We start from the raw sequence: 115,343 nt of genomic DNA on the forward strand, positions 1-115,343 counted from the left end.
GTTATATCAATTTACGGGTAGAATGTCGAAAGCCCTTCCACTCTGTTTCTAGAGAACAGATGACTGAAGTTTACGAGGAACCGATGACCGAACTGCAACGCTTTTACCAATGGGTGATTAGCTCACCACCACTACTAGAAATCAAGCCGCCCATTTCTGATCTCACTGTGTTCTCAAATCACCAAAAGCTCGATGACGCCCACACTTATGATGGTAACCCTAGGTTAGGCTTCCTCTACCAACACCTATGTGAACAAGTCATCACCACTTCGGATAATTATTCAATCAAGCACGATGAAATTCAGATCAATGTTGAGGGAAGAACACTCGGCGCAATCGACTTTATCCTTGAAGACACAAGTAGCCAAAAATTAGAACACTGGGAAGTGGCAATTAAATTTTACCTCCTTCACGAGCAAACATGGTTTGGTCCAAATTCTCATGACCAATTAGACAAGAAGCTCGATAGAATGCTCAGCCACCAGCTCGGAATGTCATCTTCGGCCGCTTTTATTGATCAGTATCCAGAGATCGATGTCGACTCAAAACACCTCCTCATGCAAGGTCGCCTCTATACCAACCCATTCCTAGAACAAAACATACCTATTGAATGCTTGGGCTACTATATTAATCCGAGCCAAGTAAACGGATTTTGGTGCTATCAAAATCAGGCTCACTTAATCACTGAAGCACTCTACCCTCTCACCAAAGAGCAATGGGCTGCAGGGGCGGATGATTTCAACGACGAACCTATCAGCGAATTTGGTGACCGCTTCATTCATGGGCAGACAAAGTCCGGGCAGTTCTGGTTTGTGATGCCACAAAGTTGGCCACACGGCTAATCCATTCAACCATTGAGTTGACTTAGTCTTAGCCACTTACAGACAAATAAAAAGGGCTGATGCTTTCACATCAACCCTTCTACTATTTGCTTGATAACGCTATGAATCGTATTGGATTATAGGCCAGCGGCTGCAAATACTTGGTTAACAATCTCTTGAGCTTCTGCTTCAATTGCTTTTAGGTGCTCTTCACCTTTAAAGCTTTCACAGTAGATCTTGTAGATGTCTTCCGTGCCTGATGGACGAGCTGCAAACCAACCGTTTTCAGTTGTCACTTTCAGGCCACCAATCGCAGCACCATTACCTGGTGCATGTGTTAAGCGAGCAGTAATCGTATCACCAGCGAGTGTTTCAGCAGAAACCATCTCTGGAGACAGCTTCTTCAGCACGTCTTTTTGTGCGCCATTTGCTACCGCTTGAATACGGTTGTACTTAGATTCGCCGTGTTTTGCAGCTAGCTCTTCGTAGTACTCTTGTGGGTTCTTACCTGTCACCGCAGTGATCTCTGCCGCCAATAGGCAAAGAATTAGACCATCTTTATCTGTTGACCAAGGAGTACCGTCTTTACGTAAGAAAGAAGCACCCGCACTCTCTTCGCCACCGAAACCAAACTGACCGTTGTACAAGCCATCAACGAACCATTTGAAACCAACTGGTACTTCGCAAAGTTCGCGACCTAAATCTGCTACAACACGGTCGATCAATGCACTTGATACTAGTGTTTTACCAACAGCAACGTCTTTACCCCAACCTTCGCGGTTGCGGTATAGGTAGTCGATACAAACTGCTAGGAAGTGGTTTGGATTCATTAGGCCTTTTGGCGTAACAATGCCGTGGCGATCGTAATCAGGGTCGTTACCAAACGCCAGTGCATACTCGTCTTTAAGAGCCAGTAAGCCAGCCATCGCGTATGGTGAAGAACAGTCCATACGAACCACGCCATCTTTATCTAGAGACATGAATTGGAAAGAAGGGTCAACCGCTTCACTTACTAAAGTAAGATCTAGGTTGTACGCTTTACCAATTTGACGCCAGTAATCGATACCGCTGCCACCCAGAGGATCTACACCAATTTTGATGTTCGCTTTCTGGATCGCTTCCATATCAACCACGTTAACCAAATCAGCAACGTATGGCGCAACCAGATCCACTTCTTTCACAAGCTCAGACTGTTTAGCTTGTGCAATAGGAGTGCGCTTAACGCCTTGCATTTGCTCAGCAATAATCACGTTTGCACGATCTTCAATTGCTTGAGTCAATTCAGCTTCAGCCGGACCACCGTGTGTTGGGTTGTATTTAATACCACCGTCTTGAGGTGGATTATGCGAAGGCGTGATAACAATGCCGTCAGCTTTTTTGTCATTCACTAGGTTGTGCGTAAGAATCGCGTGCGAGATACCAGGTGTTGGAGTAAAGCCATTGTTTTCTTGAATAATAACTTCAACACCGTTCGCTACAAGCACTTCGATAACGGTAGAAAACGCAGGCTCAGATAGAGCGTGGGTATCTTTACCCAAGAAAAGAGGACCCGTTGTACCTTGCTCGGCACGAACTTCAGCAACCGCTTGTGCAATCGCTAAAATGTGGTTTTCGTTAAATGTTGATTTGTCTGCTGTACCACGGTGACCTGAAGTACCGAACAGTACTTTGTGATCTGGGTTGGTAGCATCCGGTTGCTGTAAGAAATAGTTAGCCACTAAAGCCGGAATATTATGAAGATCTTCCTGCTGAGCTTTTTGCCCAGCACGAGGGTGCATAGCCATTTTTCGACATCCTTATATATAAAATTTAAAAACAAAAAAACCTCATAATATCTTCTTATCCATGGATATTATGAGGTTTAAATCAGATTTCGTTAAATTGAACCTGTTACTTTTTCTATCAATTCTGCTTGGAAATTCATGCGGCTCATCAGCTGCTCAACCATCTGTCTTTTTCGGCTTGTATTGTTATTAGTAATAACCCAAAAAGGACTTTGTGGAATAGCTTTAGGCTTAGTCGTGTTGCCGTTTGCTAGTAACGTTGCTTCGTTATCTGCAAAGTAAACTCGCTTGCGGCCTTTTACTTGAGTTGCTTCTGAAAAGCTTAAAGGGTCGATTTTATGCAGTGTAGATAACACAAGCATGAAACGATCAATGGCTTTCTTTAGTGACGCAAACTCATCTGATATTAGTAGTGAGCGCATTTCTTTAACGCCATCGAACTTCTCTGGAGTAAAGCCTACCTCTTTGCTAACAACGATACCTTTCGGCTCTACGATCTCTTCGATCGGAGCCATGCCTTGGCTATCAACCTGTAACAAGCGGCGCAGAATATCTGAAGCGCTTTCGCCAATACGTTCTGTCTGACCCGCAATAAAACGGTATAGGTCCTCATCAACCTCAATTGTTTTCATTCGCTTTTCACAATCTCAATGTTTAAACTCAGGGGGATTATAGCGAGATCCGCGCGGATACTCTACGTCAAACCCACCATGAATAAGATAAAAATGTCAGTACAGCTCAACTATAAAATCGAAGGTGAGGGTCACACCATAGTTTTGATCCATGGATTATTCGGTAATCTGGACAACCTAGGCTTGCTGGCCAGGGATCTAAAAGTCGATCATCGGGTACTGAGTATCGATCTTCGTAACCACGGACAATCCTTCCACAGTGATACTCATGATTATCAAGCGATGGCACAAGATGTCGCTCAACTACTGAATGATCTTAAGTTAGAAGACGTCACTGTGATCGGTCACTCGATGGGTGGCAAAGTAGCAATGGCACTGACACAGCATCTTGCACTGCAAAAGTTGATTGTCTTGGACATGGCGCCGGTCGCGTACACTCAAAGTCGCCACGACAACGTATTCGCGGGCCTTCAAGCCGTGATAGAAGAAAAGCCGGAGTCTCGCTCAGAAGCACTCAAAGTACTCGCAAAGCATATTGAAATAGACGGTGTTCGCCAGTTCTTAACTAAATCACTGTTCAAGTCAGAACAAGGCATTATGGAATGGCGCTTCAACGTCGCTTCGTTACTGAACAACTACCCACACATTATTGGTTGGGAACCGATCGAGAAAACCTCGGTCAAAACCTTGCTAATAAAAGGTGGGGACTCTGATTACCTCACCACCGAGCATCAAGTAACCGTTCAGCAGCAATTTTCTAACGCCAAAGCGCATGTCATTGCCAACACTGGCCACTGGTTACATGCAGAGAAACCAGCTGAAGTACTTAGAGCAATTCGAAAATTCATCGCTTAAGTGCGCTTTTTCATGCAGATAAATGAGAGTTGAGTAATCACTGCACATTAACTTTATCTCGCAACAGTGATATAGTGCGCCCAAGCAAAATTGGTATATAAGGTTCCCATGCTTTACGACTACATGAACATCATTGAATCTGTTGGTTTAGATCTCCTATTTGCCGCGATTTTCTTTTTAATCGGTATGGCAATTAAGGACGTTCTCAAGCAAGGAAATGTTCCTCCATTTGGTCGTCGCATTGTGTGGTTAGTACTTTTCCTTGGCTGTGCAGGTTTTATCGCCAAAGGGATAATCCAACTAAGCTGGGAAGGAACCGGGATCTAACGATTCCCTTCCGGACTTTATTACACCGACAACAGACAAAATGAAAGGTAATGATTCTATGGCAAGTGTAGGTCTCTTCTTTGGTAGCGATACAGGTAACACTGAAGCTGTTGCTAAGATGATTCAAAAGCAATTGAGCAAACAGCTCGTTCACGTTCAAGACATTGCAAAAAGCAGCAAAGAAGATATCGATAACTTCGATCTACTGCTGCTTGGTATCCCTACGTGGTACTACGGCGAAGCACAATGTGATTGGGATGACTTCTTCCCTGAGCTAGAAGCTATTGATTTCTCAACTAAGCTTGTTGCTATCTTTGGTTGTGGCGACCAAGAAGATTACGCAGAATACTTCTGTGATGCTATGGGTACTATCCGTGACATCGTTGAAGCGAAAGGCGGTACTATCCTAGGTCACACATCAACTGAAGGCTACGAGTTCGAAGCATCGAAAGGTTTAGTTGAAGGCGATGACAGCCAATTTGTTGGTCTATGTATCGATGAAGACCGCCAACCTGAGCTAACTGATGAGCGCGTATCTAACTGGGTTAAACAAATCCACGAAGAGATGTGCCTGGCAGAGCTAGAAGACTAATTCTCTAATGGTTGTTAATTGTTACAATTAATAACCATTGTATAGATATGAAAAAACCTCCTTATGGGAGGTTTTTTGCTATTTAAAGTCTATTAATTAGCACTCAGCTTCTAATGCTTCATCATCATCTCTAAACTGGGGCTTTTTTCTTACATAGAGGGTGCGTTGAATTTCTGAAACCACATTACCCTGTTTATCTTTCACGTGGATAATAAATTCAGGAAAACACTTTTCACCAAGCTGTGTCTGACGATAGATATCGTCAAGTTGCCCTTGGCTTATCTCAAAGTCTGCGTATAAGTCGGATTGCCCCGGCTTGATGAAGTTAATACTCGCCTCTTTATCCCAAACATAATATCTCTCACCTAAAATTCCCATTAACATCAATGAGTAAACTGGATCGGTAAGAGAAAAGATACTGCCGCCATATTGAGTACGATTGGCGTTCTTATTCCACCAGCGTAGCTTAAGTACCGTCTTAACAACCCTAAAGTCAGCGCTAATGTGGGCTATCCTAATACCCGCCCCCCAAAAGGGAGGCCAAATATTAAGAGCAAATTTAACAATGTTGGGTTTATATATTCTTGCGAGTTGCTTATTCATAACAACATTCCATGTTCATATCAGAAACACCGTCACCTTGACTGGTCGTACCTCCACTATAAGTGAGATACTTCCAATTTACAAAACAGATTGTGACGTCAGTAAGTAACCCTTTGAAGTTCGTGGTTTATTGTTATGCCTGACTAAACTATAATGGTATTAATATTGAATTCTGTTAATTGCTGCAGATCATCAACAGGAAAGTATATGTCAGACAATAATCAAGCGCTAAAAGATGCAGGTCTTAAAGTGACCCTTCCACGGCTCAAAATTTTAGAAGTATTACAACAGCCAGACTGCCAACATATTAGTGCTGAAGATTTATATAAGAAGCTGATCGACCTAGGTGAAGAAATCGGTCTTGCAACCGTTTATCGAGTACTTAACCAGTTCGATGACGCTGGCATTGTAACTCGTCACCACTTCGAAGGCGGCAAGTCTGTATTTGAACTTTCTACACAGCACCACCATGACCACCTTGTTTGTTTAGATTGTGGAGAAGTGATCGAATTCTCTGATGACATCATCGAAGAAAGACAGAAAGAAGTTGCTCAGCGTTACAACGTGCAACTGACAAACCACAGTTTGTACTTGTACGGCAAAAGTATTAGCGGAGATTGCAAAGGCAATCCAGACGCGCATAAAGCGAAGAAGTAACACAGAACGCTGGCTTAGGCCGGCGTTTTTTATATAGGGCTGAAAGTCCGCTAGATTGTTCTTTAGATCCACGCATTATTCGACACAAAAAAACCGGCTCTAGGCCGGTTTTTATTAGATTGCTTTTAACAAGCTAAGCACTCAAGCATTAAGCTTCAGTTTTACCCCAAGTATCGCGCAGACCAACCGTGCGGTTGAAGACTAGTGCATCTGCTTTAGAATCTTTCGAATCCACACAGAAGTAACCTGTACGTTCAAACTGGTACGCTTGCTCAGCTGCACCTTCCGCTAGGCTAGGCTCAACAAAACCGTTTAGCGTAACAAGCGACTCAGGGTTAAGCGTTGCTGCGAAGTCATCAGCTGCAGCTGGATTTGCCACAGTGAATAGACGATCGTAAAGACGAATCTCAGCAGGTAGTGCTTTATCAGCAGATACCCAGTGGATAACACCTTTCACTTTACGGCCATCAGCAGGGTTCTTACCCAGTGTTTCGTTGTCGTAAGAACAGAAGATAGTCGTAATGTTACCTTCCGCATCTTTTTCGATACGTTCAGCTTTGATCACGTAAGCTCCGCGTAGACGAACTTCTTTACCTAGAACCAAACGCTTGTATTTCTTGTTTGCTTCTTCACGGAAGTCATCACGCTCAATCCAAACTTCACGAGTAAATGGTACTTCACGAGTGCCCATTTCAGGCTTGTTCGGGTGGTTAGCAACGGTTAGCGTTTCTACTGCGTCTACTTCGTAGTTTTCAATCACGATCTTAACTGGATCGAGAACGGCCATTGCACGAGGTGCATTTTCGTTCAAGTCATCACGGATACAAGACTCAAGTGAACCGAATTCAATCATGTTCTCTTGCTTAGTCACACCGATACGTTTACAGAACTCACGAATAGACGCAGAAGTGAAACCACGACGACGTAAGCCAGAGATAGTCGGCATACGTGGATCATCCCAACCTTGAACGAGGTTTTCAACCACAAGTTGGTTTAGTTTACGCTTAGACATCACTGTGTATTCAAGATTCAGACGGCTAAACTCGTACTGACGAGGTTGGCAATCGATCGTAATGTTATCTAGAACCCAGTCGTACAGACGACGGTTGTCTTGGAACTCAAGAGTACAGATAGAGTGCGTAATACCTTCTAGCGCATCAGAGATACAGTGAGTAAAGTCGTACATTGGGTAAATGCACCACTTGTCACCCGTTTGATGGTGGTGAGCAAAACGAACACGATAGATAACAGGATCGCGCATTACCATAAATGACGAGCTCATGTCGATCTTAGCACGTAGACACGCTTTGCCTTCTTCAAAGCCACCGTCACGCATTTTTTCAAATAGCGCTAGGTTCTCTTCAGGGCTGCGGTCACGGTATGGGCTCGCTTTACCAGGCTCTTTTAACGTGCCACGGTACTCACGGATTTGGTCAGGACTTAGCTCGTCAACGTACGCTAAGCCTTTATTAATTAATTCCACAGCATAAGCATAAAGCGTATCGAAGTAGTTTGATGAGTAACAAATATCACCAGACCATTCGAAGCCTAACCAGCTTACATCATTCTTAATTGACTCAACGTATTCAACGTCTTCTTTTTCAGGGTTTGTATCATCGAAACGAAGATTACATTGTCCCTGGTAGTCCTGAGCAATACCAAAGTTCAAGCAAATAGATTTAGCGTGACCAATGTGCAGGTAACCATTTGGCTCCGGCGGGAAACGAGTATGCACGCTACTGTGTGTACCATCCGCTAAATCTTTATCAATAATTTGGCGAATGAAATTCGATGGACGAGCCTCAGCTTCACTCATCTATAGCACCTCTATGTATTTAGTATTGTCAGAGAAAGTTATCTTTCGTCTCCAAATAAACGGTCGCTTATAGCGCCAGTCAAAGATAGAAAGATCATTGTTGCTAATCATCCACAATTCTTTGCCTTTGCACAATAAGAACCGTCCGTTAATTACGATTATTTCTGCTATTCGATGAAGAATAGAACGAACCGTGTTCGTCGGTCTTAAACAGCAGGCACAAAAAAGCCTCCCATGCGGGAGGCTTTCAATTTGACACTTACTTAAGAGTAACTTTACGTCTTAATTAAGTACTTCCTTTACTATGGAAGTTTTACATCAGATAGGTCTTCGCCTGCGCCGATAGCCTTCATTTCGCCAGCTACGATTTCAGCTAGTGGGCCTAGGATAACCTGTAGGTTGTTTTCACCTAGTTTAACCACACCTTTAGCACCTAGTTTCTTAAGAACAACTTCATCTGCAACAGAGCGGTCTTTAAGAGTTAGACGTAGACGAGTAATACAAGCGTCGATTGAAGTTAGGTTGTCGTGACCACCTAGAGCTTTCAGGTATTGACGTGCAAGGTCGCCCTTTGGTGCATCACCAGCAGGAGCTGCAGCAGCTTCGTCATCATCTTCACGACCTGGCGATTTCAAGTTGAAAGCGCGAATTGCGAAAGAGAAAGTGAAGAAGTATAGAGCACCGAAACCAAGACCGATTAGTAGTAGTACGAATGGTTTAGTTGCTAGACCCCAGTTCAATACGAAGTCGATAAGACCAGCAGAGAAACCGAAACCATGCAGAGTACCAAACATGTTAGCCACTACTAGAGACAGACCTGTAAATACAGCGTGCATTGCGTATAGAGCAGGAGCTAGGAATACGAACATGAACTCTAGCGGCTCTGTGATACCTGTTAGGAATGAACAGAATGCAACCGAGAATAGTGCGCCACCAACTTGGCTACGTTTTTCAGCAGGAGCAGCTAGGTACATTGCAAGAGCAGCACCTGGTAGACCGAACATCATTACTGGGAAGAAACCGTTCATGAATACGCCAGCGCCTTTATCGCCACCGAAGAAACGGTGTAGGTCGCCAGATTTAACAGTTTCAGTCACTTCTTTAACTACAGTAGTGATTTCTGGAGTTACAGAGTTAGCGAATGTGAATGTGTGCTCTTGACCAACAACTAGAGTTTTAGCTAGTGCAGGGTCAACACAAAGTTGAGTGATGTTAGCGAATGCGCCTTGACCAGCAACGATGATTTCTTGACATGTACCCATACCGAACCAGAAGTATGAGTTCAATACGTGGTGTAGACCTACAGGGATAAGTGCACGGTTAAGAGTACCGTAAACGAATTGACCGATAGCGCCAGACGTTGATACTGCATGAGCAAGTGCGTCTAGACCAGATTGAACACCAGGCCAAACCACACCAGACACAGCACCTGCAACAAGCGCAAATAGACCGGCCATGATAGGTACTAAACGTTTACCCGCGAAGAAAGCCAACCATTCTGGAAGACGTGTCGCGTGGAAAGCGTTGTAAGAGTGACCTGCAATGATACCTGCGAAGATACCGCCGAAGAATGACATGTTAACGTCTGCGTTAATTGTCGTTGCTGTAGCAGTTAGTACGAAGTAAGCAACTGCACCAGCAAGACCCGCTGCGCCGTTACCGTCTTTAGAAAGACCAATCGCGATACCTAGACCAAAGAGCAATGGTAGGTTACCGAAGATAGCACCACCAGCTTGCGCCATGAATGGAATATCAAGTAGATCGCCTTGACCTAAACGTAAAAGAAGCGCCGCAATCGGAAGCGTTGCGATTGGTAGCATTAACGCCTTACCAAGCTTCTGTGCATATCCTAGAATATTCACCAGTTGTTTCCCCCTATAGGATTTTTTAGAATTCGTTTGAGAAACTTATTTTAGTCGCTCAATTTAGTCCTATTCAGTGTATTCAATTAATTTTGCTCCGCAAATTAAAACCTTACCATTTGTGATCCTAATCACCAGTTTTTACCAAATACAGAGGTTTTTGCTAGCGAGATCATAAAACTTATTTTATCATTCAAAAAAATGAACATTTATAGATAAAATCCAAATCTAATCATTAGGCAAAAAGATGGTACCTCCGGGTTTATAGAGCCCTGTGAATAATCATCAACAATGAACCTAAATGTATAATAACGATCAATTGTTCATATATTTTTCAACAACTTAATACGCTTCCCATTTTGAAGCCGTTTGCCCACAAAAGATAAATCGTTACGTAAATGATGCTCGCAAACTAAGTCCGCATTTAGGTAACGAACGAATTTAAAAGATCTCACGAAATAAGGATTAGCTGACTATGTACGCGCTAAGTAACTGTAAAATTTACACTGGTAGTGATGTTCTAACCGATCATGCTGTTGTAATTGAAAACGAACTGATCAAAAAAGTCTGCCCTATCTCTGAATTGCCTGAAGGCATCGAGGTTCGCGACCTAGACGGAGCAAACCTAAGCCCAGGTTTCATTGACCTACAACTGAATGGCTGTGGCGGTGTAATGCTTAACGATGAGATCACGGCAGAAACCATGCAGATCATGCACAAAGCAAATCTGAAATCTGGCTGTACTAGCTTCTTACCAACGCTTATCACCTCTTCAGACGAAGATATGCGTGCGGTTATTACGGCAGCTCGTGAATATCACAACCAATACCAGAACCAATCTTTAGGTCTGCACCTTGAAGGCCCGTACCTAAACGTTGCAAAAAAAGGCATCCACAGTGTCGATCACATTCGTAAGTCTGACAGCGAAATGATTGAGCTTATCTGTGAGAACAGTGACCTTGTTGCAAAAGTAACATTGGCACCAGAGCTTAACGATCCAGAACACATCGAACGCCTACATGAAGCTGGCGTTGTCGTTTCTATCGGCCACACCAATGCAACTTACGCAGAAGCACGCCAAGGTTTCGAATCTGGCATCACGTTCGCAACGCACCTATTCAATGCAATGACGCCAATGGTCGGCCGTGAGCCTGGCGTTGTAGGCGCGATTTACGACACTCCCGAGGTTTACGCTGGTATCATTGCGGACGGTTTCCACGTTGATTACGCAAACATCAGAATTGCGCATAAAATCAAGGGAGAAAAGTTGGTATTAGTGACGGATGCCACAGCTCCTGCAGGTGCTGACATGGAATACTTTATTTTTGTCGGTAAGAAAGTATATTACCGTGATGGTAAGTGTGTTGATGAAAACGGCACACTGGGCGGCTCAGCTCTGACTATGATTGAAGCAGTTCAGAATACGGTTGAGCACGCTGGTATCGCTTTAGACGAAGCTCTTCGCATGGCTACGCTATACCCAGCTACGGCTATCGGTGTAGAAAGCAAGCTAGGTCGAATCAAAAAAGGCATGGTTGCAAACCTAGCTGTATTTGACCGAGACTTTAACGTTAAAGCGACTGTTGTTAATGGACAATACGAGCACAATTAAGTATGAATGGCGGACAAATAGGTAACGTAGACTTAGTTAAACAACTAAACAGTGCGGCGGTATACCGACTGATAGACCAACAAGGGCCTATCAGTCGTATACAAGTGGCTGATGTAAGCCAACTCGCACCGGCAAGTGTTACAAAAATTACCCGCCAACTTTTAGAGCGCGGCCTTATTAAAGAGGTTGCACAGCAAGCGTCTACTGGCGGTAGACGCGCTATCTCCCTAACCACAGAAGTAGAACCTTTTCATTCTGTCGCTGTGCGTTTGGGGCGAGACTACATTCAAATAAGCCTTCATGACCTAGGTGGTCGTGAATTAGCTTTCCAACAGCAAGACCTCAATTATTCAGACCAATCAGACCTTACCCAAGGCTTGGTTAATAATTTGAAAGCTTTCATAGCTGAACACCAACCAAAGATTGATCAACTGATTGCTATTGGCGTGACTCTTCCAGGCTTGGTTAACCCAACGACAGGTGTCGTTGAATACATGCCAAACACAGACATCGATAACCTCGCTTTAAGCGACATTATTCGCGATACATTCCATGTTGCTTGTTTTGTTGGTAACGACGTTCGAGGAATGGCGCTTGCTGAACACTACTTCGGTGCAAGTAAAGACAGCCAAGATTCTATTTTAGTCAGTGTTCACCGTGGTACAGGTGCAGGTATTATCGTTAATGGTCAGGTTTTCCTAGGTCACAACCGTAACGTCGGTGAAATCGGTCATATCCAAATTGATCCGCTAGGCGAGCAATGCCAATGTGGCAACTTCGGCTGTCTTGAAACCGTAGCGGCAAACCCAGCTATCGTTGAACGAGTGCAGAAGCTGATTAAGCAAGGCTATGAGTCTTCTTTAACAGAGCTTGAACATATTACGATTCAAGACGTTTGTGACCACGCAATTAATGGTGATGAGCTAGCGAAGCAAAGCTTAGTTCGAGTAGGAAACCAGTTAGGTAAGGCTATCGCGATGACGATTAACTTATTTAACCCTCAGAAAGTTATCATTGCTGGTGATATTACCAAGGCACAAGAGATTGTTTTCCCTGCAATTAAGCGTAATGTAGAGAATCAATCCTTAACGACTTTCCATAGCGGCCTGCCTATTGTAGCATCACAGATCGATAAACATCCTACGATGGGAGCTTTTGCTATGATTAAGCGCGCTATGCTCAACGGTGTGTTGCTTCAAAAGCTTCTCGAAGACTAAAGAAAAACAATTCTGATTTTCCGCGGGCCGTGTTTGTATGAACACGGCCCGTTTTTTTAAGCTAGGGAACTACAACAACAAGTTATGGAACTTATATTAATATCCACTGCGTTTATCGCAGGATTTATTGCTTTAAAGTGTCACCTTCCCCCATTAGTTGGTTTTTTGGTTGCAGGCTTTGGGCTTTTTGCCTTTGGCTTTGAAACCAATGACACCATCATTACTTTGGCTGACCTTGGTGTCACGCTGCTTCTATTTACTATCGGCTTAAAACTCGACATAAAAACCCTACTCTCTAAGGAGATCTGGGCTGGCGCGACAATCCACAACCTTTTATCCACTCTGTTTTTCGCCGTCGCCCTGTTTGGTTTTAAATTCTTAGGTATTTCATCGCTAGCCGCCATGTCGGTAGAACAGATCGTTCTGCTCGGTTTTGCTCTTTCATTCTCTAGTACCGTATTTGCGGTTAAGACTCTGCAAGAGAAAGGCGAAATGAATGCGACCTACGGAACGTTGGCGATTGGTATCTTGGTCATGCAGGATATCTTCGCCGTAGTATTCCTAACGGCTTCTACGGGCAAAATACCTGAGTGGTATGCGATTGCTCTGTTTGCCCTGCCCTTATTACGCCCACTGTTCTACAAAGTGCTCGATTGGGTTGGTCATGGTGAGATGCTAGTTCTATCCGGCATCTTCTTCGCATTAGTCGTCGGTGCTGGTTTATTCCATTTGGTTGGTGTTAAACCAGACCTGGGGGCTCTTGTTCTAGGTATGTTACTGGCTGGTCACCCAAAAGCCTCAGAATTATCAAAATCGCTGTTTAACCTTAAAGAGCTTTTCCTTGTCTGTTTCTTCTTGAACATTGGTTTGTCAGAGCAACCAACCATTCAAGGCTTTATGCTTGCAGTTTTGTTCTTACTGATGCTGCCAGTGAAAGGGGTTCTCTACTTCTTAGTGCTTAACCGTTTCAAGTTCCGCGTTCGAACATCTCTACTCGCCTCTCTATCACTGTTTAATTACAGCGAATTTGGTCTCATCGTTGGTGGCCTCGCCTTCAAGATGGGTTGGATGTCTGGTGATATTTTAGTTGCCGTCGCCATTGCGGTTTCACTGTCATTCTTAATCGCTGCACCTTTAAACCGAGCAGGTCACAAACTCTATCAGCAGTCAGGTAAATGGCTGAAAGAGCATGCGTCAGAAAAGCTTCACCGACGTGATAAGCGAATTGACCCAGGTCGTGCCCAAGTACTTATTCTTGGTATGGGCCGAATTGGTACTGGTGCTTATGACGAATTACGCTCTCGCTATGGTAAAGTCAGCCTAGGGGTCGAAGTTCGTGAAGAAGCCGCGCACAACCACCGAAGCCATGGCAGAAACGTGATTTCTGGCGATGCGACAGACCCAGATTTTTGGGAACGAATCCTAGATACAGCAAATGTAAAACTGGTGATTTTAGCGATGCCTCACCACCAAGGTAATCAAACCGCTTTAGAACAATTAAAGTCACGTAACTTTAAAGGCCAAATTGCGGCTATTGCTGAATATCCAGATCAACTCGAAACACTGAAAGAGAATGGCGTTGATGCGGCATTTAACATTTACAGCGAGGCCGGTAGTGGTTTTGCTCGCCACGTTTGCGAGCAGTTAAATCCAAATATCAATAAAATCTAGTATTAAACCGTATTCAACTAAACCTCTCAAAACTGCCTGTTTTTCGCACTTTTGAGAGGTTTTTGTTTAAAAAACCAACCGAAATTAAACACCATACACCAAAAACACATAAAAATTAGATAACTTCTAACAGAACACCCTATATATTATTTTTTTGCTCATATCCGGTTGATTTTTTTAGCCAGAATGGCAAATTGAATGCAGTTGATTTGGAAATTATTTAAAAGGAAGTTCTATGTGTTCAGTATTTGGCATTCTCGACATTAAAAGTGATGCCGCAGCACTTCGCCCTATTGCTTTAGAAATGTCTAAAAAGCTTCGTCACCGTGGTCCAGACTGGTCTGGTATCTATGCTGGTGAAAAAGCAATCCTTGCTCATGAACGTCTTGCTATTGTTGGCTTGAACAGTGGTGCTCAACCACTATACAGCCAAGACAAAAAGCACATTCTTGCAGTGAACGGTGAAATTTATAACCACAAAGAACTTCGCGCACGCTATGAAGATAAGTACCAGTTCCAGACTGATTCTGACTGTGAAGTTATCCTAGCGCTATACCAAGAGATGGGGGCAGACCTTCTAGAAGAGCTTAACGGTATTTTCGCATTCGTTTTATACGACGAAGAGAAAGACGAGTACCTAGTGGGCCGCGACCATATTGGTATTATCCCGCTTTACCAAGGTTACGATGAGCACGGCAACTACTACGTTGCTTCAGAGATGAAAGCATTGGTTGAAGTATGTAAGACAATCAGTGAGTTCCCTCCAGGTAGCTTCTACTCTTCGAAAGATGCTGAACCTCAACGCTACTACATCCGCGATTGGAACGAGTACGCTGCGGTACAAGGCAACAGCACGAGCAAAGAAGAACTGACTGAAGCACTAGAAGCAGCCGTTAAACGTCAACTAATGACTGACGTTCCTTACGGTGTACTTTTATCTGGTGGGCTGGATTCATCAATTACTTCAGCAGTCGCTAAACGCTTTGCTGCAATGCGTATCGAAGATGATGAGCAATCTGAAGCTTGGTGGCCACAACTGCACTCGTTCGCTGTTGGTCTTGAAGGCGCACCAGACCTTATCGCTGCTCGTGAAGTTGCGGACAAGATCGGAACTGTACACCATGAGATGACTTACACTATTCAGGAAGGCCTAGACGCAATCCGTGACGTTATCTACCATATCGAAACTTACGATGTAACGACAATTCGTGCATCAACTCCGATGTACTTGCTGGCTCGTAAGATCAAAGCGATGGGCATCAAGATGGTACTTTCAGGTGAAGGTGCTGATGAAATCTTTGGTGGTTACCTGTACTTCCATAAAGCGCCAAACGCGAAAGAGTTCCACGAAGAGACAGTACGTAAACTGCTTGCTCTAAGCATGTTCGACTGTGCTCGTGCAAACAAATCGCTAGCGGCATGGGGTGTTGAAGGACGTGTACCATTTTTGGATAAAGAGTTCATTGATGTCGCAATGCGCCTGAACCCTGAAGATAAGATGTGTGGTAACGGTAAGATGGAGAAACACATCCTGCGTGAGTGTTTTGAGGATTACCTACCAGATTCAATTGCATGGCGTCAAAAAGAACAGTTCTCTGATGGTGTTGGCTACGATTGGATTGATACATTGAAAGCAACGGCTGAAGCAAAAGTAACGGATCAACAAATGGAAGCTGCTAAGTTCCGTTTCCCTTACAACACGCCAACAACCAAAGAAGGTTATGCATACCGTGAAATCTTTGAGGAGCTATTTCCTCTAGAATCAGCGGCAGAATGTGTACCTGGTGGTCCTTCAGTTGCTTGTTCATCAGCGAAAGCGATTGAGTGGGATGAGTCATTCAAAAACTGTGTCGACCCATCAGGCCGAGCAGTACAAGCCGTTCACAACGATGCTTACAACGCTTAAGGCGATTGGTAAATTCTAAGTACTAAAAAAGGCGCATGATGCGCCTTTTTATTTTTAAGCCTATTTTTTATTGTTGCATTTATGCGTGAGCTTGTAGTGCTTCGTTCTCAATACTGATAGGAACCACTTGGCTGATCATTTTTACGAGCATGATAGAGCGAGCTTCACCATCTTTTTGATGGAAAATCGCTTCAATACCAGCGAACTGGCCACTCTTAATCTTAACCACCTGCCCAGACTCAAACTCAAGACAATAATCTTCAGTTTCGTTACTGCAGCACTTCTCAAACTCTTTAAGTTCAAAAACCAAGTCACCTTGGACTTCATGCGGTCTTGCGCCGAACTTAATAAAGTCCACCACACCGCGTGTTGAACGAACTGTCGTAAAGCTAGGGCCTTGTTCATAGTCAAATCGAACAAAGATGTAAGATGGGAACAGCGGCTCTTTGACCTGCTTCTCTTTCCCTCTAACCACCTTTTCGACTTCTATTTGAGGGTAAAAGCACTCTACCCCCTGGTTTTCTAGGTGCTGTTGAGCGCGTTTTTGATCACCACGCTTACAGTAGAGCAAATACCAACGTTTCATTTTACTAGCCATTTTCTATTTTGGGACATTTTACCACAAGCCTAAAACGGTTGAATCGCCATTAATTAAATCAATCGTTGCTAACAATAAATAATGCGTAGCAGACCAATTTATCAACAAAAAGTTATAGGTGTCGAAAGTGGTTAAGCATTGTACAGAGATCATTTAGAGATCAAAAGGCTCATTGTTGTAAGCATATGTACACCCCAACAATAAGGACACCACCCCATTAAATATCAAACCAATGCACCAACCCAATACATCCAAGCATTTTCATTTAATAAATCTTTAATAAAGATTATTAACCAACCAACTCAAATCTGGAAAATTAGTTTGCAGCACGCCAAAAACGGGCAGCATTAGAAGCAAATGCATTTAATATCAACACCTTAGGCAAAAAAAGTTATCGTAACCATAAAATACGTCTATTGCAGACTTTTACCCTACTGTGTATACATGAATGACTATAAAATCTTTTAATACCTAAAATTAGTAAAACTTATGCCAAGCACTCACAACATCTTTGGCCACCCTAGAGGCCTATTTCTACTATTTAGCACAGAGCTATGGGAACGTTTCTCCTACTATGCAATGCGTGCAATTCTTGTTCTATTCTTAACTGATACCACGCTTAATGGTGGACTTGGTTGGTCAACAAAAGACGCACTCGATCTCTACGGTATTTACACCGGCTTAGTTTACATCACACCATTAATCGGTGGTTGGATTGCCGATAACTACCTAGGACAGCGTAAATCGATCCTGATTGGTGGTCTATTAATGGCATTAGGTCAGTTTACACTGGCTCTTCCGAACGGGTTCATCGGCTTAGATCAAGTAAGCGCTCTTTACCTTGGTTTAGCGCTGCTAATCAGTGGTAACGGTATGTTTAAACCAAACATTTCGACTATGGTTGGCGATCTGTACCAAGAAGGTGATAACCGTCGTGACGGCGCGTTTACTATTTTCTACATGGGAATCAACTTAGGTGCACTACTCGGCGGTCTTATCTCTGGTGCTGCTGTTGATTCGTATGGCTGGAAAGCGGGTTTCCTAGCGGCTGGTATCGGTATGGTTATTAGCTTAATCATGCAGATGACGATGGCTCAATCTTGGTTGGGCAACATTGGTTCTGTACCTGCGGCTGCTCGAGCAAAAGAGCTGAGCAAATCGAAAGAGAAAGCACCACTAACCAAAGAAGAGTTCGACAGACTAAAAGTTATTCTGATTATGGGTCTGTTCGTGATCGTCTTCTGGGCTGGCTTTGAACAGGCAGGCGGCCTAATGAACATCTACACTCAACAATATACTGACCGTATGATTGGTGGTTTTGAAGTTCCAGCGGCTTGGTTTCAATCTCTAAACCCATTCTTCATCATTACACTTGCACCGATCATCGCTGCATTTTGGGTGAAACTAGGTAAACGTGAACCAAATTCGCCTGTTAAATTTGCGATGGCGCTGTTCTTCTTAGCACTTGGCTTTGTGTGCATGATGGGTGCGGTAATGGAGCAAGGTGGCGACCTAACAGTGAAAACATCGATGCTATGGCTAGTCGGTGCATTCTTCTTCCATACACTTGGTGAGCTTTGTCTATCGCCTATTGGCCTGTCGTTGGTTACTAAGCTAGCTCCACTTCGTTTAGCATCACTAATGATGGGCGCTTGGTTCGGCTTCAATGCGGTTGCAAACTACGTAGCAGGCCTAGTGGGTTCTCACGTTGGTGAGCTTGGCGCAATGTCTATCTTTGGTGGTATCGCGATTACAGCAACAATTAGTGGCGTATTATTGCTTCTTTGTGCTGGTAAGCTTGTATCATGGATGCATGGTGTAGAAACCAACATGACGCTTGAAGCAGAGCCAAAAGCTGAGACAGTAGAAACCTCTGTTGCTTAATATCTAGATCTATTTCAAGAAGAAACATCAAGATCAAAAAGGGCTGCTCAATGAGCAGCCCTTTTGTTGTTGGTATGATACGGCTTACTGTTAACGATAAGCCGTAATCAACACTCAGCAGCTGTTAGCGATACAGCGTGACTAACTCTGCCATCATGTCGATATGCGAGTCTCTGTCATTCAGACACATAATGTAGCTAAAGTCTGAGCCACCAGCTTCGATGAAAGTCTCTTTACACTGGTCTGAAATCTCTTCCAATGTTTCCAAGCAATCCACCGAGAATGCAGGAGCCATGATATCGATCTTCTTGATGCCTTTGCTTGGCAGTGATTCAAGAGTCTCATCAGTGTATGGCTTCAACCACTCCTCTCGACCAAATCGAGACTGGTAGGTCATGGTGATGTCTTCTTCAGATAAACCTAGCTCTGCTGCAAGCAGTTTTGTCGTTGCTTCACAGTGTTGCGGGTAGATATCACCTTCATCAGCCAGTCGCTTAGGAATACCGTGAAAAGAACAAACTAAATGATCGGCTCTACCATTGTGCTCCCAATGACTGCGAACGCTTTCAGCCAATGCTTTTACATAGCTTGGATGCGCGTAGTAGTCGCGAATAAAACGATAGCTCGGTATCACTGGCATCTGTTTAAAGGCTTTAGTTAAGCCATCAGAAACAGCCGCTGTCGTTGTGCCAGAGTACTGAGGATACAGAGGCAGTACGATGATGTCTTCAACGCCCTGCTCCATAAGCTGTTCGACACCTGTCTTTAGGCTTGGGTTGCCATAGGTCATACCCAGAGCAACAGGCATCTCTAGTTTCTTCTGCAGCTTTTCAGCTTGTCTTTGGGAGTACACAAGCAGTGGTGAGCCTTCGTCCATCCAGACAGACTGGTACAGCTTAGCTACTTTAGGCGAGCGAATCGGTAAAATGACCCCATGCAAGATAGGACACCAAAGCCAGCGTGTTAGGTTAACGACTCGTTTGTCGTGTAGGAACTCACTCAAAAATCGACGAACGCCAGCTGGGGTCGCAGAATCTGGAGTACCTAAGTTCACCAGTAAAACGCCCTGCTTTTTATTATTTTCCATAGATACCTGAGACCAATATGTGATTTTCTGGAAAGTAATATACTAATCTGCATAAGTTTAAGATCATTGCTTCCCACAGAATGTCTGAATAATCATTCTTCATGTGAGATATCAATACATCCACTCTCGATTGTTAGTCACAGCCATCAAGCCTGAACCGCCCTGAAGCATGTACAATCAAATTATCTAGATTGGTATCGTACTAAAAATTGAAACAAAAAAAGCGACCCTTAAGGTCGCTTCCAATATATCAAATTCTAAAACTGGCTGTTAGCCAATTATGCTAGTGCTTTCTCAAGTTCTGCACTAACTTCAGCAACTTGCTTAGTACCGTCAAACTTAAGGTACTGAGTGTTACCGGCTTCAGCTTCTTTACCGTAGTAAGAGATTAGCGGAGCTGTTTGATCGTGGTATACGCCTAGACGTGCACGAACTGTTTCTTCTTTGTCGTCATCACGTACAACTAGATCTTCGCCAGTTACGTCATCTTTACCTTCTTCTTTAGGTGGGTTGTACACATTGTGGTATGTACGACCAGAAGGAAGGTGAGCACGACGACCAGCCATACGCTCAACAATCACATCGTCAGCTACGTCGAATTCAACAACGTAATCAACAGCGATACCCATTTCTTTTAGGCCATCAGCTTGTGGGATTGTGCGTGGGAAACCGTCTAGTAGGAAACCTTTCTCACAGTCATCTTGAGCGATACGCTCTTTGATAAGACCAAGGATAATTTCATCAGAAACTAGCTGACCAGCGTCGATTACTGATTTAGCTTGCTTACCAAGCTCAGTACCCGCTTTGATAGCAGCACGTAGCATGTCACCAGTTGAAATTTGAGGGATACCAAATTTGTTCATGATGAAGTTAGCTTGAGTACCTTTACCCGCGCCAGGAGCACCTAGAAGAATGATGCGCATGTTTAATCCTCTTATAAAATTATGATTTATACCGAAGCTCACTATCTCTCTATTCTTGCTCATTTTTAGGATGAACAGAAAGAGTTAAGTAACCATTGAGGCTAAGCAAAACTGTGAACAGAAGCAAAACGGTAAGTTTCGGTATAACGTTTAAAAATCATACAGCTGGAGATGGTAGCTTCCTAGTCCCAGCTGATTAGGTCGAGCATTCTATCACATTAATATTCAATTTGGCTGAATTTACGACTAAAGAATGCATCGACAACATTTGTTGTGACGATAACGGTGACGTCGACCACGTTAGGTCAATTTTCAGCGACGTTCATAAAAAAAGCCCGCATTTGCGAGCTTTTTATTACAATTATTGGCTTAACCTAAAGTCGAAAGACTAACGCTTTGTTAGTAGCTCGTTGATTGCACCCAAGAATTGTGACGGATCTTCCATTGAGCCTTTTTCAGCTAACATAGCCTGGCCAAGGAGTAACTCAACCCAACGGCCGAACGCTTGCTCATCGGCTTCATCAGCCATCTGTTTCACCAGCGCGTGCTCAGGATTAATCTCAAAGATGTACTTAACTTCAGGTGCCGCTTGACCCGCAGCTTCAAGAAGTTTAGCCATTTGCGTACCCATTTCGAAGTCGTCAGTCACGACAACAGCAGGTGTTGTTGCTAGCTTGAAAGTCGTACGAACTTCTTTAACACGACCACCTAGGTAAGATTGAGTACGCTCAACAACAGATTTGAACTCTTCTTCAGTCTCTTTTTGCTTCTCTTTCTCTTCTTCACCTTCGAACTTGCTTAGGTCTAAGCCCGCTTTAGTGATCGATTGGAACTGCTTGCCGTCAAAGTCCGTTAGGTAATTCATTACGTACTCATCAATACGATCGTACATTAGAACCACTTCAATACCTTTTGCTTTAAACTGCTCCAAGTGTGGGCTGTTTTTAGCTGCTGCGTAGCTATCTGCTGTTAGGTAATAAATCTTATCTTGGCCTTCTTTCATACGCTCAACGTAAGATTCTAGACTGATAGTTTGTTCAGCAGAATCCACTTCCGTTGACGAGAAACGAAGTAGACCAGCGATCTTCTCTTTGTTCGCCATGTCTTCAGCCGGGCCTTCTTTCATTACTAGGCCGAACTCTTTCCAGAACTCTAGGTACTTCTCGTTGTCATTCTTCGCCATGCGCTCAAGCATAGTCAGTACACGCTTAGTACATGCGCCACGAAGAGACTGAGTTACCTTGTTATCTTGCAGAATTTCACGAGATACATTCAGAGGTAGATCGTTTGAGTCAATCAGGCCGCGAACGAAACGCATGTAAGAAGGCATGAACTGCTCAGCATCATCCATGATGAACACACGCTGTACGTAAAGCTTTAAGCCGCTCTTATGATCACGGTTCATCATGTCCCAAGGCGCTTTAGCTGGGATGTAAAGCAGGCTTGTGTAGTCGTTCTTACCTTCAACCTTGTTGTGACTCCAGGTTAGTGGATCGGCAAAGTCGTGAGATACGTGCTTGTAAAACTCTTGGTACTCTTCTTTCTCGATATCTGATTTGTTACGAGTCCAAAGCGCTTGCGCCTTGTTGATCTGTTCCCAGTGCTTCTCTTCGGTGTCTTTACCTTCGTCATCTTTCACAGCTGTGAAGATAGAAACGGGGATACCGATGTGATCAGAGTATTTACCAATCACTTCACGTAGACGCCATTCATTTAAGAACTCTTTACCGTCTTCACGCATATGAAGAATGATGTCAGTACCACGAGACTCTTTGATGATGTCTTCAATGGTGTAGTCACCCTCACCCGCAGAGTGCCATTGAACGGCTTCACTGCTTGCAAGGCCTGCAGCACGTGTGCGAACAGTGACTGCATCTGCAACGATGAATGCAGAATAGAAACCAACACCAAATTGACCAATCAGTTGAGAGTCCTTGCTTTGGTCTTCAGACAGCTTTGAGAAAAAGTCTGCAGTGCCTGATTTAGCAATCGTACCTAAGTGCTCAATAACGTTGTCGCGGCTCATGCCGATACCGTTATCAGAAATGGTTAACGTGTTTGCTTCAGCGTTGAATGAAAGTTTTACACCTAAATCAGCATCGCCTTGGTAAAGGTCACCGTTAGATAGAGCTTGAAAACGAAGCTTATCAGCCGCGTCAGATGCGTTAGAGATCAGCTCACGTAGAAAGATTTCTTTATTTGAATACAGAGAGTGAATCATTAGATGAAGTAGTTGTTTTACTTCAGATTGAAAGCCACGAGTCTCTTTATTTTGCGTTGCCGTTTCGCTCATTTTTACTCCAAAACATCTATACTTTATGTTGAATAATCATAGGGGCGTAACAATTGATGCCACTCTTCTGTTCATTAACATGAGGATGACAAATGTAAATTCAAGGTCAAAAATCATAAAAACACTGTTTTTTTGATCTGTTTTTATTACCCTTGAGTCTGATAAATATAAAAGAACATAAAAGAAGCCATGATTTGGTGAAGAATTAACGGAACTTCACCTGAGATTTGTCTATTTCGCACCCAAAACAATCCAAAATAGAAGAATTCAATGAGCAATATCGGCACAAAGTTTATTCTCGCACAGCGGTTCGTATTCGACCCAAACAGTAATTCACTTGTTGACCAAATGAGCGACGGTGAAGTCGTACGCCTTGGCAGCAATGAAAGCCGCATTCTCCTGATGCTGTCAGAAAGACCCAATGAAGTTATCACTCGCAATGAATTGCACGAGTATGTTTGGCGAGACCAAGGCTTTGAGGTTGATGACTCTAGCTTAACGCAAGCAGTATCAACACTAAGAAAGATGCTCAAAGATTCAACCAAATCCCCAGAGTTCGTAAAGACAGTGCCTAAACGCGGTTATCAATTTATTGCAACCGTTGAGCGCTCAGCCCCACTTTCATCAAATGATCAGCCAGCCGTGGCTGAAATTGCAGAAAATGACGTAGAGCCTATCCTAACGTTTGCAACGCCAACTGCGACAGAAGAAGCAATTACAGAAACGGTTAAACCTGAACCAATTGCAAAAGCTCAAGAAAGCAAGGTAGAAGTAGAGCCAGCAACCGCTCCTGTTTCGACTCCAGTTAAAAATACCAATAAATGGCTAACATTTTGGTTACTGCTTATCGCTTTCATCATGCCGATTCTCGTTTTGACGTTTACTAACCCGGCAGAATCCGAGTTCAAAACATTGGCTGAAGTGGACGGTGTAAAGGTTCAATCACCGGTTAACCACCCAGACCTCAGTAGTTGGCTACCAGCGATAGAGAAGTGTGTATTACGTTACAACACCAACCACACTGGCATGCTAAAGCCGACTGAAGTAATTGCAACAGGTGGGCAAACCAACAACCTTGCCCTCAACTACATTCACCCGCAAGATTACTCGAGCGAAAATGTAACCCTAAGAATTTACGCAAACCAGTCGGATCTCAACGACATTTGTAACGGTGGTCAGTAACATGAAATTAAAAGTATCGATTATTTTACTGGTTCTATCTGCATTTTTAAGTGGTTGGTTATATTGGGGCAGCGATGCAAAAGTAGAGCGCCTGCTTACTGCGCATGAATGGCAATCGAAAATGGTGACGCTGATTAGCGATAATAAGCAAGCTGACTCAATCGGCCCGCTTCGTAGAGTAGAGCTGTCATCGAATGCGAAATATCTACCAAATGGTACATACTTGAGAATGTCGGTGGTTAGACTTTACGGTAATCAAACTGAGCCTGCGAATGTCATCAACATCTCTGAAACGGGCCAGTGGGATATTAACGACAACTACTTACTGGTTTCGCCAACGGAGTTTAAAGATGTGACTTCAGCTCAGCGCCAAGACTTTTCAGAAGAGCAACTAGAGCTTATCACTCAAGTCATTAAGATGGACGCAGAGCAAAGCCGCCGCATAGACATTGTTAACCCGAAGGCGCTGCTACTAACTAGCTTAAATCATGGTTCTACCGTATTGTTTTCAAACTAAAAGTGGAGCGCTATTTACTGTTTATGAATAGCTGAATACCATGAGACGCTAAACCAATAGAAAAAGGGGCATGAAGCCCCTTTTTGTTATCTGAAGCTAACAAATACGAAGACTCTATGGATTGGATAAACTCGCTAGCTCTATTCTTTGGCTCTTTAATCGCCAATACCCTAGCCTCCTTATCAGGTGGCGGAGCAGGACTGCTGCAATTCCCACTTCTTATATTTTTGGGTTTACCCTTTTCAGTTGCTTTAGCCACTCACAAAGTCGCCAGTGTCGCATTAGGTTTGGGCGCCGCGTATACCCACATTAAAGGCGGCACTTTAAACTGGAAACTTTGTTGCTACTTAATTACTGTCGGCAGTGTCGGCGTGGTCATTGGCGCGAATATCGTGCTATTGATTCCCGACAATATTGCACAGAAGTTGCTTGGGACAATGATTTTAGCGCTAGGCGTCTACTCTCGACTAAAGAAACAATTAGGCCAAGAGGAACAACTAAAGAACCGCAATACCAAAGGGTGGATAATAGGTGGTGTTGGCCTGGCACTGATCGGAGTTATTAATGGTTCCCTTACCGCGGGTTCAGGACTTTTAGTGACCTTGTTTCTTGTTCGCTGGTTTGGTTTCACTTATAAGCAGGCTGTTGCGCTCACCATGATATGTGTTGGTCTGTTCTGGAATGGCATCGGCGGTATCGCAATCGTACAAGCTGGCGCGCCGATATACTGGTTGTGGCTACCAATACTTCTACTTAGCTCATTTATAGGTGGAAGCCTAGGTGCATTTCTTGCTAACCGTTCAAGCAATCAGCTCGTCAAAACCGCTTTTGAAATATTGACGTTTGCCGTCGGTATCAAGCTACTGATATAGAATTTAAAAGGATTAACTATGAATACGGAATCGAATCCAACCACGGCAACAGTATTGAAAGCAACGATAGCAATACACTATTGTCGTCAATGCAATTGGATGCTTCGCTCAAGCTGGTTGTGCCAAGAATTGCTGCACACCTTCAGTGAGGAGATAGAACAAGTCAGTCTGCACCCTGATACGGGCGGACGGTTCGAGATCTTTTGTAATGGAATACAGATTTGGGAAAGAAAGGCGGATGGCGGCTTTCCCGAAGCGAAAGTTCTGAAGCAAAGAGTGAGAAACATCATTGCTCCAGACAGAGACCTAGGCCACGTAGATTCAAAATAAACCCATTCCGGCCGATTCTATGATTTAAAGCTGGCCACTAACCAGTTCATCGCCGTCAAGGCTGATCACTTGGAAAGTGCCATTTTCATAGATGCCGTAGCTTGCTGCATGGCCTTCTCGTGGGAACGTCACCGAGCTTGGGTTAAAGATGAAGATGTCATCTTGGTACTCAGCAACAGGGATATGGGTATGGCCATGAGCAATGATATCGCCCGCTTTCAGTGCTGGACGTTTCGTTGTGTTATACAAGTGACCATGAGTTAAGAAGATACGTTGGCCTGACTCTAGCAGCACCCATGAGTAATCCATCATCATCGGGAATGAGAGCAACATCTGATCAACTTCGCTATCGCAGTTACCGCGGACGGCAATGATCTCTTGGGAGAACTCGTTTAGCTTGTCTGCAACAGCCGGCGGGTTGTAGCCTTCTGGAATTGGATTTCTAGGCCCATGATTCAGGATATCACCCAGTAGGACTAAATATTGGGCACCCGATGCTTGGTATAGCTCTAATACCTTTTCTGTTGCTGGTAGCGAACCGTGTAGGTCTGAAGCAAAAAATAATTTCACACGTACTTCTCCATAAAATTTATGGGCCTATTGTACGTACCTAACGGCTATACGTCATCTCTCACCATACCGTTGATCACAATATTATTGTAACTGACCATACCAACGATCTTGTTATCACGAACCACCGGCGCGCGGCTAATACCAAAGCGCTCGAACAAGCGCGCACAATACTTAACATTCATCTCGGCAGATACGCTTAACGCGGGCTTAGTCATGATCTCGTAAATATTGGTTCGTTCGGGAGAGCGGTTCTTGGCCAATACTTTTTTAGCAATATCATTCATCAACACAATCCCATATTCATCATCTTCGTGACGCTTATCCACGATGATTGCTTTTACCTTGTGCTTTCTTGCCATTTCTATTGCCGCTAGCACCGTGGTTAGCCCATCGATAATCACATAGGTATTAGCCATTACATCGCTGACTCGAATTTTTTCACTGGTACTCATAACTCGTCCTCCACGACTTTAGTTAATGTCTCGACTTGATGCGCAACGCCAACTGCGTCTTCGACATCGATCTGCACTGCTATTCCTTGCCCCGATTCTTGGTCGAACTCCCCGACTTTACCGATGGTCTCTAGAATGTGCCGTGCTAAGTGCTCTTCAACAACAAACAGCAGCACATCTTTTTGCACCTCTAACGTTAAACCAAAGAAGGTGGTTTTTTGGTTTAAGCCTTGCCCTCTGGCATTGTTAATTACCGTGGCCCCCGTCGCACCCGCATCACGCGCGGCATCGAGCACTGAGTCAGTCTTACTCTCTTCTACAAACGCTAAGATAAGTTTAAAGCGCATCTTTGCTCTCCTTAGAGGTGTATAAACGGTTTAACCATTGTGTTATTTGGGCGTACCCCATCACTGAAATAATCGGGAATAAGCTGGCAAAGGCAATCAAGCCAAAGCCATCAATCACAGGGTTTCGTCCAGGTACAGTCGAAGCGAGCCCAAGTCCAAGCGCCGTCACTAAGGGAACAGTCACGGTGGATGTCGTCACTCCGCCGGAATCATAGGCCAATGGGATGATCAGTTTAGGGGCGTAAAAAGTTTGAATGACCACAACAACATAGCCAAAAATGATGTAGTAATGGATCGGGTCCCCCGCAACGATACGGTAGCTGCCCAGTGAGATACCGATGGCAACGCCTAATGCCACAGCGATTCTCAGCCCGTTAACACTGATACTGCCACCAGATACCTGATTCGCCTTAATCGCAACGGCTATTAACGAAGGCTCAGCTATCGTGGTACTAAAGCCGATACAAAATGCAAAAAGATAAACCCAGTAATAATCAAACCATACTAGGGCTATGCCTGAACTGATCTTAAACTCAGTAAGGAAACTTGGTTCGGTCAGTTGCATTGCCATCGTCTCCCCTAGAGGAAACAGCGCGAGTTCCAACCCCATCAAAAAGAGTGATAAACCAAGAATCACATAAAAGAAACCGATGAGTACTTTGGCTAAATTATTGACGGGCTTACGCAGCACCGTTAATTGAAAACCAAATATGATCACCGCAATCGGAATCACATCCATCACGGTGCCAAGAAAGGTGTCGATAAACTGTTGAGCACTGATCATGTCACCACCATCCCATAGACCATGACAAACATCATCGGCAACAACGAAGCAAACGCAATCAATCCAAAGCCATCTATCATAGGATTTCGCCCTTTAATTGCCGAGGCTAAACCCACCCCTAATGCCGTCACCAAAGGCACGGTGATGGTTGATGTGGTGACACCGCCCGAGTCATACGCGATTCCAATGATGTTTTCGGGGGCAAAGGCAGTGAGTACCACTACACCAATGTAACCACCGATAATCATGTACTGGATTGGCCAACCTTTTAGGATCCGAAGTACCCCAAGCAATATTGCGATGCCTACCGACAATGCAACGGTGAAACGAAGACCATCGGCATATTCTTCCATTTCATCTAACGTATTGGGGATGACCCCTCCCTCGGCAGCGACTTCTGCGGCTTCGGCTGCGACTGCGGTTAGCGCGGGCTCAGCTATTGTGGTACCGAACCCCAAACAAAAAGCAAAGATCAATAACCAGAACACGCTCCCCTTACGAGCAAAGGCTTGAGCCATAGACTCACCGATTGGGAATAGCCCCATTTCGAGTCCGAAAATGAAGAAAGTCAGCCCAAAAACGACTAGCCCTAAGCCGGTGAGAATGGACAAAAGATGAGGAAGAGGCTCTTGTAAGACAGCAAACTGGAAGAAAGCGATGACCGCCACGATTGGCAATAGATCCCTTAAGCTACCTAACATGGACCGAAACAAAGCAAGTACCGCCGTCATCGAGATTCCTTGTCGCTGGTTATCAATTACTAATAATCATGACAAATCCTTATCATTCCTAATGTGACAAATACTACGCAGTTAGTAACATATCCGAGTAAAGTACATAAGTGTGATAACGGTACACATCCTGACTTAATGAATTTAATTTCAGTCCTTTGTAAATTGAAAAAGGGGTAATTTAGGCATCACATGATTGAAACCTTATGATCGTTATAGTGATTTTTTCGTATTGTTTGGCGATTAAAAACCAGCCATGTCTATAATTATGTTTAATAAGGAGATTGGTATGAAGATATTGTTAACTGGTGGCACTGGATTTATTGGCTCTGAATTGGTCAAGAGTTGGAACACTGACGACGTGACATTGTTGACGCGGAGTCCTGAAAGTGCGAGACAAAACCTAAATCACCTCAACCAGAACAACCTTCATTACATTCGATCCCTTGATGAGCTCAGTGATCTCAATGACTTTGATGTTGTGGTCAACCTCGCGGGTGAACCGATTGCAGATAAGCGTTGGAGTACCGAGCAAAAAGAGAGGATCTGTAACAGTCGCTGGCACATCACAGAAAAACTAGTCGAGCTAATTCATGCGAGTAGCAACCCGCCACAAGCTTTTATTAGTGGTTCAGCCGTGGGTTACTATGGCGATCAACAGCAGCATCCTTTTGACGAGTCACTGCAAGTAGAAAATGATAGCTTTCCTCATAAAGTCTGTGCGTACTGGGAAGAGATAGCCAAGAGAGCACAATCAGAAAGCACGCGTGTGATATTACTGCGAACAGGAATTGTACTTGGCGAAAATGGCGGCGCACTCAAGAAGATGTTAATGCCCTACAAACTCGGAGTAGGTGGACCACTAGGTTCAGGTGACCAGTACATGCCATGGATTCACATACTTGATATGGTGAGAGCCATCAACCACTTATTGTCGATTCCTCACGCTCAAGGAGAATTTAACATGTGTGCCCCGCACCCTGTTACCAATAAACTGTTCAGCAGTGCACTAGCCAAACAACTACGCCGACCGCATTTCTTGTTCACTCCAAAATGGGCAATGTCGCTACTCATGGGGGAGTCATCTTGCTTGTTATTTGACAGTATTCGCTCCAAGCCTAAGAAACTCACTGAAACGGGATTCAACTTTAGCTACTCTAGGATCGAACCTGCACTAAAAAACTTGTTACAACATCAGGACTAATTCTTTACCCTAGAGTGATAGAGACTCTAATAAAGGATTAAGTGTGAACAAGTCAATTCTTATTACTGGTTGCTCAACAGGTATTGGGTATACATGTGCTCATGCACTTCAAAAACGTGGTTTTCATGTCATTGCATCTTGCCGTGACTCACAAGATGTTCAACGACTTCAAGATGAAGGCCTCACCTGTATTCAACTCGATCTTTCCAACCAAGAAAGCATTGAGCATGGCGCTAAGCTTGCTATTGATCTCGCACCTAATGGATTATATGGATTATTCAATAATGGTGCTTACGGTCAAGCAGGAGCCCTAGAAGACTTACCGACCCAAGGGCTCAGAGAGCAATTCGAAACTAACTTCTTTGGTTGGCATCATCTGGTCTGCCAGATCCTTCCGCACATGCGCGAACGTGGTGAAGGTCGAATAGTTCAAAACAGTTCCGTATTAGGTTTCGCTGCCATGAAGTATCGTGGGGCTTATAATGCTTCCAAATTCGCAATTGAGGGCTGGACAGATACTTTGCGATTAGAACTGCATGGCAGTGGCATACACATATCATTACTGCAGCCTGGGCCAATTGAGACTCAATTTAGGACCAATGCCCTGAAAGCATTCAATAAGTGGATCGACATTTCTGGCAGTGCTCACCAAGACGCTTACCAACAACAAAAAGATCGACTCGAAAAAGAATCTTCGAATAACGCTTTTGTTCTACCTCCAGAAAGTTGTATTGAGCCTGTATACCATGCTCTTACAGTTAATAAACCCAAGTTAAGATACCGAGTTACGACTCCAACTAAAGTGTTCGCGGTATTGAAAAGGATTCTGCCAAGTCGCTTACTAGATCCCATTTTGAGAAAAGCTGCATAAATCACTCACTTTGATGACAGAGTCGCAAACTTTAATGTAACGATGTAATTTTTCCGTAACAATAAGGTGTCATGATTATCCTATCCCATCAATTATTCCCAATTGATGGTTCTACTCTGGAAATCTCATGACTTTAAACCGCCTTAATTGGGTAGGTGTGGGTCTGGCGATTACGTTGTTTATTCTGTTTTGAGTATCTCACGTAACGCCTCACTGACTACCTCGATGACAACGCTATGCCTTCCATGTTGAGATAACAACTCTATCAACATCGAAGCATAGCGTTTTTCTATTTTTGGTTCTTTTTATCTGAGATAACCGAGTTAGATCTTGAAGTTACCGACGAATCCCCCCATATTTGCAACGTATCCACAAAACAAACCTCAAGGAACGTAAATGCAATCTCCGCATATTGTTGAACTTAATGAGCAGAACTTTCGTCAAGTATTAGAAGGTTCGATGCAGACCCCTGTACTCATCCATTTTTGGGCACCAATGAGCCAAGAGAGCGCCCAAGTCATTCCTGAACTGCAAACCTTAACTCAGCAATACAATGGCGCTTTCACCCTAGCCCTATTGAACTGTGAGCAAGAGCAAGCCATCGCTAGCCAGTTTGGTGTTCAATCACTTCCTACTATTGCGCTGTTTGTTAACGGCCAGCCCGTCGATGGACTTGGTGGCCCTCAGAGCATAGAAGCTATCGTCGATATGCTAAGCAAACACCTTCCTAGCCAAGATGAACTTGCTTTGCGTCAGGCTCTTGAGCAAATGCAAGCTGGCGAACACACACAAGCGCTAGCTGCAATGCAGCAACTTCCAGCAGAGCTAACAAATAAAGGTGAAGTAAAACTGGCGATCGCAGAATGTTTGTTAGAAACGCAACAATTTGATCTTGCTGAATCTCAATTAGCGACGATCCCTCTTGAATACCAAGACAATTACTACAAAGGCTTAATCGCCAAACTTGAACTTCACAAACAAGCAGCAGACAGCCCAGAAATACAAGCATTAGAAGCGGCGCTTCAGAAAAGTCCAAGCGATGCAAAAACGGCATCAGAATTAGCATTGCAATATCACCAAGTAAACCGCAGTGAAGAAGCAATGGATCTACTGTGGTCTTTCCTAGTCAAAGATCTTAATGTTCTCGATGGCGACATGAAAAAAGAATTCATGGACATCATGAGTGCTCTTGGACAAGGTAACGCGGTTGCAAGTAAATACCGTCGTCAACTGTACTCGCTACTGTATTAATAAAAAACGAATATAACAGTGTTGTATTCAGCTGAAATCCATCCCGATAGATTACAAATTTCTCAGCAGACTACTCCAATAGCACTTCGTTAAATGGGCCATAAAATCAATGTTTTATGGCCCATTTCTCATTTATAAATTTGCCCCGCCTTTAAATATGCGCCAGTATGAGTAATAAACATTCAAAAACTTAAACTTGCAAAGGACTTTGTATGGCTATTGATACCTTGATTACTATTGGCGTCTTTACTGTCGTCGCACTTCTATTTATCTTCGCTGGCGTAAAAACGGTTCCACAAGGCAACAACTGGACCGTTGAACGCTTCGGGCGATACACACACACACTCAAACCGGGTCTTAACTTAATCATTCCATTTATTGATAAAGTTGGACAGCGCATCAGCATGATGGAGCGTGTTCTCGACATCCCAGCACAAGAAGTCATCTCTAAAGACAACGCGAACGTAGTTATTGATGCGGTGTGTTTTGTTCAAGTTATCGATGCTCCTAAAGCGGCTTATGAAGTGAATGACCTTGAACATGCTATCCGTAACTTAACCCTCACCAATATTCGTACTGTACTTGGCTCTATGGAACTGGATGAAATGCTAAGCCAACGTGACATGATCAATACCAAATTGCTGAACATCGTCGATGAAGCAACCAACCCTTGGGGTGTAAAGGTTACGCGTATCGAAATTAAAGACGTACAACCACCAGCGGATCTAACCGCCGCTATGAATGCTCAGATGAAAGCCGAACGAAACAAACGTGCTGATATCCTAGAGGCAGAAGGTGTACGACAAGCTGAGATATTAAAAGCGGAAGGCCACAAGCAATCAGAGATCCTGAAGGCAGAAGGTGAGAAGCAAGCGGCAATATTGCAAGCAGAAGCCCGTGAGCGTGCCGCAGAAGCAGAAGCTAAAGCGACAGAAATGGTTTCAACGGCGATTGCTCAAGGTGACATGCAAGCAGTCAATTACTTTATTGCACAAGGTTACACCGACGCATTGAAATCTATAGGCCAAGCTGAAAACGGCAAGATTATCATGCTACCACTCGAAGCAACGGGACTAATGGGTTCGGTCGCAGGTATCGCGGAGATGTTTGCACATAAGAATGACAAAGGTAGTAAGGACTAACTTATGGTCGAATTACTAGAACAGGTAAACCATTGGCACTGGCTAGCGTTTGGTCTAGCATTGTTAGCGCTTGAGCTAATTGGAACCGCTGGTTACTTTTTATGGATAGGCATATCTGCCATGTTGGTCGGTGCCCTATTAGGCGCGCTACCAATTGGTTGGCAGATGCAATGGCTGTCCTTTGCTAGCTTCTCACTTATCACGACTTGGTTGTGGTGGAGAAGACAACTCTCGAATGACAAGCAGTCAGATGCAGGACGAGAGCTCAATCAAAGAGACAAACAACTTGTGGGCCAAACAACTCGAATCGATACTGGCATTCAAAAAGGCAAGTGTCGTATACGCTTAGGTGATACTACGTGGTCAGCTGTTAGTTCTCAGGACTTAGAAGCAGGCACAGAAGTGATCGTTACTGCTGTAGATGGCATAGTATTAACGATTACTCCAACGAAGAAGTAATTCAAGCACCCCTTTATTAAAGCCATAAATAACCCGTTTATGGCTTTTTCTCTACAAGTGAATCAATGATAGGGCAATGGCTATTTGAGTCACCAGGGCATTGCTCTACCCACTCTTTCAATGTCTTCTGAATTGCCAATAGATCTTCAATTTTTTTATTTACTTCTTCCAATTTACTAAGCGCTTTTGCTTTAACGTCGGCACTTTCACGGCATGGATTATCAGCTAATTCAACAAGCGCACGGCACTCATCGAGTGAAAAACCCGCACTTCTCGCTTTCGCAACTATACCAAGCTCTTTAATCTGCTTCTTGTCGTAACTTCTATAGCCATTTCCCGAGCGTAAAGGAGCAGTGATAACCCCTTTGTCTTCATAAAGACGAATAGACTTAGTTGATAAATTAGTAAGTTTAGCGGCTTCACTTATGTTCATGATATTACTCTAATAAGCTGATGTATCTTCTGCATTAATTACCTTTGAGGTACTAGCAAATAGTACACCTATAACACTTCAATACATAATAAATATAATTTAAGAAAATAAAGTCTGCTATTTATAACTGTTTTACCTTTAATAATGTAAAAAACAAGTATTTTAAAATACTTTTCACAACAGGAAATCAATAAGTTACTGATTGATATATTTAAATTATCTACTGTTATTTTTCATTGAAAATTTTTATGCAACTTTGACCTTTCATAAATCATATACATAATTTAGTATTGAGCATGATGTTTAAATGCGATTTATTTTTGGTAAGTATAAAGGATTGCAAACATGAAACTTTTAACTTTAGCGTTAGCCTCAGTATTTATTTTTTCAGCCCCAGTCTCTGTTGCACAAAACAGCGCGGGGAAAGTATTCGGTGCTGGTGTTCAGTGCACATTTAATGACGGAGCGGTAAAGCAATTGCCCCGTGAATTGTGTAAGGTATATGGTGGTACACATCAATAATTACAGTGGGTAGGTTTAGGGAAATAGTCTTTAAGCCTACCTAAAATTGTAGAAGTCGGCACCAATAAATGCATCCCAACCTCTTTGCCATTCAGCTTTAATCATCACCTCTTGAGGCATATCTACGCATTGGTCAGTGTACCTTGTTCCTGTGATGCCTTTTTCAAATGCTTTGTAGGGATCACAGTACTCTAACTTTCCTTTTTCATAACCCGCAAGGTAAGCAGGTTCATCAAACTCAACCTTTTCTTTGATATCAGCCAACGAATCATTATCTACCGTATACCCGCGAGAGCCAAAACGCTCTCCTTGACCATACCAAAACTCAGATGCTGTTTTCGGTGAAGAAGTGCATGCGGCAATGCTAAAAGCAATTAATGTTAAGGGAATAATACGTTTCATAAATATCTCCTAAAAAGCAAAAAAGCTGGGCAAATGCCCAGCTTTATCTATTTCTTATCTAACTTACTTAACTCCAAAAGGAATTGTTAGCGCTAGTTTGAAATCAGTCTCATCATTGAATCCGTTAGAGTAAACAGCCCAATCATTTGCGTTAGTGTCATTGTAGTAGTTAGTGTAGTAGAAGCTAATGTTAGCGTCTTTCAGTGCACCCGCTTGGATTGCGTAGTTTGCAAAGAAACTGTATGCATACTCTACTAGCTCATCGTAACCGTCTGCTTTAGCACCTGCACCATAAGCACCACTCACACCTGCACTGAAGCCTGTACCACCTATATCTGAGAAGTCACGAGCTGATGATAGGAAGAAAGCATATTCACCATCGTGGTTAAAGTCAGAGCGGTTGTTCCACCAAATATCATAAGCGCCATTAGAGCCACCATAAGCTTCTGTTAAACGGTATGACATGTTACCAACATTGCCACGAGTATCTTCAGAGTCAGCAACTGTGTATGTTGCTTCGGCACGGAAGCTGTATTGCCCCATAGACATCGATGTCAATAATGCAGTTTGGAATGCAGTGCTATCAAATTGGTTATCATCATCTACAACGTAAAGTTGAGGAGACCAGTATAGACCGCCATCTGTTGTACCTTTAACTTTAACGTGGAAATTCTTACGGTCGCCATCTGTTAGGGCACCGTAACCAACATCAAAAGAAATACCGTTATCTAACGCATAGCGAGCACCTAATGAGTATACTTCACCAGCATCATTGCCAGCACCGTCTTGGAATTCGTAAGTTTCTTTAAACCAAGGCGCTTTGTAGTTATCGGCCACAACAAGACCAAGAGAAAGATCGCCAAAGTTAGCTCCAACTTCACCACCACGGTACGTACCAGGAGCAAATGACCAGTTAACACCCAATGAGCTTGGTACAGAAGGTTGGAAGTAACCAAGCTGAGCATTTACACTCTCACCAAACTTAAACTTCATAGCTGCTTTTGCAAATGAAACACCATTGTCAGTGTTATCACCGCGCCCATCTTCCCAACAGTCTGTAGAATAAACTGAGTCACATTGGAAGAAGTTCATCTCGTGACCACCACCCCACTTACCAGCTTCTTGCCACATGTCAAATGTGCTATATACAACAGCATCAAGACCAACAACGTCCGCCACATAACCAGAATGGAAGCCTAAATTAGCAAAAATAGAACCGTGGTCTAAGTTAGCAGTTTTTGCTGTATCGTTGCCGTTTGCATCTTTACCAGCTCGGTCACGAGCGCGCATGAAAAAGTTTAGGTTACCGCTAATTGTCGACTCAGCGAAGAACTCTGATGCCTGACTTGCATACTCAGGGCCGATTGGATCATTCGCCATAGCTGGAGCAGCAGAAAGCGCACCTACCATTGCTGCTGTAATCGCAGATACTTTAAAAAATTTGTTTTCCATGGAATAAAACTCCTAAAAATGGATATAGCTGTTTGAATATTTCCCACCTAAAGTTGGCCGCCGTAGAGAGAAATACCTTTTCTTGTTTGAGAACCCTAAACTCTGAATTCTCTATTTCCTTTCTGGTTATACACATCGTGTGCATCCATGGCATTAAGACTAACTTCGCCCTCAAAAAGATCAATGAGAACTTAATTTTCATCTAAAAAAATATGAGTTGGTGCAAATTTAGTAGGTACTTAGTGATCCAGATCTACAAATTAGAAAAGCCATCCCAAAACAAAAACAAACAGAATAAAAACAACAAGTTAGTGGAATTTATCTTTTATAAAAATAGATATGACTCGCATATTTCACACAACCAGAACGGTATTTCATTAATATTGAGCACCGTCACTGTCCTAGTTTTAGAGTTCGTATAGGAACAAAATTCTCAACAATTAAAAAGGCACCATTTTTATATCAGAAACAAAAAAGGCACTCCCTTGAAAGGAGTGCCTTTGAGCTTTTTTTATCTGTCTTTACTTACGAAATAAGTGCAATTAGATCTTCTTCAGTTCTTATTTCGATACCTAAATCTTGCGCTTTGGTTAATTTAGAACCAGCAGCTTCACCAGCAAACAAGATATCGGTTTTCTTAGATACGCTGCCTGTGACTTTAGCACCGAGAGCTTGCAGCGCTGCTTTAGCTTCAGTGCGTCCTAGCTGAGACAATGACCCCGTTAACACAACCACCTTACCTTCTAATGGCAATTCTTGATCATCTGCAACTTCTTCGATTACAGGCCAATGCACACCAAGCTCTATCAGCTGATCGACGACTGCTCTGTTTTTCTCTTGTGAGAAAAAGCTGGTTATGTGGCTAGCAACGATGTCACCAATATCTGACACTTCCACTAATTGTTCATGCGTTGCGGCTTGAACCAGCTCAAGCGTTTTAAAGTGTTGTGCTAGATTCATAGCTGTTGCTTCACCAACTTCACGAATACCTAGTGAATAGAGGAAACGCGCTAATGTCGTGTCTTTGGCTTTATTCAGCGCACTCACCACGTTTTGTGCTGATTTAGGCCCCATGCGGTCAAGGACAGTAATCACGCCAGCACTGAGCTTAAATAAGTCTGCAGGCGTTTCTACCATTTCACGGTCCACAAGCTGCTCTATTACTTTCACGCCTAGTCCATCAACGTCTAGCGCCTTTCTAGAAACAAAGTGTTTAAGGGCTTCTTTACGTTGTGCCTGACACACTAAGCCACCAGTACAACGCGCTACCGCTTCGCCTTCAACACGCTCAACCGCAGAGCTACATACAGGGCAAGCATCAGGGAAAACAATCTCTTTCGCTGTCTCAGGACGACGATCTTGTACAACCGCGACGATCTGTGGAATTACATCACCAGCTCGGCGAATAATAACGCTATCGCCTACCTTCACACCTAAACGAGCAATTTCATCAGCATTGTGCAACGTGGCATTACTTACCGTCACACCACCGACAAAGATAGGTTCAAGTTTAGCAACAGGCGTAATAGCGCCTGTACGGCCTACCTGAAACTCAACGTCATTAAGCAGAGTGATCTCTTCTTGAGCTGGGAATTTGTAAGCAATCGCCCAACGAGGAGCCCTAGCAACAAAGCCAAGTACTTCTTGTGCAGCGATATCGTCGACTTTGATCACCACGCCATCGATCTCATAAGCCAGAGCATCGCGACGGGTCATAATGTCTTGATAGTAAGCCTTTACATCCTCAAGTGAGCTAAGCTGTTTAGTCTCAGGACACATAGGTAAACCCCAACCTTTCAGCTGCAAGAAACGTTGGTAGTGGCTATTAGAAAGCTCAGCGCCCTCTACAACGCCAACGCTATAGGCATAGAAAGCCAAAGGTCGTTTAGCTGTAATACGTGAATCAAGCTGACGTAAACTACCTGCTGCGGCATTACGTGGGTTAACAAAGACTTTCTCGCCTTTCTTCAACGCAAGTTCATTCAGTTTATCGAAGCCGGCTTTTGGCATAAACACTTCACCACGAACTTCAATGCGTTCTGGCCAACCTTCGCCTTGTAGCTTCAGTGGAATTGAACTAATAGTACGCGCGTTTTCTGTGATATTTTCGCCGGTCGCACCATCACCACGAGTCGCAGCTTGAACTAAGATGCCATTCACATAGAGCAAGCTCACAGCAAGGCCATCAAGCTTAGGCTCACAACAGAAAGTCTTAAGGTTCGCAGTTGGTGCTCTATCCGACATACGCTTATTGAATGCATCTAAATCTTCATCAGAGAAAGCATTGTCCAGAGAAAGCATTGGGATCTCATGGGTCACTTGAGTGAAGCCATCTAAAGGCTGACCACCAACACGCTGGCTCGGAGAATCTACCGTCACGAGATCTGGGTTCTCTTCTTCGATCTTTAGCAATTGCTGCATTAATCGATCGTACTCGACATCAGGGATCTCAGGGCTATCTTCTACGTAATAACGAACGGCGTGATAATGCAGAGTTTCTCTTAACTGCTCTAAGGTAACTTGAATCGATTCTTTCATATCATTCTCTGTCGTGATTGAAATATCAAAAAGGGCTCCCTTAGGAGCCCTTTTCTATAAATATAGATTATTTACAAGGCTAAACAATACGGCTAGGCATTCGTAGCCGTCATAAAGTCTCTGATTTGCTTACGGTAGTCAGATAAACGGTTTGGCGTCATTAAGTTGCGTGACTCATCCAATACGTTTCCACCCATATCGTCGGCTATTTTCTGCGCTGCACTCAACATCACATTGAAGTTTTGATCAGCTTGACCGTAACAAGGCAGCGTCATAAAGAACGAAATGCCTTTGGTGGTAAAGTCAGCAGGATCATCATGCTCAAGAGTACCAGGCTGCATCATGTTCGCTACGCTGAAAATAACTTTTGGTTCGTCACTCGATTGCGCAAAGCAGTGGTAGATAGACATCTCACCATAAGTTAGACCGTTATTTTCCATACTACTGAAAAGCTCAGTACCCACGAATGGGATCTCTCCAGCGCAGTGAACATTAAGAACAATAACCTCTAAGCCAAGTTCTTCATCTGGCTTAGCTTCTTCAACAGGCGCACTTGGCGGAGTAACTACTTCTTTAGCAACAATTGACTCTCTTTGAGTGAACGTTTCGTTTGGAAGGTGTGGTTCATCCACCCCCTCAGAGGATTCTTCAAACGAACCATGCTGCTCCTTAAAGCCTGCGTGGTTTTCTTTTTGCTCGTCAGTCAACTCAAAGCTTGGAACTGCAGGCTCAACGGCCTTCTCTTCCTCAATCACTTCTGGTTCACTTTCAACCTTAATTGGGTCTTCTACGCTAAAAGAAGGAAGATCATTCAATTCGATGTCACCTTCGTAAGCTTCTTTCGCTTGCGGCGCAGTTAGTGGGTCTGAATCGATCAATGGATCAGTCGCTGATGGTGAAACAGCAAAATCCGGCTCTTTGCGTTCTTTTCGAATTATCTCAAAATCATCTTCTGGGGCGAATGAACGGTTTGGAATAGTTTCTGCTTCATCTAAGCTGTCATTATCAAGCTTACCAAGCGGCTTATCTCCAAACTTTGCTTTCCCTTCTTTTTTACTCGTCCATAGACCATGGAACAATAATGCGGCGATAGCTAATGCGCCAACAATAATGAGTACAAATCGCAATTCCTGCATTTTTCGCTCTCAGCTTTCTTAGTCAACTAGCTATAAACACGCTGTCACTAAGTTGGGTTAATTTGGCTAATCTCACTACTCTATCAAAAGTAGCCACTGTTTTAGAACAACTTAATACAATTAGTTCCTTACATGGTGTGATTTTCGCCACGCTTTTTTTCTTAATTTCGGTCGAGTACACTAGACATGTTTGCTATTTAACCAAATTCACATGTGACCTAATTTAAATATGACTATTGAATCTGTTCCCCGCTCCGGCTTTGGCTATTTTATTTTCGGAATAAAAATCGCTTTGTCACCGAGCATTCGTAAGTTTGTACTAATGCCACTTATCGCGAACGTGTTGCTCGTTGGTGGTGCCTTGTTTTATATCTTCTCCAACCTAAACACTTGGATTGAAGGTTGGATAGGTGCATTGCCAAGTTTCTTGTCGTGGTTGTCATACATTTTATGGCCATTACTTGTATTAACTATCTTGGCCACTTTCTCATATTTCTTTAGTACGCTCGCAAACTTCATTGCAGCACCTTTCAATGGTTTGCTCGCAGAAAAAGTCGAAGAGTTGCTGAGTGGTAAAAAAGTTAATGACGATGGTTTACTTGATGTTCTAAAAGATACCCCACGTATATTAGCGAGAGAATGGCGTAAGCTTGTCTACGTTTTGCCAAAAGCGATCGGTTTATTCCTACTTTTGTTAATACCAGCACTTGGACAAACCGTTGCTCCGTTTTTATGGTTCATTTTCACAGCATGGATGTTAGCGATTCAATACGCCGACTACCCATTCGATAACCATAAAATCAAGTTTGATGACATGAGAAACAATTTGAAACAAAAACAAGGCAAGAGCTACAGCTTTGGCGCGCTTGTTTCTGTGTTCACTACCATTCCAATTTTAAACCTGATTGTGATGCCAGTTGCCGTTTGCGGCGCGACGGCAATGTGGGTTGCTGAATTTAAAGACCAAGCTCTACGCTCTCGCTAATCTTCTCTTCTATATTCGCCTATCTTTTTGAAGTTCTGATTTCAATAAAGATAGGCGTCAATTCTGCTACATATCTATATGATATAACTTTTTAATCCTTTTACCTTTTTTTCAACTTGTTTAATCTAAATTCGAGCTGAACAAACATCGAAAGACACTAGACGGTAAAGTGATTGATATACTACGTTTAGTTCTGTCATTAAATGAAGGAATATCGCATGAGCAAGATCTACGAAGACAACACCCTAACGATTGGTAACACACCTCTAGTCCGCCTTAACAAAGTAAGCAAAGGTAACGTCCTAGCTAAGATCGAAGCTCGTAACCCAAGCTTCAGTGTTAAGTGTCGTATCGGTTCAAACATGATCTGGGAAGCGGAAAAAGCAGGTACGCTAAAGCCAGGTATCGAGCTTGTTGAACCTACTAGTGGTAACACTGGTGTTGCTCTTGCATTCGTAGCTGCTGCGCGCGGTTACAAACTAACGCTAACTATGCCTGAGTCAATGAGTCTAGAACGTCGTAAGCTTCTTAAAGCTCTTGGCGCAAACCTAGTACTGACTGAAGCACCAAAAGGCATGAACGGCGCTATTGCCAAAGCAGAAGAGATTGTTGCTTCAGATCCAAGCAAATACCTATTGCTACAACAATTCAATAACCCAGCAAACCCACAGATTCACGAGCAGACAACTGGTCCTGAAATTTGGGAAGCAACCGACGGCGAAATCGACGTGTTTGTAGCGGGTGTAGGTACAGGTGGCACCATCACTGGTACAAGTCGTTACATTAAAGGTGAAAAAGGCAAGGCGATTACTTCAGTAGCAGTTGAACCGGCTGAGTCTCCAGTGATTGCACAGGCACTTGCAGGTGAAGAAATCAAACCAGCTCCGCACAAAATTCAAGGTATCGGTGCAGGTTTCATCCCTGGAAACCTAGATTTAGAGATTATTGACCGTGTTGAATCGGTAACTTCTGAAGAAGCGATTGAGATGGCTCAGCGCCTAATGAAAGAAGAAGGTATTCTTGCAGGCATCTCATCTGGAGCGGCTGTAGTAGCAGCAAACAGAATCGCAGAACTACCTGAATTTGCAGGGAAAACTATCGTTACCGTACTACCAAGCTCAGGTGAGCGTTATCTAAGTACAGCCCTATTTGCTGGCATCTTTACGGAAAAAGAGAACCAACAATAATATGTGGTCAAATCAATTTTTCGTCCAAAAAAGCCCCGTTTAGGGGCTTTTTTGTTGATCCCTGCCCCACCTTTGGTAATATCAGGTCTGTTTTATTTTTCGCTTCAAAATAAAAGAAGCAATAAGCAAATTCTGAAAGTCATGAGTACTCAACAAAAGATGACCATGGCTGGATAAAAATTTATAACCAGTCTAAGTTCTAACACGAACATGGCGTACTAGCCTCTAGCGCATTTGGGCTAAAGCAGTTAAGCTAATCTGGTTACAAACTTACAAAAAATAAATTTAATTGGGGTATATAAAATGTACGAGAAGCAAGTAGAAATCACAGCAGAAAACGGCCTTCACACTCGTCCAGCTGCACAGTTCGTTAAAGAAGCAAAATCTTTCGACGCTGACATCACAGTGACTTCTAACGGCAAAAGCGCTAGCGCAAAAAGCCTGTTCAAACTACAAACTTTAGGCCTAGTAAAAGGTACTAACGTTACTATTTCAGCTGAAGGCCCTCAAGCTCAGCAAGCTGTAGACCACCTAGTTGCTCTTATGGATCAACTACACTAATACGGTCTCCTTCTTTCAAAGCCATTTTGCATCGCAAAGTGGCTTTGTTCGAAATAGATAGCAATAAGCGCGACGTTAGTCGACGACTTAAAGTCACACATTCTCCCGTTTACAGTTGAACAACTAAGGTAAGGCTATGATTTCAGGCATCCTAGCATCTCCTGGTATTGCTTTCGGTAAAGCACTACTACTTCAAGAAGATGAAATTGTCCTAAACACTCAATCTATCTCAGACGAGCAAGTTGAAGCAGAAGTTCAGCGTTTTTTTGACGCTCGTAACAAATCTTCTCAACAACTTGAAGTTGTAAAGCAAAAAGCACTTGAAACTTTTGGCGAAGAAAAAGAAGCAATCTTTGAAGGCCACATCATGCTGCTTGAAGATGAAGAGCTAGAAGAAGAGATTTTAGCACTCATCAAGAAAGACAAAATGCATGCAGACAACGCGATCCACACTGTGATCGAAGAGCAAGCTGTTGCACTAGAGTCTCTTGATGATGAGTACCTAAAAGAACGTGCAACTGATATCCGTGATATCGGTACTCGTTTCGTTAAAAACGCACTAGGCATCAACATTGTTTCTCTAGCAGACATCAATGAAGAAGTTATCCTAGTAGCTTACGACCTAACGCCATCTGAAACTGCACAAATCAACCTAGACTACGTTCTTGGCTTCGCTTGTGACATCGGCGGTCGTACATCTCATACTTCAATCATGGCACGTTCTCTTGAGCTTCCAGCTATCGTTGGTACTAACGATATCACTAAGCAAGTTAAGAACGGCGACATGCTTGTGCTAGACGCGATGAACAACAAGATCATCATCAACCCTTCTGAAGCTGAACTAGCAGAAGCTAAGAAAATCAAAGCAGATTTCGAAGCAGAAGCGGCTGAACTAGCAAAACTAAAAGATTTGCATGCTGAAACTCTAGACGGTCACCGTGTAGAAGTTTGTGGCAACATCGGTACAGTAAAAGACTGTGACGGTATCTTGCGTAACGGCGGTGAAGGCGTTGGTCTGTACCGTACTGAATTCCTATTTATGGACCGTGACGCGCTTCCTACTGAAGAAGAGCAATACGTTGCTTACAAAGAAGTAGCAGAAGCAATGGAAGGCGAGTCAGTGATTATCCGTACTATGGATATCGGTGGTGACAAAGATCTACCATACATGGACCTTCCACAAGAGATGAACCCTTTCCTAGGCTGGCGTGCAGTACGTATCAGCTTGGATCGTCGTGAAATCCTACGTGACCAACTACGTGGTATCCTACGTGCATCTGCACACGGTAAACTGCGTATCATGTTCCCAATGATCATTTCTGTTGAAGAGATCCGTGAACTGAAAAAAGCAATCGAAGAGTACAAAGTTGAACTTCGCGCTGAAGGCCTAGCTTTCGATGAAGAAATCGAAATCGGCGTAATGGTTGAGACTCCAGCAGCTGCTGCAATCGCACACCACCTAGCGAAAGAAGTATCTTTCTTCTCTATCGGTACTAACGACCTAACGCAATACACTCTTGCGGTAGACCGTGGTAACGAAATGATTTCTCACCTATACAACCCGCTATCTCCTGCTGTTCTTACAGTAATCAAGCAAGTGATCGACGCATCACACGCTGAAGGTAAGTGGACTGGTATGTGTGGTGAGCTTGCTGGTGATGAGCGTGCAACGCTGCTTCTTCTTGGTATGGGTCTAGATGAGTTCTCTATGAGCGGCATCTCTATCCCTAAAGTTAAGAAAGTAATCCGTAACTCTAACTTCGCTGAAGTTAAAGCTATGGCTGACGAAGCACTATCTCTACCTACAGCTGCAGAAATTGAAGCTTGCGTAGAAAAATTCATCGCTGAGAAAACTCAGTAATCGCCAAATTCTTAATAAAGTTAGACGGCTAAAAATAGTCGTCTAATTTGTTAGATTGGTATAGTATATTCTACAGAATAAAACTAAACGTTAGGAGCATGACACAATGGGTCTGTTTGACAAACTGAAAAAGCTTGTATCTGATGACAGCGCTGATGCTGGTGCAATCGAAATCATCGCACCTCTTTCTGGTGAAATCGTAAACATCGAAGACGTGCCAGATGTAGTTTTCGCTGAAAAAATCGTTGGTGACGGCATCGCGATCAAACCAGCTGGCGACAAAATGGTAGCTCCAGTTAACGGTACTATCGGTAAGATCTTCGAAACTAACCACGCATTCTCTATCGAGTCTGACGACGGTGTTGAGCTTTTCGTTCACTTCGGTATCGATACTGTTGAACTTAAAGGCGAAGGCTTTACTCGTGTAGCTGAAGAAGGTCAATCTGTTAAAGCTGGTGACACTATCATCACTTTCGACCTAGCGCTTCTAGAAGAAAAAGCAAAATCTACGCTTACTCCAGTTGTTATCTCTAACATGGACGAAATCAAAGAGCTGAACAAGCTTTCTGGTTCTGTAACTGTTGGCGAAACTCCAGTTCTTAAAGTAACTAAGTAATCTCGATTACTTATCTACTTTAATTAAAACGCTACCTAAGGGTGGCGTTTTTTGTGCCTGCTATATTTGTTTTAATGCCTCAGATAGCATTACTGACTATCACACCGAAACCCTTCTCCAAGCTCCCTAAACCAATCATAACCACACTGACCGTTTGTACCCTATATCCCGACCTAGTTTCTTATTAAACGCTGTTATTCACGATTCAAGGCATTTCGCCTATACATTAAATTGCGCCTGTAGTTTTTAACAAGCAGGAGATCTCTGATATCTCGCTCTACTCGGTTCTGGAATGACGATAAAATATTTGGTCTAACTGAGTCGTTACTTACTCTAACCTTTTGTACTGCTACTAAAGACATAATGGGAGCATCATCCTCCGATTCCCGTCATTCCCTACAGTGAGGAACGAACGTGATAGGGAATCTCGCTTTTCTCTATTTACCCACACAGGACTTTTCCAAATGTATCTTCGCTAAATAGTAGGCAATAAAAAACCCAGCCGAAGCTGGGTCTGTTTAGCGCTCATCTCTCACCACGAGCTAATTTGTGGAAGCCTAACGTTAACGCTTTTGCTCAACAACGCTTTTAGTCAACGTGGCCTTTCAATCGATTAACCTAGTAGGCTAAGTGCCGAGTTCGGTGCTTGCTTCGCTTGAGCAAGAATCGAGCTTGAAGCTTGAGAAAGGATCTGAGACTTAGTCATCTGAGTCGTTTCTTTCGCGAAGTCGGTATCTTTAATACGGCTCTTAGATGCGTTAACGTTCTCGTTAATGTTGTCTAAGTTGCTGATAGCGTGGTCGAAACGGTTTTGGAAAGCACCCAGCTCAGCACGGTGGCTGTCTACATACTTAAGCGCCGCATCGATAATTGCTACAGATTCTTGTGCGCCGCCAACAGACGTTACGTCGATTGTATCAACCGTTACTTCTTTACCCGCTTGCATGCCTAGTTCACCTGCAAGTGAACCAGAAAAATCAACACTACCTTCAACCTTGTTATTACCAGCAAACATTTGTAGCTTGCCGTCTTCAGTAACAGATGCTTTAACAGAATCTTGTTGACCGTTGATGTAAGTCGCTAGCTCTTCGATGTCGTCACCCGCTTTTGCGTTGATATCGATTTCTTGTGCTTGACCAAAGTTGTCAGTGAACGACAGTTTTAGGTCGTTAGAGCCCGCTTGAACGTTCCAGTCTTTATCTTTCGCGTTTTCAGTTTGGTAGCTCTTACCACCCATCTGAGCGTTATCAGAGCGCATGTCTTTCAGTTGAAGCATTACCGCTTCACCGTTATCCGCACCAATTTGGAATGATTTAGTACCGTGAGTACCGTTAAGCAGCTTGTTGCCACCAAATGACGTGGTTTCCGCGATACGGTTTAGTTCGTCGTTCAGTGCTGTTACTTCTTCTTGAATCGCTACACGCTCAGATTTTGAGTTTGAGCCGTTTGAAGATTGTAGAGACAAATCACGCATACGTTGCAGGATGTTGGTTGTCTCGTTCATTGCACCTTCAGCAGTTTGTGCAATAGAGATACCGTCGTTCGCGTTACGGACAGCAACATCAAGGCCGCGGCTCTGAACGTTCAAACGGTTAGAGATTTGTAGGCCCGCAGCGTCATCTTTTGCGCTGTTGATTTTAGAACCTGAAGCTAGACGCTCCATTGATGTTTGTTGTGCGCTGTTTGCGTTGTTTAGGTAACGTTGCGCTGTCATCGCTGAAACGTTTGTATTTACATTCACTGCCATGGTGATTTCTCCAATTGATTTTCCGGTATAGCGGTTTCCGACGTCTCGGAAAACCAAGTAGTTCTCTCAAAGTTACTTTTAATAACGGCGTGATTGGCAAAACCTTTAGGAAAAAAACAACAAAATTAAAGAAATAGCGATAAAGGAGAAGAAAGCGTGACTGGCAGTAAAATTATCAAAAAAAGATGAGAAAAACGCTAAAGTTGTCGAGAAGTCAGTCGAGCGAAGTTTGGGTTTTAATTAACCAAATGGACTGATTAAGCTAAAATACCTTTATAAGATTTGAGATGATTTATTAGCCCAATAAGGTTAAGGCAAGGTTTGGCGCCTGCTTTGCCTGAGCCAGTATTGTGGTACTCACTTGCTGCAGTATTTGTTGTTTAAGCATTTGAGTAGTTTCTTTGGCGTAATCGGTATCTTTAATTCTGCTGTTTGATGTCGCCAAGTTCTCATGAACATTTTCGAGGTTATTAATCGCATGATCAAAACGGTTTTGCATTGCTCCTAATTCAGAACGATGACTATCCACGTACTTCATAGCGGTATCTAAAATAGAAACAGCACGCTGCGCCCCCCCCACATCGGTCACATTAATATCATCGACTGATTCGTAATAGCCCGCTGACATCGAAAGCTCACTGGCTAAAGAACCAGAGAAAGAGATCGTGCCCGAGGTATCATCACCAGACATGTAGATCTGAAGCTGCCCATCATCATTAACCGAAGCCGAGACAAGATCCGTTTGACCATTGATGTAGGTCGCCAACTCTTCAATGTCGTCGCCAACTTTCGCATTAATGGTGATGTCTTGTGGCTGTCCAAAACGATCGGTAAACGACATCGTCATATCATTCTGGTTGGATTTTACTTCCCACGAGTCACTTGCCATGCCATTGGCGACATAACTAAAGCCCCCCATGTTGATGTCATCCGTACGCATGCTTTTTAAGCCTATCTGAACCGCTTCACCAGAACTGCCACCAATTTGAAATGACGTACTACCAAAGCTACCGTTAAGGAGCTTTTTACCACCGAATGAAGTGGTTTCTGCAATGCGATTCAACTCATCATTTAAGGCTGTCACTTCTTCTTGAATAGCGATTCGTTCTGATGAACTATTCGAGCCATTACTTGCTTGCAATGACAAGTCACGCATGCGCTGCATGATATTAGTGGTTTCATTCATCGCTCCTTCTGCAGTCTGCATAATGGAGATACCGTCGTTAGCATTTCGAACAGCAACATCAATGCCACTCATCTGTGCTTCTATTCGATTTGAGATCTGTAAGCCAGCAGCGTCGTCCTTTGCACTATTAATACGGCTCCCTGAAGCCAAGCGCTCCAAAGATTGGTTCAGCATGTTATTTGCATTAGAGAGATTTCTCTGAGCCACCAGCGCTGAGACATTCGTATTAACAGTTATAGCCATTGACCTTCACTTACAAAAAGATGAATAAAACTCACGATTGCTCTTATATCGACCAGTTCATATAAAGCTTTAATAAAAAAGGAGCCCTGAGGCTCCCTTTCTTTACTAAAGACGAGGTCATTTACTTAATCGTTAATGCACTCAACATATCTGTTGAAGGGGCAAAGTAGTAAGCGCCTGTCACTGCTTTGGTAAAGCGAAGTAGTTGGTCCGTTTTTCCATCTGTTACACCGTACATGCTCTCTAACATCGCATCAAAGTTATGGCGAACGTTACAGTAAGCAATGAACAGTAGACCATGGTCGCCCGTTGCTGTGCCGTAAGGTAGGCTGTGACGAACGATCTTAAGGCCTTTGCCTTCTTCTTTGATATCCACACGACCAACGTGAGACGCCGCGGGAACATCATCTAGCTCGATAGAGTCTGACTTAGTACGGCCAACCACTTTCTCTTGTGCCGATACGTTTAATCGGTTCCAAGCAGGTAGATTATGCACAAAGCGTTGCACCATCACGTAGCTACCACCCGCAAATTCACCCTCAGGCACAATTGCTACTTCCGCGCGTTGTGCGTCTTTCGGATTTTCTGTGCCATCAACGAAATCAGTCATGTCACGTGAGTCTAAGAAGCGGTAACCGTAAGTTTCATCCACTACTTCAACGTCCGCTGCTACTTCAGATAGCAATTTACGTAGGATGAAGAAGTGCAGGTCATGTCGGTTTGAATGACAGTGAATCAACACATCAGCAGGCGTGCTCGGTGCCTTAATATCGCCTTCGCCAAGCTCAGGGAAATCAATCAAATCTGTAGGAGCCGCTTGCTCGACCTTGTCCCAAAAAGCCTTCGAAAACGCAACCGACACCGTTAGGTTCGCATCAGGTTGAGTTTGGTTTAGCTCGTCGATTAACGCCGGAAGCTTTTGAATTTCCGCTAGTACATTAGCAGTGTTAGCGCTCACTTTAAGTTGTACATAAAGAGCGAAAGGCCCAGCTTCAGGCAAAATAGCACTTTGAACATTAGGCTGCTCATTTGAAACATTAAGCATAGATTATTCCTTCCAGTTTTAGCTTCTAAGTATAATTGTGAATGGGACAAATGTTTTGATGAGAATCAGTCTTCGTGCTCAACCACTTTAAAGCAATCCCGTGCTGCGTGACTATTGGTTAGATAAAGTGCTAACCACAGCAGCAACAATAGAGTAAGACCATTTGACCAACGGAACCAACCGTTATCCAAATAGATTAAATAAATCGTATGGGAGCTCTGTGCCAAGATAGCCATCATGGTCACCCAGCGCCCCCATGACACAACTTTGTTAAGACGCTTTCTATCTGGAGATCTTAGCCCAAATAACCACATGAGTAGCAAGCTCGGAACACTCAACGCAATTCCAACATAAAACATCTGATGGTCTGGGTAGACTATCTCAAGGATATCAGTTCCCGATTCTCGGCTTGCGCCCGCAACAATGAAAACGACGAGTGCTTTCGCGAGAAACAGCCAGCCTAACCAGAGCAAGATTGGGGCTTTCAAAAAGCCGTGCTTGTCGTATTGTTCTATGGAGTACCGCACAAATCTCACTTTCACTTATTTTCAAACCAACACTTTAACGCAAATCATTCATACTTAACTAGCTTTGCGTTATCTTAGTAGCCAATCCGTTTTAATTATCGAACTCAGTATGAAAAAGAAAACTAATACGCCGTCTGTTGAATCTCAACAAGAAGCACTGAAGATAGCCAAAGCGACGCAAAAGCCAGCTCAAACCAAAGAACAAACTAAACTGATTGCTCAGGGTATTGAGAAAGGCATCGCACTGTATAAAAAACAGCAAAAAGAGCGCAGCCGCCAAGCCGATAAAGCGAAGAAGCGCGTACAGAAAGAAAGACAGAATCAACAAGCTAACCAAAACCAAGAAGACACGATCGAAACAAGTGTTGAAACGCCATCAAATCACGCCAATAAACTGCCGTGGTTACTACTGATTGCAAGCTGGGTAGGCTTCGCGATTTATTTGATGCAATAGCAAGGTAAACGTATGAAAAAGGAATTAGTCGCTTTGGTAATGAGTGGCATGTTACTCGGGTGTACAACGCCCACATCAACGCCTCATAGTAAAGCGGACAAAGTACAAATGGACTACCACGGCCTGATTAACATCGAGCAGTGTGAATATAAAGGGGAAGTCACCGGCAGCGAAGGGCACTGGTACAGCTACTTGTTCTTTCCAAATGACACCCTGATTCAAGGGGCGATGAATGAACTTAAGTCGAACACCATTGAGCTAGGCGCAGACACCGTCATCTTTACCCTACCCCAAGATTTCAGCACTTCCGTGACCATGCTAGGCACAGCCTACCTCTGTAAGTAGACAGAAACGTAATAAGATAGCTCACCGCTCAAATGAACAAGATGCTACCTTACCATTATCTACTGCAAAAAAAGAAAGCCAGCTTTCGCTGGCTTATGCACTAAATCCAAGGCTTGTTGCTATATCGCCTTTACGCTGGATAACCCATTGACTGTCAAATGGCCCCCAGTCGGATAACTGGTAATAGCCATCATTATGACGTCGCCCATCTTGAACAAACATAAGTTCGATACCGATCCCCGGTAACGCCTTGAGTACATCTTGAATAGTACGACGAGGCCACCCCGTTTTTTCGATGAGTTTAGGCACATTTGGCCTATCAAGGCTTTCCACTAACAATGCTAAATATAGCCGCCTTGCAAAAACAGGACTCAACTCCATTGACACCTCCTATATATGTGCAGCTCAATTATTTCTTTTTTCGCTGACAACATGTTGAGGCTGATCAATAAGTCTCCAATAGTGACATTTTCTTACCGTTTTTTTTCGCTCAATGAAATATTCCTCACTCTATTTTGTCTGAATTGCCGCTTCCTGATAGGATTCAACTCATAACAATGAAATAAAATCACTCAAAGGAAGAACAATGACTATCACTATGTTTGGTATCCCAAATTGCGACACCATTAAAAAAGCAAAGAAATGGCTCGAAGCTGAAGGTATCGAGTTCGAATTTCACGATTATCGCAAACAAGGCATCACTGAAGAGTTAGTTGCAAGCTTCTGTTCAGAGCTTGGCTGGGAGCTTGTGCTAAACAAACGTGGTACAACTTATCGCCAACTTTCTCAAGAGCAAAAAGACACATTAACGGAAGAAAAAGCCGTCGCTCTACTTGTAGAACAACCAGCAATGATCAAACGCCCTATCTTGAAAGTCGATGGCAAGCTTCATATTGGCTTCAAAGCTGATCAATACGCTGCTATTTTTGCGTAATCAGCGGTATTAGAGCAGATAATAGAGTGTTGAACTTCCCCCTGTTCAACACCTGAAATTAATGACTAGACGTTTTATTTAAACAAGGAATTCAAGGATGACAGATAGCCCAACTTTGGCTCTGGCAAAAGACTTAATCAGCCGTCAATCGGTAACACCAGAAGATGCAGGCTGCCAAGACCTGATGATTGAACGCTTAAAAGCACTCGGCTTTGAAATCGAAGTGATGGTATTTGAGGATACGACGAACTTCTGGGCTCGCCGTGGTACTGAAGCGCCTCTGTTTGCTTTTGCTGGTCACACTGATGTGGTGCCTGCTGGCCCGATTGAGCAGTGGAACACTAAGCCATTCGAGCCGACTATCATAGACGGTTTCTTGCATGGCCGTGGCGCAGCAGACATGAAGGGCTCTCTGGCTTCAATGATTGTTGCAGTAGAGCAATTCATTGCCAAACACCCAAACCACGCAGGCTCAATCGGTTTCCTGATCACTTCAGATGAAGAAGGCCCTTTTATCAACGGTACCGTACGTGTTGTTGAAGCACTGATGGCTCGTGGTGAGAACATCGACATGTGTATTGTTGGTGAACCATCGAGCACTGAATTCGTAGGCGATGTTGTGAAGAACGGCCGCCGTGGCTCTATCACAGGCGATCTAACGATTAAAGGCACACAAGGTCATGTTGCATACCCTCACCTAGCGAACAACCCAGTACACAGCTCTCTGCTTGCTATCAATGAGCTGGCAACGACCGAGTGGGACAAAGGTAATGATTACTTCCCACCAACCAGTTTCCAAATCCCAAATGTAAGTGCGGGCACTGGGGCTTCAAATGTAATTCCTGGTGAGTTTAATGTTCAGTTTAACCTGCGTTTTAGTACTGAGTTAAGTAACGACATTATCGTTGAGCGAATCACAACGACGCTCGATAAGTACGACTTCGAATACGATCTTAAGTGGACATTCAATGGCGACCCGTTCTTAACAGACGCTGGCTCGTTACTTGATGCAATTGTTGATGCTGTCGGTGACGTGAATGATGTTAAACCTGCGCTGCTTACCACTGGTGGTACATCTGATGGTCGCTTTATTGCTCGCATGGGTGGACAAGTAGTTGAACTAGGCCCTGTGAACGCGACGATTCACAAGGTTAACGAGTGCGTAAAAGTAGCCGATTTAGAAAAGCTAACTGACATGTACGAAAAAACATTAGTGAACCTGTTCGCTAAATAGTTTTTTATCAGCGATTCATAGCATCTGACTATTGAGAGACACGTTATGACACCAGAGCAGCTAACCGGACAATCAGATTCTCACCTGGAACCTAACCTCATTGGTAGCAAAACCTTCTTGGTTCACAGTGGGGTCAAAGATGACCTAAACAATTTGATTGAAGCTGCTCAACTCGCTGGTTTCAAAATGGAGATTGCCAGTGGCTTTCGCGACTACGAAAGGCAATCTCTGATTTGGAACCGTAAGTTTTCTGGCGAAGCTCCGATATTAGATTCAGAAAGCCAACCTCTTGATGCTTCCACACTGACTGAACATCAAAAGCTATCGGCTATCCTGAGATGGTCTGCACTTCCCGGTGCGAGTCGTCACCATTGGGGCTGTGACTTCGATGTCTTTGCTCGTAACCACTTACCTGAAGGCACACAGCTGCAATTAGAACCATGGGAATACCTCACTGGCCACCAGCAAGCGTTTTACCAATGGCTATCGGTTCATGCTGCACAATTTGGGTTCTTCTTTCCTTACAGCCAAGACTTGGGTGGTGTAGCGATAGAACCTTGGCATATTAGCCATCGTAACGTTTCGGAGTCGTGTTTATCACAGTTATCTCCCACTTTACTTGGCAAGCAACTCCAATCTAAGCCAATATTAGGGTATGAGATTATTATGGAGCAGCTAGACGAGATCTATGCGCGCTTCGTAGCGAACATCAGCCATTAGGAGCGCTTATGTTAGAGTGGCTTACAAACCCTTGGGTTATCATCATCATCGTGGTCAGCGTAGTGGTGGGTAACATCGCAGCTCTTAAACAGACCGCTAATATGGATCTGACAGGTCGTGGTAAAACAGAGCGAGACTTAGATAAGCTCAATAGCTTGGATAAGCAGAATCAAGAGAAAGCTCAAAAGGAAGAATCTAAAGACAACAAAGACGTTTAACCTTTTTGCTTTGGTGAACTCGCCTGATTGATCAACAGATTACTGAAAACGAATACAAAAAAGAGGACACAGTGTGTCCTCTTTTTTATTGGCTTGAGCTAATCACAGAGCTGATTGTGTTCAGCTCTGAAACGGCTTAAGTACGACTACTCAGCTTTCTCTTTTTTGTCATCTTTGGTTTGGTCAGCAATATGCGCGAGTACCGGAACCATTGACTTAAGTAGTTCTTCTTCTACTGGCTTACCTGATGCATCGGTTACGTTGATTGACGTACGGTTACCAAGATCACCAAATAGGAAATTGTAAGTACCTGGTGCTAAGTCGATAGGCTGTAGGCCAATTTCTTCCCAGAATTCATCATCTGGTGCGGCGTACTTAGCTTTCACTGTACCTTGAGACTGATTACGCTCTTCAAGTTCAAAGCCCATTGCAGGCAACAAGCTTGGCAGACGCTGCCAAAATACGTTGTATGGCGTACGAGCAATAATCACAGGGAAACCACTGCGGTCAGAGCCCATTGAGATCGGAATACGCTTCACCAACTCTTGCGCTTTCAGCGCTGCCTCTGCACGAAGATTCTCATCGTACTTAGCCATGACTAGGTTGGTTAGGAACGCGTTGTAACGCTCTTTATTGGTTGCCGTTACTGGCTTCACTTCCGTGCCTTCACGCCAATCAATCAAGTTGATCTTGAAGCCATGGCGGTTGTTCGCTTGGAAGCGAGAGATAGAGTAGCGGCTGCCAATCTCTACATCTTCATCTTCAGAAACCCAAGTAACCCAATCAGTCTCAATCTCATTTTCTGATTGCTCACGAATACCAATGCCACGTTGAGCCAGCATATCTACAGCTGTTTGCCATACACGGTCTGCCTCTTCTGCACGAAGAAGCCATAACGTTACTTCACCGTTTTGACGCTCAGCACGAGCACCTGGGATCAGTTCAAGAACCTGTTGTGGTGGACGAATATCCACCGCAGGGCCTACACCACCACTAAATTCACCGCTTGGGATGTCAAAATTTGGGTAGAACTGAGGCTGAGCATCTTCAGGCAGCTGCCATTGTGAAAACTCAGGTGTTTCTAAGTATTCGAAATCATCTTTGGCTTGGCGACGTTGAGTCGGGCTGCCAGAACATGCTGTAAGAACGAAAACAGCCAGTGACCCAATCACTAGCTGGTGAGAATACTTCATTTATACTCCTAAATGCCGAAGGTTCGCTTCGGCATTACTTCATACGTTTTTAGTAAATGCACGCTTCAGTCATTGCTTGAGCAACAACAGGCTGAGCTGGCTCTGACAGTTCAGTCAGCGGTAGACGCAAGCCACCTTCAGCGATCAGACCCATTTTATGAACCGCCCATTTTACGGGAATAGGGTTAGATTCAACGAACAAATTCTTATGTAGAGGCATCAAACGCTCATTGATCGCTTCTGCTTCTTCAAACTTACCTTCTTTCGCTAGCTTGAACATGGTTGCCATATCAGCGGCTGCAACATTGTTCGTTACAGAGATCACGCCATCGCCACCACGCTTAACAAATTCTAGACCTGTTAAGTCATCACCACTTAGTAAGATAAAGTCTTCGCCACAAAGTTCACGGTGAATTGCAATTCTGTCGAGATCACCCGTCGCATCTTTAAGTGCAACGATGTTTTCAATCTCAGCAAGGCGAGCAACCGTTTCTGGTAATAAGTCAACAGCAGTGCGGCCCGGTACGTTGTATAGGATCTGTGGAACGTCACTAACTTCAGCAATCGCTTTGTAGTGTTGGTACAAACCCTCTTGAGTCGGTTTGTTGTAGTAAGGCGTTACGCTCAGGCAACCCGCAATACCAGAACCGTTCAATAAACGACTGAATAGCACTGACTCGTGCGTAGCGTTTGCGCCTGTACCAGCGATAACAGGGATACGACCATCAGCAAATTCAACGATCTTATTGACGACTTTGACATGCTCTTCAATAGTGAGTGTTGAAGACTCACCTGTTGTGCCAACCGCAACCAGACCATCACTACCTGCAGCAACATGGTGCTCAACTAACTTTTTAAGGCTGTCGAAATCCACTTCACCATCTGTATTAAATGGCGTAACTAGCGCAACGATACTTCCTGAAAACATGTCTATCTCCCTTAATTTATTCTTTTTGCATGTTACTGTAAGCCAATCAATAAACACAAGACATTAAAGTGGCTTACCGGCAACATCTGCATTAAATATTGTCGTATGTTTGAGGTAAAACGACTTCTAACGGCGTTCTACCTAGAATTTGGGTAACCTGCGCTTAATCTAGCGGATAGCACACCACTGGATGTCAGTAACAAGTAAGCCGTGCTCTTATCACTCTATCTCATTTTTAAACACGCTCAATATTCTTATCATTGGTTACATGTTAGAAGCAAGGTGCCTCATAAAAAGCCCCGTACGCACGCTTATTCCACGAGCTAACTGTGCTAACATGCATGAATCAATGGAATATAAAGAGACGTGATTTTATGACTCAACATCTAGTAATCACAGCTGTGGGCACTGATCGCCCAGGTGTATGCAACCAAGTGGTTCATTTAGTCACCCAATCAGGCTGTAACATTATTGATAGCCGTATCGCTCTGTTTGGCGAAGAGTTTACGCTTATCATGCTGCTGTCTGGAAAGGCAAATAACATTACCCGCGTTGAAACCACCCTGCCCTTGCTTGGCCAAGAGCACGACTTGATTACGATTATGAAGCGAACCTCACCTCATGATGTTATTGAGAACTCCTACACGCTAGAAGTTTTCGTAGAGTCAGATGACAAACTCGGCCTAACCGAGCAATTCACTCAGTTCTTCGCAGACCGCAACATCGGTCTCGATTCGCTTAGCGCGCAAACCATCAATAAGTCCAAGGTTCAGCTCGATAACGACCAGTTCCATATATCTATTACCGCTTCTGTACAATCAGAATGTAATTTGATGCAGCTACAAGAAGAATTCAACTCGCTGTGTCAGAGCCTATCAGTCCAAGGCTCGCTCAACTTTATCAAAAACAGTCTTTAAAAAGGAAATGTCATGAATACGCTAACGGCTGGTGTTCCAGCTCCTGCTTTTTCTCTTCCAGATCAAGATGGCAATATCGTATCTCTTGGTGACTTCAAAGGTAAAAAAGTACTTTTCTACTTTTACCCAAAAGCAATGACTCCAGGTTGTATTGTGCAAGCAGAGGGCCTGCGTGATATCAAAGCACAACTTGATGACCTAAATGTGGTTGTTCTGGGTGTCAGCATCGACCCAGTGAAACGCCTACCAAACTTCGTTGCGAAGAAATCTCTAAACTTCACACTGCTATCTGACGAAGACCACAGTGTTGCTGAGCAGTTCGGTGTTTGGGGCGAGAAGAAGTTCATGGGCAAGGTTTACGATGGCCTGCACCGCATTAGCTTCCTAATTGACGAAGAAGGTCAGATTGAGCACGTCTTCAACAAGTTCAAGACTAAGACTCACCACGAAGTGGTTCTAGAGTACTTCAACCAAGAAGCTTAATATCCGTTGGAGTGAGCTAGCTAGACTCACTACTAACTAAGACAAATTAAAAAGGCGACTATCATCGATAGTCGCCTTTTTTGTAATTCACTTCTCGTTACTGATGGTGTACTGGGTCATCATCTAGCGCATGGCTAGGCAAGGCATTCCAAACCGCCTTCACTAAAGTCGCCAGTGGAATCGCGAAGAACACGCCCCAGAACCCCCAAAGTCCACCAAACACTAATACCGCCACAATAATCGCAACAGGGTGCAGATTCACCGCTTCAGAGAACAGAACGGGTACTAACACGTTTCCATCTAAGGCTTGAATGATGCCGTAAGCCAACAATAACCAGTAGAATTGAGGCTCAAGCCCCCACTGGAACAAGCCAACAATGGCAACCGGTACGGTTACCGCAGCCGCACCAATGTATGGAATCAATACCGAGAAACCGACAGCAACCGCTAATAACACAGAGTAACGAAGGTCTAAAATCGCGAAGGTTACGTAACTAACGCCACCCACGATTAAAATCTCTAACACCTTACCACGAATGTAATTTGAGATTTGCTGGTTCATCTCTTCCCATACTTTGGTCGCTAAGCGACGGTTTCGAGGAAGCACACCACTTGCCATTCTAATCATCTCTTCTTTATCTTTTAGTAAGAAGAAGATAAGCAGTGGTACTAAGATAAGATAAACACCTAGCGTCGCCAAGCTAACTAGAGACGCTAACGAGCCTTTCACCACACTTTCACCCATACCTAACGCCTTGTTCTTCGCGTTAGACATCACAGACTCAACGATCTGCAAATTAGCAAGCTCAGGGTAGCGCTCTGGAATCGTTGCAATGAATTTCTGCAAGCTACCGTACATGCTTGGGATATCATTGATCAGGTTACCCACTTGCTCCCAAATGGTTGGCACTAATCCGAATATCGCCAGTAGCATTAAGCTAAAGAACATCAAGATCACCAACATCACCGACGGCGTTCTTGGAACGCCGAGTCGTTGAAGTTGAGTCACAGGCCACTCAAGCAAATAAGCCAACACAATCGCCACCAACAGCGGTGCGATCAGGTGACCAAAGAAGTAGATAGTAATAAAGCCGAATAGAATGATGGCAACCAAACTGACAGCGTGTGGATCAGAGAAACGTCGTTTATACCAACGACTGACCATTTCAAGCATCTGACTGCGATTCCTTTTTAGTGACGAGGAGATGGTGGTAATTAGAGCAAACCTCTGTCATGACAACATAAGCTTGCTTGGACAAAAAAGTAACAATATCTTTCATCGAGCTGTTATCTGAGACATAAATTGACAATGATTGCCCTACTTCTAACTTTACACTGTGACGCTTGGCTAATAATAGTGCCATTGGACAGCGCTCTTGGCGTAAATCTAGAATATTAGGTGTCATTCTTGGGCTCGATGCTTATTATAAGGGTCGTATTGTAATCTGTTTTTGAAAACGCGCCATCATTCATTCATCTTCCTTAATGATAGCGCACGCACTTGGCAAAGGTTAAACCATATAAAGAACCAATTTGCATTGCACTTGTCTTACTGTCAGAAGAAACGGAGTATTACTGACTAATATGTTTAAACGCGCTCGCTCAATTGCTTGCTTATGCATTGCAGCTACATTAAGCACCCCAACACTGGCGAATGCCAATAATTTGGAGCTGCCCGATATCGGCACCGCTGCTGGTGGCACACTCACTATCGATCAAGAGCTTATCTATGGTGATGCTTACATGCGTATCATCCGAAGCAGCCAGCCTATCGTAAACGACCCAGTTCTAAACCAGTACATTGATACGCTTGGCCATCGTCTTGTCGCGAATGCTAATGATGTAAAAACACCTTTCCAGTTCTTTATGATCCGTGACCGTAACATCAACGCTTTCGCCTTCTTTGGTGGCTATGTTGCTCTGCACTCAGGTCTATTCTTGCACGCACAATCTGAAAGCGAACTCGCGTCTGTATTAGCGCACGAAATTGCCCACGTTACTCAGCGCCACTTGGCACGTAGTATGGAAGATCAAGCTCGCCGCTCTCCTGCGACCATCGCAGCACTTGCAGCTTCTGTATTATTGGCTATTGCTGCACCAGAAGCAGGTATTGCAGCCCTAACTGCGACAACTGCAGGCAACATGCAAAGCCAAATCAACTACACCCGTAGCAATGAAAAAGAAGCCGACCGGTTTGGTATCAACACGCTTGCGAAAGCGGGGTTCGATGTAAATGCGATGCCTCGTTTCTTCGGTCGTTTGGCTGATGAATACCGCTATGCAAGCACACCACCACCAATGCTACTGACTCACCCATTACCAGAAGACCGAATCACCGATTCACGCGCTCGTGCTCGCAGCTATCCACCACTGAAGCTTGCGCCATCACTGGATTACCACTTAGCAAGAGCCCGCATTGTTGCGCGCTATGCTGGTATTAATAATGATGCTGCTCTTGACTGGTTTGAGCGTCAGCTGAAGAAAGCTCCTAAAACCTTGGTTCCATCACTAGAATATGGCCAAGCACTGGTTTACCTAGATTCTAAAAAATTAGATAAAGCAGAGCCGATTTTGACCAAGCTGATTAACAGCGACCCGACCAACCTGTTTTATCTAGATGCTATTTCCGACCTACACATTGAGAAGAAGCAGCCTGAGATTGCGATTAAGGAGCTTAAATCTGCACTGGTCCGTCAGCCAAACAACCCAGTTCTGACCATTAACTACGCCAATGCACTGATTGAAAATGAAGATCTACAAGAAGCCGTTCGCGTATTACAACGTTACACGCACGATAACCCGAACGACACCAATGGCTGGCACCTGCTTTCGAAGGTAAATACAAGCCTTGGTAATAGCGATGAAGAACTGGCTGCTCGCGCAGAAATTTTGGCACTGCAAGCCAACTGGAACAAAGCGATTCAGTACTATACGCAAGCGAGCCAAATCGCAGAGCTTGGTAGCCTAAAACAAGCCCGTTACGACGCTCGAATTGATCAGCTAATGATTCAGCGAGAACGCTTCTTGTCGCTACAATAATATGTTTACTGGTACCAACACGTTGCAAGAATAAAAAGAAAGCTCAACGTTACACAAAAAGAAGTCACCTCTGGTGGCTTCAGCAAAACAATTAAATCAAAAATAATAATGAGGAAGAACCATGTCTGTCGTGATTTATCATAACCCACGCTGCTCAAAGAGCCGTCAAACTTTAGAGCTGCTTGAAACAAACGGCGTACAACCAGAGGTAATCAAATACCTAGATACTCCATTAACTGTTGAACAGCTGAAAGTGCTTTTCACTCAGCTTGGTTTTGAAAGTGTTCGCGACATGATGCGCACCAAAGAAGCGGATTACAAAGAAGCGAACCTTGGTGATGCATCGGTTACTGATGAAGATCTTTTCGCAGCGATGGCAACCAATCCAAAACTGTTTGAGCGCCCTGTGGTTGTTGCGAATAACAAAGCCAAGATCGGCCGCCCACCAGAGCAAGTATTAGAGATTCTGTAAGCGAATATGAGCATCAATATTCTCGTTCTTTACTACAGCCGTCACGGCAACACACAAGCTCTAGCAAGACAGATAGCAAGAGGAGTGGAGTCCATACCGAGCTGCGAAGCCATGCTAAGAACAGTGAACGACGTGTATACGGTAGAAGAGCAGCCTGATTCTCGTTATCCACCAACAGATCCTATTGCCTCGTTACAAGAACTTCGATCTTGTGATGGTTTGGCTCTTGGCAGCCCAGTCTGGTTTGGCAACATGGCTGGACCTATGAAGCATTTTTGGGATAGCACAACATCATTGTGGGTTAATGGCGATCTTATCGATAAGCCCGCCTGCGTCTTTACCTCTTCTTCATCACTGCATGGCGGGCAAGAAACCACGCAACAAAGCATGATGTTGCCACTGCTTCACCATGGCATGTTAGTTATGGGCATCCCCTATTCAGAGCCAGCACTGCACACAACAAAAACCGGTGGTACTCCTTATGGAGCGAGCAGTGCAGGAGAGAACACTTCATTAAGCAAAGAAGAAATTGAATTGGCGCAAAGTTTAGGCAAACGCCTAGCGCGCATCGCGTTAAACCAGAAAGGAATTTCTCAATGATGTATATGCCAGAGAAGGCTATGTCTCCCAAAACCAAGCTATTTCGCTACCTTGCGTTAGCAGGTAACTTGACGCTTTTATTCTGGGTGGTTGCTTGGCAAATGACGCTTTCACCGCACCCGCATCTAAGCAATGTAACATTGGCTATTGCCTGGGCAGTACCGCTATTACTACCATTACCTGGGATCTTGGCGGGTAAGCCTTATACGCATGCTTGGGCAAATTTCGTCTTAATGCTCTACTTCCTACACGCATTAACTATCTTGTATGTAGACGGTGGTGAGCGCTTGTTAGCGGCGGTAGAACTGCTTCTGACGACTCTAGGTTTCGCGGGTAATATCTTATTCACTCGCTTTCGAGCCAAGGAGTTAGGTATCAAGCTCAAGCGCCTTTCTGAAGTAGAAAAGAAAGAGAGAGCGAAGTTCGAGCAATAGTAACCACTCAATGTACTTGAACTAGAAAACAAAAGCCCTGCGAGATTTACCTAGCAGGGCTTTTTCATTTCAATCGAGAATGTCACGAGGTAATAACTAGCGAGTCCATTCGTATACAAGGCTAGGTTTAGCATGAACTACAGGTGTATCTAATACGTCTTCTGATAGTTCCACCTCAACTGCAGCATCAGAGATATTATTACTAGACACAGCAGTATCACTTGGGGTTGATAGATTACTGCCCTTGATAATTTGAGTATCGTTGCTTGACGCTTCAACGGCTTCACTAGTAGCCAGTGAAGTATCCCCTACAGATATGGCGTTATCTTGCACTTCGAATTCAGGACTTACTTCCGGCTCAATATAAGATTCTTCAACCTTAGCGACTTGGCGAATGCTTTCAACTTCTTGCTCAAACTCTTGCTGAGTCGACAATAAATGAATTCGGAACGTCACTTCATTGTTCTGAATCTTCAGAATATCTAAGCTTGCCACCGAGTTGAGACGCTTAAGTGCATTCTCCAATTGGAAAAAGTCTTGAGCATTATTCAGGCTAATAAACTGCGTTAAAATCGATTCTGATGACTCACTTGCAACCGTCACAGCACTTTTGCCTGCGTAGTAGTTACTGATTTGGTCGACTAGTTTCTTAGAAGTCGTAGCACTATTTCCCGATACCGAACCACTCACTGGTGATGTAGGTGCACTCGTTAACTGGCTTGGCTTTTGATCATACAAAGTCCAACGTAGCCCAGAAGATTGAGCCTTTATCACCAACACAGCATCAACAGGGTAACGCTGACTCGCTTTACTGATTGGCGTAACAAAGCTACCCCATAAATCAGAAGTCGCAATACCCGTAATATCGTCGAAGTCACCTACAGGCAGAGTAAGAGGTAAACCGCGCTCTTTTGCATTCGCTTGTAAGCCAGTTGCCAACGGTGAGTTAGAGTGTTCCCACACGATGTTCTTGTCGTAGTTGTCCTCTTCCACGAGCCAAACAAGAATGTTTGAACGCGTATCAGGCCAATACGGTAATTGCGCTTGAGTCAGTAGAGAACGGATTTGAGCACCGTTAAAACGCATACGCAATGTTGATTGATCATTGCTTTCGCCAAAACTCATTTGAGACATATACTGCGCACTCTTACGCATCGCCTTTTGAATTGTCTCATTCGAAGCGACGTCAGTTTGGCCAGTCGCACGTATCAATACCTGCTCCATGCCTGTGTTTCTTGCCACTTGTTCTGGCTGTTTGTCTTCAGCGTTAATCGCAACTTCAGCACTAAAAATATCTACTTGAGTTAAGGCATAACTCGGAGAGGCTAATAGTCCCATCAACAACAATGCTATGTAGCGCATACTGATCCTAATATTCAAATCTTGTGCCTAGATGATAAGCAACTATGGATTGAGGGGCAAGGTCGATAGCGCCCACTGTGTTTAATAACCACAAAATATCACCTAGCCATGATAAATCGCTCACTTATAAACTGAATTTTTAGGGATTGGATGAGTATAAAACATCACTAAGATAAATAAATTTGATCTATCTGGTGTAGCAATCGATTGCTAAGTGATAGAATCCCGCGAATTTTATTTTTCACTTTTCATATAACGACCATTTTAAGGACATATCATGAAAAATGCTCTGCAAGGTGCGCAAATGTTGTTTGTAGCTTTTGGTGCGCTTGTGCTCGTGCCGCTACTAACAGGACTTGATCCCAACGTTGCACTCTTTGGCGCAGGTATCGGTACCCTTTTATTCCAACTTATTACACGCCGTTCAGTACCAATCTTCTTAGCCTCTTCTTTCGCATTTATCGCACCTATCATGTTTGGTATTCAAACTTGGGGTGTAGGCGCGACGATGGGCGGCCTAATGGCGGCTGGTGTTGTGTATGTACTAATGGGTGCGTTAATAAAAGTTCGTGGCGTTGGCTTTATCCATAAACTGCTTCCTCCTGTTGTGGTTGGGCCTGTAATCATGGTTATCGGTCTAGGTCTTGCGCCTGTTGCGGTAAACATGGCGCTTGGTAAAACTGGCGATGGTGCGGTTCAGCTTGTTGATGCAGACGCAGCACTGTGGATCTCTTCGATTTCACTGCTAGTAACGATTGTCATCAGTGTGTTCTCAAAAGGCTTTCTTAAACTTCTGCCTATCTTCGGTGGTATTGTTGCGGGTTACATCACTAGTTTGGTGTATGGCGCGGTAGACTTCACGCCAGTAGCGCAAGCATCTTGGTTAGCACTACCTAACTTCACGGCACCTGAATTCAACATCAACGCTATCTTCTTCATGATATTTGTTGCGATTGCACCAGCCGTTGAGCACGTTGGCGACATGCTTGCTATCTCCAACGTAACTGGCAAAGACTACCTTAAAAAGCCAGGCTTACACCGCACCATCACAGGTGACGGCGTGGCAACAATCGCTGCTTCTATGCTGGGCGCTCCGCCAAACACTACGTACAGTGAAGTAACAGGCGCAGTAATGCTGACAAAAGCCTTCAACCCAGTGATCATGACTTGGGCTGCTGTTACTGCCATCGTTCTTGCATTGGTTGGTAAGCTAGGCGCACTACTTCAAACGATTCCGGTTCCTGTGATGGGTGGCATCATGATTCTACTGTTTGGCTCTATCGCAACAGTAGGTCTCAACACGCTCATCAAAAACAATGTTGACCTGCACAAATCACGTAACCTTGTGATCGTGGGAATTACTTTAGTCTTTGGTATTGGCGGCATGGCCTTTGGTATCGGTGACTTCAGCCTACAAGGCGTAAGCTTGTGCGGTATCGTGGCGATTCTACTTAACCTAGTGCTTCCAGAAGAGCTAGGTGACAACACTGTGGTAGACAAAGCTCAAATCGATTAACCCATCGGTAAGGCTAGAATCACAAGCCAACAAGATCAAAAAAGGGAGAGCATCGAATGCTCTCCCTTTTTATTAATGCGGCTAATTCAGCGAATTAAGAAACGGTTTAGAGTCACTTAAGCTGAAACCGAATTACTTAGTACCGAAGATCTTATCACCAGCATCGCCAAGACCAGGAACAATGTAGCCCTTGTCGTTTAGCTTCTCATCGATTGCAGCCGTGTAAAGCTCAACGTCTGGGTGTGCTTTTTCTAGAGCAGCGATACCTTCAGGAGCCGCTACAAGCACAAGAATCTTAAAGTGCTTACAACCTTTCTCTTTCATCAGGTCGATAGTTGCGATCATAGAACCACCTGTCGCAAGCATTGGATCTACCACTAGAGCAATACGCTCATCGATGTTAGATGCAAGCTTGTTGAAGTATGGTACTGGCTCAAGCGTTTCTTCGTCACGGTAGATACCAACAACACTGATACGTGCACTTGGGATGTGCTCAAGAACGCCGTCCATCATGCCTAGACCAGCACGTAGGATTGGTACTACAGTTACTTTTTTACCTTTAATTTGGTCAACTTCAACTGGACCGTTCCAACCATTAATAGTTACACGCTCAGTTTCAAAGTCTGATGTCGCTTCGTATGTTAGAAGGCTACCCACTTCTGTCGCTAGCTCACGAAAACGCTTAGTGCTAATCTCACCTTCACGCATCAGGCCAATTTTATGTTTTACTAGCGGGTGTTTCACTTCAACAACTTTCATTTCCAACTCCGGCAATATTTAAACAAACCTGTAGATTATACACGAACTCTAAGGTTATTTCAGAATCTTTCTTCTAATAAAAAAAACCGCGCAAACGTTTGCTCTTGGTAATCAAGCCCTGTTAGAATAGCGCCGTTTTCACATCCAACTTAAGTTCGAGGACTATCCCGTGAGTGGTAATACTTCTTCTCTAAGCTACAAAGACGCTGGTGTTGATATCGACGCAGGTAATGCACTAGTAGACCGTATTAAAGGCGCTGTTAAACGCACTCGTCGCCCTGAGGTAATGGGCGGTATTGGTGGCTTTGGCGCCCTATGTGAACTTCCAACGAAATACAAAGAGCCGGTACTTGTTTCAGGTACTGATGGTGTTGGTACTAAACTTCGCCTTGCTTTGGATCTGAAAAAACACGACACCATTGGTATCGATCTAGTGGCAATGTGTGTGAACGACTTAATCGTTCAAGGTGGTGAGCCACTATTCTTCCTAGACTACTACGCAACGGGTAAGCTAGATGTAGATACAGCAGCAGATGTTGTTTCTGGTATCGCTGAAGGTTGTGTTCAAGCTGGCTGTGCACTAATCGGTGGTGAAACTGCTGAAATGCCAGGTATGTACGAAGGCGACGACTACGATGTAGCGGGCTTCTGTGTTGGTGTTGTAGAAAAAGCTGACATCATTGACGGCACTAAAGTAGCAGCAGGCGACGCACTTATCGCTGTTGGCTCAAGTGGTCCACACTCAAACGGTTACTCTTTAATTCGTAAAGTTCTAGAAGTTTCTGGGGCTGATAAGAGTGAAGAACTGGAAGGTCGCACTATCGGTGAGCACCTACTAGAACCAACTAAGATTTATATCAAATCGGCACTAAAAATGATTGCAGAGCATGATATCCATGCTATCTCGCACATCACTGGTGGTGGTTTCTGGGAAAACATCCCACGCGTACTTCCTGAAGGTACTAAAGCAGTGATTGATGGTAAGAGCTGGGAATGGCCTGCTATCTTCAACTGGCTACAAGAGAAAGGCAACGTGGAAACATTTGAAATGTACCGCACTTTCAACTGTGGTGTAGGCCTTGTTGTTGCTCTACCTAAAGACCAAGCAGACGCTGCTGTTGAACTACTGAAAGCTGAAGGCGAAAACGCTTGGGTTATCGGTGAAATCGCAAACGCTGAAGCTGGTGAAGAGCAAGTTGAAATCAAATAAGTGATACGCTCACTTACTTAGTTAATGAGGACCTAATGGTCCTCATTTTGCTATTTGGCCCGCAGAAAACCTTAGTTTATGTAGGTAATATAGATACCAATCGTAGTAAGTAACTGGTCATCCTAGCTTGTTAAAACGCTCGATCACGTCGTTAGAAATTTTAATTGTAGGATAACTACTTATCTAAAATCTCTGCCTAGTTCTCAAGCCTTTTTCCTGCGCTATTTATGAGCACTTACTTACTGTGATTGGTATAAACTCCAGTTAATCAATCGTATGACCCACTCTATGAAAAACAATCACTCAAATAAAACCACTCACTCTCAGAAAAATATCGTTGTGTTAGTTTCAGGAAGCGGAAGCAACTTACAGGCAATTTTAGATGCCTGCGATAACAATATGATTGATGCATCGGTTAAAGCTGTCTTCTCAAACAAAGCAGAGGCTTTTGGATTAGAACGAGCGAAAACCGCAGGTGTTGACGCTCATTCAGTGAATCCAAAAGACTTTGGTTCACGTGAAGAGTTTGACCATGAATTGATGGTTCAGATCGATGCTTACCAGCCAGATTTAATCGTACTCGCTGGCTACATGCGTATCCTGAGTTCAGAGTTTGTTCGTCACTACGCGGGGAAAATGGTTAACATTCACCCTTCTCTTTTGCCTAAATACCCAGGCCTACACACCCACCAGCGCGCCATTGATGCGCAAGACAAAGAACATGGTACTAGCGTCCACTTTGTTACTGAAGAGCTCGATGGGGGGCCTGTGATCTTACAAGCTAAGGTTCCGGTATTTGAAGATGATGATGCTGATATGCTGGCAAGCCGAGTGCTTACTCAAGAACACTGCATTTACCCTATGGTCTGTAAATGGTTCGCTGAAGATCGTTTATCAATGCAAAACGGACAAGCAGTCTTAGATGGTAAAGCATTAGGTAAACACGGCTACGCAGAAGAGTAGTACCGAGAATACAAAATAAAAAAGGCCATTAACTGACTAGTACAGTTAACGGCCTTTCTTTTATCGGCTCAAATCATTAAGTGTTTAACTCAATGGTTCTGTTGGAGCTTGGCTTGCTACCTTCTTCGGCGCATAAGCGATATCTTCCAACGCTTGGTGGTTATTGCCAATCAACTCACCAAAATGAAACAGCGCATATTCGCCCGGCTTCATTCTAAACCACTCTTCATTGTCTGTTAGAGGTTGAGTTGCTACTACCGTAACCACATCATTCGGTGTGGTTTCTTCTTGGAAGTTAATCTCAACATCTTCATCAATCAGGCTCGCTTTACCAAAGGGAGCGCGCCTTGTTATCCAGTACAAATGGTTGGTACAGTACGTCATCACATACTCCCCATCACTGAGTAACATGTTGAAAACACCTTTATCTCGGAGCTTGTCACAACACTCAGCTACAAAGCGAAACATACCTTCCATGTCTTGAGGTGGTTCAGGAAAACGCTCTTCAAGTTGTTTGAGTAGCCAGCAGAACGAAAGCTCACTGTCTGTCTCGCCAACCGGTCTAAAACGCCCACTCACCAGATCATCGTAATCCGTTAATTGACCATTGTGGGCAAAGGTCCAGTATCGGCCCCAAAGCTCACGAGTAAAAGGGTGTGTATTTTCTAGATTAACACCACCACGGTTGGCTTGACGGATATGACTGACAACGGCTTGGCTTTTAATTGGGTAGTTTTGAACCAACTCAGCGATCTTAGATTCACAGCTCGGGTTAGGATCTTTAAAAGTACGAAACCCCTTACCCTCATAGAAGGTAATACCCCAGCCATCGCGGTGTGGGCCAGTGTTACCTCCACGCTGTATAAGACCAGTAAAGCTAAAACAAATATCAGTTGGCACATTCGCGCTCATACCGAGCAATTCACACATGGTTTAATCTACTCCCTATTAAAACCAATGGAGCCACAAACCTAGGCTCCAAATATCTGTAAAACTATTATTCCATCTCTTTTTCAACAAGCTGAATCACAATGTGAATGATCTTAATATGAATCTCTTGGATGCGATCTGCGTAACCAAAGTGTGGCACTCGGATTTCGATATCGGCACAACCAGCCATTTTGCCGCCATCTTTACCCGTCAATGCAATAGTTTTCATGCCTTTAGCTTGAGCAGCTTCAATCGCTTTTAGAATATTGGCAGAATTACCTGAAGTCGACAGACCGAACAACACATCACCTTTACGACCTACCGCTTCTACATAACGAGAAAATACGTGGTCGTAACCAAAGTCGTTACTCACGCAAGACAGGTGACTTGGATCTGAAATCGCAATACCAGCGTAACCTGGACGGTTTTCACGGTATCGGCCAGTCAGTTCTTCTGCGAAGTGCATTGCATCACAGTGTGAACCACCGTTACCACAAGAAAGCACTTTGCCCTCTTGCTTAAATGAGTCAGCAATTAGTTTTGCCGCCGCTTCAATTTGAGCGATGTTATGGTCATCACTCAGGAACTTATTAAGAACGTCAGCAGCTTCGTTCAATTCACTTTTGATTAGATCTTGGTACATAAGGCTTATCTCTTATTTTTTTGACGCAACTTAAAGTACGCGAAATGAGAACTGAGGGTTTTCCCCTATTTATAACTGAGTTTACCCACAAACATGAAATAGTGTCGACACTTAAGCCCAAAGATTGCCACCTTAATTAACCTCTCACTGCCGATCTGTCCAAATATTCACCACCAACCTCTCACAATTAGAACTTTAACTCTACTCAGATCACTTTTTATTCACTTTATAGTTTTACAAATATTTAATATTTTGTTTACACTTAACTGGTTAGACCTCTTACCTAAAACTTAATAACAATAAGTGATCTCTGAAAAGGAAATCGATCATGAACATATTGCTCTCCCTACTCGGCATGACAGCCATCTTAGGCGTCTGTCTTTACCATAGAGTTAGCCTGGTACGTGCATTAATTGTATTAACCGGCGCAATGGTAGCATTAACACTATTTGGCGGCGTGTCTGTCACTGGTTGGCTTTGCTACCTGTTAGCTGTTGCGATCTTGGCTGTACCGGCAATTCGTCAGACTCTAATTAGTCAAAAAGCACTTTCTTTATTTAAGAAAGTTCTACCGGCGATGTCTCAAACAGAAAAAGAAGCATTAGAAGCAGGCACTGTGTGGTGGGAAGCAGAACTGTTCAAAGGTAAACCTGAATGGAAAAAGCTTCAGAACATTGCTGACCCGAAACTCTCTGAAGCAGAGCAAGCGTTTTTAGATGGTCCTGTAAATACCGTGTGTGAAATGGTCAATGACTACCAAGTAACTCATGAGCTTGCCGACTTACCACCAGAAGTATGGCAATACCTGAAAGACCATAAATTCTTCGCCATGATCATCAAGAAAAAATACGGCGGTTTAGAATTCTCAGCTTACGCTCAATCTTTAGTTCTGCAGAAGCTAACCGGCGTTTCTAGCGTATTGTCATCAACCGTTGGTGTACCTAACTCATTAGGCCCTGGTGAGCTGTTACAACACTACGGAACAGAAGAACAGAGAAACCACTACCTGCCACGCCTAGCTGAAGGCAAAGAGATCCCTTGTTTTGCCCTAACAAGTCCAGAAGCCGGTTCAGATGCAGGCTCAATCCCTGATTACGGCATTGTATGTAAAGGTGAATGGCAAGGCGAAGAAGTACTCGGCATGCGCCTCACTTGGAACAAACGCTACATCACTTTAGCGCCTGTTGCGACCGTACTGGGTTTAGCCTTTAAACTGCGTGACCCTGATGCCCTACTTGGTGATCAAAAAGATCTTGGTATCACTTGTGCGCTTATCCCAACCGATTTGCAAGGCGTAGAAATTGGCAACCGCCATTTCCCGCTAAACGTACCGTTTCAGAATGGCCCGACACAAGGCAACGATATCTTCGTGCCTATTGATTTCATCATTGGTGGCCAGAAAATGGCAGGTCAAGGCTGGCGTATGCTGGTTGAGTGTCTGTCGGTTGGTCGTGGTATCACGCTGCCTTCAAACTCAACGGGCGGCATTAAGTCTGCAGCTCTTGCAACTGGTGCTTACGCTCGTATCCGTCGTCAATTCAAACAGCCAATTGGTCGTATGGAAGGGGTTGAGGAGCCACTAGCACGCTTAGCAGGAAACGCTTATGTCATGGACGCTGCAAGTAATCTAACCGTAGCGGGTATCGACCTTGGCGAAAAGCCTTCGGTTATCTCTGCCATCGTTAAATACCACTGTACTCACCGTGGCCAACGCAGCATCATTGATGCAATGGACATCGTCGGCGGTAAAGGCATTTGTTTAGGTCCCTCGAACTTCTTAGCTCGTGGTTACCAAGGTTCGCCTATCGCGATTACGGTTGAAGGTGCAAACATTCTGACGCGTTCAATGATCATTTATGGTCAAGGTGCGATTCGCTGTCACCCTTACGTACTAAACGAAATGGAAGCGGCTTACTCTGAAAGCAGCGATGCGCTTGATAAGTTTGATTCAGCGTTAGCAGGACACGTTAGCTTTACTATGAGTAACCTAGTACGCAGCTTATGGTTTGGTTTAACCGATGGTCGTGGTTCAGATGCGCCAACACCATCAAATAAAACAGACAAACAAACACAGCGTTACTACCAACAGCTAAACCGTTACAGTGCTAACCTAGCGCTACTTTCTGACATCTCAATGGCTGTATTAGGCGGTTCACTGAAGCGCAGAGAGCGCCTATCCGCAAGACTGGGTGACATCCTGAGCCAACTTTACCTAGGCTCAGCAACACTTAAGCGCTTTGAAAGCGAAGGCAGCCACGCCGAAGATCTACCGTTAGTACATTGGGGTATGCAAGATAGCTTACGTCAGACTGAAGTGGCGATTGATGAGTTCTTAGCGAACTTCCCTAACCCAGTGGTTGGTCGTTTGCTTCGTGTTGTGCTAATGCCATTTGGCCGTATCCGCCGTGCGCCAAACGACAAACTGGATAGCAAAGTCGCGCACATTCTACAAACACCAAGCGAAACACGCTCTCGTATCGGTCGCGGTCAATATCTGGAAGCCACAGAGTACAACCCAGTAGGTAAGATTGAAAAAGCACTAGAAGTGATTCTTCAAGCTGAACCTTTGTTCGACAGAGTCTGCAAAGAGACACATCAAAAACGTGCCTTCTTACGACTTGATCTTGTTGCTCAGTTGGGACTTGAAAAAGGTATCTTAACGCAAGAAGAGGCAAACCTTCTGATTAGCGCTGAGGAACATAGGCTGTACACGATTAACGTGGATGACTTCTCACCAGAGGAGCTTGCTGCAAAATCTCAATACTCAGACCAATCAATTGATAACGTCGCTTAAGGTCAAAAAAAGAAACAAGAACGGGACTCTTATGAGTCCCGTTTTTTTGTTCATGACATCGTTGTCACAACTTCTAATGCTTTATCTCTTGAGGCTAATTCTCTCTAGATAACTCAACAATAGAGACAAATTACTTTGGCGCCTTGAGTTGCATCTCTGGTTGAGCTCTTTTCTTGGCTGTTACTTTGCGAACCACAAACCAAGCCAGTAACCCTAATAGAATCGCGACCACATTACCCACCGCAATAATGATCATACTGCGCTGTCTGTCATCTTCACGCTTCTGAAGGATCATCAACTCTGTAGCGATCCGCTTCTGTTCAGCAAGCGCTTCTTCTTGAAGGCGTCGTGACTCTGCTAAATCGATATCTTCAACAACGCTGTACGACTGTTCTGCAATTGGAAAGCTCAGTGGGCGCTGACTTGAGGCATCGGTGGCATATACCATCCCAGACCAATTATAAATCCCCAGCTCACCATTATAAGGCACTTCTAAAGCGACTTTCATTGCATCGACGTCAGCTTGCCCCTGCTTGTACATCACATATTCATGAGGGGCCTTGTGCTCAACATGAACAGCCAAAGAACTCGGTGCGATCATGCCCTGTTCTCCAGACACCACAATAGTATGAGGTAAACCCTCTTCGCGAGACTGAATAAAAGTAGTAGTGATCGGTGTCGGATAAACCAAGACCTCTTGCTCTTGCGCTCTCAAGAACACGCCGTTCCCAGAAGTAATACGCGCTCGGTATTTACCAGGCTCTATATCAATTGGTAAAGAGACTGTGAACACTCCATCTCCAGCTTTTTCATCAAAATCAGCGCCATCGTCAGCAAATTCACCCATCACAACCGGTATCGGGCGTGCTTCTCTCACTAGAGACTCTTCGTTTTCAACAAACTTAGTAAAAGTGACCTTAAGCTTCACGCGATCGAGAAAATCGCGTAACACAAGCGGCTTGCCATTAGAGGTCAGTCGAGCAGTAAATTTGATGCGTTCTGTTTGATACAACTTATCTGGGAACTCATTAGCATCTAAAACAAGATGAGACAGGAGTTTGATGTTGTTCTTAGGTGAGACCTTACCGACCGCTTGCCAAGGGCCAGGCATCGGGTTATCGATAGAGATAATGTCCATGGATGACTCTTCGTACCAACGGACATTATCAGCATTACGCCAAGAGTAGTATTTCTTGCCATCCGGACGAACCAAAACGACAGGTTTAGAATTATCGGCTCGATAAATCACAAAGGTGACTTGTTCAATACTGGGGTCAACTCGAAAACGGTTGTCCAATAAACTCATTACGGATTCTGTGGCCGCATGCAAACTAAAGCTTAACAGCAATAAACAACCGGTAGCCAATACCCTTAACATACTTTCTCCCTACTGACGCCAGAGGCAGCTTCCGCTTTTCTCGACGAGATCTAAACGACTTTGATGCGCTTCTACTTCATCGGCCGTAGCTCGTAAAACCTTTAGGGATTTTCGACCACTTTCTACTCTTCGTATGCTTTCGGCTTCGCCTTCCTGTTGACCTGCGTTAAATTGCAGAGAAGTTTGCCCACCCGTCATCAATAAATAGACGTCGGCTAGGATCTCCGCATCGAGCAATGCGCCGTGGAGAGTACGGTGCGAGTTATCGATACCATAACGATCACATAAGATATCTAGGTTGTTTCTTTTCCCTGGGAATATCTTCTTCGCCATTGCCAAGGTATCGGTAACTTTGCAGTAGTCATCCGTTTTACCTATCGCTGGATTAAGCTTCTCAAACTCATAGTCCATAAAGCCCGTATCGAAGGGCGCGTTATGAGCCACCAGCTCAGCACCTTTGATAAAGTCGAGAAACTCTTTATGTATGTCTTGGTATTCAGGCTTATCAATCAAGAATTCATCGGTAATACCGTGAACGCCAATCGCCTCTTCTTGAATCGCACGATCGGGCTTGATATAGACGTGGAAATGACGACCGGTCAACCTACGGTTGATGATCTCTACTGCACCAATTTCAACGATGCGGTGCCCCATATAGTGAGGACCACCTTCGGTATTCATACCGGTGGTTTCGGTATCGAGTACAACAATGCGCTTATTTTCGTTCGAACTGTTTTTTTCGTTCGTGCTTTGTTCTGGAGTGCTACTGGTATTCATAAGGATAACTGTGTCAGACTATGCCGATAATGTGCTTGAGGTAATAGTATCAAATCATGACGAAACAAGTTGAAATTTTCACTGATGGTTCTTGTTTAGGCAACCCAGGTCCCGGTGGCTATGGCATTGTACTTCGCTACAAAAAAGTCGAGAAGACGCTAGCAGAAGGCTTCACGCTAACAACCAATAACCGTATGGAAATGCTCGCTGCTGTCGTTGCTCTCCAAGCCCTCAAAGAACCTTGCTCTGTGATTCTGACTACAGATAGCCAATACGTGCGTCAAGGCATCACACAGTGGATACATAACTGGAAAAAGCGCGACTGGAAAACCGCCGACAAAAAGCCGGTGAAAAATGCCGATCTGTGGCAAAAGCTCGATAAAGAGACAGCACGTCACACTGTCGATTGGCGTTGGGTGAAAGGACACGCAGGTCACCGAGAGAATGAAATGTGTGATGAGCTAGCTCGTACCGCCGCAGAAAATCCAACCCAAGAAGACACGGGCTACCAGCCAAGCTAATATTGGGAGCGAGTAAAGATATCCGATAGTAAAAAGCCGACTACGAGTCGGCTTTTTCTGTTTTTAGCGGGCGCAGCGCACGAATGGAATGCAACGTGCAGCGAGTATCGGTCCTAAAGCTTGCCCCAACAGGCGAGAAACGCCGCTTAAGGTGCCAATGTGGCTTGATAGGTTTAAGCGGATAAGTTCGTTTACGAGCAACAATAAAATATTGGCTTCCGGCGAAGGATGCGCAGCCACCTAAGCTGTTCTCCAACCACGTCCACATCGCTTGATATTTACTCATAGGAAACAACGCGTAGGTGTCACAATGAATCACTTCATAGTTAAGTACACCTAACCAGTCTTTAATTCGGCTTGGCGTGTACATACGCCCACTCCAGGGCAAGCTGTTCTTTCGCCAAGGCATCAAACTGGCAAGCCCAGTGACACTAATCGGGTTAAAGCCAGTGATAATGATATAGCCATCGTCCATCATCACTCGATCGACTTCTCTCAATAAGCGATGCGGGTCATTGCTATAATCTAACTGATGACTCAGCACCACAACATCAAAGCTTTTTTCCAAAAAGGGTAAATTATAGCCATCCGCTATCACATTATGTAATGGGTTCTGGATATCTAGGTTTACTTGATGTTGAATGTTGCATGTGCAGCTAGAAATCTCACTACTGAGGCCGCCGAGCTTGAGCATATGGTAACCAAACAGCTTTGGACACCACTCATCGAGTCGAGTTTGAATAGATTCTCTCAACCAGTCCCCATTGTGCAATTGCGCCCAAGTGTAAGGACGTTCAAACTTCTTTCTGCTACGTGCTGGCTTCATCAATAATCTGTCTCACTTATTCTGTCGCACTGAAAGTGACTGGAGAACCAATAATGTTACATATCAAAAGCATACCTGCATTTAACGACAATTACATCTGGCTGATTCAAAATAGCGATCGCCGTTGTGCTGTCGTCGACCCTGGTGATGCGGCTCCAGTATTAGAGTACTTAGCACACCATGAGCTAACTTTAGATGCAATCTTGATTACGCACCACCACCACGATCACATTGGTGGCGTTCCAGAGTTAGTTAGACAATTTCCTGGTGTTGATGTCGTAGGTCCGAAGAATGAGCCTATCCCAACATTGACACACCCCGTAGATGACGGTGACCAACTGGAATTATTCGACGAAGTATTCTTGGTTCTTGGACTAAGTGGGCATACTGCAGGCCATATCGGTTACGTCGGTGATGCAAAGCTATTCTGTGGTGATGTGCTGTTCTCTGCTGGTTGTGGTCGCATCATGGAGGGCACACCACAACAGATGTTCGATGCGCTGAATAAGATCACGGCGCTGCCTCAAGAAACCGAAGTTTATTGTGCACATGAGTACACTGCAGCCAATATCGCTTTCGCATTAGCGGTTGAGCCTGATAACCAACATTTGCAGCAATATCGCGACCAAGTAAACCGACTCCGTGCTCAAAATAAGTCGACCATCCCCACAAATTTGAGACAAGAGAAGTTTGTGAACCCTTTCCTGCGCTATACAGAGCCAAGTGTAGTGAAATCAGTGTCTAATCGCACCGAACAAACCGATCCTTTATCGGTATTCACCGCTTTACGTGCTTGGAAGAACGAATTTTAACAAATACAGACTTGTCACTTATAGGGGGTGGCAAGTATTATCATCGGCCGTTAATTAAAAAGGCTGTAACATGCGAGTTAAGTACAGCTGGGCTTTGGTATTACTACTTTCTGGTTGCCAATTAACTCAGTCAGAGAATTCAGACCAAGCTTCCGAGCAAACCAACACATCTCCTACTAAAGAAGTTTCTCAAGCGAACGTTTCATCAGAAGCAACAGCCAAAGAAGAACACAAAGTTGAAGCACCTGTCGTTACTCCACAAACTCAAGAAGATGTTTGGAAGCGCATTGCGATGCAACTTGAAATGGAAGTACCAGACCAAAAGAAAGTCGACTACTACCGAACTTGGTATCTCAAACACCCTAGTCATCTAAAAACCGTATCAAAGCGTGCTGAACCTTTCCTTTATTTGATCACGACAAAGATTGAAGAAAAAGGCTTGCCACTAGAATTGGCACTATTGCCCGTCGTAGAAAGCTCGTTCGACGCATTTGCCTACTCTCATGGCAGCGCAGCAGGACTATGGCAATTCATTTCAGGTACGGGCAAAGACTACGGGCTTGAGCAAAACTTTTGGTATGACGGTCGCCGCGATGTTGCCGCTTCTACCGACGCGGCATTGGACTTCCTCTCAGACCTTAACAGACGTTTCGATGGCGACTGGAACCATGCGATTGCCGCCTATAACAGTGGTGGTGGTCGAGTAAACAGCGCAATTCGTAAGAACAAGAAGCTGGGCAAGCCAATCGACTTCTTCTCTCTGGATTTACCAAAAGAGACCAGCAGCTACGTACCTAAACTGCTCGCGCTAGCTGATGTAATTGCCAACCAAGAAAAGTACGGTATCGACATCCCTGCGATTCCAAACAAGCCAGTTCTGACTTTGGTTAACCCTGAAGAGCAACTTGATCTAGCCATTGCTGCGAGCTATGCAGGTATTCCGGTCAAAGAATTGCAAAGCTACAACCCCGCTTATAACCAATGGGCGACGGCACCTGAAAAGCATCAACAATTATTGCTTCCTCTAGGCTCTGTTGAAAAGTTCAACAAAGAAGTGGCAGCTAATAAAGGCAAAGGCATGAAGTTGGTGCGTTACAAGGTTCAGTCTGGTGACAGCATTAGCGTGCTCGCAAGCAAATACAACACCACCAGCAAAGTGATCCGCTCTGCGAACGGTTTGAGCAACAACAATATTCGTATTGGACAGCACTTACTTATCCCAACATCAACTAAAGACGACAAGACATACGCACTCAGCGCTTCAAACCGCCTAGCAAGCACACAGTCGAAGAGTCGTGGCCAATATAAGCTTAGCCATACCGTAAAAAGTGGTGACAGCCTATGGACGATTGCACGCGCAAATAAGGTATCTCACCAATCACTGGCTAAATGGAATGGCATGGGGCCACGCGACACGCTTAGAATTGGTCAAGAACTGGTCATATGGAAGAATGGCTCAGACGGCGCCATCATCCGTACAATCTTTTATAACGTAAGATCAGGTGACACAGTCAGCGGTATTGCATCAAAGTTCAAAGTAAAAAGCGCAGATGTTGTAAAATGGAACGCTTTGCAGAACAAGAAATACTTACAGCCAGGACAAAAGCTTAAGCTGTATGTTGATGTAACTAAGGTAAGTGTATGAACCCGTCAAGTAACCCACTCGTCATGCTGTTGGATATATTCCGTTCACCAACAGCTTGTTTCTTAGCGCTTTATCAGCGAAGCGCTTGGGGATGGCAACCCTACGTCGTATTAATGCTCAGCCCATTTTTGTTCTGGGGTGCCTATTTTTCGAATGTAGACTTTGCATGGTTAAGCGCAGAGTTGTCACAACAACTGGCTCAAACTAACCCTGACCAATTGGCGTTACTTGACAGCAACACTCTACTCGCGAGTGAAATCATCAGCGACGTATTTGGTCGAACGCTAACCATCGTTCTGTTGGCATTCTGGTTTAACCTAGCAACCAAACCAAGCCAGCATCAACATAGTTTTTGGCGATGGTTTGCAGCAGCATCAGTTATCATCTTCCCAGCAGTTTTAGGTGACATTGCGAGCTACGCAAGTCTAATCCTAAAACACGGTCATGTGATGAACTACGCTGCCGACTTGAATAGCTTAAATGGCTTAATCAAGTTACCACTAACCAACGACTGGTCGCAGTTTGCTAGCTCATTACCACTGTTATTACCTTGGTACATCGTACTAGGTTATGCCGCGGTATTAACGTGGACTGAGTTTGAGCGTGGTCAAGCACTCGTTATATCTGGCTTGCCATGGGTTGGTTACTACCTAATCTGGGCGCTCTACATTTTAATCTTTTAAGCTAAAGATATAAAAAGAAGGCTAGCGAAAACTCTCTAGCCCATTTTTCCATTAGCTTATTAGCCAACGTAACCACCGTGCGAAGGGCTAATGCCCAATCACGAATAGTTTCTTACTATTTAGCCTTAAAGGTCACTCGCATCGGGTTATGATCAGAAGCGTCCGTCATGGGCGCTTTTGCTTTTTCTACCTCAAGACCTCGATAGAACACATGGTCGAGCACCAACCCAGTAATGAACTGAGTTCGATTGTCCGGTTTAAAGGCAACTTCCGCCAAACCTACCTGCTCCAACGCAACTTTTAATACTGTAAAGCGAGCTTCACTCCAGCTATTAAAATCTCCAGCAAAAATAACAGGCCCACGATACTTTTGTAGATTGTCGGTTAAGCTCTTGAGTTGATCTTCGTAATCTTCCGTACCAAAGGTAAAGTTCACAGCATGAATATTAATCACCGCCAGCTCTTCACCATTGCTTAACTGATAACGAGACCAAAGCGCCGATTTAGGCAGTTGAAGCCAAGGCTCTTCATGAGTATAAGCACAAGCTTCAATCGGCAGATAGGTTGCTAGGTTTAGTACACCTGCACTTTGCTCAAAGGCTTCAAACGCATTAACACGAGTGCTTCCCCACTGGCCACTCGTTACCCATTGGCGAAGTCCTTCCGTCATACTGGCTTCTTGCAGCAGTACCAAGTCGCTTCCCGCAGTCAGTTTATTAAGCTCACTCTGCCAGTTCGTGCGATTTTGCTTGTAGATATTCCAAACGGTGAGGCTCAACCCATCTGACACATCAAGTGCTTTCGGTGTGGCATTTTGGTAGCAACTATAGATATCGTTACTGGTATTTGGAGAAGATGTGATTAGGTTAGGTTTATTCGGGATCACGAAAATAAAGTGAAAACTAACGACAGCAAGTGTTATCAACAGTGTGATAACTATGATGGTTTTCTTGAACATACAACACCCTACCAGAAATGAAAAAGGAGCGATAAACGCTCCTTTTAGGGTAATAGTTTTTTTATACGGCGTCTTCGTCTTCTTCGCCAGTACGAATACGTACCACACGTTCAACGTCAGTAATAAAGATCTTACCGTCGCCAATTTTACCTGTTTGAGCCGTCTCTATGATGGTATCAACACATTGGTCAGCTACTTCGTCGGTCACAACAATTTCCAATTTCACTTTAGGTAAAAAGTCGACCATGTACTCTGCGCCACGGTATAGCTCAGTATGACCTTTCTGACGTCCAAAGCCTTTAACTTCGGATACTGTCATACCCGTAATGCCCACTTCTGCAAGTGCTTCACGTACATCATCAAGTTTGAATGGCTTGATAATGGCTTCAATCTTTTTCATGTTCATCCCTTAAACTGTGCGAATGGCTCATTATCGGTTAGCTATAGTAAACATTCAATGAAAAAAGCCAGAGCTTTAAAGCTCTGGCTCGAAATTTATCATCTTGTTTAATCAGCGCTTTAAGAAGGTTTTACTTAAGGCTTGCGTAGTAAGCAGCTAGATTAGCGATGTCTTCATCACTCAGCATTGAAGCTTGAGCCTGCATTACAGCGGCCAAACCACCTGTACGCTGATTGGTTTTGTATGCGTTAATTGATGAAGCAATATATTGTTCATTTTGACCTTTTAGGTTTGGATAACCTGGGATCACTGCGATGCCATCTGCACCATGGCATGCCGCACAGATTGCTGCTTTAGCTTGACCCGCAGCAACATCACCCGCCAGAGCGTTACCACTCAATAGTCCAAATCCAAGAACTAATCCTAGTGTAATTTTCTTCATTGCATATTCCATTAATTATTTTTATTAAAGTGACGATGAATTGTGACACAAACTTTTTCTACTTGCTCCAAAGCGCTTCACAATCTTGACCTTCGTAGTTTTTATCTACGAATAAGCCTAAAACAGCGATCACTCGATCGCCATCCATTAATATTGGCGTTCTGCGTCGTAACCAACTGGGTACTTGGTACTCCTGAAAGAGTTTTTTGAGCTTTCGACTATGGCCGCGTCCAATAGGATGCGCTGATAATCCTTCAGAGTTGAAGGTAATGCGCATGGTGTCTTTAACACTTGAGAGGCTAAAACTTTGTGAATAACCACTCTTAGCAACACAGTTGCTCGATGCCTTTAAGTACAAATCACCCAAACCATCAGGTAATACAATGCTCTCTCCTATAGAGATATCACATTTCCAGTTCGACATGTCCTTAGTCTCTTTCACTATGTAGAGCTGATTATCAAAGCGCCTAACCTCAACATCATTCAACACCAATTTAGGATTGGCATCCGCCTGAGCACACGCCACTTCATTCCAGATAAGCTTAAGCTGCTTTTGACTCGGCATAGGTTGATTACAATGACTCAACCACATTCTTAGCAGTCGAGCTCGTAACAAGTCTGAGTGTTGAGATAACGCCTCAATACATAAGCTATCGCTATCTCCCAAAGCTTGCTGGAGGTGTGATTCAAGCAATTCATCAAGCAGTAGTTCTTGCTCTGCACATAACTGAGCGCTGCGACTAACCGATTCTTGGAAACTTGGCCAACGCTCGGTTAGTACCGGTGTGACTTGATGACGAATAAAGTTGCGGTCAAAGCGAACGTCTTGATTACTCTCATCTTCTACCCAAGTTAAAGCCATATCACGCGCCGACGCTTCAATATCAGATCGGGTTACCGATAGCATAGGACGAACAATATAAGCATCAGCAAACGGCATCACTTTCGCCATTGAAGAGAGGCCTTTCGGACCACTACCACGCTTCAACGCTAACAAGAAGGTCTCTACTTGGTCATCGATGTGTTGACCTGTAACTAATACATCACCTTGTTCAATATGTTTTTCAAAGGCCTGGTATCGCGCATCACGCGCTAACTTTTCGATACTCTCGCCACTATTAATATCCAGCGAGACTCGTTCAATCATAAGTGAAACGGACAGCGCATCACACCATGCTTGGCACTGTTCTGCCCAGCGGTCAGCATTTTTACTGAGGCCATGATGAACATGTACCGCACAACACTCAATATCATAGACTTGAGCGTATTGAACAGCTAACTCCAACAATACTCTAGAATCAACACCACCACTGAAAGCGACGAGCAAACGACGAGGCTTGAGCGCGCTTTGATGAAGTACAGATGTGAAAGTATCGATTAAGTGTGTCATGAGGTAAATAAACCGAGAGATCGTGGTGAAGGGATAATGTCTTAATAATAAAAAAGGGTTGGCACTGAGTCCAACCCTTTCATCAACTTGTTCGTCTAACTAGCCTTATCGCTAAGGCAACTTATCAGCAGTAGCCGTAGCTCATTAGACGCTGGTAACGACGCTCAAGGAGTGCTTCGTTATCAAACTGCTCTAGCTCTTCTAACTGTTTAACTAACATGTCTTTCATGTTCTGAGCGGTTTGTACTGGGTCGCGGTGCGCGCCACCTAGCGGCTCAGGAATGATTTCGTCGATAAGCTCAAGCTCTTTAAGGCGAGGAGCAATCAGCCCCATCGCTTCAGCTGCTTGTGGGGCTTTATCTGAATCACGCCATAGGATTGAAGCACAACCTTCTGGAGAGATTACTGAGTACGTAGAATACTGAAGCATGTTCACGTAGTCACCAACACCAATCGCTAGTGCACCACCAGAACCGCCTTCACCCACAACGTTACAGATCACAGGCACTGAAAGACCTGCCATAACCTTTAGGTTTTTAGCGATAGCTTCTGATTGGCCACGTTCTTCAGCACCAACACCAGGGTATGCACCCGCTGTATCGATGAACGTAATAATAGGCATGTTGAAGCGCTCAGCCGTTTCCATTAGACGTAGCGCCTTACGGTAACCTTCTGGCTTTGGCATACCAAAGTTACGGATCACTTTCTCTTTAGTCTCACGACCTTTCTGGTGACCAATAACCATAACAGGACGGCCATTTAGACGAGCCATACCACCCACAATAGCTTTGTCGTCAGCGTAAGCGCGATCGCCAGCCATTTCTTCAAACTCTGTGAATGCATGCTCCAGGTAATCTTTTGTGTAAGGACGTTGAGGGTGACGAGCAAGTTGAGCTACCTGCCATGCACCTAAGTCACTAAAGATTTTCTGTTTAAGCTCTAAGCTTTTTTTCTCTAGTTGTTCGATTTCTTTGTCTAGATCTACCGCTGTGTCACCACCGTGACGCGAAACGTCACGTAGCGCTTCGATTTTTGCTTCAAGTTCAGCGATAGGCTTTTCAAATTCTAGAAAGTTCAGGCTCATCTATGAATCCTTGTTGATTCAGCTCCACAGTCATGGAGCTAAATTTTAGTTAAATTCGAGTTCTACTTGGCTATTTCCAAGCAGCTGTTTTAATTCGTCTAGTAATGTATCACTTGGCGTCACACGCCATTCTGTGCCCAATGTTAACCGCGCTCTAGCGTCGGCACGCTGGTAGTATACATTGACTGGGACCGTTCCGGCTCTATAAGGTTCTAAGATTTGACTAAAGCGTTCAAAAAATTGACCGTTAATTTGGGATTGGTCGATAGATATCGACACCCCACGAGCATATTTCTCACGGGCGCTTCCTAAGTCCATGACCTCGCGCGCGGACATTTTAAGCCCGCCATTGAAATCATCAAAGCTGACCTGTCCAGAAACGACCACAATTTTGTCTTTTTCGAGCAATTCTGCGTAGCGATCGAGCGCATCCGAGAACAGCATCACTTCCATTCGGCCCGATCGGTCATCAAGTGTCATCAAACCGATTCGTGTACCGCGTTTCGTAGTCATCACTCTCGCAGCAATAACCAAACCAGCAATCGTTAGTGATTGGTCACGGCGAGTTGGCGTCGCGTCTTTCAAACGACAACTCGTGTATTTTGCTAACTCTTTGATGTAAGCATTCACCGGGTGACCCGTTAAATACAAGCCCAGCGTTTCACGCTCCCCCTCAAGCCAAACCTTCTCAGGCCATTTAGGTACTTGAGTATACTTGTGCTCAACCTCTTCCGGAGCGTCAGTCAACACACCAAACATATCAGATTGACCAAAAGACTCGGCATGGTGGTGTTGGCTCGCCGCCTTCACTGCATCTTTCAAAGATGCCATCATCGCCGCTCGGTGAGGACCTAATCTATCTAAGGCTCCGGATAGAATCAACTTTTCGATAACACGTTTATTGACCTTCTTTAGATCAAGACGAGCACAGAAGTCGAATAAGTCTTTAAAGTAACCGCCCTTATTTCGCGCTTCAATGATCGCTTCTATCGGACCTTCACCTACTCCTTTGATCGCGCCGATACCATAAACAATCGCGCCATCTTCATCCACGTTAAAGCGGTACAAGCCCGAGTTGATATCAGGTGGAAGCAGCTTGAGCTTCATACGGAAACACTCATCAACAAGGCCAATAACCTTCTCTGTGTTATCCATATCCGCCGTCATTACCGCAGCCATAAATTCCGCAGGGTAGTGCGTTTTCAACCACAGCGTTTGGTAAGAAACCAGTGCGTATGCAGCCGAGTGAGATTTGTTAAAGCCGTAGCCCGCAAATTTCTCTACCAAGTCAAAGATCTTCATGGCCAGCTCACCATCAACACCGTTGGCTTCAGCACCCTCTTTGAAGGTACCACGCTGTTTCGCCATCTCTTCTGGCTTCTTCTTACCCATCGCACGACGCAACATATCCGCTCCGCCAAGCGTATAGCCCGCCAGAATCTGTGCGATCTGCATTACCTGTTCTTGATACAGGATGATGCCGTAGGTAGGTTCTAGTGTCTCTTTTAGTGATTCGTGTTGCCACGTTTCATCAGGGTAAGATACCGCTTCACGGCCGTGTTTACGGTCGATAAAGTTATCTACCATGCCTGATTGCAGAGGACCCGGACGGAATAGTGCTACCAATGCGATGATATCTTCAAAACAGTCGGGCTGTAGACGTTTGATCAGGTCTTTCATACCACGCGATTCCAGCTGGAATACCGCGGTGGTTTCAGAATTTTGTAATAGGTTGAACGACGCTTGGTCATCAAGAGGAATCGACTCGATACGAACCGGTTCTTTACCCTCTTTCTTCAAACGAGGGTTCACTAGGCCTAGCGCCCAGTCGATGATGGTCAGGGTACGCAGACCCAAGAAATCGAACTTAACCAAGCCAGCGGTTTCAACGTCATTCTTATCGAATTGCGTTACTGGGAAGTTACCTTCAGCATCGGCATAAATTGGCGCAAAGTCAGTTATCGTGGTCGGTGAGATTACAACACCACCTGCGTGTTTACCGGCGTTTCGCGTACAACCTTCAAGGATACGACACTTATCGATCAGTTCACGAACTTCTTCATCGCCATCGTAAAGCTCTGGCAGCGCCGGCTCAGCAAGGAATGCTTTCTCTAGCGTCATACCCGGATCTGGCGGTACAAGCTTTGAAATTCTGTCAACGAAGCCAAACGGGTGACCCAGTACACGGCCTACGTCGCGGATTACCGCTTTCGCCGCCATGGTACCAAAGGTGATGATCTGAGACACCGCATCACGACCGTACATTTCAGCAACGTGGTCGATAACTTGGTCACGCTTATCCATACAGAAGTCGATATCGAAATCGGGCATCGAGACACGTTCTGGGTTCAAGAAACGTTCGAAAAGGAGATCGTATTCAAGTGGATCGAGATCGGTGATATCCAATGCGTAAGCGACTAGAGAGCCTGCACCAGAACCACGACCAGGACCTACCGGCACATCGTTGTCTTTTGACCACTGGATGAACTCCATTACTATCAAGAAGTAACCTGGGAAACCCATGTTGTTGACAACTTCGAGCTCGATCTTGAGTCGCTCATCGTACTCAGGCCTGCGCTCAGCACGCACTTTTTCATCAGGGAACAGGAACGCTAAACGTCGCTCAAGGCCTTCTTCTGACTTCTTAATCAAGAAATCTTCAATCGCCAAACCTTCCGTTGGGAAGTTAGGTAGGAAGTATTCACCTAAACGAACCGTTACATTACAACGCTTGGCAATCTCAACACTGTTCTCAAGTGCTTCAGGGATATCTGAGAACAACTCACACATCTCTTCTTCGCTACGAAGATACTGTTGCGCGCTGTAATTTTTAGGACGACGAGGATCGACCATCGTGAAACCATCATGAATCGCCACGCGGATTTCATGGGCATCAAAAAGATCTTCAGTCAGGAATACCACTTCGTTGGTTGCAACAACAGGCAAGTCTTCTTGCTCAGCCAGTTCCAATGCAAAGTGCAGGTAAGACTCTTCATCCGGACGTCCGGTACGAATCAACTCAAGATAAAAACGATCAGGGAAGTATGTTTTGTAAAACTCTACATTGCTTGCAACGAGTTCACGGTTGCCCTTCAACAAGGCTTTACCAATCTCACCTTCCTTCGCGCCCGATAGGATAATTAGGCCTTCGGCATTCTCAATCAGCCACTCTTTATCGATGACAGGCTGATGCTGTACATGACCGCGTAGGTAGGCTTTTGAGATAAGCAGCGTTAGGTTGTTATAACCTTTATTGTCGGTTGCAATGACGGTGAGCTTGGTCAACTCGTCACCGAACTCTGGAGACTGCATTAGGAAGTCAGCACCAATAATTGGTTTAACCCCGCACCCATGAGCAGTACCGTAGAACTTAACCAAACCACAAAGGTTGGTGAAATCGGTCAATGCTAGAGCAGGCATACCCATTTCAGCGACTTTTTTTACTAATGGCGGCACCTTAGAGAGGCCATCCACCATAGAAAAATCACTGTGTACGCGTAGGTGAACAAATTTTGGATCTGACATTATTTTTCCTGAGTTCTAGGTTTGAGCCTAGGGGTTACAACTGTGTGTATTCTATTTTTTTCTAGCGTAACTAAGCAACTTTATTCGATGCCAAGCTCTAGTTAACGTAAAGCTCTAATCTATATAAAGCTTAATCGATACCAAGGATGCGTTTTACTGGCTTAAAGCTCTTGCGGTAATGTTCGGTTACACCATGTTGCTCAATCGCTTCGAAATGCGCTTTGGTCGGGTAACCCTTATGTTTAGCAAAACCAAACTCTGGATGAAGTTTATCAAGCTCTTCCATCTCTTGGTCACGGACGACTTTTGCAATAATAGACGCCGCACTGATTTCAGCCACTCGCAAGTCACCTTTAACAATAGCAAGGCCATCCATCGGCAGCTCAGGGACACGGTTACCATCTATTAGCGCCATATCAGGTTGAACGCTCAACCCTGCGATAGCTCGCTGCATAGCAACCATAGTCGCTTGCAGGATATTCAACTCATCAATTTCTTGTGGGGAACAACGGCCCACAGACCACGCCAAAGCTTTCTCTTTGATTTCAGGAAGCAACGCGAGGCGCTTTTTCTCAGACAGTTTTTTTGAATCGTTTAAGCCTTCGATTGGATTATTAGGATCGAGGATAACCGCAGCAGTCACCACATCGCCTACCAATGGCCCGCGCCCTACTTCATCCACACCAGCAAACAACTGGTAACCTTGCGGATATTCAAACGGAGGAAGCTCTTTTTTCTCTTTTACTGCCATAACAATTCTCTTTGTAACTAATAAGTCAGTGCTTTATGGAACTACACTTTATGATTCAACAAACTCTCGACCGATCAATTTCAGCACCGCGTTGGCGGCTTGCTTATCAGCATCTTTACGGATCCAGTGATGCATCTCGGTAAAACGTTCGATCAATGCACTGTTGTCGGCTGATAGCATTTTGTCGACAGATTGGAACAAAAAGTCTGGGTGACACTCTTCAAGAATATGCTCTTTCACGATCTCTTCACCCGCCAAAATATTCGGTAGTGATACGAACTCAGTGATTGCTAACTTCTTCACAATGTAGCCCGTCAGCTTATTCACTTTGTAGCCAACAACCATTGGACGCTTCAGTAACATACACTCAAGAGCCACTGTGCCTGAAGCCAGAAGCACAGAGTCAGCAGCGGTAATCACGTTGGTTGCCGTATCTTCAACTAACGTGAATTCAAGCTCAGGCGCTGTTGCTTGCCAGATTTCAGTAAACTGCTTTTTGCGCTGCTCATTCACGAGCGCAACAACAAAATTGATATCAGGGTATTTTTGCTTAATGCGCTGGCACGTTTCGATAAATGGTTGAGCGATCAAACCCATCTCACCACCTCGACTGCCCGGCAATACGGCTAACCACTGTTTGTCTTGCTCTAAGCCTAACAGCTCACGTGCATCTTGTTTGCTTGGTTCTAAAGGAATTGCATCAGCCAACGTGTGGCCAACAAATTCACAGGCAACGTTGTATTTATCGTAAAACGCTTTCTCGAATGGCAGGAAGGCCAAAACCAAGTCGGTGGCTTTGTCGATTTTAAAGATACGCTTAGGACGCCAAGCCCACACTGAGGGGCTCACGTAATGAACCGTTTTAATACCCGCGTTCTTAAGATCGAGTTCAAGTCTTAGGTTGAAGTCAGGCGCATCGATACCCACAAACACATCTGGCGGGTTTTGAGTGAAATACTTTACCAGCTCTGCTTTCACTTTTAATAAGCGAGGTAAACGGCCAAGTACTTCAACTAAGCCCATGACAGCCAGCTCTTCCATCTCGAAAAGAGACTCACAACCAAGCGCCTTCATTTTTGGTCCGCCAATACCCACGAATTCAGCGTTCGGGTACTGCGATTTGATTGCTTTGATAAAACCTTCGCCAAGCGTGTCACCAGAGAGTTCTCCGACAACGATACCTACGCGTAGTGGTTCATTCGAAACAAAGTCCGTGCTGTTGGTTGCTGTTTCTTGCTGTGCCATAGTTTTCCAATTCCCTTCTTGCCTAAAACAAAAAAGATCGCCTAATGATTAGCGATCTTTTTGTTATACCAATCTGATTAAGTAATTATTGTCATACTTACGCGGATTGGTACACAACCACATCCAGTATTAACGAATAATACCGCGCTCAGAGTTCTCTAGCATTTCTAGCATAGGAGCCACCGAAGTAAACTCTTTCGCCATTTCGACTAAAGCCGCTTTCGCTTCTTCAAGTGTTTTACCTGAACGGTATAACTCTTTGTACGCTTTCTGTAGTGCACGAATTTCTGGTTTCTCAAAACCGTTACGCTTCAAGCCCACTAGGTTAAGGCCGAATGGAGCAGCATGGTTACCCTGTGCAAGTACGTACGGAAGTACATCTTGAACAACAGCAGAACAGCCGCCAATGTATGCGTAAGCACCAATTGAACAGAATGGGTGAATCGCAGACAGTGCCATAACACCAGCGTAGTCGCCCACCGTTACGTGCCCGCCAAGAATCGCGTTGTTACCAATGTGAGTATGGTTACCAACAATAACATCGTGCGCTACGTGAGCATTCACACAAAGTAGATTGTCGTCACCAATAACAGTGGTTGCCTTGTCTTGAACCGTACCACGGTGGATTTGAACCGCTTCACGAATCACGTTGCGATCGCCGATCACAACCGTCGTGTCTTCGCCGCCGTATTTCTTATCTTGGTTTTCTTCACCGATAACAGCGTGTGGGAAGATGCGGTTTTCTTTACCAATCGTGGTGTGACCTTTGATCACAACATGCGACATGATTTCTGTGTCGTCGCCAATGGTCACATTACCAGCAATGTAAGTGAAAGGCCCAACCGTCACGTTAGCACCGATAGTTACATCACCTTCGATTACTGCTGCCGGGTGAATTTTCGCTGTTTCATGAATCATATTAAAACTCTCTACGAGCACATTTAAGTTCAGCTGAACATACAACGTCGCCGTCAACTTTTGCTACACCATTAAATGATGCAATGCCACGACGCTCTTTTAAGAATTCAACTTCGATAACCAGTTGGTCACCAGGTACTACTGGCTTACGGAATTTTGCTTTATCAACACTTGCAAAGTAGTAAAGTTCGTTACCAGAAGGCGCACCAAAAGATTTAAATGCTAGAAGACCTGTTGCTTGTGCCATTGCTTCTAAGATCAACACGCCTGGGAATACAGGAAGTTGTGGGAAGTGGCCTGTGAACTGAGGTTCGTTAACAGAGACATTCTTAATCGCAGTCAGTGTTTTTTCTTTTTCAAAGCTAGTCACACGATCAACCATTAAGAATGGGTAGCGATGAGGTAATAGTTCCTGAATTTCAGTAATGTTCATCGTTGTCTGTTCAGTAGTCAAAGTCGTATTCCTATATATATTCTTTATTTAATTAGAAGGATTATAAACGAAAAAGACTCGCTGTACGCGAGCCTTTTATTAGAAATGCTGGAATTATGATTCCGCGCTCTTCTCGATAAGTTTTTCAACGGTTTTCAAACGCTTATTCATTTCATCAATTCGATGAACACGCGTTGCTGTTTTACGCCAATCTTTGTTTGGCTGTAAAGGAATACCCGAAGAGTACATGCCTTTCTCAGTGATGCTGCGCATTACCATCCCCATTCCGGTGATTGTAACGCCATCAACGATTTCAATGTGACCATTAATCACACACCCACCACCAATAATACAGTACTTACCTATCGTCGTGCTGCCTGCGATAATAGTACCACCCGCAAGAGCAGAACCATATCCGATGTGAACATTGTGAGCAATTTGAAGTTGGTTATCTAAGATAACGTTATCTTCAATGATTGTGTCATCTAATGCACCACGGTCAATGGTGGTACACGCGCCGATTTCTACGCGGTTACCAATGCGAACAGAACCAACCTGCGGGATCTTAACCCACTCACCTTTTTCGTTCGCATAGCCAAAGCCATCAGAGCCGATAACCGTGCTTGATTGAATCAAACATGCTTCGCCAATCACAACTTCGTGGTAAATGCTCACATTAGCCCATAGCTTAGTGCCGGTGCCAATTTTTGCGTTTTTACCAATGAAGCAGCCCGCGCCGATGATCACACCATCACTGAGGACCACACCAGACTCAATCACAGCGTTCGCACCAATAGACACATTCTGCCCTATGGTGGCATCACTAGAGATTGAAGCAGAATCAGCAATAGCCGCTGCGGGTGCAGGAGTAGTATCAAGCGCTTGAGCAACCTTAGCAAAAGCAACGTAAGGGTCACTGACCACAATAACGTTAGTCTTACACAGTTCACGCTCACTCTCTTTAACCATAATAGCGGATGCTTTACAGTCACCTAGGTGCTTGCTGTACTTCACGTTAGAAAGGAACGTAATGTTACCTTCTTGCGCTTTATCCATAGGAGCGACTGATGAAACGGTAATCGTACCGTCTCCATGTAGCTCTCCCCCAGTAATCGTTGCCAATTCGGCTAAAGTCAGGTTCTTCATAAAACTTATTTCAGTGATTTAATTACTTGCTCAGAAATGTTGTATTCAGGCTTACCATATTGTAGAGCTTGAATATCAACGATCATGTCGTAGCCTTCTTTCTCTGCAACTTTAGTTACAGCATCTTGTATCACCTTGAACAGCTTTTGCTTTTCTTGTGCTTCACGACGTTGACTTGCTTTTTCTAGTGCTTGAGCTTTGATTTTGTACTTGCTGTCTAGTTGACCGACTTCGATACGAAGCTTCTCAACTTCCTCAGGACCTAGCAGCTCGCCATCACGCTTGAGCTTTTCAATCTTCGTTTTCGCTTCAGCTTGAATACTCTGTAGTTCAGCTGCTTTGTCTTTAAACTCTTCCTGCATTTTTTGAAGAACAACTTCACGCTGAGGTAGAGCCTGGAATACTTGTGCAGTGTTTACATAACCCACTTTTTGCGCAGCTTCAGCAGCTGTTGCAAAGAAAGAAGAGCTAAGAACTACAAGGCCTAAACCTGCTGCTTTAATCACATTTTTCAAAATATTGTCCTTTAAATATTAGAAAGTTCTACCAATAGTGAATGTGAAGAATTCTTCATCATCACCTTCGTAAATTTTAATTGGTTTCGCTAGAGAGAAAACCAGTGGGCCCATCGGTGACATCCATTGAAGAGCGGCACCATAAGATGAACGGTAGTTCGTTGGGTCAGAGTAATCGTAGTAATACTGATCACCACTGTTTGGTCGATTGCGGTCTACAAACTCTGTATCCCATACACTTGCCATGTCGAAGAAGACACTGGTTCGAATCTGGCTGCGGGCTTCATCGGAAGCAAACGGTGTAGGTACGATTAACTCTAGACTTGCCAAGGCAACCGCATTACCACCTACTGAATCATCCGTAGCGGTATCGTAGGTTGGGTTATTACCCGTGCTGCTACCATAAACGGCTTTCGGACCTGCCGAGTTAGAGCCAAAACCACGTAGGGTTGTAAAACCACCCGCGTAGTAGTTCTCGTAGAATGGGAACAAGTTATCGTTACCATTCGTTTGACCATAGCCATTACCATAGCCTAATCGACCACGCATCAATAGTGTGAACTCATGCTTTTTGGTCAGCGGGATGTAATGTTTTACATCGTACTGCATTTTGAAGTATTGAGCATCAGAGCCTGGTACCGTCATTTTAGCGAAAGCACGTTGGTGGTTACCTTCTGTTGGGAAGAAACCACGGTTCAAATTGTTACGCGTCCAGGAAATATTGATGTCGAAGTCATTGGTTAAGATGTTTTCGTCACCGTATTGGTCGATACTTCTCGCGAACTGTTCAACCTGAATATAAGTCGGTACATTACCTATCTTGTTGTGTGTGTAGCCAACACCAAACTCGATACGGTTCAGCTCATCCATAGGAAAACCCCATGTTAAGCTAGTACCATAACTTTGGTTTGTATAGTCGACGATACCCGCTTCAGATGCTTCAAACTCGTTGTAGAAGATCTTACCGCCCAAACTCACACCATCTAGGTTCCAGTATGGGTCACGGTAGTCTAAGCTCACGTTCTTTTGATAATCGTTCATCATGGCACTTACGCCAACACGGTTACCAGAGCCCGCGAAGTTGTCTTGTTGTAAACCGACTTGGAAGCTAACACCCGATTCAGTACCGTAGCCAACACCAAAATTGATGCTGCCCGAGTTTGCTTCTTTAACATTGTAAACCAGATCTACTTGGTCTTCACTACCAGGTACACGCACTGTTTGTACATCAACCGTTTCAAAGAAACCTAAACGGTTAAGACGGCTCTTACCGGTATCGATTGACTTAGAGTTAAGCCAACTGCCTTCCATTTGACGCATTTCACGGCGCAATACTTCATCTTTCGTTGAGTTGTTACCCGTGAATCGAATGTCACGAACGTAGATACGGCTACCCGCTTCTACATTGATAACGAGTGAAACTTCTTTCGTCTCGTCATTGAATTCTGGAATAGTACGAACTTGTGGGTAAGCATAACCAGCCTCACCAAGAATACGTTTTACGCCTTCTTCTAGTGAAGTCACAGAGGAGCCGTTATACGTATCGCCATCTTCAAACGGTACTAGTGCATCAAAATCAGCCTCACGACCAATCAGTTCACCACGGAACGACACATCTTTAACGGTGTAAGCTTCGCCTTCATCCAGGCCAAGAGTGATATAAACACCTTTCTTGTCTGGAGAGATCGCAACCTGAGTTGAGTCCACCTTAAACTTAAGGTAACCACGGTCAAGATAGTACGATTTCAGAGCTTCAATATCACCCGCTAAAACTTGCTTCTGGTATTTTTCATCCGCAAGGAAGTTCCACCACGCAACGTCTACGTTGAGGTTAAAACGGCTAAGCAGGTCAGCGTCAGAGAAGACTTCGTTACCGATAAAGTTGATTTGCTGAATCTTAGCGGATACGCCTTCAGTAAACACAAACTTAAGATCAGAACGGTTACGTGGCAAAGGAGTCACAACCGCTTTTACTGTCGCGTTGTACTTACCAACACTGTAGTAAAAATCTTCAAGGCCTTTCTCAATGTTACTCAGCGTAGTACGGTCAAGGGCTTCACCTTCGCGAACACCTGATGCATCGAGGTTCTGCTGAAGTTGCTCTTCTTTGATCGCTTTGTTACCCGAGAATGAGATGCTTGCGATGGTCGGTCGTTCTTTCACTTGAACAACTAAAACGCCTTCATCGCGAAGGACTTTAACGTCCTCGAAGTTACCTGAAGCATACAGTGCACGAATGATCTCGGATACATCGCTTTCATCAACTTCATCGCCAATACGCACTGGCATTTTCAGTAGAGCAGCACCAAGTGCAACACGCTGTAAACCTTCGATCTTGATATCTTGAACTACAAAGTTTTGTGCTCCGTTCGCAGCCACACTAGTGGCCAATAGACTTGCGAACAGAATTTGCTTAATCGCCATACTTATTCTAATTATTCCTTGCTACTACCAATGCCTGTGAGAAACCATTCACAGACGAGTAAAATCATTAAATATTGCCAGAGCCATCAAAGAGAAGAGGATTGCCCCTCCCACTCTATATCCCATTTCCTGAACTTTCTCAGGTACCGGTTTACGAGTAACGGCCTCAATAGCGAAAAACAGCAAATGTCCGCCATCAAGCATAGGCAGCGGAACCAAATTAATAATCCCTAAGTTAACACTAATCAAAGCCAAAAAGCCCAAGAAGTAAACCAGACCATAATCGGCGGTTGTACCTGCACCTTTAGCGATTGATATAGGGCCACTCAAGTTGTTTAAACCAACATCACCAACGATGAGCTTCTTAAGCATTGTCAGGGTCAAACCAATGATTTGACCTGTTTTATCAAATGCTTTTTCTACAGACTCAATTACACCAAATTGTAACTCAAAGCGATAATCTTCTGGCCATTCTGCGACTTCCGGAGCAATACCTGCATAGCCGATTGTCGAACCATCAGAGAGAACTCGACTTTTTGGTGTCATAACCAATGACTGCTCAGCACCATTTCGCAATACGACCAAGTCCAATGATGTCATTGGATTTGCACGAATTAACTCAACAACCGACTGCCACTGCTCAATAGGTTGCCCATTAATCTCAACAATTTTATCGCCTGCTTCGAGACCTGCATCGTATGCAGCGCCATCATCAATGATTTGAGCCAGTACGGTCGATATCTCTGGAGAATACGGCCTAAAGCCCAGCGTTGTCATTGCTGATTCAGTTTCTGGGTTGAACGACCAGTCTGAAATATCCAATGTCATTTGTTGCTCAAAGCCGATGTCGTCTTGCGAAGCAACCGTCACTGTCATGGATTGATCACCTATGTGTGATATCAAACCCATATTGACTGATTCCCAATCTGCGGTTTTGATTCCTGAAATAGATTTAAGTTCCATTCCAGTTTCAATTCCGGCTTGTGCAGCAATAGATTGAGGAGTGACTTCACCGATTACAGGCTTAACCGCTGGTACGCCAATCAAAAATACTAGCCAATACGCAAAGACGGCAAAGATAAAGTTAAACGCAGGACCTGCACCGACTATCGCCGTTCTTTTCCACAATGGCTTTTTATCAAAAGCGTATTGTTGTTCGTCTTCAGACAGGTCGTCTACACGACCATCAAGCATCTTTACGTAGCCACCCAGTGGAATCACTGACAAGCTGTACTCTGTGCCATCACGGCCAACTTTACTCCAGATTGATTTACCAAAACCAATCGAGAATTTTTCAACTTTCACACCACAACGACGAGCAACCCAGAAGTGTCCAAACTCGTGAACAGCGACCAGAATGCCAAGCGCTACTATAAAAGATGCGAAGTTCCACAGAATTCCACTCATGCTAGCTGCTCTTTAATAAATTGAATGGCTATTTGACGAGACATATTATCGAGCTCGAGAAGGCTTTCCAAGCTATCTAAGCCCTCAGAGTTATGTTGTTCACATACTTTGCTCATAACGTGTTCGTTAATGACAGCAATATCGGTAAACTTCACTTGATTGTTCAAGAAAGCATCGACCGCAATTTCGTTTGCCGCATTAATGGCTGTTGTCGCGTGCTGACCTAAGTAGCACGCTTCAATCGCTAATCTCAAACAAGGGTAACGACTAAAATCTGGCTCTAAGAAGGTAAGCTCACCCACTTTCGTAAAATCTAAAGGCTTAACACCCGCTTCGGTACGATTAGGGTAAGACATCGTCAAAGCAATTGGCGTTGCCATGTCCGGCTCGCCCATTTGAGCAAGCACAGAGCCATCCTTGTACTGAACCATAGAGTGAATCACAGACTGCGGGTGAATAATGACTTTCAACTGTTCCTGAGAAGCATTAAATAGCCATTTAGCTTCAATGTACTCTAAGCCTTTATTCATCATAGTCGCTGAATCGACGGAGATCTTAGGCCCCATAGACCAGTTAGGATGTGCAATCGCTCGTTCTGGTGTTACCGACTCTAGCTCTGCAACGTCCGTATAACGGAAAGGGCCACCCGATCCAGTCAAAAGGATATGGTTGATTCCGTTATCTTCTAAATCACATCGGCCAAGGTTAGTTTGTACATTTTGAGGCAAGCATTGGAAGATAGCATTATGTTCACTATCAACCGGAAGTAGCTCAGCACCGTACTTTTCTACAGCATCGATAAACAACTGCCCAGACATTACCAAGGCTTCTTTATTAGCAAGCAAGATACGCTTACCAGCCTTAACCGCAGACATAGTAGGAAGTAAACCGGCTGCACCAACAATCGCAGCCATTACCGTATCCGCCTCTTCTAGAGAAGCAACATGGCACATGCCTTCAGTGCCTGAAAGTACTTTTACGTTAGGGAAACTAGCGGACAACACATCAGTCAGTTGAGACGCAGCATCAGGGCAAGCCATAGCAACATAGCTTGGTTGCCACTTTTCAACGAGCGCCAGCATCTTTTCAACATTCGAGCCTGCAGCCAGTGCAACCACTGAATAGAGATCTGGGTTTTGTTCAACGACTTTTAGTGTACTTGCACCAATTGAGCCGGTAGCGCCAAGGATAGTTAGATTTCGCATCACATATGACCGTAGAAATATAATAAAGGGCAGAATCACTGCCCTTTTTATTAGAATGCTAAATAAAGCAGAGCAAAGACAGGGAATGCAGCTGTTAAGCTATCTATTCTATCAAGTATACCACCATGACCAGGAATCAGATTACTGCTGTCTTTCACTCCAGAAACACGCTTAAACATGCTTTCTACGAGGTCACCAAGAACAGAAATGACAACGGTCACAAGGGTAATAACAATCATGTGAAGAGGACTTGTAAATTGGATGTCAAACAAATCAGCAAATATCCAAGCCACGATCACCGCAGTAATAATGCCACCAATAAGGCCTTCAATTGTCTTATTTGGGCTCACCGCTGGTGCCATTTTGCGCTTACCAAAACTCTTTCCTGAAAAATAAGCGCCGCTGTCCGCCGCCCAAACGAGCAAGCAAACAAACATCACCAATTTTGCACCGTGGTAAGGATCAACATCGATACCGTTAGCACGCAGGATAACCACACTCCAAAAGAATGGCAGCAGAGTTAGCACACCAAAGGCGTGACGAAGAAAAGAAGAGTCTTTCCATGCAGGCATAGACTTAGGATAAGTCACCGCCATGCCACTCGCGATTACCCACCAAATCGAGCCTATCGTTAGAATAGCATAGTGAGCAGTAGACAAGTTATTAAGGCTAAATGCATCAAAGGGGATAAAAGCAAAACTTGCAGCACTTACCACAACCGTTGGGATCAACGCTAAATAACGCGATTTGCTTTCAACAAATTGAGTCCACTCCCAATACCCCAATAGCGAGATAACCGCTAATGAAAGAATAAACGTGGGAAGTGATAACTCGAAAATTCCTAGGATAACTAGGGGAGCCAAAATCAACGCTGTAATAATTCGTTGTTTCAAACCAAAAAATCCTTATTAACTGTCCATCAGAGCTTTAATTTGTTCACCGGTACATCCAAAGCGACGCTCACGGTTAACAAACCAAGTCACAGCTTCTACTAAGCTGTCTTCATTAAAGTCTGGCCAGAATTGTTCAGTGAAATACATTTCGGCGTAAGCCAACTGCCAAAGCATAAAATTACTAATGCGGCATTCGCCACTAGTACGGATAAGCAGATCAACTTCAGGAATATCGGCCATAGTCAGGTGTTGTGTAATCATAGCTTCATCAATGTCTTCTACATTAATATCGCCAGACTTTACCTGTTGAGCAATAGAGGTCATTGCTTGTTGGATATCCCACTTACCGCCGTAGTTAGCTGCAATATTAATAACCATACCGGTATTGGTGCTAGTCAAAGCTTCCGCTTCTTCTATCTTCTTTTGTAGTCGATCATTGAAACGACTTTTATCACCAATAACACGAAGTTGTAGATTATTTTTATGAAGCTTTTTTACTTCACTCGACAGCACTGAAATAAACAGTTCCATCAAGATACCGACTTCTTCTTCAGGGCGACGCCAGTTTTCGCTACTAAATGCAAAAAGAGTTACTGCTTTGATGCCAAGTCTGGCTGCAGAAGAAATGGTTTTACGAACGGCTTGAACACCGTTTTTATGACCAAAGACGCGAGGCTTACCCTGAGCTTTTGCCCAGCGACCATTACCATCCATAATGATAGCAATGTGTTTAGGAAGAGAGTCTGTGAACGCTTGAGAATTATGCATAAAAGAGTGAATCAAATTCTAATAGTCGAACAGAGTAGCATAAAAAAACGCTGCACCGTGAGTACAGCGTTTTTCCGGAAAGAAAAGAATAGGGAAAATTAAACTTCCATCAACTCTTTTTCTTTAGTTGCTAGAACTTCGTCTACGTTCTTAACCGCAGCGTCAGTTAGCTTTTGAATTTCGTCTTGTGCTTTACGATCTTCATCTTCAGAGATTTCTTTATCTTTAAGAAGCGCTTTTAGATCGCCATTTGCGTCACGACGGATGTTACGGATAGCAACACGGCCACCTTCAGCTTCGCCACGAACGATTTTAACTAGGTCTTTACGACGCTCTTCCGTTAGCGGTGGAAGTGGAACACGGATAACCGTACCAGCAGACATAGGGTTTAGACCTAGGTCAGATGTTAGGATTGCTTTTTCTACTAGAGGAGTCAGTGTTTTATCAAACACTGTGATAGCTAGTGTACGTGCATCTTCAGCGATAACGTTAGCTACTTGAGTCAAAGGAGTTGGAGCACCGTAGTACTCAACAGTAAGACCAGAAAGTAGGCTTGGGTGCGCACGACCTGTACGAATCTTTTGCAGGCTGTTTTTTAGTGCATCAACACTTTTTACCATGCGCTCTTGAGCGTCTTTTTTGATTTCGTTAATCACAATTTCACCTTGATTATGTTCTTTCTTCAAGAAAGCTTTTTATTTGGAGTGATAAGGATAAGCTTACCGAAGTATAACCTTCAGTAAGCCCGAAAAATTAGTCAGCGTCGCTGATTAATGTACCTTCAGTTTCACCCATAACCACGCGACGTAGTGCGCCTGGTTTATTCATGTTAAATACACGGATTGGCATTTTGTGATCACGTGCTAGCGTAAATGCAGCCAAGTCCATTACTTTAAGTTCTTTATCAAGAACCGTGTTGTAAGACAACGTATCATACAACTCTGCGTCTGGGTTTGCTACAGGGTCAGAAGTAAATACACCATCTACTTTTGTCGCTTTTAGAACTACGTCAGCTTCGATTTCGATACCACGTAGACATGCAGCAGAATCCGTAGTGAAGAATGGGTTACCAGTACCAGCAGAGAAGATCACGACGCGACCTTGACGTAGTTGGCTGATTGCGTCTGCCCAGTTGTAATCGTCACACACACCTTTAAGAGGGATTGCTGACATTACACGCGCGTTTACGTAAGCACGGTGTAGAGCGTCACGCATTGCAAGGCCGTTCATTACCGTTGCAAGCATACCCATGTGGTCGCCAACAACGCGGTTCATACCTGCTTCAGCAAGGCCTGCACCACGGAACAGGTTACCGCCACCGATAACAACGCCTACTTGAACACCTAGTTCAACCAATTCTTTCACTTCTTGAGCCATACGATCAAGGATCGTCGGGTCAATACCAAAACCTTCTTCGCCTTGTAGTGCTTCACCGCTAAGTTTTAACAGAATACGTTGATACGCCGGTTTAGGGTTCGTAGTCATGGAGTTTACCTTCCAAAGAGTTGATGATTAACAGTCATGGATAAAAACTGAATAGCTCAGTTTGCATTCATAACAGCTAAAAAATACTTCACTATTCATAAAAAGACCGCAGCATTTGCCACGGTCTCTTTTCAAACAATACGCTAAGGATTAACCTTTTTGTACCGCTGCAACTTCGTCAGCAAAGCTCATTTCAGCTGCTTTCTCGATGCCTTCACCAACTTCTAGACGTACGAAGTTAGATACTGAAGCGCCTTTCTCTTTAAGGATAGCGCCAACAGTTTGCTTAGGCTCCATGATGAAAGCTTGACCAGTTAGAGAGATTTCGCCCGTGAATTTCTTCATACGGCCCACAACCATTTTCTCTGCGATTTCAGCTGGTTTGCCTTCGTTCATAGCGATTTCAACTTGAACTGCTTTCTCTTTAGCAACTACGTCTGCAGGTACGTCTTCTGGGTTTAGGAACTCAGGACGTGATGCAGCAACGTGCATTGCAACGTGCTTAAGAGTTTCAGCTTCGCCTTCACCAGCAACAACAACACCGATTTTCTCGCCGTGACGGTAAGAAGCTAGTGCTACACCTGAAACGTATTGTACGCGACGGATGTTGATGTTTTCGCCGATTTTTGCAACTAGAGCAACACGAGTTTCTTCGAACTGTGCTTGTAGTTCTTCAACAGTTGCTTGAGAAGCTACTGCAGCAGCTGCAACTTCTTCTGCGAATGCAGTGAAGTTAGCATCTTTTGCTACGAAGTCAGTTTGGCAGTTAACTTCAAGAAGAGCAGCTACGCCGTTCTCTTCTTTGATGATGATTGCGCCTTCAGCTGCAACGTTACCAGCTTTCTTAGCTGCTTTCGCTGCGCCAGATTTACGCATGTTTTCAATTGCTAGTTCGATGTCAGCGTTTGCTTCTACAAGCGCTTTCTTACATTCCATCATACCAGCGCCAGTGCGCTCGCGAAGTTCTTTAACTAGAGCTGCAGTTACAGTTGCCATTCTCTATTCCTCAGTAAATTCTAAAAAAGATAAAAAACAGGGGCCTAATTAATTGGCCCCTGATATTGACTGTATTCAGTCCGTTAAGCCACCGATTATGACCGCTTAATATGAACTAAATATGGCTCAGAGCCGCTATTATTCAGCTTCTACAAAACCGTCTTTTTCAGCAGCTACAGCAGCAACATCTTTGTTGCGACCTTCTTTAACCGCGTCTGCAGCAGCGTTTAGGTAAAGCTGTACTGCACGGATTGCATCGTCGTTACCTGGGATAACGAAGTCAACGCCGTCTGGGTTAGAGTTAGTATCAACTACAGCGTAAACTGGGATACCTAGGTTGTTTGCTTCTTTAACTGCGATGTGTTCGTGATCAGCATCGATTACGAATAGAGCGTCTGGAAGGCCGCCCATGTTCTTGATACCACCAAGAGATTTCTCTAGCTTCTCCATTTCACGAGTGCGCATTAGAGCTTCTTTCTTAGTAAGCTTGTCGAAAGTACCGTCTTGAGCTTGCGCTTCAAGTTCTTTCAGACGCTTGATAGACTGACGAACAGTTTTGTAGTTCGTTAGCATACCGCCTAACCAGCGGTTGTTAACGTAGAACTGGTTGCTGTTGATAGCAGCTTCTTTAACAGCTTCAGATGCAGCGCGCTTAGTACCAACAAAAAGAACTTTACCTTTCTTCTCACCAACTTTAGCGATTTCAGCTAGAGCTTCGTTGAACATTGGTACAGTTTTTTCTAGGTTGATGATATGTACTTTGTTACGAGCACCAAAGATGAATGGCTTCATTTTTGGGTTCCAGTAACGAGTTTGGTGACCGAAGTGAACACCAGCTTTAAGCATATCGCGCATTGATACAGTTGCCATTTTAAAATCCTCTATGGGGTTAGGCCTCCACATCCCCCATGAATCCGACCCCTAACAACTAACCACTTTTCAGCCGTTATCTGTGTTGTTGAGGCACCCCGGAACATGTGTCGGAATGTGTGTGATTTAAAGAAATAAGTTAGTGGACACAAAGCTTGTTTCGCCAATTGGAGAAAACAGTCCTGATGTCCGGCGCGCTTTATACCATATTTTGTCTGTCTATGGCTAGAAAAAAATCTAAAAATGGCGACTGCTATACTGACCCCTATAGGCGAATTTCAACTATAAATAGCGTCTCTATTTATCTATAAACCCGACATAACTCACCCTAGTTGAGTAGTATCCATCAGCAATGTATGGACATGGGAATGTTGCGCTAAAATGCTGCACTGATAGAATAGCCCCAATATGCACACTTAGGTGTTACCAAATTAAGAGATATGCAATGGCTGTAAAAATTAAAACTGCTGAAGAAATTGAAAAAATGCGCGTCGCCGGCAAGCTGGCTTCTGAAATTCTAGAGATGATTGAACCTCATATCCAAGTAGGTACAACGACAGAAGAGCTAAACCAGATCTGTCACGAATACGCTCTAGAACGAGGCGCATACTCAGCACCACTTGATTACCACGGTTTCCCTAAGTCAATCTGTACGTCTATTAACCATATCGTTTGCCACGGTATCCCAGCATCACAAGATGAGACTGGTAGCACAGGTCAATTCAAACCGGCGGTACTAAAAGATGGCGACATCCTGAACGTTGATATCACAGTAATCATCCCTGATGACGAAAACGCAGATCTAAGCACTCGTCCACAAGGCTACCACGGTGACACATCTAAGATGTTCCTTGTGGGTGAAGTATCACCGGCTAACAAGCGTCTGTGTATGGTTGCTCAAGAAGCGCTTTACGAAGGCATGCGCCAAGTTAAGCCAGGTGTTCAACTTGGCCAAATTGGTACCGCGATCGAGAAGTACATCAAAACAAACAATAAGAACAACCCACGCGCGAAGTTCTCTATTGTTAAAGATTACTGTGGTCACGGCATTGGTTCTGAATTCCACGAAGATCCACAAGTGGTTCACTACAAGAACAGCGATCGCACAGTACTAAAAGCAGGCATGTGTTTCACAATCGAGCCAATGATCAACGCTGGTAAGTTTGGCTGCCGTCTTGATGACGAAGACAGCTGGACAGTGTACACAGCCGACAGCAAGAACTCGGCTCAGTGGGAACACACACTAGTAGTAACGGACACTGGTTGTGAAGTTCTAACGCTACGCAGCGATGACACTATCCCACGTATCATGAAGAACGCTTAGTTCATTGAGCTGAACGCATTAAACCTTTAAGAATATCCTCGCATTGTCGAGGATATTTTTTTATCCGCTCAATTTCGATTTTCCACCAGCTTCTGGTAAATTGTTTACTATTCTCATTTGCTTGCACGGATAGCAGACTATGCCTTATCAATGCCCTCTTACGTTCAATGACGAACAAATTGAAATCTGCGAATTAAAAAATCAGCTCGAGATCTTCACGCAGTATCAAAAAAATGAATTTCTGAATCACCACCCAGTCACCGATTTGGTTCTACTGCGCTCCGAATACATGGACTTACTTCTCAATCGTTTATGGGAGCATTTCGGATTCAGCAAACTGCCTCATATTTCACTGGTCGCTGTAGGTGGTTATGGTCGTGGAGAGCTTCACCCTTTATCCGATATTGATATTCTCATCGTTTCGCAAAAAACACTTCCACCAGCACTCGGCGAGAAAGTAAGCCAATTCATCACCCTTCTATGGGATCTAAGGTTAGAAGTCGGCCACGCCGTGCGCACGATTGGCGAGTGTCTTGAGATCGGCATTGATGATTTAACCGTCGCGACCAACCTTCAAGAATCTCGCTTACTGTGTGGCAGTGAAGACACCTTCCAAGAGCTGAAACTGAAAATTCATTCCGATTCATTTTGGCCAAGTGAAACCTTTTACAAGGCTAAGATTCAAGAACAGAGAGAGCGTCATGCTCGCTACCACGACACCACTTACAATCTAGAACCGGACATCAAATCAACTCCAGGTGGACTCAGAGACATCCATACCCTGAGCTGGGTTGCGCGTCGCCATTTCGGTGCAACCTCTTTGTTAGAGATGAGCAAATACGGTTTTCTAACCGATGCTGAGTATCGTGAATTAGTTGAATGCCAAGATTTCTTATGGCGCGTTCGTTTTGCGCTGCACATTGAACTGCGCCGTTACGACAACCGACTCACTTTTGCCCATCAAGCTCAAGTCGCTGAACATCTGGGTTATACGGGCGAAGGAAACCGTGGCGTCGAGATGATGATGAAAGAGTTCTACCGAACCCTTCGTCGCGTTGCTGAGCTCAATAAGATGCTGCTTAAGCTGTTCGATCAAGCGATCATCAATGGCGGTCAGACCCAAGACGCAGAGATTCTCGATAATGATTTCCAGCGTCGAGGCTCATTGATCGAAGCGCGTAAGCCAGCTCTATTCCAAGCAAGACCAGAAACGATTCTCGATATGTTCATCCACATCGCGAATGACTCTTCCATCGAAGGCGTTAGTCCACCAACATTGCGACAACTACGAACGGCACGTCGTCGATTGAACCGATTTTTGCATACCATCCCGGCAGCGCGTGACAAGTTCATGGCATTAGTTCGCCACCCAAACGCCCTGCACAAAGCCTTTAGCTTAATGCATAAGTTAGGCGTACTCTCAGCGTACTTACCGCAATGGAGCCAGATTGTCGGTCAGATGCAGTTTGACTTATTCCATGTTTACACCGTTGATGAGCACAGTATTCGCCTGCTCAAACACATCAACCGATTTGGTCAAATTGAAAACCACGATAAACATCCTATCTGCTGTGAAGTGTACCCACGAGTACAGAAGAAAGAATTATTAATCCTTGCAGCTATCTTCCACGACATCGGCAAAGGCCGTGGCGGAGACCACTCTGAGATTGGTGCAGTTGAAGCTTACTCTTTCTGTATCGAGCACGGACTATCGAAACCTGAAGCAAAACAAGTGGCGTGGTTGGTACAAAATCACTTGTTGATGTCTGTTACTGCCCAGCGTCGCGATATCTATGACCCAGATGTGATCACCGAATTCGCCAAAAAAGTTCGTGATGAAGAATCACTCGAGCTACTGGTTTGTTTAACCGTTGCCGATATCTGTGCGACTAACCCTGAGTTATGGAATAGCTGGAAACGAACCTTATTAGCTGAGCTATTTCACTCAACACAGAGAGCACTGCGCCGTGGATTAGAAAACCCTGTCGATGTTAGAGATCGTATTCGTCACAATCAACAAATGGCATCGGCACTGCTGCGTAAAGAAGGCTTCACAGCTCGTGAAATTGAAGTGCTATGGCAGCGCTTCAAGGCCGATTACTTCTTACGTCATACGCACAAACAAATCGCTTGGCATTGTGAGCACTTACTTCGTCTGGAGAATCCAAGCCAACCATTAGTACTGATCAGTAAGAAAGCGACACGGGGCGGTACCGAGGTGTTCGTTTACTGCAAAGACCAAGCGGCACTGTTTGCGACCGTTGTTGCCGAACTAGACAGACGTAACTTTAACGTTCATGACGCGCAGGTCATGGTCAGCAAAGATGGCCATGTTTTGGATACCTTTATCGTACTAGACCAACATGGTGAAGCCATTGATGAAGCAAGACACAAAGCCGTTGCTAAGCATCTGACTCATGTCTTGGCTGATGGCCGACCGACTAAGATCAAAACACGTCGTACGCCACGTAACTTACAGCACTTTAAGGTCAAGACCTTAGTTGAGTTCCTACCAACTAAGAGCAAAAAGCGCACCTTGATGGAGTTAAGAGCCCTTGATACACCAGGATTATTGGCTCAAGTCGGTGCAACCTTTGCTGAATTAGATATCAACTTGCACGGTGCGAAAATCACCACCATAGGTGAACGAGCTGAGGATTTGTTTATTCTGACCAGTGAAGCAGGTGGAAGACTGTCTGAAGAACAAGAGCAGGCGCTAAGAGAGCGATTAACCGAGCACGTTTCGGAACTCGCACCTTAGAAAGCTAATTCAATCTAGAAGCAGGTTTAATAACCAATAAGTGTGGGTAAAGATAGAGAGCGATCTTGCCCACAACTTACAATCAATTCACAGATATCAACTATCTAGCTCGTCGTTAGGCTGCTACATTGATCAAGTCAATTACATAAAAGTATTACATTCATAACTTAGAGGTCGCTTATGTATCCAAACCTCACTGGCTTAGGTATCCACGAACCTAAACAGATTGAACGTTACTCCCTTCGCCAAGAAGCGCACAAAGATATACTGAAAATTTACTTTCGTAAGCAGAAAGGTGAACTGTTCGCAAAAAGCGTTAAGTTTAAGTACCCACGACAAGTAAAAAGTGTGCTTGTTAGCGGTGGCAATAATCAATACAAAGAAGTGACAGAGATTAACCGCAACCTCACTCTTGTGATTGATGAACTCAACAAGATCACCAAACCGACACCAACGGCTGAGGTGGATGTGAAGCAGAAGATCCTTACCGACTTACGCCATCTAGAGAAAGTGGTATCAAGTAAGATCGCTGAGATCGAAGCCGATCTAGAAAAGCTAAAATGATCCCACGATTAACGACTAACTAACCAATAATCGTTATGCCGTTAAGGTCGCACAGACATCAAAAAGGGCTGATATTAATATCAGCCCTTTGTTTTTCTTGTATTTTATCTATTCACTTAGACTCGTGATTACTTAAACACGCGTGACTTACTTAGACAAGCAAGTTTGAGCATCGATTAAGTCGGTATCCCACTCAAAGGTTTCAAACAGCCTTAGCCAAGTTTCATCTAGACTAGCTTTCATCACCAATTCTTCTTTTGTGAAAGGGTGAATAAAGCGAAGTTCAGAAGCGTGCAACAATAAACGGTGCGAATCTAAATCATCACGGAACAGTCGGTTGTGCTTACCATCACCATGTGAAGTATCACCCACAATCGGGTGTCTTAGATGAGCCATATGACGGCGTAACTGATGTTTACGGCCTGTCTTTGGCATCATCTCAACCAAGCAGTAACGGCTTGTTGGAAAACGACCTGTTGAATAGGGTACTTCCACTTTTGCTAGTGGTTCATAAACCGTCACTGCCTCTTGTGCTTCTTTATCTTCTTTGGCGAACTTATCCGCGATCTTATCCAGCTCAACCTTAAGTGCGTAATCAAGCGTATCACCCTCTTCTATCCAACCACGGACAATCGCATGATAGGTTTTTTGCATCTCATGATTAGCGAACATTGGCATCACCTGTGAAGCAACCTCACTCGATAGCGCAAACACCAGCACACCAGATGTCGGTCTGTCTAAACGGTGCAATGGAAATACATGCTGACCAATTTGATCACGCAATGTCTGCATAACAAATTGCGTTTCGTGTTTATCCAGCCATGAGCGGTGAACTAGCATGCCAGCGGGCTTATTCACCGCGACAAAATACTCATCTTGATAAATGATCTCTAACATTACGCACATACCTCATCAATGCTCTGAATCGTCACTAGCAGTTCGAGTTTGTCTGCCTCATTTTTCCAAACTTCACCAAAATAAGGATAGATAGAAAAGCCCTTCGGTAGGGGCATTTTCGCATCCATCATTGCGTTGATCTTAACGATAAAGATCCACTGCAACCACTCTTCTGGCTGCAGAGAATCAATAGCAAAAGGCTCAACGCTCGCCAGAGCTTCATCCGAAGGTGGAACATCACTCCACAGCGAACATTGGCGCATTTGTTGTTCTAATTGTTGAAGTAAAGGAGGTAACTTTGTGGCAGCTGTCATTTTTCACCAAGTTATTTATCTAGTGACCTTGAAATTGGGGCATAGAGTACCATCTATTTAGGAAAGAAAGTTAGGAGCTTTATTACTATGGAAACGATTCACACGCTCACTCAGTTACTAAAGAATAGCGGTTGCCAATACGATATCTACGACCTAGGTCGTCGCATTCAGAAGATCGACAACACCTTATTCTCTGATGTTGAGCAAGGGAAACAGCCGTACCCATTTCCACTTCAGAAACAAGCTCACTTAGCCATTAGTTACTGGAACGAACACAAGCAACCTTGGATTTGGTTCCTAAAGTTTAAACTGGACGAAAGAGGCCTATTACATCAAGGCGATGTAGGTAACTTCCTTAAGTTTGTTATCGAAGCAATGGGCACACGTTTAAACGGCGAAATCAGCGAAGAGCAACAACAAAAGCTGTCTAACAACCCCTACACGTTTAAGCCTTCAGAAGACAAGATGGCCGTGTTCCATAGCCAAGTAAGAGCCGGTTTAGACCTGGCGACGAGCCAATACTACGAACACGCTCAACACTACTTCACTGGCGATCTAGGCTGGGACAACTGGAAAACTGTTGGTCTTCAAGGCATCACCGATATATGTGCTCGCCTAGGCAGCCAGCAAAACGGTGTCGCGATTCGTAAAGCATTGAACAAACTGCCATCAGAACCTCTATACGCAACACTAGGGGCACTTGAACACACGCAAATCAATGACAAGCTGGCTCAACGCTTACAAGAGATGGCTGAAAGCGAGATTAATAGCCAAGAACCGGATCTGTTTTTACTGTCTGCGTTGGTTCGTGCCCTTTCTGGTGCAGAGCAAAACACAACGAATGCCGTAATTAACCAGGTTCTGGCGAGCCCACGCTTAAGTCACCAAGAGGTATTAATTGGTTTGGCTGGTCGTAGCTGGCACGCATTGCAAGATCCAGCGATTGCTGAGCAATTCTTGCTGCGTCTCGCACAAACGGGTAACCAAAACTTGTTCAATCAGTTATTTGCAGATTTAGTAATGATTCCAACTCTGAGAATGGTATTTTTACCGCTACTGAACTCAAATCCATCACCAGAACTTGCCAACGCACTGGTTGAACTGCAACAAGCGGCGAAAGCTAAATAAGCTCACAAAGAGATTCACCCTATAGCTCATTAAAAAGCGCAACAATCACAATTGGAATGAAGAGATAAAAAGGAAGTATGGATTAAATGATAGATAACTTATTGGCTATTTTGTTTCTGTGCTTCTTTTGCTTTCTATTTTGGCAGCAGCGCAGGCAGTCAGAGCTTGCGAAGGCTGCCATTGCGAGAAAGTGTAAAGAGCTGGATTTACAATTGTTGAGTGTTGCTTTCAGTGGTCATAAGCTTAAGATGCGCAATGAGTTAACCACGATTTGGCGCTGGCATACAGTGTACCAATTTGAATTTTCAGCCTTAGGTGATGACCTGTACCAAGGCAAACTGACCATGGTAGGCTTCCGCTCTATGCGGTTTGAGCTACAGCCTCATAGAATGTAACGTCACAATACGCGGTATAGAGATATTCATGGTAAGGGCCAAACTGATCTTGTTTGGTCTCTTTAAATGCAAAGCCTAATTTTTCCAATAATTTAATTGATGGGTTATGGCCAACATTTACAGTCGCGACAACATTCGTTAGACGTTCTTCAAAACACACCAAACTAAAGAAAGGTTTTAGCACCTCACTAGCAAGACCTTGATTCCAGTATTCTTTATCCAAAATAAAACCAAGTTCATGCTTACCCTCTTCCGATGAAACAAAGACATGCCCAAGATATTCACGGGTTTGGTTGTGGATGATCGCACGGCAGAAGCCGACGTTGTCTTGCAGTATCTCTTCAAATAAGTGCTTAGCAGAGGCAATAGAGTGCGGCCCATTCATTTCAGCACGATTAATGGGGCAGCAATTCAACTTGATAAAGTCGTGTTGTAGCTGTTCGGTATAAGGAACCAACAGCGTTCTTGAGGTTGCTATCGTCATAAAACACTCCTTGTGTTGACCATTAGCAGAAAGCAGATGTAGTGCTCTTAAATAAAGAGCAGCGCCTAGATAAAAACGCCAAGAAAAGAAAAGCCCCGACACCGAAGTGTCAGGGCTAGGGTCTTACTCGCAGCAGTCCGGCTACTAATTAATGCTCCATGCATCATCCATAATAGTGGCTGTAATCCTTCAGCTCTTTCCTTTACTTCGCCGTCCTAGCGGTGTCCAATCTTCCTGAAAGCTAACAATCCTAGTTAGCGCACATCACTTGTTCCGTGAGCGGTGTCCTTTACATCATCCTGATGCTAATCCAACCCTTTAATCCTAAAGGTGTCCATTGTCATTCCGTTGCAGCTAACTTCCTGTTAACTGACTGTATCCCTACAATGTCCTTACGCTCCATGCTTGATCACTCAATCCTAAGTAACCAAATCTTCATCCTGAAGATAACCAAATCCTTGGTGCTTTCCTGTTCCGTGTCAGAATCCTTCCGACAAGGTTTAATCTACGCGATTTAGGATTTCGGACAATAGATTTACATCACACTTTGAATCCAGCTGAGTTGTTAATTATATAAAACAATTAAAATTCAACACCTTAACCATATGCATATCAATCTCTCTAGGCTACTATTCGTGTTATCTCACAGCCTTTGTAAGAGATCTCTCACACGCAATGGGATGTTTTATGATTCGCTATCATCCACCGGAGCGAGTAAAATGACTGAAGACTAAAAATGGAGGTCAACATGCTGACAAAAGATGTTTCTGAAGAGTTGAAATCGGTGCTTGAAGGACTGCAAGCACAAGGCAAAGAGCCGACCGTTGCGTTAGTGAAAGCTCGCATGAGTACATCGGTTCCAATGCCTGCTTTAATCACGACCATCAAGAGCTGGAAAAGCGCCAATCGTGTTCCTAAAGTGGAAGTCGCGACACAAGAAGAGCCAGCACTAGACCGTGTTAGCCAACTGGAAAAGCAAATCCTAGAACTGACCGCTCGCGTTGCCACGCTAGAAACGAAGCTATTAAAATAAATAAGCGAACAGAGAAATAGAACACTATGAAGATATGGGTTGATGCGGACGCTTGTCCAAAGGTTATCCGAGAAACAATCGTACGCGCAGCTGAGCGCACAGGGGTTGAATGTACCTTTGTGGCAAACCATCTGGTTCCCGTACCTAAACGCAATAACATTCACTCAATTCAAGTACCGAGCGGGTTTGATATTGCTGATGATGAAATCGTAAAACGAACCGAACCCGGCGATCTTGTCATTACATCCGATATCCCTCTGGCTGACGAAGTGATCACCAAAGGTGGACAAGCGCTCAGTTCTCGTGGCGAGCTTTACACTAAAGAGACCATCAAAGCACGCCTGAACATTCGTGACTTTATGGATACCATGCGTTCAAGTGGTATTCAAACGGGTGGACCAAGTGCCCTCTCTCAAACCGATCGTCGTGAGTTTGCTAACCACCTCGATCGCCTGTTAGCAAAGCGTTAACCTTCCCCTTTTCTCCAGAGAGATCTGAGAAAGTCTCTTTTAGGTAACAACAAGCTCAGTGAAATTTTAATCGACATACTCCGTTCTTGATATTTATTACAATAACGGAGTATTGATTATGATTCGTCGAATCGCCCTATCGCTATCCATTCTTTTTTGCACCACTCAACCCTCGTTTGCTGATGAAAGCTATGCCAATGAAGAATACGGAATCATTGGAGGCAGCATCACCTACGGCGAAAGTGTTTTCTCCACTAAAAGTTCTCCTCAATTCGGTGCAACACCCAACCTCTTCTATTCCGGCCCGAAAGGCTTTATTGATGGCAGCCTAGCCAATTGGCAACTGCTACCTTATGTGGGGCTATCAGGAAACTGGCGCTTTGCTGAGGTATCAGATACCTTCATTGATCTGCCTAATGGTATTCAAGACAGAGATGGCAATGGAGAGCTAGGGGTAACCTTAGGTACGGTAGGAGCACGCCTCACCTATTTACACGATGTGACTTCAGAACATAATGGCTACGAAGTTCAGTTCCACTTAGGCAGAACGTTAGAAACCTGGACACAGCCACTCACTATCACGCCTTACATAGAAATCGACTATCGAGATAAAAAGCTCTCAAATCATCTTTACGGTATTTCTAACTCGGAGGCTTCATCTTCAGGGTTGAGTCAGTTTGATACTGGGTCAACCTTTGTCTATCAAGCAGGGTTAATCGGACTCTATGAGTTCACACCCACTTGGATTGGTATCGCACGAGCCGACTTAATACATCACGACAGCAACAGCGACTTGATCCAGCGAGATTTAGGTTGGTCATTTGAATTAGGTGTGACCTATCGTTTTGCGGGATTGTAAGTTTGTAGGCTCCAATAATTTGTAGGCTCCAATAAAAAGAGCCTACATCAATGCAGGCTCTTTGGTATCTCATAGTTTATTCTGTTGATAGCGAATCAAATACTCACTTATCACTGCTCACTAAGGCGTGTAGTACGTTGCAGCGCCCGGACCTACTGGTAGGCCAAATACAAATACCCAAACGTAGAACATTAAGCTCCAACCAACCAAGAACACGATTGAGTATGGAAGCATGGTTGCAATCAGAGTACCGATACCTAGGTTCTTCATGTAACGCGTCGCTACCGCAAGGATAAGACCGAAGTAGCTCATCATTGGAGTAATGATGTTGGTTGTTGAATCACCGATACGGTAAGCCGCCTGAATCGTTTCTGGTGCGTAACCTACTAGCATTAGCATTGGAACGAAGATAGGCGCTGTTACTGCCCACTGAGCAGAAGCTGAACCGATCATCAGGTTAATGAAGCCACACATTAGGATGAATGCGAAGAACAACATTGGACCCGTTAGGCCGATATCTTGTAGGAAAGTAGCACCTGCAACTGCGAATACTTGACCGAAGTTAGTCCACTTGAAGAAAGCGACAAACTGAGCAGCAAAGAACACAAGTACGATGTACATGCCCATTGAAGACATCGACTTAGACATTGCCTCGATCACATCACGGTCTGTTTTCATTGTGCCGGTAACTTTACCGTAAACAAAACCAGGAACCGCGAAGAATACGAAGATGAACGCTACGATACTTTTCAGGAATGGAGAACCTGAAACCGTACCTGCTGCTGAACGTAGAACACCATCAGCTGGAACAATCGTCCAAGCAAGAAGGGCTGAAACCGCTAGCACTGCTATACCCGCAAGCTTAAGGCCTTTCTTCTCAACGTCTGTTAGCTTGCCCATTGAATCATTTGATAAATCTTCAGACGCTTCTTCGTCGTTGTATTTACCCAGTTTTGGTTCAACAATCTTCTCAGTTACAAATGCACCTGTAATAGCGATGAAGAAAGTAGAAACAAACATGAAGTACCAGTTTGATTCAGGACCAACGCTGTAAGTCGGGTCAATCATTTGTGCTGCTGTTTCTGTGATACCAGAAAGCAGTGGGTCAACCGTACCGATTAGAAGGTTTGCAGAGTAACCACCAGATACACCAGCAAATGCTGCCGCTAGACCCGCTAATGGGTGACGACCCAAAGAGTGGAAAAGCATTGCTGCAAGCGGGATAAGTACTACATAGCCCAGCTCTGAAGCCGTGTTAGAGATGATACCTGCAAAAACGACAGTTACCGTAACCATGCGCTTAGATGCGCCCATTACCATGCCACGCATCGCAGCAGATAATAGACCTGAGTGCTCAGCAATTGCTACACCTAGCATTGCAACCAGCACGGTACCTAATGGCGCAAAGCCAACAAAGTTTTTAACTAGATTCGTTACGATGAGTTGTAAGCCTTCAGCATTCAGTAAGCTTACAACATAGATCATTCCGTCAACAGAACGACCTGGAGCACCTTCTGGGCGAGGGTCCATAACAGACACTTCAAAATATCCAGCGATACCTGAAGTAACTAGAATAGCGACACAGAAGATTGCGAAAAGAGTGATTGGGTGGGGTAATAGGTTCCCCAAATATTCAACACCATCGAGAAAACGGGTAAAAATAGGTTTCTTTGGCGAGTTGTTTTTTATTGAAGCTGATGAACTCATCAGTTCCCTCCTTGTAGTGATTCCTATGCAATTGTGACAAAAATGTTCAAATTGCCAGCGAAGGGTACGCGACAAAATTATCAATTAGAAATTCAAAATGTTACAAAATGTGTAACAAATGGTGATTTTTAACTCTATTTGAACAATTAATTAGCAAATAAATCTACATTAAATACAATATCTAGATTTATAATTCACAAGCACCCATTCACTACAAATATAACTAATAGTGTAACCCTTTGATTCACTTAAAAATAAAACACACCATACTCTAAATTAATACACGATACTCTGTAAGGTTCTTCTCGAGGGAAAAGAAAACAGACAAATGAATGAAGTTTGACCTCCCCCTCGTTTTTACACTCGTGTCACATCAATTTGACTGACTATTTCTGAACCGCCTTGAATCTCGGATTGGTTTTGCAGATAACATAATGACGTCCCCTGCGCTTTACTATCTGGCAATCTGGGTGACGGCTTCTTGCACTTTTAAGTGATTTCACAACTTTCATCTATTTAGCTCCCTTACCTAATTGACCAAAACGACGAGTAAAGTTCGCTACACGTCCCTCTTTATGTAGCACTCGTTGTTTACCCGTATAGAAAGGATGCGACTTTGATGACACCTCAATCGTGAAGTAAGGATAAGTATTGCCATCTTCCCATTCGATAGTACGGTCTGTTTTCAGCGTTGACCCGATTAAGAAGTACTCATCGATATTGGTGTCATGAAAAACCACAGGACGGTAATCAGGATGGATATTCGGTTTCATTGTATTTCCCTTAAATGACTCATTTGATATGTTATAACATATCAAATGATAATTATTATCAAAAGAAAGGCAAGCGATTTTATGATATTTTCCCGTCTTAAACGTAATCAGAGAACGCCCTGCTATGTACACCATTGAACCTGTTGGCTTTATTGAGTCTCCTTATAAAGAGAAGTTCGCTGTTCCAAGGCAGCCTAGGTTGGTACCCACATCCACCTCAAGAGTTAGGTTAACTGACGCAGCAAACTGCCTTGAGTCCGTTCGTGATATTGAGCAATTTAGCCATGTTTGGTTGCTATTTCTGTTCGACAAAAACCTTGAAGCAGGCTGGAAACCAACAGTAAGGCCACCTCGACTCGGTGGAAATGAACGCATAGGTGTGTTCGCATCACGTGCCACTTTTAGGCCGAATGGAATAGGCATGTCTGCGGTTGAGCTCAAAGGTGTCTCTCAAGAAAAGGGGCAAACTTGGTTGGATTTGGGCAGTGTTGATCTCGTCGACGGCACGCCTATCATCGACATCAAACCTTATATTCCCTATTCCGATTCGATTCCTGATGCATTGGGAGGGTTTGCCGCTGATGAGCCAAAGGTACTCGAAGTTAACTTTTCTCAACAGGCACAAAGTAAGCTCGCAAGCCACCCACAAGCGCGTCATATTATTCAGGTGATCAAAGAAGTATTAGGCCAAGA

At 44.2% G+C, this 115,343-nt stretch carries 117 protein-coding genes (1 of these 117 only partly in view); 54 read left to right on the forward strand and 63 right to left on the reverse strand.

Annotation, left to right across the window (positions count from 1 at the left end; translation table 11 throughout):
* Positions 1 to 83 precede the first annotated feature (83 nt).
* Positions 84 to 842, forward strand: a complete 759-nt coding sequence (locus OCV56_RS11675) for a DUF1853 family protein (RefSeq protein ID WP_086716139.1) — start codon at positions 84 to 86, stop codon at positions 840 to 842.
* Positions 843 to 958: 116 nt separating this feature from the next.
* Here the strand turns inward: OCV56_RS11675 and pgm are convergent, their stop codons facing one another.
* Positions 959 to 2,605, reverse strand: a complete 1,647-nt coding sequence (pgm, locus tag OCV56_RS11680; protein ID WP_048617853.1) for a phosphoglucomutase (alpha-D-glucose-1,6-bisphosphate-dependent) — start codon at positions 2,603 to 2,605, stop codon at positions 959 to 961.
* Positions 2,606 to 2,697: 92 nt separating this feature from the next.
* A complete protein-coding gene (seqA, locus tag OCV56_RS11685) occupies positions 2,698 to 3,237 on the reverse strand; it encodes a replication initiation negative regulator SeqA (protein ID WP_017061953.1) in 540 nt (179 codons plus the stop codon).
* Between the two features lie 93 nt (positions 3,238 to 3,330).
* Here seqA and OCV56_RS11690 point away from each other — a divergent pair, with 93 nt between their 5' ends.
* From OCV56_RS11690 to fldA, 3 genes are all read left to right on the forward strand, one after another.
* On the forward strand, positions 3,331 to 4,092 hold the full coding sequence (locus OCV56_RS11690; protein WP_086716130.1) for an alpha/beta fold hydrolase: 762 nt from the start codon (positions 3,331 to 3,333) through the stop codon (positions 4,090 to 4,092).
* Positions 4,093 to 4,200: 108 nt separating this feature from the next.
* Positions 4,201 to 4,419: a DUF2788 domain-containing protein gene (locus OCV56_RS11695; protein WP_004737900.1), complete on the forward strand. Its 219-nt coding sequence runs from the start codon at positions 4,201 to 4,203 to the stop codon at positions 4,417 to 4,419.
* A 58-nt stretch (positions 4,420 to 4,477) separates the two neighbouring features.
* Entirely contained in the window at positions 4,478 to 5,011 is a 534-nt protein-coding gene (gene fldA, locus OCV56_RS11700) for a flavodoxin FldA (RefSeq protein ID WP_010436745.1), read from the forward strand.
* Between the two features lie 96 nt (positions 5,012 to 5,107).
* On the opposite strand, the gene OCV56_RS11705 is transcribed toward fldA, so the two are convergent.
* Complete coding sequence (locus OCV56_RS11705; RefSeq protein WP_086716128.1) at positions 5,108 to 5,614, reverse strand: DUF4442 domain-containing protein; 507 nt, start codon at positions 5,612 to 5,614, stop codon at positions 5,108 to 5,110.
* Positions 5,615 to 5,821: 207 nt separating this feature from the next.
* On the opposite strand from OCV56_RS11705, the gene fcrX reads away from it, so the two are divergent.
* Positions 5,822 to 6,271, forward strand: coding sequence for a ferric iron uptake transcriptional regulator FcrX (gene fcrX, locus OCV56_RS11710; protein ID WP_086716125.1), 450 nt, complete (start codon positions 5,822 to 5,824; stop codon positions 6,269 to 6,271).
* A gap of 148 nt (positions 6,272 to 6,419) precedes the next feature.
* On the opposite strand, the gene glnS is transcribed toward fcrX, so the two are convergent.
* The gene (glnS, locus tag OCV56_RS11715) at positions 6,420 to 8,087 is read right to left on the reverse strand and encodes a glutamine--tRNA ligase (RefSeq protein WP_086716123.1); all 1,668 of its coding nucleotides are present in this window, start codon (positions 8,085 to 8,087) and stop codon (positions 6,420 to 6,422) included.
* 302 nt (positions 8,088 to 8,389) lie between these two features.
* Entirely contained in the window at positions 8,390 to 9,907 is a 1,518-nt protein-coding gene (gene nagE, locus OCV56_RS11720) for an N-acetylglucosamine-specific PTS transporter subunit IIBC (RefSeq protein ID WP_228761202.1), read from the reverse strand.
* Between the two features lie 517 nt (positions 9,908 to 10,424).
* On the opposite strand from nagE, the gene nagA reads away from it, so the two are divergent.
* From nagA to asnB, 4 genes are all read left to right on the forward strand, one after another.
* Positions 10,425 to 11,561: an N-acetylglucosamine-6-phosphate deacetylase gene (nagA, locus tag OCV56_RS11725; protein WP_086716119.1), complete on the forward strand. Its 1,137-nt coding sequence runs from the start codon at positions 10,425 to 10,427 to the stop codon at positions 11,559 to 11,561.
* 2 nt (positions 11,562 to 11,563) lie between these two features.
* Positions 11,564 to 12,778: a DNA-binding transcriptional regulator NagC gene (gene nagC, locus OCV56_RS11730; RefSeq protein WP_017062194.1), complete on the forward strand. Its 1,215-nt coding sequence runs from the start codon at positions 11,564 to 11,566 to the stop codon at positions 12,776 to 12,778.
* Positions 12,779 to 12,862: 84 nt separating this feature from the next.
* Positions 12,863 to 14,449 carry a cation:proton antiporter family protein gene (locus OCV56_RS11735; RefSeq protein ID WP_086716115.1) on the forward strand — a complete coding sequence of 529 codons (1,587 nt, stop codon included), beginning with the start codon at positions 12,863 to 12,865 and terminating at the stop codon, positions 14,447 to 14,449.
* A gap of 235 nt (positions 14,450 to 14,684) precedes the next feature.
* Positions 14,685 to 16,355 (forward strand): asparagine synthase B, encoded by a 1,671-nt coding sequence (gene asnB, locus OCV56_RS11740; RefSeq protein ID WP_017062196.1) that lies wholly within the window; start codon positions 14,685 to 14,687, stop codon positions 16,353 to 16,355.
* A gap of 79 nt (positions 16,356 to 16,434) precedes the next feature.
* Here the strand turns inward: asnB and rfaH are convergent, their stop codons facing one another.
* Positions 16,435 to 16,941 (reverse strand): transcription/translation regulatory transformer protein RfaH, encoded by a 507-nt coding sequence (rfaH, locus tag OCV56_RS11745; protein ID WP_086716113.1) that lies wholly within the window; start codon positions 16,939 to 16,941, stop codon positions 16,435 to 16,437.
* Between the two features lie 501 nt (positions 16,942 to 17,442).
* Here rfaH and OCV56_RS11750 point away from each other — a divergent pair.
* The gene (locus OCV56_RS11750) at positions 17,443 to 18,837 is read left to right on the forward strand and encodes a peptide MFS transporter (protein WP_086716111.1); all 1,395 of its coding nucleotides are present in this window, start codon (positions 17,443 to 17,445) and stop codon (positions 18,835 to 18,837) included.
* 124 nt (positions 18,838 to 18,961) lie between these two features.
* Here the strand turns inward: OCV56_RS11750 and hemH are convergent, their stop codons facing one another.
* The 3 genes from hemH to htpG all read right to left on the reverse strand — a co-directional run bounded on the left by hemH (position 18,962) and on the right by htpG (position 23,140).
* Positions 18,962 to 19,924 (reverse strand): ferrochelatase, encoded by a 963-nt coding sequence (hemH, locus tag OCV56_RS11755; protein WP_086716109.1) that lies wholly within the window; start codon positions 19,922 to 19,924, stop codon positions 18,962 to 18,964.
* 278 nt (positions 19,925 to 20,202) lie between these two features.
* Positions 20,203 to 20,847, reverse strand: a complete 645-nt coding sequence (adk, locus tag OCV56_RS11760) for an adenylate kinase (protein WP_048612175.1) — start codon at positions 20,845 to 20,847, stop codon at positions 20,203 to 20,205.
* Between the two features lie 388 nt (positions 20,848 to 21,235).
* Positions 21,236 to 23,140, reverse strand: a complete 1,905-nt coding sequence (gene htpG / locus OCV56_RS11765; RefSeq protein ID WP_086716107.1) for a molecular chaperone HtpG — start codon at positions 23,138 to 23,140, stop codon at positions 21,236 to 21,238.
* A gap of 270 nt (positions 23,141 to 23,410) precedes the next feature.
* On the opposite strand from htpG, the gene OCV56_RS11770 reads away from it, so the two are divergent.
* From OCV56_RS11770 to OCV56_RS11785, 4 genes are all read left to right on the forward strand, one after another.
* The gene (locus OCV56_RS11770; protein WP_086716105.1) at positions 23,411 to 24,322 is read left to right on the forward strand and encodes a transcriptional regulator; all 912 of its coding nucleotides are present in this window, start codon (positions 23,411 to 23,413) and stop codon (positions 24,320 to 24,322) included.
* 1 nt (position 24,323) lies between these two features.
* Positions 24,324 to 24,839, forward strand: a complete 516-nt coding sequence (locus tag OCV56_RS11775) for a regulatory protein ToxS (RefSeq protein WP_086716103.1) — start codon at positions 24,324 to 24,326, stop codon at positions 24,837 to 24,839.
* Positions 24,840 to 24,955: 116 nt separating this feature from the next.
* A complete protein-coding gene (locus tag OCV56_RS11780) occupies positions 24,956 to 25,711 on the forward strand; it encodes a sulfite exporter TauE/SafE family protein (protein WP_086716101.1) in 756 nt (251 codons plus the stop codon).
* A gap of 18 nt (positions 25,712 to 25,729) precedes the next feature.
* The gene (locus OCV56_RS11785; protein ID WP_086716098.1) at positions 25,730 to 26,041 is read left to right on the forward strand and encodes a SelT/SelW/SelH family protein; all 312 of its coding nucleotides are present in this window, start codon (positions 25,730 to 25,732) and stop codon (positions 26,039 to 26,041) included.
* Positions 26,042 to 26,065: 24 nt separating this feature from the next.
* On the opposite strand, the gene yfcE is transcribed toward OCV56_RS11785, so the two are convergent.
* Genes yfcE through OCV56_RS11810 form a run of 5 tightly spaced genes read right to left on the reverse strand, consistent with a single transcriptional unit; the run spans position 26,066 to position 28,928 of the window.
* Positions 26,066 to 26,611 carry a phosphodiesterase gene (yfcE, locus tag OCV56_RS11790; protein WP_086716097.1) on the reverse strand — a complete coding sequence of 182 codons (546 nt, stop codon included), beginning with the start codon at positions 26,609 to 26,611 and terminating at the stop codon, positions 26,066 to 26,068.
* A 47-nt stretch (positions 26,612 to 26,658) separates the two neighbouring features.
* Positions 26,659 to 27,066, reverse strand: coding sequence for a CBS domain-containing protein (locus OCV56_RS11795; RefSeq protein WP_086716095.1), 408 nt, complete (start codon positions 27,064 to 27,066; stop codon positions 26,659 to 26,661).
* Entirely contained in the window at positions 27,063 to 27,413 is a 351-nt protein-coding gene (locus OCV56_RS11800) for a P-II family nitrogen regulator (RefSeq protein ID WP_086716093.1), read from the reverse strand. The genes OCV56_RS11795 and OCV56_RS11800 overlap by 4 nt, the downstream gene beginning before the upstream one ends.
* Positions 27,403 to 28,197, reverse strand: a complete 795-nt coding sequence (locus tag OCV56_RS11805; RefSeq protein WP_086716091.1) for a DUF1538 domain-containing protein — start codon at positions 28,195 to 28,197, stop codon at positions 27,403 to 27,405. The genes OCV56_RS11800 and OCV56_RS11805 overlap by 11 nt, the downstream gene beginning before the upstream one ends.
* Positions 28,194 to 28,928, reverse strand: coding sequence for a DUF1538 domain-containing protein (locus OCV56_RS11810; RefSeq protein WP_086716089.1), 735 nt, complete (start codon positions 28,926 to 28,928; stop codon positions 28,194 to 28,196). Before OCV56_RS11810 ends, OCV56_RS11805 begins: the two co-directional genes overlap by 4 nt.
* Positions 28,929 to 29,217: 289 nt before the next feature.
* On the opposite strand from OCV56_RS11810, the gene OCV56_RS11815 reads away from it, so the two are divergent.
* The 5 genes from OCV56_RS11815 to OCV56_RS11835 all read left to right on the forward strand — a co-directional run bounded on the left by OCV56_RS11815 (position 29,218) and on the right by OCV56_RS11835 (position 33,855).
* Positions 29,218 to 30,132 (forward strand): TIGR01777 family oxidoreductase, encoded by a 915-nt coding sequence (locus tag OCV56_RS11815; protein ID WP_086716087.1) that lies wholly within the window; start codon positions 29,218 to 29,220, stop codon positions 30,130 to 30,132.
* Positions 30,133 to 30,175: 43 nt separating this feature from the next.
* Positions 30,176 to 31,003: an SDR family oxidoreductase gene (locus OCV56_RS11820; protein ID WP_086716084.1), complete on the forward strand. Its 828-nt coding sequence runs from the start codon at positions 30,176 to 30,178 to the stop codon at positions 31,001 to 31,003.
* 396 nt (positions 31,004 to 31,399) lie between these two features.
* Complete coding sequence (locus OCV56_RS11825; RefSeq protein WP_086716082.1) at positions 31,400 to 32,254, forward strand: co-chaperone YbbN; 855 nt, start codon at positions 31,400 to 31,402, stop codon at positions 32,252 to 32,254.
* 212 nt (positions 32,255 to 32,466) lie between these two features.
* Positions 32,467 to 33,396 (forward strand): SPFH domain-containing protein, encoded by a 930-nt coding sequence (locus OCV56_RS11830; protein WP_086716080.1) that lies wholly within the window; start codon positions 32,467 to 32,469, stop codon positions 33,394 to 33,396.
* 3 nt (positions 33,397 to 33,399) lie between these two features.
* Complete coding sequence (locus OCV56_RS11835) at positions 33,400 to 33,855, forward strand: NfeD family protein (protein ID WP_086716078.1); 456 nt, start codon at positions 33,400 to 33,402, stop codon at positions 33,853 to 33,855.
* Positions 33,856 to 33,892: 37 nt separating this feature from the next.
* Here the strand turns inward: OCV56_RS11835 and cueR are convergent, their stop codons facing one another.
* The gene (cueR, locus tag OCV56_RS11840; RefSeq protein ID WP_086716076.1) at positions 33,893 to 34,288 is read right to left on the reverse strand and encodes a Cu(I)-responsive transcriptional regulator; all 396 of its coding nucleotides are present in this window, start codon (positions 34,286 to 34,288) and stop codon (positions 33,893 to 33,895) included.
* A gap of 345 nt (positions 34,289 to 34,633) precedes the next feature.
* Here cueR and OCV56_RS11845 point away from each other — a divergent pair, with 345 nt between their 5' ends.
* Positions 34,634 to 34,810, forward strand: coding sequence for a hypothetical protein (locus OCV56_RS11845; protein ID WP_167373196.1), 177 nt, complete (start codon positions 34,634 to 34,636; stop codon positions 34,808 to 34,810).
* A gap of 36 nt (positions 34,811 to 34,846) precedes the next feature.
* Here OCV56_RS11845 and OCV56_RS11850 read toward each other — a convergent pair whose 3' ends face one another.
* From OCV56_RS11850 to zipA, 5 genes are all read right to left on the reverse strand, one after another.
* A complete protein-coding gene (locus OCV56_RS11850; protein WP_086716073.1) occupies positions 34,847 to 35,212 on the reverse strand; it encodes a DUF2799 domain-containing protein in 366 nt (121 codons plus the stop codon).
* Positions 35,213 to 35,275: 63 nt separating this feature from the next.
* The gene (locus OCV56_RS11855; RefSeq protein WP_086716071.1) at positions 35,276 to 36,664 is read right to left on the reverse strand and encodes an OprD family porin; all 1,389 of its coding nucleotides are present in this window, start codon (positions 36,662 to 36,664) and stop codon (positions 35,276 to 35,278) included.
* On the reverse strand, positions 36,645 to 36,800 hold the full coding sequence (locus tag OCV56_RS11860; RefSeq protein WP_086716069.1) for a DNA ligase: 156 nt from the start codon (positions 36,798 to 36,800) through the stop codon (positions 36,645 to 36,647). The genes OCV56_RS11855 and OCV56_RS11860 overlap by 20 nt, the downstream gene beginning before the upstream one ends.
* A gap of 389 nt (positions 36,801 to 37,189) precedes the next feature.
* Positions 37,190 to 39,202, reverse strand: a complete 2,013-nt coding sequence (gene ligA, locus OCV56_RS11865) for an NAD-dependent DNA ligase LigA (protein ID WP_086716067.1) — start codon at positions 39,200 to 39,202, stop codon at positions 37,190 to 37,192.
* 92 nt (positions 39,203 to 39,294) lie between these two features.
* On the reverse strand, positions 39,295 to 40,338 hold the full coding sequence (gene zipA / locus OCV56_RS11870) for a cell division protein ZipA (RefSeq protein ID WP_086716065.1): 1,044 nt from the start codon (positions 40,336 to 40,338) through the stop codon (positions 39,295 to 39,297).
* 229 nt (positions 40,339 to 40,567) lie between these two features.
* Here zipA and cysZ point away from each other — a divergent pair, with 229 nt between their 5' ends.
* The 5 genes from cysZ (at position 40,568) to crr (ending at position 45,548) form a co-directional block, all read left to right on the forward strand.
* Entirely contained in the window at positions 40,568 to 41,323 is a 756-nt protein-coding gene (gene cysZ, locus OCV56_RS11875; RefSeq protein WP_086716063.1) for a sulfate transporter CysZ, read from the forward strand.
* Between the two features lie 218 nt (positions 41,324 to 41,541).
* A complete protein-coding gene (gene cysK, locus OCV56_RS11880; RefSeq protein WP_060982183.1) occupies positions 41,542 to 42,510 on the forward strand; it encodes a cysteine synthase A in 969 nt (322 codons plus the stop codon).
* Positions 42,511 to 42,813: 303 nt separating this feature from the next.
* Positions 42,814 to 43,071 (forward strand): HPr family phosphocarrier protein, encoded by a 258-nt coding sequence (locus tag OCV56_RS11885; RefSeq protein WP_004734263.1) that lies wholly within the window; start codon positions 42,814 to 42,816, stop codon positions 43,069 to 43,071.
* 136 nt (positions 43,072 to 43,207) lie between these two features.
* Positions 43,208 to 44,932: a phosphoenolpyruvate-protein phosphotransferase PtsI gene (gene ptsI / locus OCV56_RS11890; protein WP_086716061.1), complete on the forward strand. Its 1,725-nt coding sequence runs from the start codon at positions 43,208 to 43,210 to the stop codon at positions 44,930 to 44,932.
* Positions 44,933 to 45,038: 106 nt separating this feature from the next.
* Positions 45,039 to 45,548 carry a PTS glucose transporter subunit IIA gene (gene crr / locus OCV56_RS11895; RefSeq protein WP_004737851.1) on the forward strand — a complete coding sequence of 170 codons (510 nt, stop codon included), beginning with the start codon at positions 45,039 to 45,041 and terminating at the stop codon, positions 45,546 to 45,548.
* A 613-nt stretch (positions 45,549 to 46,161) separates the two neighbouring features.
* Here crr and OCV56_RS11900 read toward each other — a convergent pair.
* The 4 genes from OCV56_RS11900 to OCV56_RS11915 form a co-directional block, all read right to left on the reverse strand.
* Positions 46,162 to 47,295, reverse strand: a complete 1,134-nt coding sequence (locus OCV56_RS11900) for a flagellin (protein ID WP_150330744.1) — start codon at positions 47,293 to 47,295, stop codon at positions 46,162 to 46,164.
* 295 nt (positions 47,296 to 47,590) lie between these two features.
* Complete coding sequence (locus tag OCV56_RS11905; RefSeq protein ID WP_086715111.1) at positions 47,591 to 48,724, reverse strand: flagellin; 1,134 nt, start codon at positions 48,722 to 48,724, stop codon at positions 47,591 to 47,593.
* 121 nt (positions 48,725 to 48,845) lie between these two features.
* On the reverse strand, positions 48,846 to 49,769 hold the full coding sequence (locus tag OCV56_RS11910) for a Dyp-type peroxidase (RefSeq protein WP_086715113.1): 924 nt from the start codon (positions 49,767 to 49,769) through the stop codon (positions 48,846 to 48,848).
* A 65-nt stretch (positions 49,770 to 49,834) separates the two neighbouring features.
* Positions 49,835 to 50,296, reverse strand: coding sequence for a DUF2919 domain-containing protein (locus OCV56_RS11915; protein ID WP_086715115.1), 462 nt, complete (start codon positions 50,294 to 50,296; stop codon positions 49,835 to 49,837).
* Between the two features lie 109 nt (positions 50,297 to 50,405).
* Here OCV56_RS11915 and OCV56_RS11920 point away from each other — a divergent pair, with 109 nt between their 5' ends.
* Both OCV56_RS11920 and OCV56_RS11925 read left to right on the forward strand, forming a co-directional pair.
* Positions 50,406 to 50,750 (forward strand): DUF2956 domain-containing protein, encoded by a 345-nt coding sequence (locus OCV56_RS11920; RefSeq protein WP_086715117.1) that lies wholly within the window; start codon positions 50,406 to 50,408, stop codon positions 50,748 to 50,750.
* Between the two features lie 12 nt (positions 50,751 to 50,762).
* Complete coding sequence (locus OCV56_RS11925) at positions 50,763 to 51,095, forward strand: DUF4156 domain-containing protein (RefSeq protein WP_086715119.1); 333 nt, start codon at positions 50,763 to 50,765, stop codon at positions 51,093 to 51,095.
* A gap of 93 nt (positions 51,096 to 51,188) precedes the next feature.
* On the opposite strand, the gene OCV56_RS11930 is transcribed toward OCV56_RS11925, so the two are convergent.
* On the reverse strand, positions 51,189 to 51,476 hold the full coding sequence (locus tag OCV56_RS11930; RefSeq protein ID WP_004734273.1) for a winged helix-turn-helix domain-containing protein: 288 nt from the start codon (positions 51,474 to 51,476) through the stop codon (positions 51,189 to 51,191).
* 205 nt (positions 51,477 to 51,681) lie between these two features.
* On the opposite strand from OCV56_RS11930, the gene OCV56_RS11935 reads away from it, so the two are divergent.
* The 4 genes from OCV56_RS11935 (at position 51,682) to OCV56_RS11950 (ending at position 54,201) form a co-directional block, all read left to right on the forward strand.
* The gene (locus OCV56_RS11935; protein WP_086715121.1) at positions 51,682 to 52,029 is read left to right on the forward strand and encodes an ArsC family reductase; all 348 of its coding nucleotides are present in this window, start codon (positions 51,682 to 51,684) and stop codon (positions 52,027 to 52,029) included.
* Between the two features lie 97 nt (positions 52,030 to 52,126).
* Positions 52,127 to 53,263: a succinyl-diaminopimelate desuccinylase gene (gene dapE / locus OCV56_RS11940; RefSeq protein ID WP_086715123.1), complete on the forward strand. Its 1,137-nt coding sequence runs from the start codon at positions 52,127 to 52,129 to the stop codon at positions 53,261 to 53,263.
* A 45-nt stretch (positions 53,264 to 53,308) separates the two neighbouring features.
* On the forward strand, positions 53,309 to 53,983 hold the full coding sequence (locus tag OCV56_RS11945) for a M15 family metallopeptidase (RefSeq protein WP_086715125.1): 675 nt from the start codon (positions 53,309 to 53,311) through the stop codon (positions 53,981 to 53,983).
* Positions 53,984 to 53,991: 8 nt separating this feature from the next.
* Positions 53,992 to 54,201, forward strand: a complete 210-nt coding sequence (locus OCV56_RS11950; RefSeq protein ID WP_086715128.1) for a DUF2897 family protein — start codon at positions 53,992 to 53,994, stop codon at positions 54,199 to 54,201.
* A 146-nt stretch (positions 54,202 to 54,347) separates the two neighbouring features.
* On the opposite strand, the gene bamC is transcribed toward OCV56_RS11950, so the two are convergent.
* Together bamC and dapA are read right to left on the reverse strand one after the other, a co-directional pair.
* Complete coding sequence (gene bamC, locus OCV56_RS11955) at positions 54,348 to 55,394, reverse strand: outer membrane protein assembly factor BamC (protein WP_086715130.1); 1,047 nt, start codon at positions 55,392 to 55,394, stop codon at positions 54,348 to 54,350.
* A gap of 49 nt (positions 55,395 to 55,443) precedes the next feature.
* A complete protein-coding gene (gene dapA, locus OCV56_RS11960; protein ID WP_050644965.1) occupies positions 55,444 to 56,322 on the reverse strand; it encodes a 4-hydroxy-tetrahydrodipicolinate synthase in 879 nt (292 codons plus the stop codon).
* Positions 56,323 to 56,696: 374 nt separating this feature from the next.
* On the opposite strand from dapA, the gene OCV56_RS11965 reads away from it, so the two are divergent.
* Together OCV56_RS11965 and bcp are read left to right on the forward strand one after the other, a co-directional pair.
* Positions 56,697 to 57,239 (forward strand): glycine cleavage system protein R, encoded by a 543-nt coding sequence (locus tag OCV56_RS11965; RefSeq protein ID WP_017632494.1) that lies wholly within the window; start codon positions 56,697 to 56,699, stop codon positions 57,237 to 57,239.
* Positions 57,240 to 57,251: 12 nt separating this feature from the next.
* The gene (gene bcp / locus OCV56_RS11970; RefSeq protein WP_086715132.1) at positions 57,252 to 57,722 is read left to right on the forward strand and encodes a thioredoxin-dependent thiol peroxidase; all 471 of its coding nucleotides are present in this window, start codon (positions 57,252 to 57,254) and stop codon (positions 57,720 to 57,722) included.
* A gap of 97 nt (positions 57,723 to 57,819) precedes the next feature.
* Here the strand turns inward: bcp and OCV56_RS11975 are convergent, their stop codons facing one another.
* Positions 57,820 to 58,896, reverse strand: coding sequence for an AI-2E family transporter (locus tag OCV56_RS11975; RefSeq protein ID WP_086715134.1), 1,077 nt, complete (start codon positions 58,894 to 58,896; stop codon positions 57,820 to 57,822).
* The gene (locus tag OCV56_RS11980; RefSeq protein WP_004738640.1) at positions 58,889 to 59,128 is read right to left on the reverse strand and encodes a sulfurtransferase TusA family protein; all 240 of its coding nucleotides are present in this window, start codon (positions 59,126 to 59,128) and stop codon (positions 58,889 to 58,891) included. The genes OCV56_RS11975 and OCV56_RS11980 overlap by 8 nt, the downstream gene beginning before the upstream one ends.
* Before the next feature lie 178 nt (positions 59,129 to 59,306).
* Here OCV56_RS11980 and bepA point away from each other — a divergent pair, with 178 nt between their 5' ends.
* The 4 genes from bepA (at position 59,307) to OCV56_RS12000 (ending at position 62,267) form a co-directional block, all read left to right on the forward strand.
* On the forward strand, positions 59,307 to 60,761 hold the full coding sequence (gene bepA, locus OCV56_RS11985; RefSeq protein WP_086715136.1) for a beta-barrel assembly-enhancing protease: 1,455 nt from the start codon (positions 59,307 to 59,309) through the stop codon (positions 60,759 to 60,761).
* A 121-nt stretch (positions 60,762 to 60,882) separates the two neighbouring features.
* Positions 60,883 to 61,233: an arsenate reductase (glutaredoxin) gene (gene arsC / locus OCV56_RS11990; RefSeq protein WP_086715138.1), complete on the forward strand. Its 351-nt coding sequence runs from the start codon at positions 60,883 to 60,885 to the stop codon at positions 61,231 to 61,233.
* 6 nt (positions 61,234 to 61,239) lie between these two features.
* Positions 61,240 to 61,833 (forward strand): NAD(P)H:quinone oxidoreductase, encoded by a 594-nt coding sequence (wrbA, locus tag OCV56_RS11995; protein ID WP_086715140.1) that lies wholly within the window; start codon positions 61,240 to 61,242, stop codon positions 61,831 to 61,833.
* Positions 61,830 to 62,267, forward strand: a complete 438-nt coding sequence (locus OCV56_RS12000) for a DUF2069 domain-containing protein (RefSeq protein ID WP_086715141.1) — start codon at positions 61,830 to 61,832, stop codon at positions 62,265 to 62,267. Before wrbA ends, OCV56_RS12000 begins: the two co-directional genes overlap by 4 nt.
* Before the next feature lie 96 nt (positions 62,268 to 62,363).
* Here OCV56_RS12000 and OCV56_RS12005 read toward each other — a convergent pair whose 3' ends face one another.
* The gene (locus tag OCV56_RS12005) at positions 62,364 to 63,629 is read right to left on the reverse strand and encodes a DUF2066 domain-containing protein (protein ID WP_086715143.1); all 1,266 of its coding nucleotides are present in this window, start codon (positions 63,627 to 63,629) and stop codon (positions 62,364 to 62,366) included.
* Positions 63,630 to 63,906: 277 nt separating this feature from the next.
* Here OCV56_RS12005 and OCV56_RS12010 point away from each other — a divergent pair, with 277 nt between their 5' ends.
* Complete coding sequence (locus tag OCV56_RS12010; RefSeq protein ID WP_086715144.1) at positions 63,907 to 65,145, forward strand: uracil-xanthine permease family protein; 1,239 nt, start codon at positions 63,907 to 63,909, stop codon at positions 65,143 to 65,145.
* Positions 65,146 to 65,277: 132 nt separating this feature from the next.
* Here OCV56_RS12010 and upp read toward each other — a convergent pair whose 3' ends face one another.
* Positions 65,278 to 65,904: a uracil phosphoribosyltransferase gene (gene upp, locus OCV56_RS12015; RefSeq protein ID WP_017060716.1), complete on the reverse strand. Its 627-nt coding sequence runs from the start codon at positions 65,902 to 65,904 to the stop codon at positions 65,278 to 65,280.
* A 169-nt stretch (positions 65,905 to 66,073) separates the two neighbouring features.
* On the opposite strand from upp, the gene purM reads away from it, so the two are divergent.
* Together purM and purN are read left to right on the forward strand one after the other, a co-directional pair.
* Positions 66,074 to 67,114 (forward strand): phosphoribosylformylglycinamidine cyclo-ligase, encoded by a 1,041-nt coding sequence (gene purM / locus OCV56_RS12020; RefSeq protein WP_008222945.1) that lies wholly within the window; start codon positions 66,074 to 66,076, stop codon positions 67,112 to 67,114.
* A gap of 288 nt (positions 67,115 to 67,402) precedes the next feature.
* Positions 67,403 to 68,077, forward strand: a complete 675-nt coding sequence (gene purN / locus OCV56_RS12025) for a phosphoribosylglycinamide formyltransferase (RefSeq protein ID WP_086715146.1) — start codon at positions 67,403 to 67,405, stop codon at positions 68,075 to 68,077.
* An 84-nt stretch (positions 68,078 to 68,161) separates the two neighbouring features.
* Here purN and OCV56_RS12030 read toward each other — a convergent pair whose 3' ends face one another.
* Both OCV56_RS12030 and lpcA read right to left on the reverse strand, forming a co-directional pair.
* A complete protein-coding gene (locus OCV56_RS12030; protein WP_086715148.1) occupies positions 68,162 to 69,007 on the reverse strand; it encodes a class II glutamine amidotransferase in 846 nt (281 codons plus the stop codon).
* 67 nt (positions 69,008 to 69,074) lie between these two features.
* Positions 69,075 to 69,650: a D-sedoheptulose 7-phosphate isomerase gene (gene lpcA, locus OCV56_RS12035; RefSeq protein ID WP_017063379.1), complete on the reverse strand. Its 576-nt coding sequence runs from the start codon at positions 69,648 to 69,650 to the stop codon at positions 69,075 to 69,077.
* Positions 69,651 to 69,978: 328 nt separating this feature from the next.
* Between lpcA and fadE the strand changes: the two genes are divergently transcribed.
* Positions 69,979 to 72,444: an acyl-CoA dehydrogenase FadE gene (gene fadE / locus OCV56_RS12040; protein ID WP_086715150.1), complete on the forward strand. Its 2,466-nt coding sequence runs from the start codon at positions 69,979 to 69,981 to the stop codon at positions 72,442 to 72,444.
* Between the two features lie 130 nt (positions 72,445 to 72,574).
* Here the strand turns inward: fadE and OCV56_RS12045 are convergent, their stop codons facing one another.
* Both OCV56_RS12045 and dnaQ read right to left on the reverse strand, forming a co-directional pair.
* Complete coding sequence (locus tag OCV56_RS12045) at positions 72,575 to 73,822, reverse strand: TIGR03503 family protein (protein WP_086715153.1); 1,248 nt, start codon at positions 73,820 to 73,822, stop codon at positions 72,575 to 72,577.
* 9 nt (positions 73,823 to 73,831) lie between these two features.
* Positions 73,832 to 74,599, reverse strand: a complete 768-nt coding sequence (gene dnaQ / locus OCV56_RS12050; RefSeq protein ID WP_017060722.1) for a DNA polymerase III subunit epsilon — start codon at positions 74,597 to 74,599, stop codon at positions 73,832 to 73,834.
* A gap of 56 nt (positions 74,600 to 74,655) precedes the next feature.
* On the opposite strand from dnaQ, the gene rnhA reads away from it, so the two are divergent.
* Positions 74,656 to 75,120 carry a ribonuclease HI gene (gene rnhA / locus OCV56_RS12055; protein ID WP_086715155.1) on the forward strand — a complete coding sequence of 155 codons (465 nt, stop codon included), beginning with the start codon at positions 74,656 to 74,658 and terminating at the stop codon, positions 75,118 to 75,120.
* Positions 75,121 to 75,160: 40 nt separating this feature from the next.
* Here rnhA and OCV56_RS12060 read toward each other — a convergent pair whose 3' ends face one another.
* Positions 75,161 to 75,946, reverse strand: a complete 786-nt coding sequence (locus OCV56_RS12060) for a class I SAM-dependent methyltransferase (RefSeq protein WP_086715157.1) — start codon at positions 75,944 to 75,946, stop codon at positions 75,161 to 75,163.
* A 53-nt stretch (positions 75,947 to 75,999) separates the two neighbouring features.
* On the opposite strand from OCV56_RS12060, the gene gloB reads away from it, so the two are divergent.
* From gloB to OCV56_RS12075, 3 genes are all read left to right on the forward strand, one after another.
* Positions 76,000 to 76,758 carry a hydroxyacylglutathione hydrolase gene (gloB, locus tag OCV56_RS12065; protein WP_086715159.1) on the forward strand — a complete coding sequence of 253 codons (759 nt, stop codon included), beginning with the start codon at positions 76,000 to 76,002 and terminating at the stop codon, positions 76,756 to 76,758.
* A gap of 70 nt (positions 76,759 to 76,828) precedes the next feature.
* Positions 76,829 to 78,403 (forward strand): LysM peptidoglycan-binding domain-containing protein, encoded by a 1,575-nt coding sequence (locus OCV56_RS12070; protein WP_086715161.1) that lies wholly within the window; start codon positions 76,829 to 76,831, stop codon positions 78,401 to 78,403.
* Positions 78,400 to 79,086, forward strand: coding sequence for a YIP1 family protein (locus OCV56_RS12075; RefSeq protein WP_086715163.1), 687 nt, complete (start codon positions 78,400 to 78,402; stop codon positions 79,084 to 79,086). Before OCV56_RS12070 ends, OCV56_RS12075 begins: the two co-directional genes overlap by 4 nt.
* Positions 79,087 to 79,201: 115 nt before the next feature.
* On the opposite strand, the gene OCV56_RS12080 is transcribed toward OCV56_RS12075, so the two are convergent.
* From OCV56_RS12080 to rpsB, 21 genes are all read right to left on the reverse strand, one after another.
* Positions 79,202 to 80,044 carry an endonuclease/exonuclease/phosphatase family protein gene (locus OCV56_RS12080; RefSeq protein WP_086715165.1) on the reverse strand — a complete coding sequence of 281 codons (843 nt, stop codon included), beginning with the start codon at positions 80,042 to 80,044 and terminating at the stop codon, positions 79,202 to 79,204.
* Between the two features lie 61 nt (positions 80,045 to 80,105).
* Entirely contained in the window at positions 80,106 to 80,444 is a 339-nt protein-coding gene (gene glnB, locus OCV56_RS12085) for a nitrogen regulatory protein P-II (protein ID WP_004738609.1), read from the reverse strand.
* Positions 80,445 to 80,574: 130 nt separating this feature from the next.
* The gene (locus OCV56_RS12090) at positions 80,575 to 80,898 is read right to left on the reverse strand and encodes a c-type cytochrome (protein ID WP_190960464.1); all 324 of its coding nucleotides are present in this window, start codon (positions 80,896 to 80,898) and stop codon (positions 80,575 to 80,577) included.
* A gap of 46 nt (positions 80,899 to 80,944) precedes the next feature.
* The gene (gene tilS, locus OCV56_RS12095) at positions 80,945 to 82,276 is read right to left on the reverse strand and encodes a tRNA lysidine(34) synthetase TilS (protein WP_086715169.1); all 1,332 of its coding nucleotides are present in this window, start codon (positions 82,274 to 82,276) and stop codon (positions 80,945 to 80,947) included.
* 124 nt (positions 82,277 to 82,400) lie between these two features.
* Positions 82,401 to 83,360, reverse strand: a complete 960-nt coding sequence (accA, locus tag OCV56_RS12100; RefSeq protein WP_086715171.1) for an acetyl-CoA carboxylase carboxyl transferase subunit alpha — start codon at positions 83,358 to 83,360, stop codon at positions 82,401 to 82,403.
* Between the two features lie 45 nt (positions 83,361 to 83,405).
* Complete coding sequence (dnaE, locus tag OCV56_RS12105) at positions 83,406 to 86,885, reverse strand: DNA polymerase III subunit alpha (RefSeq protein ID WP_086715173.1); 3,480 nt, start codon at positions 86,883 to 86,885, stop codon at positions 83,406 to 83,408.
* 130 nt (positions 86,886 to 87,015) lie between these two features.
* On the reverse strand, positions 87,016 to 87,636 hold the full coding sequence (rnhB, locus tag OCV56_RS12110; protein ID WP_048664587.1) for a ribonuclease HII: 621 nt from the start codon (positions 87,634 to 87,636) through the stop codon (positions 87,016 to 87,018).
* A 48-nt stretch (positions 87,637 to 87,684) separates the two neighbouring features.
* Complete coding sequence (lpxB, locus tag OCV56_RS12115; protein WP_086715174.1) at positions 87,685 to 88,881, reverse strand: lipid-A-disaccharide synthase; 1,197 nt, start codon at positions 88,879 to 88,881, stop codon at positions 87,685 to 87,687.
* Between the two features lie 129 nt (positions 88,882 to 89,010).
* Positions 89,011 to 89,799, reverse strand: a complete 789-nt coding sequence (gene lpxA, locus OCV56_RS12120) for an acyl-ACP--UDP-N-acetylglucosamine O-acyltransferase (protein WP_017632525.1) — start codon at positions 89,797 to 89,799, stop codon at positions 89,011 to 89,013.
* A 1-nt stretch (position 89,800) separates the two neighbouring features.
* Entirely contained in the window at positions 89,801 to 90,253 is a 453-nt protein-coding gene (gene fabZ / locus OCV56_RS12125) for a 3-hydroxyacyl-ACP dehydratase FabZ (protein WP_048661224.1), read from the reverse strand.
* Positions 90,254 to 90,346: 93 nt separating this feature from the next.
* Positions 90,347 to 91,378: a UDP-3-O-(3-hydroxymyristoyl)glucosamine N-acyltransferase gene (gene lpxD / locus OCV56_RS12130; RefSeq protein WP_086715176.1), complete on the reverse strand. Its 1,032-nt coding sequence runs from the start codon at positions 91,376 to 91,378 to the stop codon at positions 90,347 to 90,349.
* Between the two features lie 5 nt (positions 91,379 to 91,383).
* On the reverse strand, positions 91,384 to 91,884 hold the full coding sequence (locus OCV56_RS12135) for an OmpH family outer membrane protein (protein WP_017063367.1): 501 nt from the start codon (positions 91,882 to 91,884) through the stop codon (positions 91,384 to 91,386).
* A 27-nt stretch (positions 91,885 to 91,911) separates the two neighbouring features.
* A complete protein-coding gene (bamA, locus tag OCV56_RS12140; RefSeq protein ID WP_086715179.1) occupies positions 91,912 to 94,317 on the reverse strand; it encodes an outer membrane protein assembly factor BamA in 2,406 nt (801 codons plus the stop codon).
* Positions 94,318 to 94,365: 48 nt separating this feature from the next.
* Positions 94,366 to 95,724: a sigma E protease regulator RseP gene (gene rseP, locus OCV56_RS12145; protein ID WP_086715182.1), complete on the reverse strand. Its 1,359-nt coding sequence runs from the start codon at positions 95,722 to 95,724 to the stop codon at positions 94,366 to 94,368.
* Positions 95,721 to 96,929 carry a 1-deoxy-D-xylulose-5-phosphate reductoisomerase gene (gene ispC, locus OCV56_RS12150; RefSeq protein ID WP_086715184.1) on the reverse strand — a complete coding sequence of 403 codons (1,209 nt, stop codon included), beginning with the start codon at positions 96,927 to 96,929 and terminating at the stop codon, positions 95,721 to 95,723. Before ispC ends, rseP begins: the two co-directional genes overlap by 4 nt.
* Positions 96,930 to 96,979: 50 nt before the next feature.
* Positions 96,980 to 97,822 carry a phosphatidate cytidylyltransferase gene (locus tag OCV56_RS12155; protein ID WP_086715186.1) on the reverse strand — a complete coding sequence of 281 codons (843 nt, stop codon included), beginning with the start codon at positions 97,820 to 97,822 and terminating at the stop codon, positions 96,980 to 96,982.
* Between the two features lie 15 nt (positions 97,823 to 97,837).
* Entirely contained in the window at positions 97,838 to 98,590 is a 753-nt protein-coding gene (locus OCV56_RS12160) for an isoprenyl transferase (RefSeq protein ID WP_086715188.1), read from the reverse strand.
* A gap of 98 nt (positions 98,591 to 98,688) precedes the next feature.
* On the reverse strand, positions 98,689 to 99,246 hold the full coding sequence (frr, locus tag OCV56_RS12165; protein WP_026084234.1) for a ribosome recycling factor: 558 nt from the start codon (positions 99,244 to 99,246) through the stop codon (positions 98,689 to 98,691).
* Positions 99,247 to 99,343: 97 nt separating this feature from the next.
* Positions 99,344 to 100,075 (reverse strand): UMP kinase, encoded by a 732-nt coding sequence (gene pyrH / locus OCV56_RS12170; protein ID WP_017630771.1) that lies wholly within the window; start codon positions 100,073 to 100,075, stop codon positions 99,344 to 99,346.
* 150 nt (positions 100,076 to 100,225) lie between these two features.
* Entirely contained in the window at positions 100,226 to 101,071 is an 846-nt protein-coding gene (tsf, locus tag OCV56_RS12175) for a translation elongation factor Ts (protein WP_017630772.1), read from the reverse strand.
* Positions 101,072 to 101,209: 138 nt separating this feature from the next.
* The gene (gene rpsB, locus OCV56_RS12180; RefSeq protein WP_032547152.1) at positions 101,210 to 101,941 is read right to left on the reverse strand and encodes a 30S ribosomal protein S2; all 732 of its coding nucleotides are present in this window, start codon (positions 101,939 to 101,941) and stop codon (positions 101,210 to 101,212) included.
* Positions 101,942 to 102,386: 445 nt separating this feature from the next.
* Between rpsB and map the strand changes: the two genes are divergently transcribed.
* From map to OCV56_RS12195, 3 genes are all read left to right on the forward strand, one after another.
* On the forward strand, positions 102,387 to 103,265 hold the full coding sequence (gene map / locus OCV56_RS12185; protein WP_086715190.1) for a type I methionyl aminopeptidase: 879 nt from the start codon (positions 102,387 to 102,389) through the stop codon (positions 103,263 to 103,265).
* Between the two features lie 139 nt (positions 103,266 to 103,404).
* Positions 103,405 to 106,026, forward strand: coding sequence for a bifunctional uridylyltransferase/uridylyl-removing protein GlnD (gene glnD, locus OCV56_RS12190; RefSeq protein ID WP_086715192.1), 2,622 nt, complete (start codon positions 103,405 to 103,407; stop codon positions 106,024 to 106,026).
* 180 nt (positions 106,027 to 106,206) lie between these two features.
* Positions 106,207 to 106,590: a DUF3461 family protein gene (locus OCV56_RS12195; protein WP_004734354.1), complete on the forward strand. Its 384-nt coding sequence runs from the start codon at positions 106,207 to 106,209 to the stop codon at positions 106,588 to 106,590.
* Between the two features lie 147 nt (positions 106,591 to 106,737).
* Here the strand turns inward: OCV56_RS12195 and truC are convergent, their stop codons facing one another.
* Complete coding sequence (gene truC / locus OCV56_RS12200; protein WP_086715194.1) at positions 106,738 to 107,496, reverse strand: tRNA pseudouridine(65) synthase TruC; 759 nt, start codon at positions 107,494 to 107,496, stop codon at positions 106,738 to 106,740.
* A complete protein-coding gene (locus OCV56_RS12205; RefSeq protein ID WP_086715196.1) occupies positions 107,487 to 107,801 on the reverse strand; it encodes a YqcC family protein in 315 nt (104 codons plus the stop codon). Before OCV56_RS12205 ends, truC begins: the two co-directional genes overlap by 10 nt.
* An 87-nt stretch (positions 107,802 to 107,888) precedes the next feature.
* Between OCV56_RS12205 and OCV56_RS12210 the strand changes: the two genes are divergently transcribed.
* Positions 107,889 to 108,929, forward strand: coding sequence for a DUF3549 family protein (locus OCV56_RS12210; protein ID WP_086715198.1), 1,041 nt, complete (start codon positions 107,889 to 107,891; stop codon positions 108,927 to 108,929).
* An 86-nt stretch (positions 108,930 to 109,015) separates the two neighbouring features.
* A complete protein-coding gene (locus tag OCV56_RS12215; protein WP_086715199.1) occupies positions 109,016 to 109,324 on the forward strand; it encodes a DUF3301 domain-containing protein in 309 nt (102 codons plus the stop codon).
* Here the strand turns inward: OCV56_RS12215 and OCV56_RS12220 are convergent.
* The gene (locus OCV56_RS12220; RefSeq protein WP_086715201.1) at positions 109,290 to 109,808 is read right to left on the reverse strand and encodes a GNAT family N-acetyltransferase; all 519 of its coding nucleotides are present in this window, start codon (positions 109,806 to 109,808) and stop codon (positions 109,290 to 109,292) included. The genes OCV56_RS12215 and OCV56_RS12220 overlap by 35 nt on opposite strands.
* A gap of 748 nt (positions 109,809 to 110,556) precedes the next feature.
* Here OCV56_RS12220 and OCV56_RS12225 point away from each other — a divergent pair.
* The 3 genes from OCV56_RS12225 (at position 110,557) to OCV56_RS12235 (ending at position 112,170) form a co-directional block, all read left to right on the forward strand.
* Positions 110,557 to 110,841, forward strand: coding sequence for a hypothetical protein (locus tag OCV56_RS12225; RefSeq protein WP_086715203.1), 285 nt, complete (start codon positions 110,557 to 110,559; stop codon positions 110,839 to 110,841).
* A gap of 26 nt (positions 110,842 to 110,867) precedes the next feature.
* Complete coding sequence (locus tag OCV56_RS12230; RefSeq protein ID WP_009847429.1) at positions 110,868 to 111,311, forward strand: YaiI/YqxD family protein; 444 nt, start codon at positions 110,868 to 110,870, stop codon at positions 111,309 to 111,311.
* Between the two features lie 118 nt (positions 111,312 to 111,429).
* Entirely contained in the window at positions 111,430 to 112,170 is a 741-nt protein-coding gene (locus OCV56_RS12235) for a MipA/OmpV family protein (protein ID WP_086715205.1), read from the forward strand.
* A 120-nt stretch (positions 112,171 to 112,290) separates the two neighbouring features.
* On the opposite strand, the gene OCV56_RS12240 is transcribed toward OCV56_RS12235, so the two are convergent.
* The 3 genes from OCV56_RS12240 to OCV56_RS12250 form a co-directional block, all read right to left on the reverse strand.
* Complete coding sequence (locus tag OCV56_RS12240) at positions 112,291 to 113,877, reverse strand: AbgT family transporter (protein ID WP_086715207.1); 1,587 nt, start codon at positions 113,875 to 113,877, stop codon at positions 112,291 to 112,293.
* A 386-nt stretch (positions 113,878 to 114,263) separates the two neighbouring features.
* Complete coding sequence (gene ykgO / locus OCV56_RS12245; protein WP_086715209.1) at positions 114,264 to 114,389, reverse strand: type B 50S ribosomal protein L36; 126 nt, start codon at positions 114,387 to 114,389, stop codon at positions 114,264 to 114,266.
* Entirely contained in the window at positions 114,390 to 114,650 is a 261-nt protein-coding gene (locus tag OCV56_RS12250) for a type B 50S ribosomal protein L31 (protein ID WP_086715210.1), read from the reverse strand.
* A gap of 124 nt (positions 114,651 to 114,774) precedes the next feature.
* Here OCV56_RS12250 and tsaA point away from each other — a divergent pair, with 124 nt between their 5' ends.
* Positions 114,775 to 115,343: the 5' portion of a tRNA (N6-threonylcarbamoyladenosine(37)-N6)-methyltransferase TrmO gene (gene tsaA, locus OCV56_RS12255; RefSeq protein WP_086715213.1), read on the forward strand. The gene runs 127 nt beyond the window's last position; the window shows 569 of its 696 coding nt (coding positions 1-569); the start codon lies at positions 114,775 to 114,777; the stop codon falls past the right edge of the window.

It is taken from the genome of Vibrio gigantis, assembly GCF_024347515.1.
In the GTDB taxonomy this organism is placed as follows: domain Bacteria; phylum Pseudomonadota; class Gammaproteobacteria; order Enterobacterales; family Vibrionaceae; genus Vibrio; species Vibrio gigantis.

Bases quoted from the DNA above. Each gene is read 5' to 3' on its own strand.
- OCV56_RS11675 (WP_086716139.1), top strand. From the start codon at position 84: ATGACCGAACTGCAACGCTTTTACCAATGGGTGATTAGCTCACCACCA.
- pgm (WP_048617853.1), bottom strand. From the start codon at position 2,605: ATGGCTATGCACCCTCGTGCTGGGCAAAAAGCTCAGCAGGAAGATCTT.
- seqA (WP_017061953.1), bottom strand. From the start codon at position 3,237: ATGAAAACAATTGAGGTTGATGAGGACCTATACCGTTTTATTGCGGGT.
- OCV56_RS11690 (WP_086716130.1), top strand. From the start codon at position 3,331: ATGTCAGTACAGCTCAACTATAAAATCGAAGGTGAGGGTCACACCATA.
- OCV56_RS11695 (WP_004737900.1), top strand. From the start codon at position 4,201: ATGCTTTACGACTACATGAACATCATTGAATCTGTTGGTTTAGATCTC.
- fldA (WP_010436745.1), top strand. From the start codon at position 4,478: ATGGCAAGTGTAGGTCTCTTCTTTGGTAGCGATACAGGTAACACTGAA.
- OCV56_RS11705 (WP_086716128.1), bottom strand. From the start codon at position 5,614: ATGAATAAGCAACTCGCAAGAATATATAAACCCAACATTGTTAAATTT.
- fcrX (WP_086716125.1), top strand. From the start codon at position 5,822: ATGTCAGACAATAATCAAGCGCTAAAAGATGCAGGTCTTAAAGTGACC.
- glnS (WP_086716123.1), bottom strand. From the start codon at position 8,087: ATGAGTGAAGCTGAGGCTCGTCCATCGAATTTCATTCGCCAAATTATT.
- nagE (WP_228761202.1), bottom strand. From the start codon at position 9,907: ATGCTACCAATCGCAACGCTTCCGATTGCGGCGCTTCTTTTACGTTTA.
- nagA (WP_086716119.1), top strand. From the start codon at position 10,425: ATGTACGCGCTAAGTAACTGTAAAATTTACACTGGTAGTGATGTTCTA.
- nagC (WP_017062194.1), top strand. From the start codon at position 11,564: ATGAATGGCGGACAAATAGGTAACGTAGACTTAGTTAAACAACTAAAC.
- OCV56_RS11735 (WP_086716115.1), top strand. From the start codon at position 12,863: ATGGAACTTATATTAATATCCACTGCGTTTATCGCAGGATTTATTGCT.
- asnB (WP_017062196.1), top strand. From the start codon at position 14,685: ATGTGTTCAGTATTTGGCATTCTCGACATTAAAAGTGATGCCGCAGCA.
- rfaH (WP_086716113.1), bottom strand. From the start codon at position 16,941: ATGAAACGTTGGTATTTGCTCTACTGTAAGCGTGGTGATCAAAAACGC.
- OCV56_RS11750 (WP_086716111.1), top strand. From the start codon at position 17,443: ATGCCAAGCACTCACAACATCTTTGGCCACCCTAGAGGCCTATTTCTA.
- hemH (WP_086716109.1), bottom strand. From the start codon at position 19,924: ATGGAAAATAATAAAAAGCAGGGCGTTTTACTGGTGAACTTAGGTACT.
- adk (WP_048612175.1), bottom strand. From the start codon at position 20,847: ATGCGCATCATTCTTCTAGGTGCTCCTGGCGCGGGTAAAGGTACTCAA.
- htpG (WP_086716107.1), bottom strand. From the start codon at position 23,140: ATGAGCGAAACGGCAACGCAAAATAAAGAGACTCGTGGCTTTCAATCT.
- OCV56_RS11770 (WP_086716105.1), top strand. From the start codon at position 23,411: ATGAGCAATATCGGCACAAAGTTTATTCTCGCACAGCGGTTCGTATTC.
- OCV56_RS11775 (WP_086716103.1), top strand. From the start codon at position 24,324: ATGAAATTAAAAGTATCGATTATTTTACTGGTTCTATCTGCATTTTTA.
- OCV56_RS11780 (WP_086716101.1), top strand. From the start codon at position 24,956: ATGGATTGGATAAACTCGCTAGCTCTATTCTTTGGCTCTTTAATCGCC.
- OCV56_RS11785 (WP_086716098.1), top strand. From the start codon at position 25,730: ATGAATACGGAATCGAATCCAACCACGGCAACAGTATTGAAAGCAACG.
- OCV56_RS11795 (WP_086716095.1), bottom strand. From the start codon at position 27,066: ATGAGTACCAGTGAAAAAATTCGAGTCAGCGATGTAATGGCTAATACC.
- OCV56_RS11800 (WP_086716093.1), bottom strand. From the start codon at position 27,413: ATGCGCTTTAAACTTATCTTAGCGTTTGTAGAAGAGAGTAAGACTGAC.
- OCV56_RS11805 (WP_086716091.1), bottom strand. From the start codon at position 28,197: ATGATCAGTGCTCAACAGTTTATCGACACCTTTCTTGGCACCGTGATG.
- OCV56_RS11810 (WP_086716089.1), bottom strand. From the start codon at position 28,928: ATGACGGCGGTACTTGCTTTGTTTCGGTCCATGTTAGGTAGCTTAAGG.
- OCV56_RS11815 (WP_086716087.1), top strand. From the start codon at position 29,218: ATGAAGATATTGTTAACTGGTGGCACTGGATTTATTGGCTCTGAATTG.
- OCV56_RS11825 (WP_086716082.1), top strand. From the start codon at position 31,400: ATGCAATCTCCGCATATTGTTGAACTTAATGAGCAGAACTTTCGTCAA.
- OCV56_RS11830 (WP_086716080.1), top strand. From the start codon at position 32,467: ATGGCTATTGATACCTTGATTACTATTGGCGTCTTTACTGTCGTCGCA.
- OCV56_RS11835 (WP_086716078.1), top strand. From the start codon at position 33,400: ATGGTCGAATTACTAGAACAGGTAAACCATTGGCACTGGCTAGCGTTT.
- cueR (WP_086716076.1), bottom strand. From the start codon at position 34,288: ATGAACATAAGTGAAGCCGCTAAACTTACTAATTTATCAACTAAGTCT.
- OCV56_RS11845 (WP_167373196.1), top strand. From the start codon at position 34,634: ATGAAACTTTTAACTTTAGCGTTAGCCTCAGTATTTATTTTTTCAGCC.
- OCV56_RS11850 (WP_086716073.1), bottom strand. From the start codon at position 35,212: ATGAAACGTATTATTCCCTTAACATTAATTGCTTTTAGCATTGCCGCA.
- OCV56_RS11855 (WP_086716071.1), bottom strand. From the start codon at position 36,664: ATGGAAAACAAATTTTTTAAAGTATCTGCGATTACAGCAGCAATGGTA.
- OCV56_RS11860 (WP_086716069.1), bottom strand. From the start codon at position 36,800: ATGTGTATAACCAGAAAGGAAATAGAGAATTCAGAGTTTAGGGTTCTC.
- ligA (WP_086716067.1), bottom strand. From the start codon at position 39,202: ATGAAAGAATCGATTCAAGTTACCTTAGAGCAGTTAAGAGAAACTCTG.
- zipA (WP_086716065.1), bottom strand. From the start codon at position 40,338: ATGCAGGAATTGCGATTTGTACTCATTATTGTTGGCGCATTAGCTATC.
- cysZ (WP_086716063.1), top strand. From the start codon at position 40,568: ATGACTATTGAATCTGTTCCCCGCTCCGGCTTTGGCTATTTTATTTTC.
- cysK (WP_060982183.1), top strand. From the start codon at position 41,542: ATGAGCAAGATCTACGAAGACAACACCCTAACGATTGGTAACACACCT.
- OCV56_RS11885 (WP_004734263.1), top strand. From the start codon at position 42,814: ATGTACGAGAAGCAAGTAGAAATCACAGCAGAAAACGGCCTTCACACT.
- ptsI (WP_086716061.1), top strand. From the start codon at position 43,208: ATGATTTCAGGCATCCTAGCATCTCCTGGTATTGCTTTCGGTAAAGCA.
- crr (WP_004737851.1), top strand. From the start codon at position 45,039: ATGGGTCTGTTTGACAAACTGAAAAAGCTTGTATCTGATGACAGCGCT.
- OCV56_RS11900 (WP_150330744.1), bottom strand. From the start codon at position 47,295: ATGGCAGTGAATGTAAATACAAACGTTTCAGCGATGACAGCGCAACGT.
- OCV56_RS11905 (WP_086715111.1), bottom strand. From the start codon at position 48,724: ATGGCTATAACTGTTAATACGAATGTCTCAGCGCTGGTGGCTCAGAGA.
- OCV56_RS11910 (WP_086715113.1), bottom strand. From the start codon at position 49,769: ATGCTTAATGTTTCAAATGAGCAGCCTAATGTTCAAAGTGCTATTTTG.
- OCV56_RS11920 (WP_086715117.1), top strand. From the start codon at position 50,406: ATGAAAAAGAAAACTAATACGCCGTCTGTTGAATCTCAACAAGAAGCA.
- OCV56_RS11925 (WP_086715119.1), top strand. From the start codon at position 50,763: ATGAAAAAGGAATTAGTCGCTTTGGTAATGAGTGGCATGTTACTCGGG.
- OCV56_RS11930 (WP_004734273.1), bottom strand. From the start codon at position 51,476: ATGGAGTTGAGTCCTGTTTTTGCAAGGCGGCTATATTTAGCATTGTTA.
- OCV56_RS11935 (WP_086715121.1), top strand. From the start codon at position 51,682: ATGACTATCACTATGTTTGGTATCCCAAATTGCGACACCATTAAAAAA.
- dapE (WP_086715123.1), top strand. From the start codon at position 52,127: ATGACAGATAGCCCAACTTTGGCTCTGGCAAAAGACTTAATCAGCCGT.
- OCV56_RS11945 (WP_086715125.1), top strand. From the start codon at position 53,309: ATGACACCAGAGCAGCTAACCGGACAATCAGATTCTCACCTGGAACCT.
- OCV56_RS11950 (WP_086715128.1), top strand. From the start codon at position 53,992: ATGTTAGAGTGGCTTACAAACCCTTGGGTTATCATCATCATCGTGGTC.
- bamC (WP_086715130.1), bottom strand. From the start codon at position 55,394: ATGAAGTATTCTCACCAGCTAGTGATTGGGTCACTGGCTGTTTTCGTT.
- dapA (WP_050644965.1), bottom strand. From the start codon at position 56,322: ATGTTTTCAGGAAGTATCGTTGCGCTAGTTACGCCATTTAATACAGAT.
- OCV56_RS11965 (WP_017632494.1), top strand. From the start codon at position 56,697: ATGACTCAACATCTAGTAATCACAGCTGTGGGCACTGATCGCCCAGGT.
- bcp (WP_086715132.1), top strand. From the start codon at position 57,252: ATGAATACGCTAACGGCTGGTGTTCCAGCTCCTGCTTTTTCTCTTCCA.
- OCV56_RS11975 (WP_086715134.1), bottom strand. From the start codon at position 58,896: ATGCTTGAAATGGTCAGTCGTTGGTATAAACGACGTTTCTCTGATCCA.
- OCV56_RS11980 (WP_004738640.1), bottom strand. From the start codon at position 59,128: ATGACACCTAATATTCTAGATTTACGCCAAGAGCGCTGTCCAATGGCA.
- bepA (WP_086715136.1), top strand. From the start codon at position 59,307: ATGTTTAAACGCGCTCGCTCAATTGCTTGCTTATGCATTGCAGCTACA.
- arsC (WP_086715138.1), top strand. From the start codon at position 60,883: ATGTCTGTCGTGATTTATCATAACCCACGCTGCTCAAAGAGCCGTCAA.
- wrbA (WP_086715140.1), top strand. From the start codon at position 61,240: ATGAGCATCAATATTCTCGTTCTTTACTACAGCCGTCACGGCAACACA.
- OCV56_RS12000 (WP_086715141.1), top strand. From the start codon at position 61,830: ATGATGTATATGCCAGAGAAGGCTATGTCTCCCAAAACCAAGCTATTT.
- OCV56_RS12005 (WP_086715143.1), bottom strand. From the start codon at position 63,629: ATGCGCTACATAGCATTGTTGTTGATGGGACTATTAGCCTCTCCGAGT.
- OCV56_RS12010 (WP_086715144.1), top strand. From the start codon at position 63,907: ATGAAAAATGCTCTGCAAGGTGCGCAAATGTTGTTTGTAGCTTTTGGT.
- upp (WP_017060716.1), bottom strand. From the start codon at position 65,904: ATGAAAGTTGTTGAAGTGAAACACCCGCTAGTAAAACATAAAATTGGC.
- purN (WP_086715146.1), top strand. From the start codon at position 67,403: ATGAAAAACAATCACTCAAATAAAACCACTCACTCTCAGAAAAATATC.
- OCV56_RS12030 (WP_086715148.1), bottom strand. From the start codon at position 69,007: ATGTGTGAATTGCTCGGTATGAGCGCGAATGTGCCAACTGATATTTGT.
- lpcA (WP_017063379.1), bottom strand. From the start codon at position 69,650: ATGTACCAAGATCTAATCAAAAGTGAATTGAACGAAGCTGCTGACGTT.
- fadE (WP_086715150.1), top strand. From the start codon at position 69,979: ATGAACATATTGCTCTCCCTACTCGGCATGACAGCCATCTTAGGCGTC.
- OCV56_RS12045 (WP_086715153.1), bottom strand. From the start codon at position 73,822: ATGTTAAGGGTATTGGCTACCGGTTGTTTATTGCTGTTAAGCTTTAGT.
- dnaQ (WP_017060722.1), bottom strand. From the start codon at position 74,599: ATGAATACCAGTAGCACTCCAGAACAAAGCACGAACGAAAAAAACAGT.
- rnhA (WP_086715155.1), top strand. From the start codon at position 74,656: ATGACGAAACAAGTTGAAATTTTCACTGATGGTTCTTGTTTAGGCAAC.
- OCV56_RS12060 (WP_086715157.1), bottom strand. From the start codon at position 75,946: ATGAAGCCAGCACGTAGCAGAAAGAAGTTTGAACGTCCTTACACTTGG.
- gloB (WP_086715159.1), top strand. From the start codon at position 76,000: ATGTTACATATCAAAAGCATACCTGCATTTAACGACAATTACATCTGG.
- OCV56_RS12070 (WP_086715161.1), top strand. From the start codon at position 76,829: ATGCGAGTTAAGTACAGCTGGGCTTTGGTATTACTACTTTCTGGTTGC.
- OCV56_RS12075 (WP_086715163.1), top strand. From the start codon at position 78,400: ATGAACCCGTCAAGTAACCCACTCGTCATGCTGTTGGATATATTCCGT.
- OCV56_RS12080 (WP_086715165.1), bottom strand. From the start codon at position 80,044: ATGTTCAAGAAAACCATCATAGTTATCACACTGTTGATAACACTTGCT.
- glnB (WP_004738609.1), bottom strand. From the start codon at position 80,444: ATGAAAAAGATTGAAGCCATTATCAAGCCATTCAAACTTGATGATGTA.
- OCV56_RS12090 (WP_190960464.1), bottom strand. From the start codon at position 80,898: ATGGAATATGCAATGAAGAAAATTACACTAGGATTAGTTCTTGGATTT.
- tilS (WP_086715169.1), bottom strand. From the start codon at position 82,276: ATGACACACTTAATCGATACTTTCACATCTGTACTTCATCAAAGCGCG.
- accA (WP_086715171.1), bottom strand. From the start codon at position 83,360: ATGAGCCTGAACTTTCTAGAATTTGAAAAGCCTATCGCTGAACTTGAA.
- dnaE (WP_086715173.1), bottom strand. From the start codon at position 86,885: ATGTCAGATCCAAAATTTGTTCACCTACGCGTACACAGTGATTTTTCT.
- rnhB (WP_048664587.1), bottom strand. From the start codon at position 87,636: ATGGCAGTAAAAGAGAAAAAAGAGCTTCCTCCGTTTGAATATCCGCAA.
- lpxB (WP_086715174.1), bottom strand. From the start codon at position 88,881: ATGGCACAGCAAGAAACAGCAACCAACAGCACGGACTTTGTTTCGAAT.
- lpxA (WP_017632525.1), bottom strand. From the start codon at position 89,799: ATGATTCATGAAACAGCGAAAATTCACCCGGCAGCAGTAATCGAAGGT.
- lpxD (WP_086715176.1), bottom strand. From the start codon at position 91,378: ATGAAGAACCTGACTTTAGCCGAATTGGCAACGATTACTGGGGGAGAG.
- bamA (WP_086715179.1), bottom strand. From the start codon at position 94,317: ATGGCGATTAAGCAAATTCTGTTCGCAAGTCTATTGGCCACTAGTGTG.
- rseP (WP_086715182.1), bottom strand. From the start codon at position 95,724: ATGAGTGGAATTCTGTGGAACTTCGCATCTTTTATAGTAGCGCTTGGC.
- ispC (WP_086715184.1), bottom strand. From the start codon at position 96,929: ATGCGAAATCTAACTATCCTTGGCGCTACCGGCTCAATTGGTGCAAGT.
- OCV56_RS12160 (WP_086715188.1), bottom strand. From the start codon at position 98,590: ATGCATAATTCTCAAGCGTTCACAGACTCTCTTCCTAAACACATTGCT.
- pyrH (WP_017630771.1), bottom strand. From the start codon at position 100,075: ATGACTACGAACCCTAAACCGGCGTATCAACGTATTCTGTTAAAACTT.
- tsf (WP_017630772.1), bottom strand. From the start codon at position 101,071: ATGGCAACTGTAACTGCAGCTCTAGTTAAAGAACTTCGCGAGCGCACT.
- rpsB (WP_032547152.1), bottom strand. From the start codon at position 101,941: ATGGCAACTGTATCAATGCGCGATATGCTTAAAGCTGGTGTTCACTTC.
- map (WP_086715190.1), top strand. From the start codon at position 102,387: ATGGCTGTAAAAATTAAAACTGCTGAAGAAATTGAAAAAATGCGCGTC.
- glnD (WP_086715192.1), top strand. From the start codon at position 103,405: ATGCCTTATCAATGCCCTCTTACGTTCAATGACGAACAAATTGAAATC.
- OCV56_RS12195 (WP_004734354.1), top strand. From the start codon at position 106,207: ATGTATCCAAACCTCACTGGCTTAGGTATCCACGAACCTAAACAGATT.
- truC (WP_086715194.1), bottom strand. From the start codon at position 107,496: ATGTGCGTAATGTTAGAGATCATTTATCAAGATGAGTATTTTGTCGCG.
- OCV56_RS12205 (WP_086715196.1), bottom strand. From the start codon at position 107,801: ATGACAGCTGCCACAAAGTTACCTCCTTTACTTCAACAATTAGAACAA.
- OCV56_RS12210 (WP_086715198.1), top strand. From the start codon at position 107,889: ATGGAAACGATTCACACGCTCACTCAGTTACTAAAGAATAGCGGTTGC.
- OCV56_RS12215 (WP_086715199.1), top strand. From the start codon at position 109,016: ATGATAGATAACTTATTGGCTATTTTGTTTCTGTGCTTCTTTTGCTTT.
- OCV56_RS12220 (WP_086715201.1), bottom strand. From the start codon at position 109,808: ATGACGATAGCAACCTCAAGAACGCTGTTGGTTCCTTATACCGAACAG.
- OCV56_RS12225 (WP_086715203.1), top strand. From the start codon at position 110,557: ATGCTGACAAAAGATGTTTCTGAAGAGTTGAAATCGGTGCTTGAAGGA.
- OCV56_RS12230 (WP_009847429.1), top strand. From the start codon at position 110,868: ATGAAGATATGGGTTGATGCGGACGCTTGTCCAAAGGTTATCCGAGAA.
- OCV56_RS12235 (WP_086715205.1), top strand. From the start codon at position 111,430: ATGATTCGTCGAATCGCCCTATCGCTATCCATTCTTTTTTGCACCACT.
- OCV56_RS12240 (WP_086715207.1), bottom strand. From the start codon at position 113,877: ATGAGTTCATCAGCTTCAATAAAAAACAACTCGCCAAAGAAACCTATT.
- ykgO (WP_086715209.1), bottom strand. From the start codon at position 114,389: ATGAAAGTTGTGAAATCACTTAAAAGTGCAAGAAGCCGTCACCCAGAT.
- OCV56_RS12250 (WP_086715210.1), bottom strand. From the start codon at position 114,650: ATGAAACCGAATATCCATCCTGATTACCGTCCTGTGGTTTTTCATGAC.